General features: G+C 40.6%; 110 protein-coding genes, 3 tRNA genes and 1 pseudogene (1 of these 114 running past the window's edge). 63 read left to right on the top strand and 51 right to left on the bottom strand.

All coding sequences use genetic code 11. The features are described 5' to 3' along the window. From B1201_RS14130 to B1201_RS14105, 6 genes are all read right to left on the bottom strand, one after another. Positions 1-236, bottom strand: partial view of a dienelactone hydrolase family protein gene (locus B1201_RS14130; protein ID WP_078194094.1) — the start only. 505 nt of this gene lie to the left of the window's left edge; only the first 236 of its 741 coding nucleotides appear in the window; its start codon is at positions 234-236; the stop codon falls past the left edge of the window. A gap of 193 nt (positions 237-429) precedes the next feature. After that, positions 430-1,122 (bottom strand): FKBP-type peptidyl-prolyl cis-trans isomerase, encoded by a 693-nt coding sequence (locus B1201_RS14125; RefSeq protein WP_078194093.1) that lies wholly within the window; start codon positions 1,120-1,122, stop codon positions 430-432. Between the two features lie 54 nt (positions 1,123-1,176). After that, positions 1,177-1,890: an FKBP-type peptidyl-prolyl cis-trans isomerase gene (locus B1201_RS14120; protein ID WP_078191625.1), complete on the bottom strand. Its 714-nt coding sequence runs from the start codon at positions 1,888-1,890 to the stop codon at positions 1,177-1,179. Between the two features lie 246 nt (positions 1,891-2,136). After that, positions 2,137-4,323, bottom strand: coding sequence for a polysaccharide biosynthesis tyrosine autokinase (locus B1201_RS14115; protein ID WP_078194092.1), 2,187 nt, complete (start codon positions 4,321-4,323; stop codon positions 2,137-2,139). A 16-nt stretch (positions 4,324-4,339) separates the two neighbouring features. Further along, complete coding sequence (locus B1201_RS14110) at positions 4,340-4,768, bottom strand: low molecular weight protein-tyrosine-phosphatase (RefSeq protein WP_078194091.1); 429 nt, start codon at positions 4,766-4,768, stop codon at positions 4,340-4,342. Next, positions 4,768-5,823, bottom strand: a complete 1,056-nt coding sequence (locus B1201_RS14105) for a polysaccharide biosynthesis/export family protein (RefSeq protein ID WP_078194118.1) — start codon at positions 5,821-5,823, stop codon at positions 4,768-4,770. The genes B1201_RS14110 and B1201_RS14105 overlap by 1 nt, the downstream gene beginning before the upstream one ends. Positions 5,824-6,241: 418 nt before the next feature. On the opposite strand from B1201_RS14105, the gene tviB reads away from it, so the two are divergent. The 13 genes from tviB (at position 6,242) to B1201_RS14040 (ending at position 20,555) form a co-directional block, all read left to right on the top strand. Further along, complete coding sequence (tviB, locus tag B1201_RS14100; RefSeq protein ID WP_078194117.1) at positions 6,242-7,537, top strand: Vi polysaccharide biosynthesis UDP-N-acetylglucosamine C-6 dehydrogenase TviB; 1,296 nt, start codon at positions 6,242-6,244, stop codon at positions 7,535-7,537. Positions 7,538-7,561: 24 nt separating this feature from the next. After that, positions 7,562-8,506 (top strand): Gfo/Idh/MocA family protein, encoded by a 945-nt coding sequence (locus tag B1201_RS14095; protein ID WP_078194090.1) that lies wholly within the window; start codon positions 7,562-7,564, stop codon positions 8,504-8,506. Positions 8,507-8,520: 14 nt separating this feature from the next. Then, positions 8,521-9,102, top strand: coding sequence for a UDP-2-acetamido-3-amino-2,3-dideoxy-D-glucuronate N-acetyltransferase (wbpD, locus tag B1201_RS14090; RefSeq protein ID WP_078194089.1), 582 nt, complete (start codon positions 8,521-8,523; stop codon positions 9,100-9,102). A gap of 2 nt (positions 9,103-9,104) precedes the next feature. Continuing rightward, positions 9,105-10,190 carry a DegT/DnrJ/EryC1/StrS family aminotransferase gene (locus B1201_RS14085; protein ID WP_078194088.1) on the top strand — a complete coding sequence of 362 codons (1,086 nt, stop codon included), beginning with the start codon at positions 9,105-9,107 and terminating at the stop codon, positions 10,188-10,190. A gap of 3 nt (positions 10,191-10,193) precedes the next feature. Next, a complete protein-coding gene (locus B1201_RS14080) occupies positions 10,194-11,459 on the top strand; it encodes an oligosaccharide flippase family protein (protein WP_078194087.1) in 1,266 nt (421 codons plus the stop codon). Then, positions 11,460-12,734, top strand: coding sequence for a hypothetical protein (locus B1201_RS14075; RefSeq protein ID WP_078194086.1), 1,275 nt, complete (start codon positions 11,460-11,462; stop codon positions 12,732-12,734). A 9-nt stretch (positions 12,735-12,743) separates the two neighbouring features. Continuing rightward, a complete protein-coding gene (locus B1201_RS14070) occupies positions 12,744-13,739 on the top strand; it encodes a hypothetical protein (protein ID WP_078194085.1) in 996 nt (331 codons plus the stop codon). Then, on the top strand, positions 13,736-14,854 hold the full coding sequence (locus B1201_RS14065; protein WP_078194084.1) for a glycosyltransferase: 1,119 nt from the start codon (positions 13,736-13,738) through the stop codon (positions 14,852-14,854). Before B1201_RS14070 ends, B1201_RS14065 begins: the two co-directional genes overlap by 4 nt. Beyond that, complete coding sequence (locus tag B1201_RS14060) at positions 14,851-16,083, top strand: glycosyltransferase family 4 protein (RefSeq protein ID WP_078194083.1); 1,233 nt, start codon at positions 14,851-14,853, stop codon at positions 16,081-16,083. Before B1201_RS14065 ends, B1201_RS14060 begins: the two co-directional genes overlap by 4 nt. A 9-nt stretch (positions 16,084-16,092) precedes the next feature. Continuing rightward, positions 16,093-16,698 (top strand): sugar transferase, encoded by a 606-nt coding sequence (locus B1201_RS14055; RefSeq protein WP_078194082.1) that lies wholly within the window; start codon positions 16,093-16,095, stop codon positions 16,696-16,698. Beyond that, entirely contained in the window at positions 16,698-17,351 is a 654-nt protein-coding gene (locus B1201_RS14050; protein ID WP_078194081.1) for an acetyltransferase, read from the top strand. The genes B1201_RS14055 and B1201_RS14050 overlap by 1 nt, the downstream gene beginning before the upstream one ends. A 32-nt stretch (positions 17,352-17,383) precedes the next feature. Then, positions 17,384-18,553, top strand: coding sequence for a DegT/DnrJ/EryC1/StrS family aminotransferase (locus B1201_RS14045; RefSeq protein WP_078194080.1), 1,170 nt, complete (start codon positions 17,384-17,386; stop codon positions 18,551-18,553). 127 nt (positions 18,554-18,680) lie between these two features. Then, positions 18,681-20,555: a polysaccharide biosynthesis protein gene (locus B1201_RS14040; RefSeq protein WP_078194079.1), complete on the top strand. Its 1,875-nt coding sequence runs from the start codon at positions 18,681-18,683 to the stop codon at positions 20,553-20,555. Positions 20,556-20,624: 69 nt separating this feature from the next. Here the strand turns inward: B1201_RS14040 and glmS are convergent, their stop codons facing one another. The 8 genes from glmS to B1201_RS14000 form a co-directional block, all read right to left on the bottom strand. Next, on the bottom strand, positions 20,625-22,463 hold the full coding sequence (gene glmS, locus B1201_RS14035) for a glutamine--fructose-6-phosphate transaminase (isomerizing) (protein ID WP_078194078.1): 1,839 nt from the start codon (positions 22,461-22,463) through the stop codon (positions 20,625-20,627). 12 nt (positions 22,464-22,475) lie between these two features. Next, positions 22,476-23,840 (bottom strand): bifunctional UDP-N-acetylglucosamine diphosphorylase/glucosamine-1-phosphate N-acetyltransferase GlmU, encoded by a 1,365-nt coding sequence (gene glmU, locus B1201_RS14030; RefSeq protein WP_078194077.1) that lies wholly within the window; start codon positions 23,838-23,840, stop codon positions 22,476-22,478. Positions 23,841-23,861: 21 nt separating this feature from the next. Beyond that, positions 23,862-24,338, bottom strand: coding sequence for a phosphatidylglycerophosphatase A (locus B1201_RS14025; RefSeq protein WP_078194116.1), 477 nt, complete (start codon positions 24,336-24,338; stop codon positions 23,862-23,864). A 22-nt stretch (positions 24,339-24,360) separates the two neighbouring features. Further along, positions 24,361-25,278: a thiamine-phosphate kinase gene (gene thiL, locus B1201_RS14020; RefSeq protein WP_078194076.1), complete on the bottom strand. Its 918-nt coding sequence runs from the start codon at positions 25,276-25,278 to the stop codon at positions 24,361-24,363. A 20-nt stretch (positions 25,279-25,298) separates the two neighbouring features. After that, positions 25,299-25,748, bottom strand: coding sequence for a transcription antitermination factor NusB (gene nusB, locus B1201_RS14015; RefSeq protein ID WP_067765594.1), 450 nt, complete (start codon positions 25,746-25,748; stop codon positions 25,299-25,301). Positions 25,749-25,752: 4 nt separating this feature from the next. After that, positions 25,753-26,223 carry a 6,7-dimethyl-8-ribityllumazine synthase gene (ribE, locus tag B1201_RS14010; protein WP_067765591.1) on the bottom strand — a complete coding sequence of 157 codons (471 nt, stop codon included), beginning with the start codon at positions 26,221-26,223 and terminating at the stop codon, positions 25,753-25,755. 11 nt (positions 26,224-26,234) lie between these two features. Continuing rightward, positions 26,235-27,356, bottom strand: a complete 1,122-nt coding sequence (gene ribBA, locus B1201_RS14005) for a bifunctional 3,4-dihydroxy-2-butanone-4-phosphate synthase/GTP cyclohydrolase II (RefSeq protein WP_078194075.1) — start codon at positions 27,354-27,356, stop codon at positions 26,235-26,237. A gap of 308 nt (positions 27,357-27,664) precedes the next feature. After that, positions 27,665-28,243: a TetR/AcrR family transcriptional regulator gene (locus B1201_RS14000; protein WP_078194074.1), complete on the bottom strand. Its 579-nt coding sequence runs from the start codon at positions 28,241-28,243 to the stop codon at positions 27,665-27,667. A gap of 131 nt (positions 28,244-28,374) precedes the next feature. On the opposite strand from B1201_RS14000, the gene B1201_RS13995 reads away from it, so the two are divergent. Together B1201_RS13995 and B1201_RS13990 are read left to right on the top strand one after the other, a co-directional pair. Continuing rightward, entirely contained in the window at positions 28,375-29,124 is a 750-nt protein-coding gene (locus B1201_RS13995) for an SDR family oxidoreductase (RefSeq protein WP_078194073.1), read from the top strand. Positions 29,125-29,172: 48 nt separating this feature from the next. Next, complete coding sequence (locus tag B1201_RS13990) at positions 29,173-29,766, top strand: 2-hydroxychromene-2-carboxylate isomerase (protein ID WP_078194072.1); 594 nt, start codon at positions 29,173-29,175, stop codon at positions 29,764-29,766. A 93-nt stretch (positions 29,767-29,859) separates the two neighbouring features. On the opposite strand, the gene B1201_RS13985 is transcribed toward B1201_RS13990, so the two are convergent. After that, the gene (locus B1201_RS13985; RefSeq protein ID WP_078194071.1) at positions 29,860-31,371 is read right to left on the bottom strand and encodes an aldehyde dehydrogenase family protein; all 1,512 of its coding nucleotides are present in this window, start codon (positions 31,369-31,371) and stop codon (positions 29,860-29,862) included. A 221-nt stretch (positions 31,372-31,592) separates the two neighbouring features. Here B1201_RS13985 and B1201_RS13980 point away from each other — a divergent pair, with 221 nt between their 5' ends. Beyond that, entirely contained in the window at positions 31,593-32,774 is a 1,182-nt protein-coding gene (locus B1201_RS13980) for a helix-turn-helix domain-containing protein (protein WP_078194070.1), read from the top strand. Positions 32,775-32,795: 21 nt separating this feature from the next. Here B1201_RS13980 and B1201_RS13975 read toward each other — a convergent pair whose 3' ends face one another. Both B1201_RS13975 and mdh read right to left on the bottom strand, forming a co-directional pair. After that, a complete protein-coding gene (locus B1201_RS13975; RefSeq protein ID WP_078194069.1) occupies positions 32,796-33,758 on the bottom strand; it encodes an alpha/beta hydrolase in 963 nt (320 codons plus the stop codon). A 247-nt stretch (positions 33,759-34,005) separates the two neighbouring features. Continuing rightward, entirely contained in the window at positions 34,006-35,217 is a 1,212-nt protein-coding gene (gene mdh, locus B1201_RS13970) for an iron-dependent methanol dehydrogenase (protein ID WP_078194068.1), read from the bottom strand. Positions 35,218-35,640: 423 nt separating this feature from the next. Here mdh and B1201_RS13965 point away from each other — a divergent pair, with 423 nt between their 5' ends. Continuing rightward, positions 35,641-37,341 carry an NAD-dependent malic enzyme gene (locus tag B1201_RS13965; RefSeq protein WP_078194067.1) on the top strand — a complete coding sequence of 567 codons (1,701 nt, stop codon included), beginning with the start codon at positions 35,641-35,643 and terminating at the stop codon, positions 37,339-37,341. Positions 37,342-37,485: 144 nt separating this feature from the next. Here B1201_RS13965 and B1201_RS13960 read toward each other — a convergent pair whose 3' ends face one another. From B1201_RS13960 to B1201_RS13920, 9 genes are all read right to left on the bottom strand, one after another. Further along, positions 37,486-38,145 carry a methionine ABC transporter permease gene (locus B1201_RS13960; protein ID WP_078191524.1) on the bottom strand — a complete coding sequence of 220 codons (660 nt, stop codon included), beginning with the start codon at positions 38,143-38,145 and terminating at the stop codon, positions 37,486-37,488. Then, positions 38,126-39,196: a methionine ABC transporter ATP-binding protein gene (locus B1201_RS13955; protein WP_078194066.1), complete on the bottom strand. Its 1,071-nt coding sequence runs from the start codon at positions 39,194-39,196 to the stop codon at positions 38,126-38,128. Before B1201_RS13955 ends, B1201_RS13960 begins: the two co-directional genes overlap by 20 nt. Before the next feature lie 10 nt (positions 39,197-39,206). Further along, positions 39,207-40,037 carry a MetQ/NlpA family ABC transporter substrate-binding protein gene (locus tag B1201_RS13950; RefSeq protein ID WP_078194065.1) on the bottom strand — a complete coding sequence of 277 codons (831 nt, stop codon included), beginning with the start codon at positions 40,035-40,037 and terminating at the stop codon, positions 39,207-39,209. A gap of 64 nt (positions 40,038-40,101) precedes the next feature. After that, complete coding sequence (locus B1201_RS13945; protein WP_078194064.1) at positions 40,102-41,538, bottom strand: LLM class flavin-dependent oxidoreductase; 1,437 nt, start codon at positions 41,536-41,538, stop codon at positions 40,102-40,104. Continuing rightward, a complete protein-coding gene (locus B1201_RS13940) occupies positions 41,538-42,761 on the bottom strand; it encodes an SfnB family sulfur acquisition oxidoreductase (RefSeq protein WP_078194063.1) in 1,224 nt (407 codons plus the stop codon). Before B1201_RS13940 ends, B1201_RS13945 begins: the two co-directional genes overlap by 1 nt. Before the next feature lie 11 nt (positions 42,762-42,772). After that, positions 42,773-43,999 (bottom strand): SfnB family sulfur acquisition oxidoreductase, encoded by a 1,227-nt coding sequence (locus B1201_RS13935; RefSeq protein ID WP_171263805.1) that lies wholly within the window; start codon positions 43,997-43,999, stop codon positions 42,773-42,775. A 399-nt stretch (positions 44,000-44,398) separates the two neighbouring features. Then, positions 44,399-44,474, bottom strand: a tRNA-Gly gene (locus B1201_RS13930). Between the two features lie 46 nt (positions 44,475-44,520). Further along, positions 44,521-44,596, bottom strand: a tRNA-Gly gene (locus tag B1201_RS13925). Between the two features lie 47 nt (positions 44,597-44,643). After that, a tRNA-Gly gene (locus B1201_RS13920) sits at positions 44,644-44,716 on the bottom strand. 241 nt (positions 44,717-44,957) lie between these two features. Between B1201_RS13920 and B1201_RS13915 the strand changes: the two genes are divergently transcribed. From B1201_RS13915 to B1201_RS13895, 5 genes are all read left to right on the top strand, one after another. Further along, positions 44,958-45,269, top strand: a complete 312-nt coding sequence (locus B1201_RS13915; RefSeq protein ID WP_078194061.1) for a BolA family protein — start codon at positions 44,958-44,960, stop codon at positions 45,267-45,269. Positions 45,270-45,277: 8 nt separating this feature from the next. Next, positions 45,278-45,670: a SirB2 family protein gene (locus tag B1201_RS13910; RefSeq protein WP_078194060.1), complete on the top strand. Its 393-nt coding sequence runs from the start codon at positions 45,278-45,280 to the stop codon at positions 45,668-45,670. A gap of 63 nt (positions 45,671-45,733) precedes the next feature. Beyond that, complete coding sequence (locus B1201_RS13905; RefSeq protein WP_078194059.1) at positions 45,734-46,570, top strand: ParA family protein; 837 nt, start codon at positions 45,734-45,736, stop codon at positions 46,568-46,570. Between the two features lie 13 nt (positions 46,571-46,583). Continuing rightward, positions 46,584-46,988, top strand: coding sequence for a hypothetical protein (locus tag B1201_RS13900; RefSeq protein WP_078191516.1), 405 nt, complete (start codon positions 46,584-46,586; stop codon positions 46,986-46,988). Positions 46,989-47,295: 307 nt separating this feature from the next. Next, positions 47,296-47,889, top strand: a complete 594-nt coding sequence (locus B1201_RS13895) for a LysE family translocator (protein WP_078194058.1) — start codon at positions 47,296-47,298, stop codon at positions 47,887-47,889. Positions 47,890-47,908: 19 nt separating this feature from the next. Here B1201_RS13895 and B1201_RS13890 read toward each other — a convergent pair whose 3' ends face one another. Continuing rightward, positions 47,909-48,535: a DedA family protein gene (locus B1201_RS13890; protein WP_078191514.1), complete on the bottom strand. Its 627-nt coding sequence runs from the start codon at positions 48,533-48,535 to the stop codon at positions 47,909-47,911. Between the two features lie 194 nt (positions 48,536-48,729). Here B1201_RS13890 and B1201_RS13885 point away from each other — a divergent pair, with 194 nt between their 5' ends. Further along, positions 48,730-49,152: a DoxX family protein gene (locus B1201_RS13885; protein ID WP_078194057.1), complete on the top strand. Its 423-nt coding sequence runs from the start codon at positions 48,730-48,732 to the stop codon at positions 49,150-49,152. A gap of 212 nt (positions 49,153-49,364) precedes the next feature. After that, positions 49,365-50,933 carry a glutamine-hydrolyzing GMP synthase gene (gene guaA, locus B1201_RS13880; protein WP_078194056.1) on the top strand — a complete coding sequence of 523 codons (1,569 nt, stop codon included), beginning with the start codon at positions 49,365-49,367 and terminating at the stop codon, positions 50,931-50,933. 49 nt (positions 50,934-50,982) lie between these two features. Here guaA and B1201_RS13875 read toward each other — a convergent pair whose 3' ends face one another. The 3 genes from B1201_RS13875 to B1201_RS13865 form a co-directional block, all read right to left on the bottom strand. Beyond that, positions 50,983-53,406, bottom strand: coding sequence for an AAA family ATPase (locus B1201_RS13875; RefSeq protein WP_078194055.1), 2,424 nt, complete (start codon positions 53,404-53,406; stop codon positions 50,983-50,985). Between the two features lie 117 nt (positions 53,407-53,523). Beyond that, on the bottom strand, positions 53,524-54,858 hold the full coding sequence (locus B1201_RS13870) for a GGDEF domain-containing protein (protein ID WP_228144790.1): 1,335 nt from the start codon (positions 54,856-54,858) through the stop codon (positions 53,524-53,526). A gap of 143 nt (positions 54,859-55,001) precedes the next feature. Beyond that, positions 55,002-56,177 (bottom strand): sensor domain-containing diguanylate cyclase, encoded by a 1,176-nt coding sequence (locus tag B1201_RS13865; RefSeq protein WP_078194053.1) that lies wholly within the window; start codon positions 56,175-56,177, stop codon positions 55,002-55,004. Positions 56,178-56,569: 392 nt separating this feature from the next. On the opposite strand from B1201_RS13865, the gene B1201_RS13860 reads away from it, so the two are divergent. The 3 genes from B1201_RS13860 to B1201_RS13850 all read left to right on the top strand — a co-directional run bounded on the left by B1201_RS13860 (position 56,570) and on the right by B1201_RS13850 (position 58,813). After that, on the top strand, positions 56,570-57,517 hold the full coding sequence (locus tag B1201_RS13860) for a pirin family protein (RefSeq protein ID WP_078194052.1): 948 nt from the start codon (positions 56,570-56,572) through the stop codon (positions 57,515-57,517). Between the two features lie 68 nt (positions 57,518-57,585). After that, complete coding sequence (locus B1201_RS13855) at positions 57,586-57,984, top strand: OsmC family protein (protein ID WP_078194051.1); 399 nt, start codon at positions 57,586-57,588, stop codon at positions 57,982-57,984. 151 nt (positions 57,985-58,135) lie between these two features. Then, complete coding sequence (locus tag B1201_RS13850) at positions 58,136-58,813, top strand: glutathione S-transferase family protein (protein ID WP_078194050.1); 678 nt, start codon at positions 58,136-58,138, stop codon at positions 58,811-58,813. Here the strand turns inward: B1201_RS13850 and phoR are convergent. The 3 genes from phoR to B1201_RS13835 all read right to left on the bottom strand — a co-directional run bounded on the left by phoR (position 58,810) and on the right by B1201_RS13835 (position 61,815). Next, on the bottom strand, positions 58,810-60,168 hold the full coding sequence (gene phoR / locus B1201_RS13845) for a phosphate regulon sensor histidine kinase PhoR (RefSeq protein WP_078194049.1): 1,359 nt from the start codon (positions 60,166-60,168) through the stop codon (positions 58,810-58,812). The two genes, B1201_RS13850 and phoR, sit on opposite strands and share 4 nt — an antisense overlap. A 23-nt stretch (positions 60,169-60,191) precedes the next feature. Next, positions 60,192-60,902: a phosphate regulon transcriptional regulator PhoB gene (gene phoB, locus B1201_RS13840; protein ID WP_078194048.1), complete on the bottom strand. Its 711-nt coding sequence runs from the start codon at positions 60,900-60,902 to the stop codon at positions 60,192-60,194. Positions 60,903-61,131: 229 nt separating this feature from the next. Then, positions 61,132-61,815, bottom strand: coding sequence for a TetR/AcrR family transcriptional regulator (locus tag B1201_RS13835; protein ID WP_078191503.1), 684 nt, complete (start codon positions 61,813-61,815; stop codon positions 61,132-61,134). Between the two features lie 224 nt (positions 61,816-62,039). Between B1201_RS13835 and B1201_RS13830 the strand changes: the two genes are divergently transcribed. From B1201_RS13830 to B1201_RS13785, 10 genes are all read left to right on the top strand, one after another. Further along, on the top strand, positions 62,040-62,870 hold the full coding sequence (locus B1201_RS13830) for an SDR family NAD(P)-dependent oxidoreductase (protein WP_078194047.1): 831 nt from the start codon (positions 62,040-62,042) through the stop codon (positions 62,868-62,870). Between the two features lie 879 nt (positions 62,871-63,749). Continuing rightward, positions 63,750-65,231, top strand: coding sequence for a carbohydrate porin (locus B1201_RS13825; protein ID WP_078194046.1), 1,482 nt, complete (start codon positions 63,750-63,752; stop codon positions 65,229-65,231). Between the two features lie 33 nt (positions 65,232-65,264). After that, the gene (locus tag B1201_RS13820; protein ID WP_078194045.1) at positions 65,265-66,320 is read left to right on the top strand and encodes an ABC transporter substrate-binding protein; all 1,056 of its coding nucleotides are present in this window, start codon (positions 65,265-65,267) and stop codon (positions 66,318-66,320) included. 9 nt (positions 66,321-66,329) lie between these two features. Continuing rightward, entirely contained in the window at positions 66,330-66,722 is a 393-nt protein-coding gene (locus tag B1201_RS13815) for a hypothetical protein (RefSeq protein ID WP_078194044.1), read from the top strand. Then, a complete protein-coding gene (locus tag B1201_RS13810) occupies positions 66,719-67,582 on the top strand; it encodes an MFS transporter (protein ID WP_171263804.1) in 864 nt (287 codons plus the stop codon). Before B1201_RS13815 ends, B1201_RS13810 begins: the two co-directional genes overlap by 4 nt. Next, positions 67,579-68,427, top strand: a complete 849-nt coding sequence (locus B1201_RS13805) for an ABC transporter permease (protein ID WP_078194042.1) — start codon at positions 67,579-67,581, stop codon at positions 68,425-68,427. The genes B1201_RS13810 and B1201_RS13805 overlap by 4 nt, the downstream gene beginning before the upstream one ends. Beyond that, the gene (locus B1201_RS13800; protein ID WP_078194041.1) at positions 68,424-69,218 is read left to right on the top strand and encodes an ABC transporter permease; all 795 of its coding nucleotides are present in this window, start codon (positions 68,424-68,426) and stop codon (positions 69,216-69,218) included. The genes B1201_RS13805 and B1201_RS13800 overlap by 4 nt, the downstream gene beginning before the upstream one ends. Positions 69,219-69,230: 12 nt before the next feature. Beyond that, positions 69,231-70,286, top strand: coding sequence for an ABC transporter substrate-binding protein (locus B1201_RS13795; RefSeq protein WP_228144788.1), 1,056 nt, complete (start codon positions 69,231-69,233; stop codon positions 70,284-70,286). Between the two features lie 2 nt (positions 70,287-70,288). Then, entirely contained in the window at positions 70,289-71,122 is an 834-nt protein-coding gene (locus tag B1201_RS13790; RefSeq protein ID WP_078194040.1) for an ABC transporter ATP-binding protein, read from the top strand. A 20-nt stretch (positions 71,123-71,142) separates the two neighbouring features. Next, on the top strand, positions 71,143-71,973 hold the full coding sequence (locus B1201_RS13785) for an ABC transporter permease (RefSeq protein ID WP_078194039.1): 831 nt from the start codon (positions 71,143-71,145) through the stop codon (positions 71,971-71,973). A gap of 171 nt (positions 71,974-72,144) precedes the next feature. Here the strand turns inward: B1201_RS13785 and B1201_RS13780 are convergent, their stop codons facing one another. Further along, the gene (locus B1201_RS13780; protein WP_078194038.1) at positions 72,145-73,239 is read right to left on the bottom strand and encodes a sigma-54 interaction domain-containing protein; all 1,095 of its coding nucleotides are present in this window, start codon (positions 73,237-73,239) and stop codon (positions 72,145-72,147) included. Between the two features lie 230 nt (positions 73,240-73,469). Here B1201_RS13780 and B1201_RS13775 point away from each other — a divergent pair, with 230 nt between their 5' ends. Together B1201_RS13775 and B1201_RS13770 are read left to right on the top strand one after the other, a co-directional pair. Next, on the top strand, positions 73,470-73,685 hold the full coding sequence (locus B1201_RS13775; RefSeq protein ID WP_067765474.1) for a TOBE domain-containing protein: 216 nt from the start codon (positions 73,470-73,472) through the stop codon (positions 73,683-73,685). Positions 73,686-73,730: 45 nt separating this feature from the next. After that, positions 73,731-74,555: an ABC transporter ATP-binding protein gene (locus B1201_RS13770; RefSeq protein WP_078194037.1), complete on the top strand. Its 825-nt coding sequence runs from the start codon at positions 73,731-73,733 to the stop codon at positions 74,553-74,555. A 166-nt stretch (positions 74,556-74,721) separates the two neighbouring features. On the opposite strand, the gene B1201_RS13765 is transcribed toward B1201_RS13770, so the two are convergent. The 3 genes from B1201_RS13765 to B1201_RS13755 all read right to left on the bottom strand — a co-directional run bounded on the left by B1201_RS13765 (position 74,722) and on the right by B1201_RS13755 (position 79,010). Further along, a complete protein-coding gene (locus B1201_RS13765) occupies positions 74,722-76,086 on the bottom strand; it encodes an LLM class flavin-dependent oxidoreductase (RefSeq protein WP_078194036.1) in 1,365 nt (454 codons plus the stop codon). A gap of 253 nt (positions 76,087-76,339) precedes the next feature. Then, a complete protein-coding gene (locus tag B1201_RS13760; RefSeq protein WP_078194035.1) occupies positions 76,340-77,707 on the bottom strand; it encodes an MATE family efflux transporter in 1,368 nt (455 codons plus the stop codon). Positions 77,708-77,855: 148 nt separating this feature from the next. Continuing rightward, positions 77,856-79,010 (bottom strand): methionine aminotransferase, encoded by a 1,155-nt coding sequence (locus B1201_RS13755; RefSeq protein ID WP_078194034.1) that lies wholly within the window; start codon positions 79,008-79,010, stop codon positions 77,856-77,858. A gap of 231 nt (positions 79,011-79,241) precedes the next feature. Between B1201_RS13755 and B1201_RS13750 the strand changes: the two genes are divergently transcribed. The 3 genes from B1201_RS13750 to B1201_RS13740 are packed head-to-tail and all read left to right on the top strand — an operon-like array spanning position 79,242 to position 84,873. After that, positions 79,242-82,562 carry a type VI secretion system Vgr family protein gene (locus B1201_RS13750; protein ID WP_078194033.1) on the top strand — a complete coding sequence of 1,107 codons (3,321 nt, stop codon included), beginning with the start codon at positions 79,242-79,244 and terminating at the stop codon, positions 82,560-82,562. After that, positions 82,563-84,176, top strand: coding sequence for a glycoside hydrolase family 19 protein (locus B1201_RS13745; RefSeq protein ID WP_078194032.1), 1,614 nt, complete (start codon positions 82,563-82,565; stop codon positions 84,174-84,176). Further along, a complete protein-coding gene (locus B1201_RS13740) occupies positions 84,163-84,873 on the top strand; it encodes a hypothetical protein (RefSeq protein ID WP_168378810.1) in 711 nt (236 codons plus the stop codon). The genes B1201_RS13745 and B1201_RS13740 overlap by 14 nt, the downstream gene beginning before the upstream one ends. A gap of 110 nt (positions 84,874-84,983) precedes the next feature. Here B1201_RS13740 and B1201_RS13735 read toward each other — a convergent pair whose 3' ends face one another. Further along, on the bottom strand, positions 84,984-85,904 hold the full coding sequence (locus tag B1201_RS13735; protein ID WP_078194030.1) for a Dyp-type peroxidase: 921 nt from the start codon (positions 85,902-85,904) through the stop codon (positions 84,984-84,986). A 159-nt stretch (positions 85,905-86,063) separates the two neighbouring features. On the opposite strand from B1201_RS13735, the gene B1201_RS13730 reads away from it, so the two are divergent. Further along, a complete protein-coding gene (locus B1201_RS13730; RefSeq protein ID WP_078194029.1) occupies positions 86,064-86,684 on the top strand; it encodes a LysE family transporter in 621 nt (206 codons plus the stop codon). Positions 86,685-86,789: 105 nt separating this feature from the next. On the opposite strand, the gene znuB is transcribed toward B1201_RS13730, so the two are convergent. Genes znuB through B1201_RS13715 form a run of 3 tightly spaced genes read right to left on the bottom strand, consistent with a single transcriptional unit; the run spans position 86,790 to position 88,855 of the window. Further along, on the bottom strand, positions 86,790-87,590 hold the full coding sequence (znuB, locus tag B1201_RS13725) for a zinc ABC transporter permease subunit ZnuB (RefSeq protein ID WP_078194028.1): 801 nt from the start codon (positions 87,588-87,590) through the stop codon (positions 86,790-86,792). Positions 87,591-87,593: 3 nt separating this feature from the next. After that, positions 87,594-88,355, bottom strand: coding sequence for a zinc ABC transporter ATP-binding protein ZnuC (gene znuC, locus B1201_RS13720; protein WP_078194027.1), 762 nt, complete (start codon positions 88,353-88,355; stop codon positions 87,594-87,596). A 2-nt stretch (positions 88,356-88,357) separates the two neighbouring features. Next, complete coding sequence (locus B1201_RS13715) at positions 88,358-88,855, bottom strand: transcriptional repressor (protein ID WP_078191481.1); 498 nt, start codon at positions 88,853-88,855, stop codon at positions 88,358-88,360. Positions 88,856-88,994: 139 nt separating this feature from the next. Here B1201_RS13715 and B1201_RS13710 point away from each other — a divergent pair, with 139 nt between their 5' ends. The 12 genes and pseudogenes from B1201_RS13710 to B1201_RS13655 all read left to right on the top strand — a co-directional run bounded on the left by B1201_RS13710 (position 88,995) and on the right by B1201_RS13655 (position 98,239). Further along, positions 88,995-89,834 (top strand): metal ABC transporter solute-binding protein, Zn/Mn family, encoded by an 840-nt coding sequence (locus B1201_RS13710; RefSeq protein ID WP_078194026.1) that lies wholly within the window; start codon positions 88,995-88,997, stop codon positions 89,832-89,834. A 170-nt stretch (positions 89,835-90,004) separates the two neighbouring features. Then, positions 90,005-90,403 (top strand): ATP synthase subunit I, encoded by a 399-nt coding sequence (locus B1201_RS13705; protein WP_078194025.1) that lies wholly within the window; start codon positions 90,005-90,007, stop codon positions 90,401-90,403. A 102-nt stretch (positions 90,404-90,505) separates the two neighbouring features. After that, positions 90,506-91,381 carry a F0F1 ATP synthase subunit A gene (atpB, locus tag B1201_RS13700; RefSeq protein ID WP_078194024.1) on the top strand — a complete coding sequence of 292 codons (876 nt, stop codon included), beginning with the start codon at positions 90,506-90,508 and terminating at the stop codon, positions 91,379-91,381. A gap of 84 nt (positions 91,382-91,465) precedes the next feature. After that, positions 91,466-91,711 (top strand): F0F1 ATP synthase subunit C, encoded by a 246-nt coding sequence (gene atpE, locus B1201_RS13695; protein WP_000424060.1) that lies wholly within the window; start codon positions 91,466-91,468, stop codon positions 91,709-91,711. 38 nt (positions 91,712-91,749) lie between these two features. Next, positions 91,750-92,220, top strand: a complete 471-nt coding sequence (locus B1201_RS13690; protein ID WP_078191477.1) for a F0F1 ATP synthase subunit B — start codon at positions 91,750-91,752, stop codon at positions 92,218-92,220. A 12-nt stretch (positions 92,221-92,232) separates the two neighbouring features. After that, positions 92,233-92,769: a F0F1 ATP synthase subunit delta gene (locus B1201_RS13685; RefSeq protein ID WP_078191476.1), complete on the top strand. Its 537-nt coding sequence runs from the start codon at positions 92,233-92,235 to the stop codon at positions 92,767-92,769. A 42-nt stretch (positions 92,770-92,811) separates the two neighbouring features. Continuing rightward, entirely contained in the window at positions 92,812-94,356 is a 1,545-nt protein-coding gene (atpA, locus tag B1201_RS13680) for a F0F1 ATP synthase subunit alpha (RefSeq protein WP_078194023.1), read from the top strand. Between the two features lie 88 nt (positions 94,357-94,444). Then, the gene (gene atpG, locus B1201_RS13675; RefSeq protein ID WP_078191474.1) at positions 94,445-95,314 is read left to right on the top strand and encodes a F0F1 ATP synthase subunit gamma; all 870 of its coding nucleotides are present in this window, start codon (positions 94,445-94,447) and stop codon (positions 95,312-95,314) included. A gap of 29 nt (positions 95,315-95,343) precedes the next feature. Further along, the gene (atpD, locus tag B1201_RS13670; protein ID WP_078191473.1) at positions 95,344-96,738 is read left to right on the top strand and encodes a F0F1 ATP synthase subunit beta; all 1,395 of its coding nucleotides are present in this window, start codon (positions 95,344-95,346) and stop codon (positions 96,736-96,738) included. 26 nt (positions 96,739-96,764) lie between these two features. Then, on the top strand, positions 96,765-97,184 hold the full coding sequence (locus tag B1201_RS13665) for a F0F1 ATP synthase subunit epsilon (protein ID WP_078194022.1): 420 nt from the start codon (positions 96,765-96,767) through the stop codon (positions 97,182-97,184). A 129-nt stretch (positions 97,185-97,313) separates the two neighbouring features. Then, positions 97,314-97,792, top strand: a pseudogene (locus B1201_RS13660) (DUF2846 domain-containing protein). Positions 97,793-97,933: 141 nt separating this feature from the next. Next, positions 97,934-98,239: a hypothetical protein gene (locus B1201_RS13655; RefSeq protein ID WP_078194021.1), complete on the top strand. Its 306-nt coding sequence runs from the start codon at positions 97,934-97,936 to the stop codon at positions 98,237-98,239. Between the two features lie 6 nt (positions 98,240-98,245). Here the strand turns inward: B1201_RS13655 and B1201_RS13650 are convergent, their stop codons facing one another. After that, positions 98,246-98,689 carry an ATP-binding protein gene (locus B1201_RS13650; protein ID WP_078194020.1) on the bottom strand — a complete coding sequence of 148 codons (444 nt, stop codon included), beginning with the start codon at positions 98,687-98,689 and terminating at the stop codon, positions 98,246-98,248. 105 nt (positions 98,690-98,794) lie between these two features. Here B1201_RS13650 and B1201_RS13645 point away from each other — a divergent pair, with 105 nt between their 5' ends. Further along, entirely contained in the window at positions 98,795-99,262 is a 468-nt protein-coding gene (locus tag B1201_RS13645) for a hypothetical protein (protein ID WP_078194019.1), read from the top strand. A gap of 7 nt (positions 99,263-99,269) precedes the next feature. On the opposite strand, the gene B1201_RS13640 is transcribed toward B1201_RS13645, so the two are convergent. From B1201_RS13640 to B1201_RS13620, 5 genes are all read right to left on the bottom strand, one after another. After that, positions 99,270-100,283, bottom strand: a complete 1,014-nt coding sequence (locus B1201_RS13640; RefSeq protein ID WP_078194114.1) for a pirin family protein — start codon at positions 100,281-100,283, stop codon at positions 99,270-99,272. A gap of 157 nt (positions 100,284-100,440) precedes the next feature. Beyond that, positions 100,441-101,064 carry a hypothetical protein gene (locus tag B1201_RS13635; protein WP_078194018.1) on the bottom strand — a complete coding sequence of 208 codons (624 nt, stop codon included), beginning with the start codon at positions 101,062-101,064 and terminating at the stop codon, positions 100,441-100,443. A 145-nt stretch (positions 101,065-101,209) separates the two neighbouring features. Continuing rightward, the gene (locus tag B1201_RS17255; protein ID WP_265734191.1) at positions 101,210-101,326 is read right to left on the bottom strand and encodes an RcnB family protein; all 117 of its coding nucleotides are present in this window, start codon (positions 101,324-101,326) and stop codon (positions 101,210-101,212) included. Between the two features lie 483 nt (positions 101,327-101,809). Then, positions 101,810-102,355: a glutathione peroxidase gene (locus B1201_RS13625; RefSeq protein WP_078194016.1), complete on the bottom strand. Its 546-nt coding sequence runs from the start codon at positions 102,353-102,355 to the stop codon at positions 101,810-101,812. A 144-nt stretch (positions 102,356-102,499) separates the two neighbouring features. Continuing rightward, entirely contained in the window at positions 102,500-103,258 is a 759-nt protein-coding gene (locus tag B1201_RS13620; RefSeq protein WP_078194015.1) for an AraC family transcriptional regulator, read from the bottom strand. 122 nt (positions 103,259-103,380) lie between these two features. Here B1201_RS13620 and B1201_RS13615 point away from each other — a divergent pair, with 122 nt between their 5' ends. Then, complete coding sequence (locus B1201_RS13615; RefSeq protein ID WP_078194014.1) at positions 103,381-104,262, top strand: DMT family transporter; 882 nt, start codon at positions 103,381-103,383, stop codon at positions 104,260-104,262. 437 nt (positions 104,263-104,699) lie between these two features. On the opposite strand, the gene B1201_RS13610 is transcribed toward B1201_RS13615, so the two are convergent. From B1201_RS13610 to B1201_RS13600, 3 genes are all read right to left on the bottom strand, one after another. Further along, the gene (locus tag B1201_RS13610; RefSeq protein ID WP_078194013.1) at positions 104,700-105,269 is read right to left on the bottom strand and encodes an L-threonylcarbamoyladenylate synthase; all 570 of its coding nucleotides are present in this window, start codon (positions 105,267-105,269) and stop codon (positions 104,700-104,702) included. A 31-nt stretch (positions 105,270-105,300) separates the two neighbouring features. Beyond that, positions 105,301-106,482: a DNA-processing protein DprA gene (dprA, locus tag B1201_RS13605; RefSeq protein ID WP_078194012.1), complete on the bottom strand. Its 1,182-nt coding sequence runs from the start codon at positions 106,480-106,482 to the stop codon at positions 105,301-105,303. Between the two features lie 110 nt (positions 106,483-106,592). Next, positions 106,593-107,747, bottom strand: a complete 1,155-nt coding sequence (locus tag B1201_RS13600; protein ID WP_078194011.1) for a LysM peptidoglycan-binding domain-containing protein — start codon at positions 107,745-107,747, stop codon at positions 106,593-106,595. 119 nt (positions 107,748-107,866) lie between these two features. Between B1201_RS13600 and def the strand changes: the two genes are divergently transcribed. The 3 genes from def (at position 107,867) to B1201_RS13585 (ending at position 111,067) form a co-directional block, all read left to right on the top strand. Beyond that, on the top strand, positions 107,867-108,397 hold the full coding sequence (def, locus tag B1201_RS13595) for a peptide deformylase (RefSeq protein ID WP_078191459.1): 531 nt from the start codon (positions 107,867-107,869) through the stop codon (positions 108,395-108,397). Between the two features lie 90 nt (positions 108,398-108,487). After that, positions 108,488-108,907: a DUF2946 family protein gene (locus B1201_RS13590; RefSeq protein ID WP_143221628.1), complete on the top strand. Its 420-nt coding sequence runs from the start codon at positions 108,488-108,490 to the stop codon at positions 108,905-108,907. Positions 108,908-108,979: 72 nt separating this feature from the next. Continuing rightward, on the top strand, positions 108,980-111,067 hold the full coding sequence (locus B1201_RS13585) for a TonB-dependent copper receptor (protein ID WP_078194010.1): 2,088 nt from the start codon (positions 108,980-108,982) through the stop codon (positions 111,065-111,067). Between the two features lie 47 nt (positions 111,068-111,114). Here the strand turns inward: B1201_RS13585 and B1201_RS13580 are convergent, their stop codons facing one another. After that, complete coding sequence (locus B1201_RS13580; RefSeq protein WP_078194009.1) at positions 111,115-112,320, bottom strand: oxygenase MpaB family protein; 1,206 nt, start codon at positions 112,318-112,320, stop codon at positions 111,115-111,117. Positions 112,321-112,415: 95 nt separating this feature from the next. On the opposite strand from B1201_RS13580, the gene B1201_RS13575 reads away from it, so the two are divergent. The 3 genes from B1201_RS13575 to B1201_RS13565 all read left to right on the top strand — a co-directional run bounded on the left by B1201_RS13575 (position 112,416) and on the right by B1201_RS13565 (position 114,928). Further along, on the top strand, positions 112,416-113,012 hold the full coding sequence (locus B1201_RS13575) for a TetR/AcrR family transcriptional regulator (protein ID WP_078194008.1): 597 nt from the start codon (positions 112,416-112,418) through the stop codon (positions 113,010-113,012). Positions 113,013-113,126: 114 nt separating this feature from the next. Continuing rightward, the gene (locus B1201_RS13570; protein WP_078194007.1) at positions 113,127-113,765 is read left to right on the top strand and encodes an ATP-binding cassette domain-containing protein; all 639 of its coding nucleotides are present in this window, start codon (positions 113,127-113,129) and stop codon (positions 113,763-113,765) included. A gap of 215 nt (positions 113,766-113,980) precedes the next feature. Continuing rightward, on the top strand, positions 113,981-114,928 hold the full coding sequence (locus B1201_RS13565; RefSeq protein WP_143221705.1) for a hypothetical protein: 948 nt from the start codon (positions 113,981-113,983) through the stop codon (positions 114,926-114,928). The last annotated feature ends 415 nt before the right edge of the window (positions 114,929-115,343 follow it).

The raw sequence follows: 115,343 nt of genomic DNA, 5'->3' as shown, positions 1-115,343 counted from the left end.
TTGGCATCTGTGGTGACTTTTTTATCACCATACATATCCAAAGCTAAAGCAGCATAGCCTTGTTCTGCCAATTCACGTGCACGTTGTTCGGTATATTCATTGCGTCCCCACCATTCAGGGGCAACTAACACACCTGCGATCGCAGTGTCTGACTCTGGAGCAGCAAAATAGCCAAAAAGTTGAGTTCCATCCGCTGCTGTATATTGAATTTCGCGAGTCTTAATTTTAACGGTCATGGTCAAATCCTTATGTGCGGCTACGCAGTTGATGAAGATTTAAAATAAATGGAAATTGGTTTTTGTGAAATAAATATAAGATATCAATGTGAATTTTAAGTCAAATCAATCAAAAAAATTGTAAAAGAAAATAATGGTACGAAGAAATATTAAGGAGCACCGAGATTTGTCGATGCTCCTGTAGGGGGTATTGTTATTTAGAGAGAACTTCGATGAGCTCTACATCAAAAATCAGTGTGCTGTTTGGCTCAATGACGTCTGCTGAACCAATTTGACCATAACCCAAATTGGCAGGAATGAAGAAGCGATATTTTGCACCTTCTTTCATCAACTGTAGACCTTCTGTCCAACCCTGAATGACTTGGCTCACTTGGAACATCGCAGGTTGGTTGCGTGCAATTGAACTATCAAAAACAGTGCCATCAATTAAGCGCCCTTCATAGTGAACTTTCACTGTTGAATTGGCTTTGGGTGACTTACCTTTGCCGGCTTGAATGACTTGATACTGCAGGCCAGATTTCGTGACCTGAATGCCCGGTTTTTTGGCATTTTCAGCAAGGAAAGCGGCACCAATGGTGGCATTCGCATCCGCTTTTTGCTTCAGTTCAATCAGTTGTTTCGCTTCGGTTTGCTTTTTATATTGGGTTAAGGCACGGGTCATTTCTTCATCTGTTAATGACGAAGCTTGACCTTTAGAAGCTGCTTTTAAACCTGCAACAAATGCATCAATATCCAAATCCTTAATGGATTCAGCATTACTGCGTCCCATTAAATAACCAAAACTATAACCCACTTGTTCTGCAGCACTACTTTTATTACTGACATCTTTGGCAAATACAGTGCTTGAGCAGAGTGCCAAACACAACATACTGATCTGTAATTTCATGACCGAGTCTCAAAATAAAGCAGGAGAGCGAAAAGCTCTCCTGTGCCGGTTTTATTATTTAACTTCAATGAGTTCTACATCAAAAATTAAAGTACTGTTCGGTGGAATTGTTCCTGGAACACCTTGAGCACCATAACCTAGGTTTGAGGGAATATATAAAGTAGCTTTGCCACCTTCCTTCATTAACTGTAGACCTTCAGTCCAACCCGGAATTACTTGGTTTAACGGAAATTCAATTGGCTCGCCGCGCTGTACTGAACTATCAAATACTGTGCCATCCACTAACTTACCTGTGTAGTGAACTTTAACAACTGATGTGGCTTGCGGTTGTTTACCTGTACCTTCTTTCGTTGTTAGGTACTGTAAACCAGAAGCTGTAGTTTTAACCCCAGCTTTGCTTTTGTTTTCTGTTAAGAAATTATCGCTGCTACTTTGTGCTTGCTTATTGCTTTCAAGTTGTTTGTTTTGCATTTCTTGCTGGAACTCAGCATATGCTTTTTGTAATTCTTCTTCAGTATATGCAGGTTTTGCACGAGCATGGCCTGCACGAACGCCAGTAACAAAGCTATCAATATCTAATTCTGGAGGCGTTTGATGGGCAACTTCATAACCAAGGGCATAACTGATTTTAGCGACAGCAGAAGCATTTGCAGCTGGTTGAGTTGATGTTGCTGATTGCGTAGCAGGTGTTTTAGTTGCATAGTAAACAGGAACAAGTGCGGCACCGCCGAGTAATACAGCGACAGCGATAGGTAGGGCCTTACTCATATATTTTCCCACAATTATTTTATATGTAAAAAGTTGCTGAAATTCTAGCAGACTTTTCCTGTTCAGCGCTTACCTATCTCTACGATCAGGTAAGGTGCAGGAAAGATCATCATAGTCATGTTCTTATTTTTATACTATAACGGTATGAATATATAAAACATTTTTTATACAGAAAGAGGCATGCAACATAAATTTCGCACGTAAAAAAGCCACCGTATTCGGTGGCTTTTTTTACAACGCGCTGAATCAGTCTTGGTCTTTTGAAGCTTTATAACCATAGGAATAGTTATAGCCATAACCATAGCCTGCTGAGCTACGTTGAATGTCGTTTAGAATAATACCATTGACCTTCACACCCACTTGTTCAAAGCGGTTAACGGTTAACTCTAACTCTTTCAACTGAGTTTTCGCATAACGAGCAATCACCAAATTCACGCCAGCAAATTGCGAAATAATGATACCGTCTGTCACTGCAAGTACAGGAGGTGTATCAATGATCACATGATCGAACATCGGTGAAATTAGATCTAAGAATTCTTTAAATTTACCAGAACTTAAAAGCTCAGATGGATTAGAAGGGCTCTTACCGCGAGTAATCACACTTAAATTTGGAATTTCAGTGGTTTTAATGATGCTGTCTAGATCACGCTGACCATTTAAATACTCAGAAAGGCCTGGTTGGTTATCATGATTGAAGTATTTGTTTAAATAACCACGACGTAAATCAGCATCAATAATTAAAACGCGTTTATCACTTTGCGCAAGAATCGTAGCTAAATTGGTTGAAATAAATGATTTACCGACTTCTGGTGCGGGACCTGAAATCATGATCAGATTATTTTTTGCAGATGTCAGTGCAAAGTGAATGGCAGTACGCATACTGCGCAGGCTTTCAATTGCAATATCATCGCTATTTTTAACTGCAAGAACTGGAATTGTTTTCTTCTTCTTCAAGAGTTTAATACGGCTTTCTTGAACAGGGGAACGTGGCACAGTGGCATAAACCGGAAGATCAAGGGTGTTCTCAATTTCTGAAGAATCTTTGATTCCTGAGCGTAGCATGTTACGTAGTAGTGCAAGTAATGTACCGAGGAAACCACCGAGAAAAATTGAAAGTATCAAGATTTGTAGTTTTTTTGGTGCAATCGGTTGAATTGGTTCTACAGCAGTATCCACAATACGGACATTACCAATTTCACCAGCTTTGGCAATACGAAGCTGTTGGTAAGAATTCAACAACGCTGTATAAAGTTGTTGTTTCACTTCAACTTCACGATAGAGCTGTAAATAACGACGTTGTAAGTCTGGTAATTTTTTTAAGGTGGTATTTAGTTCACCAATTTTGCTATTGATTGCACCTAATTGGGCATTCATTTGCTGCATCACTGGATGTTCACTAGTGTACTTCGCAGAAGCTTCAGCAACTTTTTGCTCTAATTCAGCTTTTTGAGTTTCAAGAGTGACGCTTTGAGTTAAATATAGTTCAGATTCTTTGGTTACATCGACGGTATTAAACTCTTGACGGAATTTGTTAAATTCACGTTCTGCGACATCAAGCTGCTGTTTTAATTCAGGGAGTTGTTCGTCTAGGAATTTTAATGTTTGTGCACTTTCAGCCGAACGTCTTTCAATATTTTGATGGCTGTAGGCTGCTAAAATGGCATTTAAAACTTTTGTAATATGTTCTTTATCTTGGCCTTGATAGTTAAGGCCAAGCACGCCCGTCATTTTACCTTTTTCAGCAACAGAATAATTTGCCAAAATACTGTCAACTGCAGCAGGTAAAGACTGTTTTTGAATTAAATAGTCATCTTTGAATTGATCTTTGCTATAAATTGAGATTTCCCAAAGACCTTCTGCTGTACGCAAAGAGCTTTTTTGGTTCAATGGTGCTGTTAAAATTGTTTGTTCAGTCTGGAGGTCAATTAAAGAAAATTTATTATCTTGAAATTGGAGACCAAGGTTCTTGTCACGATATTGTGCAGGAATATCAAATTGGCGTATTTCAAAACTTTTCTCATTATCTTTGAAAATGACAGATTTATTTTTATATTCGGTGGCATATTCATGCGGCGAAAATAAGCGATCAGTGAAAGAATTCTCTGTACCGGAAATTTTTAGGTCAAGATGTAAACTCTGAATGACATTACCAAGAACTAAACGTGATTTAAGAATCTCAATTTCTGCTTGGGCAGGCTGCTTTTGATCAATCATGCCTGATAGATCACCTAAGAGTGCAGCGGAAGTCCCTTTACTCTCTTCCACTTGTACTAAAGCATTGACTGAATAAGTATCCGGTGTTGCTCTTAAATAAAGTAAAGCACAAACAAGACTTAAAATTACACATAGAGCAATTAACTTCCACTGTGCAATCAGAGAGAAAAATAATTCCTTTAAATCAATTGTATCTTCTGTATTGGTATTTTGGCTCATAATCGTACATCAAAAGTTAAATTTGTTTAGTCCAATCTGCAATGCAAGATTGGATCAGTTCTGAGGTCTGGTCAAAAAAAGCTTGATCGTGCTGATATGGGTCAGGCACATTTTTACCTTGCCAATGGCCTAAACGAAAAGTCTTTCCTTTTGCAAATGGCCATGTTTGTTCAATATGCTTTTGTTGATTTGAACTCATGACTAAAATTAAATCTGATTTCTTGATCAGTTCAGCATTTAATTTTTGCGCAATGTGTCCACTCATATCGATGCCAATTTTTTGCATACAGTGTTGAGCTTTTTCATCTGCTGGATGTCCAACCATGCCTGAGATTCCCGCTGAATAAATATTCAGATCGGGATGATTCTTTTTCAGAAGATATTCTGCCATAGGACTTCGGCAAATATTACCTACACACACCACCAGAATATTTTTAAATAACATTATTGACCCATTCTGTCGATGTTATAGATCATATTTGAGAAAGGAATCACCTGATTGATCACGCGCTGCCAACGTGCCAAGCCAGATGCATCAACATATACAATATCGTTGCTACGCATTCTGAACTGGTTTGCGAGTCCAAAGTCACCAATACTGGTTAAATCCAAATGATAAATTTCGGTCATCGGACTATTCATATCACTACGTACTACGTAGATTTTACCTCGACTTGCAGAAAGCGAGTTTACCCCAAGACTTTCGCCCAAGACATCACTTAAACTCATTCCTTGATCACGCATTGGTAGGGATTGATTTTTACCAGATTCACCCATTACATAAATTTTCTGATTTTCGCGTGAATTGACATAAATTGTATCGTTAGGCTGTATGAGTAGATTATGTAGTGAATAGCCAGCCTTTTCTAACTGAATGGTATTTAAGTTGTAAGTTTGTCCTTGGCGTACTAAGGTAATAGACGTATTATCGCCAAATTGAGTATTCACACCGCCAGCAAGACCAAGTGCAGTATATACGCTGGTAGGTTGGTCGGTGAGATTAAATTGACCACCTTTCATTACATTACCTTGGACAGAATAACGCTGGCCTTGGTAGGAAAGAACGCGAACAATCACATCTGGGGTTTTTAAGTAACGAGCAAGTTGGCTACGTAACTCCTGATTGACTTTTGTTAGGGATTTTCCGGCAGCTTTATATTGGCCAATAATAGGGAATTGAATATAACCATTTTGGTCGATTTGGTAACCGTTTGATTTTATCGCCTCTTCATTACTAATGGTATTTGTAGGTGGCGTTATTTCCGGATATGCCCATAAATAAATGGATAAAATATCACCAGAATTTAATCGATATTGTTGTTGTTGTTGATTGAAAAGGTGAGCAAAATTTTGTTGATTAATCTGTGCGGGTTGAACGGCTGCTAAATTGTCTTGTGATAATTTGATGACATTTACAGTTGAACCTAGATCTGTTTGGAAAACACCTTCTTTTGGTAAATCATATGTTTGAAGACCTGATGTGATTGCACAACCCGTCATACCTAAACTGAGTGCTAACAAGAAGCTATAACGATAGTAACTCACTCGAAATCCTACTTATAAAAATAATTGAATTGTAAAAAAGGCAATCGCCTGATTTTTAAAATATATAACGCAGCATTTTATACTATGTAAAGTAAACATCCTAGGATTTGCTGTCAAAATGTGTTGCTACAGTGTAATGATTATTGTGTGAAATAAAACACATATTTGTTAATGAATACATAATAAATTCATTTAAGTAATTGGTGTTAAAAATCAAATATTAATATATTGGATAAAAAATAAACGTTGAATTTTGCAGTTATATTTTTTGATTACGAAAAATAATAATTCCCGAAAAATATAAGGGCTATTTCTGCTATATTATGAGGCGTTTTTCACATGATTAAATCATAAATTATAAGGCTCTGGAATGTTGCAACTCTCGGAACTAAAAATAGCAGTAATTGGGTTGGGCTATGTAGGTTTACCTTTAGCTGTTGAATTTGGTAAAAAAAGCCCAGTTGTTGGTTTTGATATCCATCAAAAAAGAATCGATGAATTAAGAAGTGGTCAAGATCACACTTTAGAAGTTTCGCCTGAAGAATTAAAAAAAGCAGAATATTTACAATTTTCAGCTGATTTGGACGATTTAAAAAAATGTAACTTCTTTATTGTGACTGTGCCAACCCCGATTGATGGTGTAAACCGACCAGATCTAACTCCGTTGCGTAAAGCAAGTGAAACGATAGGCAAAGTAATATCTAAGGGCGATGTTGTTGTTTACGAGTCGACGGTTTATCCAGGCGCAACAGAAGAAGTTTGTATTCCGGTTATTGAAAAAATATCAGGATTAAAATTTAACCAAGATTTTTACGCAGGCTATAGTCCAGAACGTATTAATCCAGGTGATAAAATAAATACACTCACCAAGATCAAAAAAATTACCAGTGGTAGCACACCTGAGATCGCAAATTTAGTTGACGCTGTATATAGCAGTATTATCACAGCAGGCACTCATAAAGCTGCAAGTATTAAAGTCGCAGAGGCAGCTAAAGTGATTGAAAATACGCAGCGTGATTTAAACATTGCGCTAGTAAATGAGTTGTCAGTGATTTTTGATCGTCTAAATATAGATACTATAGATGTATTAGAGGCTGCTGGTAGTAAATGGAACTTCTTACCTTTCCGTCCAGGTTTGGTGGGTGGTCACTGTATTGGTGTTGACCCGTATTATTTGACACATAAAGCAGAAGAAGTGGGATATAACCCACAAGTAATTTTGGCGGGCCGCCGTATTAATGACAACATGGCGCAATATGTTGCTCAATCTACCATTAAGCATATGGTTAAAAATGGAATTGATGTTACCACTGCAACTGTCGGTATCTTGGGTGTGACGTTTAAAGAAAATTGCCCTGATATTCGTAACAGTAAAATTGCGGATGTCATTGCTGAATTTAAACAGTGGGGCGTAAACGTTGTGGTTTGTGATCCTTGGGCAGATGCAGCAGAAGTACAGCATGAATATGGCGTTGAATTAGGTCAGGTTGACGCTGAACACCAAGTTGATAGTTTAGTCGTTGCAGTGGGTCATAATGAATTCCGTGATATGTCCGCTTTAGAATTACGTAATTTGGTGAAATCCGAAAAACCTGTCATTGCAGATGTGAAAAGTTTGTTCGATCGCGATCAATTAACTGCTCAAGGTTTTACTGTATTCCGTCTCTAATCTGAAAATTAAGAAGTTTTATAAATGAAAAAATTTGCCCTTATCGGTGCTGCTGGTTATATCGCTCCACGTCACTTAAAAGCGATTAAAGAAACAGGTAACGATTTAGCCGTTGCTATGGATGTAAACGATTCTGTTGGGATTATGGATAGTCATTTCCCTGAGGCTGAATTTTTTACTGAGTTTGAACAGTTTGAAGCCTATGTTGAAGATCAGAAGCTGAAAGGCCAAAAATTAGATTACGTTGCGATTTGCTCACCAAACTATTTACATGCACCTCATATGAAATATGCCCTAAAAAATGGTATTGAGGTGATTTGTGAGAAGCCATTGGTTTTAAATTCAGAAGACTTAAATATGTTAGCTGAGTATGAAAAACAGTATGGTGCAAAAGTAAACTCAATTCTTCAATTACGCTTACATCCTTCAATTATTGCTTTACGCGATAAAGTACAAGCTGCGCCTGCTGATAAAGTATTTGATGTCGATTTAACTTATCTAACTTCACGTGGTAAATGGTATCTAAAATCGTGGAAAGGTGTAGATAAAAAATCTGGCGGCGTAGCAACCAATATTGGTGTGCATTTCTATGACATGCTGCATTTCATTTTTGGTGATATCGTTAAAAATGAAGTACATTTTCGTGATGAAAAAACTGCATCTGGCTATTTAGAATATGAACGTGCTCGTGTTCGTTGGTTCTTGTCTATCGATGCAAATAACCTGCCATCAAATGCTGTAAAAGGTGAAAAGCTAACCTACCGTAGTATTACGATTGAAAATGAAGAATTAGAATTTTCAGGCGGTTTTACAGATTTACATACGCAGAGTTATCAACGTATTTTGGAAGGCAAAGGCTACGGTGTGGAAGAAAACCGAGCAGCAATTGAAACAGTGGAAGTCATTCGTGTTGCTCCTATTGTGGAAAACCCTGCGAACCCACATCCATTATTAGCTAAAGTAAAATAAATCAGGGAATGATTATGAGTTTTTATCAACATGAAACAGCGATTGTTGATGAAGGTGCGCAAATTGGAAGCGATTCGCGAGTTTGGCATTTTGTTCACGTATGTGGCGGTGCCAAAATCGGTCAAGGCGTATCTTTAGGACAAAACGTATTCGTTGGCAATAAAGTCGTTATTGGCGACCATTGTAAAGTTCAAAATAACGTGTCGGTATACGATAACGTGACCTTGGAAGAAGGTGTATTTTGTGGACCAAGCATGGTTTTCACCAATGTGTATAACCCACGCTCTTTAATTGAACGCAAAGACCAATATCGTAATACCTTGGTTAAAAAAGGTGCAACACTGGGTGCGAACTGTACCATTGTTTGTGGTGTAACAATTGGTGAATATTCGTTTGTCGGTGCTGGTGCAGTCATTAATAAAGACGTACCGGCGTATGCATTGATGGTAGGTGTTCCAGCAAAACAAATTGGTTGGATGAGTGAGTTCGGTGAACAGTTAGATTTACCTTTAACCGGTAATGCAGAATCTGTGTGTTCACATACAGGTGCGATATACCGATTGTCTGGTAGCACTGTAATCAAAGAACAGGCATAAACATGATTGAATTTATTGATTTAAAAGCTCAGCAAGCTCGTTTAAAAGATAAGATTGAAGCGGGTATTCAAAATGTATTAACCCATGGTCAATACATTTTAGGTCCTGAGGTAAAAGAGTTAGAAGAAAAACTTGCTGCTTATGTAGGTGCAAAATACTGTATTACGTGTGCAAATGGTACAGATGCCTTGCAAATTGCACAAATGGCGTTTGGTATCGGTCCGGGTGATGAAGTGATTACGCCCGGATTTACCTATATCGCAACAGCTGAAACAGTTGCAATATTGGGTGCGACGCCTGTCTATGTCGATGTCAATCCAAATACATATAATTTGGATGTTGAACAATTAGAGGCAGCGATAACTCCGCGTACGAAAGCAATTATTCCAGTAAGCTTGTACGGTCAATGCGCTGATTTTGATGCAATCAATGCAATTGCAGCGAAGTATAATATTCCTGTTATTGAAGATGCAGCGCAAAGCTTTGGTGCAACCTATAAAGGTCGTAAAAGTTGTAACTTAACAACTGTAGCTTGTACAAGTTTCTTCCCAAGTAAGCCTTTAGGTTGCTATGGGGACGGTGGTGCGATTTTTACCAATGATGATGAACTGGCAAAAGTGATTCGCCAAATTGCACGACATGGTCAAGACCGTCGTTATCATCACATTCGTGTAGGTATGAATAGTCGTTTGGATACATTACAAGCTGCCATTCTTTTGCCAAAACTTGAAATTTTGGATGAAGAAATGCAAGCGCGTCAGCGTGTAGCAGAAACCTATACCAAACTGTTTAATGAAGCGGGTGTTAATACTACACCATGTATTGAAACACATAATCAGAGTGCATGGGCGCAATATACCATTCAAGTTGAAAACCGTGATGCTGTGCAAGCGAAGCTGAAAGAGCAGGGTATTCCTACAGCGGTACATTATCCAATTCCATTGAATAAGCAGCCAGCGGTAGCCAATGCGAATGTAAGCTTACCTGTAGGTGATGCAATTGCTGAGCGCGTAATGAGTTTGCCAATGCATCCTTACTTGACTGCAGAAGCGCAAGAAAAGATTGTTGCGGCACTTTTGAGTAAATAAGTTGTGAAAAGCCTTCTTGATAAAGTTAATGCAAAGTTAAATGCACAAGGGGGCTTTTTAAAAGCAGTATCCGTCTTGGTTGGAGGTACTGCTTTTGCTCAGTTAATTGGTTTTTTGTGTTTACCCATATTAACGCGTTTATATACTCCAGAAGACTATTCGGTTTTAGGTGTGTATGTTGCAATAGTGGCTATTTTAGCTGTAATTTCATGCTTAAGATTTGATATTGCCATCCCTATTCCAGAAAATGAAAATGATGGAAAGGCTTTATTGCTCTTGTCTTCTTTGAGTAATACAATTTTTAGCATCATTCTTTATGTAGTACTTTTTATAAGTTATCCATACATCCAACATTATAAAATAATTGATCAGCTATCTTACTGGATTTGGTTAATTCCACTTGGTGTATTTGTATCAGGGTTTTACTCTGCTCTACAGTTTTGGGCAACACGACATAAAAGATTTAAAGATATTGCTAAAACTCGCATGACACAAGCTATATCTGGAAATGCTGCAAGTTTAGCTGGTGGCATGTTTTCTGTTGGATTTGGTGGATTGATTGTAGGGCAGCTTTTAAATTTCTCTGGTGGGCTATTTAAGTTAGCTGTGAGTGCCAAAAAGGATTTAGCTGTTGTTAAAAGCAGTCCATTAAAAGCGACATTCGTAAAGTATAGCAATTTTCCCAAGTATTCTACTTTTGAAGCATTGGCGAATGTGAGTGCAATTCAACTACCTTTGATTCTTTTGGCGAGCTATATAATTGGGCCAACAGTTGGGTATTTAATGCTTGCTATGAAGGTTTTAGGTGTGCCAATGGGGTTAATTGGCTCTGCATTCTCACAAGTATATTTAGCAAATGCAAATCAATATTTAGAAAGAAAGACACTTTATTCTTACACAAAATCTATAATATTTAAAATATTTAAAATAACAATTATTCCATTTGTTGTATTGGCTGTAATTTCTCCTTTTATTTTTGGTTATATATTTGGCGATAATTGGAACAATGTTGGATATTATATTTTGGCAATGTTGCCATGGTATTTTATGCAAATATTATCATCACCAGTTTCAATGTCACTTCATGTGATAAATGAGCAAAAAATTGCTTTAAAATTACAAGTCATTGGATTTGTTTTGAGAGTGATTTTCTTATTTATTGTATTGTTTTTTATGGTTGATTACTCTATTTTTTACTATTTTATTTCGGGTTTTATTTTTTACTTGCTATATTTATTTGTAATATTACAAAGGTTAAGGAATTATTAAATGTATATTGTATCTATATTAATGATAATTTTTTTATTATTAGCATTAAAATTCTTTTTACGAATTCCAGTCGCTTTTGGAAATATTAATTTAGTAAGTGTAGTTGTGTATAGAGATTTTGGAGTACTTACAGCGCTTGCTTTGGCTTTCTGGATAACAAGCCCATTAACAAACCAACATTATGTTATGGGGCAAATACCGTTAGATAGTTTAAGAATAGCTCTATATTCAAGTTTTGCTTTTATGGTAATGTTTATCTTTTATGGGTTCTTTTTTAAACAAGTATTTAGAAATTTGGCTTTTAAAATGCCTAAAGCTAATGAAAATTTATTTGTTGATTTAATGAAGATATGGTTAAGTTTAATAATAATATTAATCGTTATTATGTATTTTTCAAACCCACCAGTATTGATGAAGTTATTTGACGGAGCTACGGCGCTCGATATTTCGATAGCAAGGAGTGAAGTTGGGGGGAATAGTTTATTTCAATTACTTAGAAATTCTTGGGTTCCTTTAACATCATATACATGTCTATATCTTTTTTTAAATAATAAAATAAAAAAAAATTGGTTAGTTTTAAGTATTATATGTGCTGTAATATGCGCTCTGTGGAGTGGAGCTAAATCAACTTTAGCAAGTTTAATGTTAGGATACTTAGGTGTATATATCATATCTAAAAAAAATTTAAAATTAAGCAATTTGAAAATAATATTTTTCGCTATTATTTTTATAGCATTTATTTTATTAATGTATTATTTAACAACCCTTCACTCCGACACCACATTCGAAAATATTATTACGACAGCTAAATTTAGATTTTTTGGGCAAGCTGCAGGTGTTGGGTATTCATTTTATATGTATCCAACTTTTTTTGAACATAAGTATTTTACAGGTGTTTCTACATATTTAGCTAATATTTCAGGAAATCAGTTTTCTAGCGTATATGGAGACTTGATCGACTATGCTGTACCTGAATTTGCTGATATTTCTGGTGCTATGTCCTCATTTGCAGCTGGTGATGCGTATGGATTATTCGGATGGTGGGGGATATTAATTGGGCCGGCATTTGCTGCTTTCTTCTACTTTCTGTTTTATTATTTAACAGTGGCAGGAAATGCACGAATCCTATTTATTGGAATGTATGGTTTGTATTTTGGTAACGCTTATTTAGCATCTTCATTTTACTCTTTCGTCTGGCCTGTAGGTATGATATTGACAATTAGTCCTATGCTCGTATTTTATATTTTATCCGCTTTGAATTATGATAAGAAGTAGTTAAATTGTATGAAGAAAATTTTATTTTTAATGCCTAATAGTAATATAGGCTCTCCTGCTTATGAAAGAACAAATGCTTTTTGCGACTTTTATATTAAGCAAAATTTTGAGGTGTATAAAAAACCATACCCTGCTAGCTTATTTCAATTGTTCTTGCTGGTGTGTATGATTTATTCAAAAGGTATAGATTGTATATTTGTATCGCAGCCACCTTTTAAATATTCAATTATATTTGCAATTCCTTTCTTAAAGAAAATCATAGACTATCGTGATGGTTGGTCTATTGCAATAAAAGATGGTTACGGTGGTTTAGTTAAACCTAATATTGTAAAGTCTTTAATCGCAAAATATATTGAATTATTTTGTATAAAAAATAGTGTTTTAACTATAACTTGCACTCCTGGTTTACATAAATATTTATCTAGTATTTGTAGTAATAAAACCCCAATTTTACTTATTCCAAATGGTATTTCTCAGTCTAGATATGATTTGATTAAATCTATCAGTGAAAATAGTGTTGAAAAAAAATCTACGGTTTTAAAGTTTTATTGTGCTGGTAAATTTTCCGAATATGGCGTAAAACGTGCAAAAAACATTATAAATTTGATTAGAGAAAGATATTCATCGAATAAAATTGAAATAAATTTGATTGGATCAGATTATTCTTCAAATAAATGGATTGAAGATTTAGTTGATGATAACTTTAAGTTTAATTTTTTTAATAGAATGAATAAGAATGAACTTTATACTGAGTTGAATAAAGCAGATATATTCTTGACAGTTGTTAGAGATGAACAATATGAGTTAGGTACAAAGGTTTATGAGTATATTGCTTTTGGTAAACCAGTATTTAATTATTTTTCGGGCGTTAATCAGTTTGTAGAATACTTTGATGGTGCTTTCGATGTGAATAATGTTAATGATTTTTTAGAAAAAGAAATTATTCGTGAAAATTTAATTAATATTAATAGAAAGAATTTATTAGATATTGGTGTTTTTAGATGAGGGTTTTATTGTTAGCAGGCGCAAATAGTATTCATACTATTAAATGGGCTAATGGGTTGCAGGAAGCTGGGTTACAGGTCTTCTTGATCAGTCAACATCCATTAATGCATAATTTAGATCAAAGAGTTAAATATTACGAATTACCTTTTAAAGGTAATTTAGGATATTTTACGATGGTTTCGAAAGTAAAAAAATTAATCAACGAAATCAAACCGGATATTATCAATGCACATTATGCCAGTGGCTATGGAACTACAGCAAGGTTAATTGGGTTCCATCCATATGTACTTTCTGTTTGGGGAAGTGATATTTTTTTGTTTCCTAAGAAATCATTTATTCATAAATGGCTTGTAAAAAAGAATCTTTTAAGTGCGGATACTGTAGCTTCAACTAGCCAATGTATGGCAGTTGAAACTTCTAAATTGATTAAACTGAATAAGCCTATTGAAATTACCCCCTTTGGTGTTGATGAATCAGTTTTTTATAACAACCGAATTTACAAACAATCAGGCTTTATCTCTGAAAATAAGATTGTTATAGGGACAGTTAAATCTTTAAAGCCTGTGTATGGAATAGATATTCTTATAGAGGCTTTCGCTTTACTGCATTCGAAATTATGTAAAAGTAAACCAGAAGTAGCGCAAGCGTTATGTTTACGCATTGTTGGTGGTGGTGACGAGTTAGTTAATCTCACTAAACTCGCAGAGCGCTTAAATATTCGTGAGTTTATAGAGTTTGTAGGGCAAGTTGAATATTCACGAGTACCACAAGAATTAGCAAAATTAGATATTTACGTAGCATTAAGCCGAAGTGAGAGTTTTGGCGTAGCAATACTTGAAGCAGGGCTAAATCAATGTCCTGTGATTGTTTCTAATGTTGGGGGACTACCAGAATTAGTTATTGATCATGAGACTGGGATTATTGTGGAGAGTGAGAATATTACTCAAGCAGCGGATGCCATGTATGAATTGATTACACAACCACAATTAATTGCTGAATATGGTAAAAACGCTCAAAAGCAGGTCTTAGAAAATTATATTTGGAAATCCTGCATTACTCAAATGATCCATGTTTTAGAGTCAACAGTAAGCAAGTTTAAAAAAGGTGAGTTATGAATACATCTAAAACCATTTGGCTCATCAACCAATATAGCTCAACACCTGAAACAGCAATGGGCGGAAGACATTATTATCTTGCGCAGGAATTAGCAAAAAAAGGATATAACGTTTATTTAATTGCGGGGCGATATAGTCATTTACTACGTCAACCGAAGCAATTTTCAGAACCATATCTGTTAGAAAAAATTGATAAAAATTTTACCTTCGTCTGGGTGAATTTACCAGAATACCAAGAAGCTCACAGCAAGCAACGTGTGTTGAATTGGTTTAAATTTTCTTGGGCACTGACAAAATTGACATCAGTTATTACTGACCGACCTGATGCAATTTTGTATTCATCTCCTTCACCTATTGGTTACTTAGGAGCTAAGCATCTTGCAAATAAATTTAAATCTAAATTTATTTTTGAAGTTCGTGATATTTGGCCGTTGACATTAATTGAGCTAGGTGGACATTCTCCCAAACATCCATTCATTAGACTCATGCAATGGATTGAAGATCGAGCATACCAAAAGTCAGACTATGTATTCTCTAATCTCTTCAATGCTGTAGAACATATGACGAGTAGGGGGCTAAACCCTAAAAAATTTAATTGGATTCCAAATGGAATATCAATAAATGAGGTCATTCATAAAGAAAATTTGTCTGTAGAAGTTTTATCACAGTTACCAAAGAATAAATTTATTGTTGGCTATACAGGTACAATAGGTGTAGCAAATGCGATAGATGATTTAATTGATGCTGCTAAATTATTGTTGGCGTATAAAGATATTCATTTCGTACTTGTCGGTTCAGGGAAAGAAAAACAGCATTTGGTTCAAAAGGCATTAGATTTAGGATTAGATAATATTACGTTTGTTGATGCCATTCCCAAGAAGCAAATTCAATCGATGTTAAGTACATTTGATATCTGTTATATAGGCTGGCAAAAAAATTCACTTTATCGCTTTGGTATAGCACCGAATAAGCTGCCTGAGTATCTTTTTTCAGCTAAACCAGTGATTCATGCCTTTTATGGAAAAGGCGACATTGTTGAACTGGCAGATGCAGGTTTAACTATCGATGCCGAAAATCCTGCATTGATTGCGGAATCAATCTTGCAGTTATACCATTTACCTGAACACCAGCGCCAAGACATGGGGCTACGTGGGAAGGAATACGTTTTACAACATTTAGATTATTCCAAAATTGCAACCAAACTTGAAAGTATTGTTTTTCCAAAGTGATTCCAATTAATGAAAAGATTGCTTGATATTATTATTGCCTCTATTGCACTTATTCTGCTTTCCCCTCTATATGCATACGTTGCTTATAAAGTGAAAAAAAATCTAGGTTCACCGGTGTTGTTTCGTCAAGTTCGTCCAGGGCTCAATGGTAAGCCATTTGAAATGATTAAATTCCGTACCATGAAAGATGCAGTAGACGCACAAGGTAATCCGCTACCCGATAGCGAGCGCTTGACGCCATTTGGCAAAATGTTGCGTTCAACCAGTTTGGATGAAATGCCAGAGCTTTGGAATGTCATAAAAGGTGATATGAGTGTGGTTGGCCCACGTCCATTACTTATGGAATATTTGCCTTTATATAATGAAGAACAAGCAAAGCGCCATAATGTGCGTCCAGGCATGACGGGTCATGCCCAAGTGAATGGACGTAATGCTATTAGCTGGGAAGAAAAATTCAAATTAGACACATGGTATGTTGAAAACCAGTCCATCTGGCTCGACTTTAAAATCATGTTGAAAACTGTGCAAAAGGTTATTGCTAAAGATGACATTAGTGCAGAAGGTGAGGCAACCATGACTCGCTTTACAGGATCGAAACATAAGGATAAAGAATAATGTCGAATAAATTGATTGGTGTTTATGGTGCGAGCGGCTTTGGTAAAGAGGTTATGCCTCTAGTACGTGTGCAATTTACTGAATTAAATAAAGAACATTTTGTATTTATTGATGACGGTCAGGCAAATACAGATTTAAACGGATATAAAGTACTGAGCTACACGGATTTTATCAATGATTCTAAAAACGATAAACATGTGACAATTGCAATCGCAAATAGCCAAGTACGTGAAAAATTAGTGTCTCGTTTAAATCAGGACAATGTTCAACATTTAGAAATTCAAGCTGCAAATACGGTTATTTTAGATGAAGTAGAAATAGGTGAAGGCAGTCTACTGTGTCCTTTTACATGTATTACTTCAAATATTAAAATTGGTAAATTCTTCCATGCCAACATTTATAGCTATGTTGCGCATGACTGCATTATTGGCGACTATGTTACTTTTGCCCCAGGTGTAAAATGCAATGGCAATATTCATATTGAAGATCATGCCTATATTGGTACTGGTGCGGTGATCAAACAAGGTACACCAGACAAACCATTAGTGATTGGTAAAGGTGCTGTGGTTGGTATGGGGGCAGTCGTGACTAAAAGTGTTCCCGCAGGTGTTACTGTTGTAGGTAATCCAGCCCGAATTTTAGAGAAGAAATAAAGATTTTTAAAAAATCAATTTAGGAAAGAGATATGTTAAACACTGCATTTGAACCGTGGCCAAGCTTTACGCAAGAAGAGGCAGATGCTGTATCAAAAGTATTACTGTCAAATAAAGTAAACTATTGGACGGGTCAAGAATGCCGTGAATTTGAAAAAGAATTTGCCGCTTTTGCAGAAACTCAATATGCCGTAGCTTTGGCAAACGGTACGGTTGCACTCGATGTCGCATTAAAAGCTTTGGGTATTGGGGCAGGGGATGATGTGATTGTCACTTCGCGAACATTCCTCGCTTCTGCAAGCTCTATTGTGACTGCTGGTGCAAACCCTATATTTGCAGATGTAGAGTTAGATTCGCAAAATATATCTGCGCGTACGATCGAAGCTGTTTTAACACCAAATACTAAAGCAATTATCTGTGTACATTTGGCGGGTTGGATGTGTGATATGGATCCAATCATGCAGCTAGCGCACGATAAAGGCATTTATGTTATTGAAGACTGTGCACAGGCACACGGCGCAAAATACAAAGGGAAATCTGCGGGTTCTATCGGACACATTGGTGCATGGTCTTTCTGTCAGGATAAAATCATGACAACTGGCGGTGAAGGCGGCATGGTCACCACTAATGACGAAGCCTTATGGAAAAAAATGTGGTCATACAAAGACCATGGTAAAAACTTTGACAGCATTTATAACAAGCAGCACCCGCCAGGTTTCCGCTGGTTACATGATTCGTTTGGCACCAACTGGCGCATGATGGAAATGCAAGCAGTCATTGGGCGTATTCAGTTGAAAAAAATGGCTGAATGGACCAAGGTCCGTAATGAAAACATGCAGAAAATCTATGCAGCCTTTGCTGAAACACCATATATTACTGTCTCACAGCCAAGTGAGGAATATGTACATGCAGCATATAAATGTTATGTTCAAGTGAATCCAGAGCATTTACCTGAAGGTTGGTCACGTGATCGCATTATGAATGAAATCACGGCACAAGGTGTCCCATGCTTTAGTGGTTCGTGCTCTGAGGTTTATTTAGAACATGCTTTTGATGGAACGCCTTGGCGCCCTGAACAGCGTTTACCAAATGCACAAAAACTTGGAGAAACTAGTCTGATGTTTATTGTGCATCCAACCTTAAGTGAAAGTAGTTTAAGTACAACAATTCACGCAATTCAAAGTGTACTTTCAAAAATTTAATTCATTTTCTGTGTGGCGAGTCTCAGTAATTGAACTCGCTTACATTTTTACATTTGTTTAAAAATGCTAGATCGACTAAAAACATTTTTAGTTCAATTATATAAATAGCATAGAGAAGACTAATCCTGTGAAATCAGTCATTATGCCCTTGGTGAATTCTCCTCGATACGCCAAACAATTATTTTTAGTAATTTTAGATTTTTTAGCGTTTCCAGTTCTCATTTGGTTTTGTTATGCGTTACGTGAATTTAATTTAGGTGCTGAAGTTGTTCCCAATATTGCCTTTGGCTCACTTTGGGTAAGTACTCTTGCTGTAGCTATGTCACTCATTTGTGGACTTTATCATTTTATTGTTCGTACATTTAATGAAGTTTTTTTTACGCGTTTAGCAATTGCTACAGGATTAACAATCTTAGGTTTATATGCTTTAGCGTATTGTAGTCATGCATTTATACCCACTTCAATTCCGTTGATGTTTGGTTTTTTAATGTTTGCTTGGGTGTGGTTTAGTCGTAGCGCAATTCGTTTTATCGTGAGAGCGAGTTTACAGACGAATATGCCCAAAAGAAAAATTGTGATTTATGGTGCAGGTTACGCAGGTCAACAAATTGCGGCGATGCTAAATCGTTCTGATGAGCATTTTCCATTATTTTTTATCGATGATGATGAGTCACTTACAGGGCAAATTATTGGTGGTTTAAAGGTTTATAATGCCGAACAAGCACTTAAGCATCTTGATCAAGAAAAAGTAGATGAAATCTTAATTGCGTTACCCTCTGTAGGACGTACACGTAAAAGTGAAATTGTGAAGTTCTTAGAGCCAGCGCATATTAAAATTACTGAAATTCCAGGCTTAACTAAGCTTGTAGATGGTGATATCCATGTTTCCGATATTCGTGAAATTGATATTATTGATTTATTGGGTCGTGACCCTGTACCTCCAGTTCCTGAATTACTGGCGAAAAACATCCAGAATAAAGTCGTGATGGTAACAGGAGCAGGAGGCTCAATTGGGTCGGAGTTGTGTCGGCAAATTATTAAAAACCACCCGCAAAAATTAGTAATATTTGAACTCACTGAGTTTGCACTATATAGCATTGATAAAGAGCTACGTCTGAATTGTAATATTGAAATTATTCCAATTTTAGGAACAGTATTAGATGAAGCTAAACTTGAGCGAGTCATTGAACAATACCACGTGCAAACCGTTTATCATGCAGCAGCTTATAAACATGTCCCCTTAGTTGAATGTAATCCTTTAGCAGGATTAAAAAATAACTCTGTGGGTACAGCTTTTAGTGTAAATGCAGCTGTTAAAAAAGGCGTGGAAACCTTTGTATTGATTTCAACTGATAAAGCAGTCCGCCCAACCAATGTGATGGGTGCTTCGAAGCGAATGGCAGAGCTATATTGCCAAGCAATGGCTGAGGCGCAAAATCAAACACAAATTAGTATTGTGCGTTTTGGTAATGTTCTAGGTTCTTCAGGTTCGGTCGTACCTTTATTTAAACAGCAAATTGCCAAAGGTGGCCCGATTACCGTTACACATCCTGATGTCACTCGTTACTTCATGACAATACCCGAAGCATCACAATTGGTTATTCAGGCTGGAGCTCTCGGCACAGGTGGTGATGTATTTTTGTTAGATATGGGAGATCCTGTTCGAATTCAGGATTTAGCACGTCAAATGATCGCTTTAAGTGGTTTAAAAGTTCGTGAAGAAGGAACGGATATCGGTGATATAGCAATTCATTATTCTGGATTACGGCCTGGTGAGAAATTGTATGAAGAGTTATTGATTGATCAGGAAGATACTCAAGTGACGGATCATAGTCGTATTCTTCGCTCATTTGAAAAGCATTATCCGCTTGAGGAATTACTGCCTATTTTTGAGCGAATTTATAACTTAACTGCAATTGAAGCCGATGTTAATTGGGCATTGGAGCAATTGGAGTTCTATGTTGATGGTTATATCCGTGGCAAAGAAATAAAAGTGAACTAATATCATTATTCTTTGAAAAATAAAACTGAATAAAAAGGGCGCTTAAGCGCCCTTTTTAATACCCTTAAATTATTCCACCGTCACAGACTTCGCCAAGTTACGTGGCTGATCGACATCTGTTCCACGCAGCACTGCAACATGGTATGAGAGCAGTTGTACTGGAATGCTATACACAATTGGTGCCAAGATTTCATTCACACTTGGCACATACACAACATGTTGACGATCTTTCGCTTTGATCCCGCTATTTTCATCTGCAAAGACAAATAACTCACCACCACGAGCTTGAACTTCTTCCATGTTCGATTTGAGTTTGTCCAACATGTCATCTTGTGGAGCTAGAATCACCACAGGCATATCATTATCAACCAGTGCCAATGGACCATGTTTTAATTCACCAGCCGCGTAGCCTTCTGCATGGATGTATGAAATCTCTTTAAGTTTTAAAGCACCTTCAAGGGCGATAGGGAACTCAGTTCCACGACCCAAGAATAGGCAGTGATTTTTTTCAACAAATAATTCTGATAGACGTAGAATCTCAGCATTATTTTGTAAAGTATCTAAAATCACTTTCGGTGTATGCCAAAGCGCTGCAATAATTTCAGAGACACGGTCATTTGAAATGCTTTGCTTAATTTGACCAATTTTCAATACCAATAGCATCAATGCCGCAAGCTGTGTGGTAAATGCTTTAGTCGAAGCAACACCAATTTCAGGGCCTGCGAGTGTTAACAAACTGTAGTTGGTTTCACGTACCATTGACGAAGTTGCGACGTTGCAAATGGTCATGGTGGTGATATTCAAGCTTTTCGCTGCTGCACGTTTTTGCGTATCACGCAGTGCAGCTAAAGTATCGGCTGTTTCACCTGATTGAGAAATACAAACATACAGTGTGTTATTCACAATCACAGGCGAGCGATAACGGAATTCACTGGCAATTTCGACTTGGCAAGGCACGTCAATCAGTTGTTCAAACCAATATTTGGCAATCATGCCGGCATGGTAGCTGGTACCACATGCGATGATTTGCACTTGTTGAATTTGGCTGAAATCTTGAGCTGCATTGGCAAGAAAATCATCACGAAGCGCATTACCATTTAAGGCTTGAGAAATCGTTTGTTTAATCGCTTCAGGCTGCTCATAAATTTCTTTGAGCATATAGTGTTTATATTCACCTTTTGAAGCATTGCTGACAGTCGCATCAAGCTCTTTGATTGGACGATTCACTAATTTACCATCGACGAATACTTCAATAGTATTACGAGTTAAACGTGCAATATCACCTTCTTCAAGGTAGATAAAACGGTTGGTAATTGGTAAAAGTGCCAATTGATCCGAGCTAATAAAGTTCTCGCCAATACCGACACCAATCACGAGAGGTGAACCTTCACGCACCGTGATTAATTCATCAGGATGGTCGGTATGTACGATACCCAGTGCATAAGCACCTTTGAGTTGAGGCACCACACTTTTAACCGCTTCTAAAAGACTCGGGGTGCTTTGTAAAGCGTCATTGACTAAATGTGCAACAACTTCTGTATCGGTTTGTGATGTAAAGACATAACCAAGCGCTTCAAGATCATCTTTAAGCTCTTGATAGTTTTCAATAATACCGTTATGAACAACAGCCACATTGCCTGAAATATGCGGATGGGCATTATTTTCAGTCGGTTTACCATGGGTTGCCCAGCGCGTATGTGCAATACCGACCGAACCTGCGATATCTGCCTCTTCAACGGCTTGTTCAAGATTTGCAACTTTACCTACGCGACGTTCACGTAGAACATGGCCTTTATTAATCAGCGCTAAACCTGCAGAGTCATAGCCACGATATTCAAGACGCTTTAAGCCTTCAATTAAAATATTGGTAATACTACGTTCTGCAACGCCACCGACAATACCGCACATAATTTAATCCTCTTATTTCTTCAATTTTTGGGGACGTTGATAGTTTTCTTTGGCAAATTGCTTCGAACGTTCTACCGCTAGGCTATTGTCTGCCACGTCACGTGTAATGGTTGAGCCAGCGCCCACTGTTGCACCATGACCAATAGTGACAGGAGCGACTAATGAGCTATTTGAGCCGATGAAGGCTGAGTCACCGATAATGGTTTTAAATTTGTTTGCGCCATCATAGTTGCAGGTAATGGTGCCTGCGCCAATGTTTGAACCTGCACCGACTTCTGCATCACCTAAATAGGTAAAGTGGTTGGCTTTTGAGCCTAACCCGACAGTGGTATTTTTAACTTCAACAAAGTTACCAATATGTACTTCTGCAGCTAATTTTGCGCCAGGGCGTAAACGTGCAAATGGACCGATTTGAGCGTCTTCACCAACAATGGCACTGTCAAAAACGCTATATGGTTGAACTTTAGTGCCTGCCGCAATCTTGGAGTTTTTAATGATACAACCTGCACCAATTTCAACGTTATCACCGAGTTCAACATCACCTTCAATAATCACGTTGATATCGATACGGACATCTTGACCAACAGTCAGTGTGCCACGTAAGTCGAAACGTGTAGGATCAATCAGGTGAACGCCTTGTTGCATCAGTTGTTTAGCTTGGAATGCTTGAAATTCACGCTCAAGGGCTGCCAATTGTACGCGGTCATTCACCCCTTCCACTTCGAATGCACGCTCTGGTTCAACAGATGCAACTTCGAGACCGTCGGCAATCGCCATTGCCACGATATCGGTCAGGTAATATTCACCTTGCGCATTATTATTGCTTAATTTTGGCAACCATTCGTGCAATTTAGCATTACTTACGGCATAAATACCGGTATTAAATTCTTTGATTTTACGTTGTTCTTCAGAGGCATCTTTGTGTTCAACAATGGCTTGAATTTTGCCATTTTCACGTACAATACGACCATAACCTGTCGCATCATTAACCGTTAGGGTTACTAAGCCAATACCTGTTTGAGTAGATGCATCTAATAGTTTTTGTAATGTTGCTTCAGTGATACAAGGCACATCACCTGAGAGAATCAAAGAAATCCCGGTTTTTGCGAGAACAGGCAGAGTCACTTTGACTGCATGGCCTGTACCCAATTGTTCTGCTTGTTCAACCCATTTGACATTTTCATGTGCAAACGCGTTTTGAACCAATTCACCGCCATGCCCATAAATGGTAATTATTTCTTCTGCATTTAGTTTTTTCGCAGTGTTGATGACATGGCCAAGTAGGGGTTGTCCTGCGAGTGGTTGTAATACTTTGGGTAAACGAGAACGCATACGTGTCCCTTTACCTGCAGCAAGAATAATAACGCTAGTAGACATGTTTAATCCTAGGTGTTTCTATTACATAGACAAAATATAAAAATAAATACAGATGCAAAGCGCGGCCCAAAGACCTGCAATAATGTCGTCGAACATGATGCCAAAGCCACCACCGACTTGACGGTCAATGACACGAATAGGCCACGGTTTCCAGACATCAAATAAACGGAATAAAGCAAAACCAATCAATGCCCAAGTCCAGCTCATTTGCCCAAGATATAAAATTGGGAGGAAGGTAATGGACTGACCGGCAAATTCATCCCATACGATGCGGCCATCATCATGAACACCCATGACTTTGGCGGTTTGACCGCAAATATAGATCCCAATAATCGACATGATGATCATGACTATAATGGAGTTGAAAAAGCCGATTGCAAGCCAACCTGGAATAAACAACAAAGCAAAAGCAGAGCCAAAGGTGCCCGGTGCTTTGGGTGCAAGACCCGAGCCAAATCCCACGCCACAAAAGGCGATGACTCGGTTAAACCAAGACATGGATTTAAAGTTAATGGCTGGCTTATGCAAAATGCTGGTATCCCTTAAATTTTATGACTTGGTCCACACCGTGGTTGTTATAACGGATTCCCAAATTTGGGGTGATTTGACCGATTTTACTAATGTTTACATCTAATTCTAGTTGCAGAAGTTTTTGATAATTCTGCGGGCTTATTGTAAAGCATAACTCATAGTCATCACCACCCGCGAGGGCGTACTGCCACTGCTTTTCTTGTTGTAATTGTTTTACATCGTGATCGATAGGAAGTTGATCTAATTCAATTTCTGCACCCACTTTAGAGGCATGCAAAATATGTCCTAAGTCCTGAGCCAAGCCGTCAGAGACATCGATCATGCTATGAGCTAAGCCTTTGAGCTGTTGACCAAGTTGGCAACGTGGTGTTGGATAATCTAAACGCTTTTGCAGTGGGTGTCCTAAATGCTGTAATCCATACGCAGCATCGCCAACTTGACCGCTGACACAAATGAAATCACCAACTTGAGCGCCTGAGCGGGTTACTGCTTTGCCTATATCGACCCAGCCTAATGCTGTGACTGAAATCGTCAGATGAGGACTTTGTGTGGTATCACCACCAATTAAACTCACACCAAATTGATCGCAACAATCATATAAACCCTGACTAAAGCCTTTGAGCCAGTCATGATCAATTTGGGGTAGGCTCAATGCCAATAAAATACTGTGTGGTTTGGCGCCCATTGCAGCAATGTCAGATAAATTGACGGCAACAGATTTCCAGCCGATGGCATGTGGGTTGGTGTCGAGAGGAAAATGACGTCCAGCAACGAGAGTATCGGTACAGATGACCAATTGTTGCTGTGGAGGAGGGGTGAGCAAGGCTGAGTCATCACCGACCCCTAAATCGACAGAATTGGTATTCTGACGATTAAAATAGGTATCAATGATCGAGAACTCAGCCATACAACGTACTACTTAAAAAATTAATTAGCTTGTTGTTTTTCTGCTGCACGCAATGTAGTCGCTAAACGATCCAATACACCATTGATGTATTTGTGGCTGTCTGCACCGCCAAAATGTTTAGCTAACTCGATCGCTTCATCGAGTACGACACGGTAAGGAATCTCAAGGTGTTCTTTGAGTTCATACGCGCCTAAACGAAGGGTTGCAAGTTCAACGCCATCTAAGGCTTCAACTTCGCGATCGAGTACAGGGATTAAAAGCGCATCCAATGCTTCATGATTGGCAACAACCTCGGTCAATAACTCGTGGTAATAGCCGAGATCTACCTTGTGCATGGCATTTTCCACACGCGTACGTGCTTCAATCTCATGCACAGGATTGCGGCTCATTTGCCATTCATAAATTCCTTGTACAGCAAAGCGACGTGCTTTACGTTTTGCTGCATAAGTTGCTTGAAGTGTTTGCGACATAGCGTTAAATAGCCTTTAACAAGTTAACCATTTCAATAGCAGTCAAAGCAGCTTCACTACCTTTATTGCCTGCTTTTGTACCTGAGCGTTCAATCGCTTGTTCAATACTATCCGTAGTCAATACACCATTAATTACTGGTAAGCCAGTGTCTAGACCAACAACGCCTAAACCTTTGGCACATTCGCCAGCAACAAAATCGAAGTGAGGCGTGCTACCACGAATCACTGCGCCAAGCGCGATGATGGCATCGAAACGATCTGAAGCTGCAAGTTTCTTCGCAACCACAGGAAGTTCCCAAGCACCCGGTGCATGAACAACAGTGATATTATCCTCTGATACGCCATGACGTTTCAATGTATCAACGGCACCTTCTAGCAAATGTTCAACAACAAAGCTATTAAAACGACCAACTAAAATCGCATAACGGTCTTCGTTCGCGAGATGTAACATACCTTCAATACGGCGAACTGCCATAGCAACCTCGATTATTTCTCTGATGTTTGATTTGCGGTGATGTATTCCACCACTTCTAAGTTAAAACCTGATAGTGCATTAAAGCGTAGTGGCGAGCTGAGTAGCTTCATTTTTTCCACGCCTAAATCACGTAAAATTTGTGCGCCGACACCAATGGTTTGGTACTGCTGTGACAGTGCTGCATTGGATTTAACATTTTTCGGTGCAGTTAAATTTTCTAAAGCAGGGCCTAAGTCCTGTAAATGACGCTGACCAATCCACACTAAAACACCACGATCGCTGGATGCGATTTCTTTCAGTGCTTTATCGAGATTCCACGCGGGAGCGCCATCTTGTTTATTCAGTTTTAGTAAGTCGCGAACTGGATTGAAACCGTGTACACGTACAGTGGTCACGCCTTGCTTTGGTTCGCCTTTCACAAGGGCTAAATGAATGTCTGGATTACCAATTTCACGGTAACGGAACAATTCAAATGTACCGTATTCTGTATCTAGTGTTTGCTGGTCTAGACGTTCAACCGTTTGTTCGTTGGTCATTCGGTAGTGAATCAGATCTGCAATGGTTCCCATTTTTAAGCCATGCTTTTCAGCAAACACTTCAAGGTCTGGGCGACGCGCCATAGTGCCGTCTTCATTGATGATTTCACAAATCACAGATGCGGGTTCTAGGCCGGCTAAACGCGATAAATCACAGCCTGCTTCAGTATGACCTGCACGGTGAAGGACGCCACCAGGCTGTGCCATCAGCGGGAAAATATGGCCTGGCTGTACGATGTCAGCTGGTTTAGCATGTGCAGCTACCGCTGTTTGAATGGTGTGCGCACGTTCAGCAGGTGAGATGCCTGTTGAAATGCCATTTGCTGCTTCAATAGACAAGGTAAAGTTGGTACCGTGCTGCGCACCATTGGCATCAACCATGAGTGGTAAATTTAACTGTTGGCAACGCTCTTTGCTGAGCGTTAAGCACACAAGACCACGCGCATGCGTAATCATGAAGTTGATATCTTCAGGGCGTACGTGGGTCGCAGCGATAACAAGGTCGCCTTCATTTTCACGATCTTCATCATCCATCAGGATGACCATTTTTCCTGCACGAATATCAGCTACGAGCTCTTCAACAGTATTGAGCGGCATCAATCTTCACCTTTTTTTTGTCTCGAATGACATTTACTTGCATTGATTGTTGCATAGTCTAACGTTTTTTTGCGTTCTTTGCCTATGCTTATCATTTTCCTTTAATGGCTCATTGTTATACACAGTCGTTAGAACCTTGAAAAGAGGACTTTATTTGAATTGTGCCATTTATGCTGAATCTTTAAACACTTGAAAAGCATAAAAATGGGTAAGCTTATACAGATTTTAAATAATTCAAATGAAAGAGATGAACAGTTTGTCGGAAAACTGTCGGTCTTTAACTCCATGAACTGTCACATAAAAATCAATCACGTTGATGCAGCCACATGGCTCTCTAAATATTGCCGAATCATCATCTTATTGGCATTTAAAATAGTTTTTTGCAAATGTGGATCTGCGGCTGCACGCGCAATTAAAACCGCACCGACCAATTGGGACATCATGGCCCAAGCTTTTTCTTCACTCGCCAAATGTGCGCTAAATAAAGCATGACCGCGCAGTAATTCCTTTTCATAGGCCTGTTTAATCGTGTCATCTGCACGAGCTACTTCGGTCGCAAGTGTCGGCAAAACACAGCCTTGTTCAGGATGTTCAAGGTGGGAAGGGGTTAAATAACGATCTAATTCAAAATTAATCCAGTCGGCTGCATTGTGATGCGGGTTGCTTTGCCACATGTTAAAGCTTTGCTGCAATTCATATTCAACCAATGCTTTGAGTAAATCCTGTTTTGACGAAAAATGTGAATAGAATGCGCCACTAGTGACACCTGCAGCTTTCATTAAGCCGTCAACACCTGTTGCAGCAAAGCCATTTTTTTTCGCAATTTGTCCGCTGATGGTTAAAAGTTCTTGGCGTTTTTGTTGTTTGTATTCGGGTTTGTAGCGCATGTGCATGACCCTAAAAAATTATGATTGACGATAAATTAATCATAACATAGTATTCGTTATAGTAACGATCGTTATTCAATAAAATTGATCGCACATGGAATAAAAAAACTATCCAGCACGAGGAGATCGTCATGGAAAATAAACATATATCTCAGCCTGCCAAAGGTGTGGCATTGATCATTGGTGCAGGAGATGCCACCGGCGGTGAAATAGCCAAACGTTTTGCCCGGGAGGGTTATATTGCTTGTATGACACGACGAAATGCAGACAAATTAAAGCCTTTAATTGCTGAAATTCAAACACAGGGAGGGACTGCTTTTGGCTTTGGTTCGGATGCTCGAAAAGAAGAGCAAGTGATTGAACTCATCGAGCATATCGAATCAAACATTGGCCCGATTGAGGTCATGGTCTTTAATATTGGTGCCAACGTCCCTTGTAGTATTTCGGAAGAAACCGCACGTAAATATTTCAAAATATGGGAGATGGCATGTTTCTCGGCTTTTTTAACGGGTCGGGAAGTGGCAAAACGCATGGTGACACGTGAACGAGGCACGATTATTTTCACAGGAGCAACAGCTGGGACACGTGGTGCGTCAGGATTTGCAGCATTTGCAGGGGCAAAACATGCGCTGCGGGCATTGGCACAAAGTATGGCACGGGAACTAGGTCCACGTAATATTCATGTTGCGCATGTGGTGGTTGATGGTGCAATTGATACCGATTTTATCAAAGATACATTCCCTGATCTTTATGCTAAAAAAGAGCAAGATGGTATTTTAAATCCAGTACATATTGCAGAAAATTATTGGCATCTCTCACAGCAACCACGAGATGCATGGACGCATGAATTAGATCTGCGACCGTGGATGGCACGTTGGTAAGCATTGATTTAAAAATATTAGGAAAATAAGCAAAAAAGGACGAAAAAAATGAAAGTCATTGAGTTTTATTTTGATGTTGGCAGTCCATATAGCTACATCGGATTTCACCGTATTCAGCACATTGCTGAGCAATATCAGGCAGAGATTATCTGGAAACCGATGTTATTGGGTGGGGTGTTTAAAGCTACTGGCAACAGTAGTCCGATGGCTGTGCCTGCAAAGGCACGCTATTCCATGCGGGATCTTAAACGCTGGTCAGATCTATGGCAGATACCTGTACAGATGAATCCGTATTTTCCAATCAATACTTTGCAGTTGATGCGTTTGATAACCGCAGTCCAGTTATTTCAGCCTGAAGCATTTCTCAATGTACTGACGGGTATTTTTAACGCGATGTTTGGTCAGCCACGCAATTTAAATGATCTCAATGAATTAATTCAATTGATGCAGGAGCTTGGATTGGATGTAGAGCAAGTTAAATCATGGCTTGAAGATGAAAAAGTAAAGTCTGAGCTGAAAGTGGTGACCGAAGAAGCTATTGAACGTGGTGTGTTTGGGGCGCCAAGTTGGTTTGTCGATGATGAGTTATATTGGGGTGTTGATCATTTACATTTTGTTGAGTATGCCTTGTCTGCAAAATGAATGACCCAGCGCGGTAGACCGTTCATTCAATTTAAAAGCAGCACTAATAAAAAAGCGAACCGAAGTTCGCTTTTTGTTTTTTGATACTAAGACTTAGAAGAAGCCCATTGGTTTGGTGTCATAGCTCACCAACAAGTTTTTGGTTTGTTGATAATGATCAAGCATCATTTTGTGGTTTTCCCGGCCGATCCCTGATTTTTTGTAGCCACCGAATGCTGCGTGTGCAGGGTAGATATGATAACAGTTGGTCCATACACGACCTGCCTGAATAGCACGACCCGCACGATATGAAGTATGCGCTGAACGCGACCAAACCCCTGCACCTAGACCATAAATCGTGTCATTGGCAATTTTAATGGCATCATCAAAGTCTTTAAAGGTTGCTACTGAAAGCACAGGGCCGAAGATTTCCTCTTGGAAAATCTTCATGTCATTGGTGCCTTTAAAAATCGTTGGCTCAATATAGAAACCTGTACCGACTTCATTTCGTGGGTCACCACCAGTAATGAGCTGTGCACCTTCATTTTTACCTGTAGCGATACAGCCCAAGATTTTATCTTGCTGCTCTTGCGATGCTTGTGCGCCAATCATGGTGTCAGTATCTAAAGGATGACCCGTCTTAATACGTTTCACACGCTCTACTGCCATTTCCAAGAATCGATCAGCAATGCTTTCCTGCACCAAAGCACGTGAAGGACAGGTACAGATTTCACCTTGGTTCAGCGCAAACATGGCAAAACCTTCGAGTGTTTTATCTAAGAATTCATCGTCTTTGTCCATGATGTCTTCAAAGAAGATGTTCGGTGATTTTCCACCAAGTTCTAAAGTCACAGGAATGATATTTTCAGTCGCATATTGCATGATCATTTGACCGACAGCGGTTGAACCTGTGAAGGCGATTTTTGAGATGCGTGGATTGGTCGCCAATGGACGACCGACTTCAACACCATAACCATTCACAATATTCAGCACGCCCGGTGGGAGTAGATCTTGAATGAGTTCAGCCAAGACCAAGATGCTGACAGGCGTTTGCTCCGCAGGTTTCAACACGATGCAGTTTCCCGCAGCCAATGCTGGAGCAAGTTTCCAAGCCGCCATCAAGATTGGGAAATTCCACGGAATAATTTGACCGACCACACCAAGTGGTTCATGGAAATGGTAAGCAATAGTATTTTCATCAATTTCAGAAATGCCGCCTTCTTGCGCACGGATACAGCCGGCAAAATAACGGAAGTGATCGATACACAGTGGAATATCAGCGGCTAAGGTTTCACGAATCGGTTTACCGTTGTCCCATGTTTCTGCGACAGCAAGGAGCTCTAGGTTTTCTTCAAGTCGATCGGCAATTTTTAATAAAATATTTGAGCGTGTGGTTGGGGAAGAGGCGTTCCATTGGGCTTTGGCTTTATGCGCTGCATCCAAAGCCAATTCGATATCTTCAGCAGAAGAACGTGGCACTTTGGTAAAAACTTTACCGTCTACAGGGGAGATATTTTCAAAGTATTCACCTTTCACTGGCGCGACCCATTGGCCACCAATCAGGTTTTCATACTGAGCTTTAAACTGAACTTTTGAACCGGGTTGATTAGGATCGACATAACGCATATGAATTTTCCTTTGCTTGTTTATTATGATCTTGTTGGGCTGCCCATCTGTGGCAATCTACAGCTTTGGTATAAGGTACTTTTGTACATTATTTGATTAGCATAGCCTGTATAAGGTTGGAAAAAGGTTGGAGACAAGAAGGTTTACAATATTTTTTTTCAGTCTTAAAAACAAAAGCCGGGAAACGGATTTTTAGTCATGAATTGTTGTGAGAATAATGAATGATGATACAGAAGGACTTATCTGAAAAACGACAGAATGTCGAACGGTTAAGGCAGGGCATGAGTCTGTCAAAGCAGCAAACCTCGCAATTGAATGAGAGCATTGCGAGTTCTTGGCAGCGATCTGCGCAGGCGGAAATTCCGGAAAATCGGAGTGCTGCGCCTTTGGTAAATTTAAGCCCTCAAAGTCAACAACAGTCGGCATTGCATCATGCGTTGCAACATTGTGCCGAAGATTTAAAACACATTGCCGAACAGTCGTCGATGGTACTTGCCGTGGGCGATGTAGGTAGCACGATTATTTGGAGTGCGTCGAGTCGGCAAATGCAAAGTGCTGCGGAAAGTGTACATTTTATTGCAGGTGGGCAATGGCGCGAAGAATTGGTCGGCACCAATGCATTAGCGTTGTCTTTAAAAACCCAACAGTCGAGTTGTGTGTTTTCAAATGAACATTACATGCCATCAGTACATGAATGGGTCTGCTATGCAGCACCGATTATCGATCCACATACGCAGCAAATTTTGGGCGTGGTTGATTTATCCACCGTGTGGAAAAACCACAATAGTTTAGGGCTACTTGCGGCTGAACGCTGCGCTTCGATTATTCAATCGGCTTTGCTCGATTTTCAAAAACAGCATTTGTATATTCGGGCCTTTGCAGTGCCGCAAGTGTTATTTAATGGCAAAGTGATGGTGCTGACCCCACGGCAAATTGAAATTTTGACTATCTTGGCGCTATGTCCGCAAGGCATGACCTTAGATACTTTGCATCAAGCCTTATATGGTGAACGTAAGGTGAGTGTTGGGACTTTAAAAGCTGAAATGTCGCAGCTACGCGATATTTTGGGCGGCATGTTAGGCTCACGTCCCTATCGTTTATTGGCACAAGTCGAAGCCGATTTTTTGCAAGCTGAGCAAGCTTTAGATGCAGGTTATATCGATTCGGCCTTAAAACTGTGTTCAGGGGTTTTCTTGGCTAAAACTGAAAGCCCATTTTTAGGGGCATGGCGTGATTGTCTTGAGTCACGATTGAGCCAAGCGATTTTTAATGCCAAAGAAACAGATGTTCTACTCAAACATGTCGCGCGTTTCCCTGAAGCTATCGATGCGGTTGAACGCCTTATTGAGCTGATGCCGAGATCACATCCCGTACATCAGACCTTGTTGAAATTAAAACAGTAAGTTGCAATGTCATTCGGGCTGTTAAAAACCTTTATTGGCCAGCCATTCAAAGAGCTGGGTATAGACTTGTTCACGCGCGGTTTTTTCCGAAAGCACTAAATCATGCAAGCCATTGTGTATGCTTTGAATGGTGACATCGCCCTGAATTTTCTTGGCATATTTTTGGATGTCTTTTACACCTAAAATCACATCACTGGTCTGCGCTGCTTTACCCCATTTTTTGGGATTTTTAGTTTGATGCGAGTGCATGACCAAGACCGGTACATCTAGGCTGATACCTCGATGAATCTCTTTTTGAGCCTCATAAATTGTCCGCACGAAACTTAAATACACCATTGGATAGCGGGTCTTTTTCCAGTCTAAATTGAAGTCCCATTCACCCTTGAGTTCGCGGTGTAAGCTGGCGGTGTACCACTTATTCAGTTCACTTGGAAATTTTAAATTGGGAAAGGTTTTTGCCAATTTACTGAGCTGTGGAATACCCAGCGCACGCTTAATCGGATTCATATTAAAGTCATAAAATGGACTGTTACACCACAGTGCTTTAATTAGAGAATGATTTGGATGATGGGCCGCATATAAGGTCGTGGTGAGGCCACCTGTGGAATGACCACAGAGCAGTAAAGCATCGTGCCCTTCAGCGGAGATAATCTCAAGGGCCTGGTCAATTTCAGCATCGTATTCGGAGAGGTTGTGCACATTATAATATTTTTGATGCGGGCGGATGGAGCGGCCATATTTTCTTAAATCCAAGGCATAAAAGTCGAAACCGTGCTGATTGAAGCGTTCCGCCATTTCGGTTTGGAAAAAATAATCGATAAAGCCATGGATATAGAGCACCGCTTTGGAGGTGGGGGCCGCTGCTTTTTTGCGAACCAGTGTGGCAACCACAGGGCCTTCATAATCATCCGGGAAGGTCAGCGTGGCTTGTTCATAGCCTGCGCCCAAAATGTCAGGCTGATACTGAATATGTGAATGGCTCATTATTATACTCATCAATATTATTGGACATTATGCTTTATCCTTGATGAGCCATAAGCTTTTGTCAAATGAATAATCGATGCTGATTTACGAACTAAAAAAAGAGTGACCTCAGTATGAAAACGACCAATCTAGAGTCGCTTCCCTGAAATAAAAAGTGAAATGGATTCAGTTGAGCCTACATCACCAAACTCAAAGGGTAATGTAGGCACTTAGGTCACTTAAACATGAAGACCTTTGAGGGCTTAACTTAAACGGCCGCTTTGAAGTCGACCACAGAGGCATTGGCTTTAAGCGCTGCCTTGAAAATATCAACCACTTGAGCATGAGTCGCTTTACGTGGGTTGGTCAGCATGCAGGCATCTTTTTGCGCATTTTCAGACATGATGCTGAGGTCTTGTTCTTTCACACCGAGTTCAGAAAGGCTCGATGGAATGCCAATCGAAGCAGAGAGTTCACGGATTGCTGCAATCGCTGCATAAGCCGCTTCAGTCACCGTTAAACCGTCGGTTGGCACACCCATGAGCTGCGCGATACGTGCATATCGGTCAGGGCAGGCAATCAGGTTAAATTCGCAAACGTGTGGTAACAGCACGGCATTACATACGCCATGTGGCAAGTTGTAGAAGCCGCCGAGTTGGTGCGCCATCGCGTGGACATAACCTAAAGATGCATTGTTAAATGCCATCCCTGCTAAGTACTGTGCATAGCTCATCGCATCACGTGCTTCTAGGTTTTCGCCATTGGCGACGGCAGGGCTGAGCCATTCACTGATCATTGAAATGGCTTTTTCAGCACAAGCATCGGTAATAGGATTGGCTGCTGTAGAAACATAAGCTTCGACCGCATGCGTTAATGCATCCATACCGGTTGCTGCAGTGAGCGCCGCAGGTTTTGCAATCATCAGTTTCGGGTCATCAATGGCGATAAGAGGGGTACAACGCCAGTCGACAATCGCCATTTTAACGTGGGTGTCAGTATTGGTAATGATACAGAAACGGGTCATTTCTGATGCCGTACCTGCGGTGGTATTAATCGCAATGAGTGGAGTCATTGGGACTGTACTTTTATCAATACCTTCATAGTCACGAATATGACCACCACCTGCGGTGACTAAGCCAATGCCTTTGGCACAGTCATGAGAAGAGCCACCACCGAGAGAGACAATAAAATCACAGCCATTGTCATTGTAGGCATCTACACCGCTATGCACGTTGGTGTCAGTTGGGTTGGGTTCTGCGCCCGGGAATATATGACTTTCTACGCCAGCTTCAGTTAAATATGAGGCAATGGTGTCTGCCACACCAAATTTGTATAGACCGGCATCGGTCACGATGAGCGCTTTTTTAGCGCCAAGATTTTGCGCCTTTGCGCCAATTTCTTTAGCGCAGCCGGGACCAAAAAGTGAAACACAAGGGATGTAAAAACCGTTTGTTTGATCTGCAATATTTTTAAAAGCCATGGTGCGATTCCTTCTACCATTCATTGTCATTTGTTATGGGTGATACTCACCTAAACTGAGTATTGCGAGGGATGTTTTAAATTCACACCTACCAAAGACCTACCAATTTTATGGATTTGTATTAATACATAGTAAGTTTTTGATTTTATATTTTATTTATAAAAATAATATTGAACGATATTCGCTAAAAGTCGTAGTCATTCTGCGTCATTTGAATCAAAAGATTAAAATAAATGTGTTTGAAATTGGTATGAATCGCTTTGGTCTTATCAGATTATAAAATCTTGCTTAAAGTAGTATCAATTTACTAAATGCCCCAAAGCGCTCGAATCAGGATAGGCTATAACAAATAACGAGATAGTCACTTTTGTGCATTTCGCTTTTTGCAGTGCGAAACAAAAGATTAATTAAACGAGTTAAATAATGCCCAGTGAAAATTTGAAAACGAAACGTCCTTTATATATTCCTTATGCCGGAAATACACTTTTAGAACTCCCACTTTTAAATAAAGGCTCTGCGTTTAATGAAGATGAACGTAAGAGCTTTAATTTACACGGTTTAATTCCACACGTCACAGAAAGCATTGAAGAGCAAAGTCAGCGTTCTTATCAGCAATATTGTGCATTTAATAGTGATATCAATAAGCATATTTACCTGCGCAATATTCAAGATACCAATGAAACATTGTTCTATCACTTAATTGAAAACCACCTCAGTGAGATGATGCCGATCATCTATACACCAACAGTGGGTGAGGCTTGTCAGCGCTTCTCAGACATTTACCGTCGTCATCGTGGGATTTTTATTTCATATCCTGACCGTGATCATATCGACCAAATTATTCATAACGTGAATAAAAAGAACGTGAAAGTGATCGTTATTACGGACGGTGAACGTATTCTTGGACTTGGTGACCAAGGCATTGGAGGGATGGGGATTCCAATTGGTAAGTTGTCGCTGTACACCGCATGTGGTGGGATCAGTCCAGCTTATACATTGCCGATTACTTTAGATGTCGGAACCAATAACCAACAGCTGTTGAATGACCCGATTTATATGGGATGGAGTCAGCCTCGTATCAGCGGTGAAGAATATTATCAATTTGTCGATGACGTGATTAAAGCCATTCAACAACGTTGGCCAAAAGCGCTGATTCAATTTGAAGACTTTGCACAAAAAAATGCGATGCCTTTATTGGAAAAATATCGCGATAAAATTTGCTGCTTCAATGACGATATTCAAGGGACAGCAGCGGTGTCTGTCGGAAGTTTAATTGCGGCATCACGCGCAGCAGGCAAGCAGCTCAAAGATCAAATCGTCACATTCTTAGGGGCAGGTTCAGCAGGTTGCGGGATTGCAGAGCAGATTATCAAGCAAATGGTGGCGGAAGGTTTAACCGATGCTCAAGCGCGTGCGCGGGTGTTTATGGTCGATCGCTTTGGTTTAATTACTGAAAATCAGCCGAATCTTTTAGATTTCCAACGCAAACTTGCGCAAGCACCGGATAACGTTGCTCATTGGGCAAATGCAGATTCAGTCATTTCGTTATTGGATGTAGTTACACATGCTAAACCGACTGTATTGATTGGCGTTTCGGGACAACCGGGACTGTTTAGCCAAGAGGTCATTGAAACGATGGCAGCGAATTGTGAACAGCCTATTGTGTTGCCACTGTCTAATCCAACATCGCGTGTCGAAGCGGTGCCTGCAGATATTATCGAGTGGACCAAAGGTAAGGCCCTGATTGCGACTGGCAGTCCATTTGCACCAGTGAATTATCATGGCAAGATTCATCAGATTTCACAGTGTAATAACTCCTATATTTTCCCGGGGATTGGTCTCGGTGTGATTGCATCTGGGGCGAAACGTGTGACGGAAAATATGCTGATGGCATCTAGTACGGCGTTGGCAGACTGTTCACCAAAATTGGCAGATCCAAATGCCGATTTATTGCCAAGTTTGGATTATTTACAGGATATTTCGAAGAAAATCGCATTGAAAGTGGCATTAGCTGCGATTGCTGATGGTGTTGCGCCAAATGTCAGCATTGAAGTACTAGAACAGGCCATTGAAGAGAATTTCTGGAAACCTGAATATCGTGATTATGTCCGTGTGACTTATTAATTTGGTCTAAAGATGCTGATTGAACAGAATCGATTTTGCATCTAATCGAAAAATACCCTAATCCAGATTAGGGTATTTTTTTATGTATAGAGGCATATTTTTTTAAGAAATACGAAAAATTATCGAGCGGGGTGTTTTAAATCTTTAAATTTTGCGTTTATCCAATTGGTTGGAAATGTGATCTCCACAGGCTTGAACCAGCATTACGATCGCGACCAATACCACAATCACTGCCAACATGATTTGCATATCAAAGCGTTGATAACCGTACCGATAAGCAATATCCCCCAAACCACCTGCACCGATAGCGCCTGCAATGGCAGAAGAATTAATCATGGTCACCAAGGTCACAGTAAAGCCCGCGACGATGCCGGGAAGCGCTTCAGGGAGCAGCACATGCCAAATGATTTGTTTGCGGTTACAGCCGATGGCTTGAGCGGCCTCAATCAGACCTTGATCGACTTCACGTAAACTCACTTCTGCAATGCGTGCAAAAAAAGGCGTGGCCGCAAGGGTTAAAGGCACGACGGCAGCCCAAACGCCATAACTGGTGCCCACGATAAAGCGCGTGAGCGGAATGAGCGCCACCATTAAAATCAGAAAAGGCACCGAACGGGTAATATTGACCAACCAACCTAGTGTGTGGTTTAAGCTTTTTGAAGGATAAATCCCGTGTTCAGCACTACACACCAATACGACCGCTAAAGGCAGGCCGATCAGAAAGGCCACAAAGGCTGAAACGCCGACCATCAGTAAAGTATCAATGGTTCCACTAATCAGTAAATCAATGAGTTGGTCGTGCATAGCCAAGTACCTCAATCTGTGCGATATGGTGTTTAAGTTGTTCAGATAAGGCCTTGATCTCTAAATGGCTGTGGTCCACAGCAACAATCAACGAGCCAATTAAATGCCCTTGAATACTATCGATATGACTTTGATACAGATGTACTGGCGCCTGAAATTGATCAAAAATAAACTTTAAGTCCGGCGACTGTTGTAGTGTCGATTCATAGCGTAATTTTAAAATGATTTGATCATTTGAATCTGACGGTTGTGGCTGAATGTCGCTTGGTAAATCAAGTTGTTCAAGGTTGAGTAACTCTTGTGTGATCTGCTGCTGAGGCGTAGAAAACACTTTCCAAACCTGTCCTGCTTCTACAATTTCGCCTTGATCGATCACCACAACCTGATCGCAAATCTCGCGAATGACCTGCATTTCATGGGTAATCAACACAATGGTGATACCGAGCTTTTGATTAATTTCTTTAAGCAAAGACAGCACAACAGAAGTACTTTCTGGATCGAGTGCAGAAGTCGCTTCATCACAGAGTAAAATTTCTGGATGATGAACTAACGCTCGTGCAATCCCAACACGTTGTTTTTGCCCACCGGAAAGCTGAGAAGGGTAGTGTTCTGCTTTATTTTCAAGACCCACCAGCTTCAGCACTTCATTCACTCGCTGAGAAATATCGGCTTGACTGAAATTGGCGATTTTAAGGGGCAGCGCGATATTGTCATACACGCTTTTGGCAGACATCAAATTAAAATGCTGAAAAATCATCCCAATACGCTGACGCAGAGCAATCAACTCTGCGTGATTTAGGCGAGATAATTCCTGTTGATGGATGTGAATACTGCCATCACTGATTTGTTCTAAGCCATTCAGCGTTCGAATCAGTGAGGATTTACCCGCGCCACTTTTCCCAATAATGCCGAATATTTTGCCTTGTGGAATATTCAGATTGATATCTTTTAAGGCATGAACCTGCTGTCCTTGCACATCATAAAATTTATTTAAATTTTTGATTTGGATATGGGGGACGGCAAATTCAACCGATGAACCGAAACTCACCATGAGTGACTCCTTATTTCCAACCAGGGAACCACAGTTTTGCACCAAAATCTGCGTCCAATGCTTGTTTAACTTTAGGTGAGTTTTGATAAATATCGACAAATTTACGCAGTTTATCATCATGATCTACATAGTCATCACGTACGGCAAATAAGATGGCAAAACGCTTGTCAGTATTGGAGTCAAATAACAATGCATTTTCAGGATCGGCAGTTTTTGCTAAACGTAAATAATGTGGATAGCCAAAAGCCAGATCGACATCATCAATTGCACGTGCCGTTTGAGGGCCTTCCACCTCAATAAATTGAAGCTGTTTAGGATTCGCTGCAATGTCATTTAAAGTCGATAAAAAGTTATCTGGCTGTTTCAGTTCAATGAGCTTGGCTTGCTGTAGCAGTTGTAAGGCACGGCCCTGATTGACCGGATCATTCGGAATCACCACTTTGGCTTTATGGGGTAAATCAGCAAAGTTTTTATACTTTTTTGAATACAGTCCGACATGGGTAGCAGCACCGACATCAAAGGCTTTGATTTTAAAATCCGTTTCTTTTTTTGCATTGTCTAGAAACGGCTGATGTTGGAAAAAGTTCGCGTCAATATCGCCGTGGTTTAGGGTGATATTCGGGGTATTCCAGTCCGAAAATTCCACCAATTTCACGTTCAGTCCTTGCTGCTTGGCTTCATCTGCAGCGACTTGTAAGGGTTTAGCAAAAGATGGGCTAATCCCAATCACCAATTCACTTTGATGACTTTTCTTTTGTTGATTCCAAATAACTAAGCCAATCACCAAGATGGCCACGATTACACCAATCAGTGTGAATTTAGATTTTGCTGTTTGTGCCATGGCACACCTCTATATTTCCAAATAATTAAATTTTTTGTCTAACATGTTGTTTTATAAATGCAGCTTATGCTGTTTCAACGTTTTTAAGTGTTGCCTGAGAAGATGTTTCGGAAGTGGGACATCGATAGCAATGAGCAGGATGTGTCGTGGCTAAATGGTCACCTTGTTGAAACAGTTTTTGCCGTAAACTACCGGTGTCATATGCAGTTTTATAGCGACCACGTTGCTGTAATTCAGGAATGACCAAACGGATAAAATCTTGATGTGACTCAGGTGCAACGGTGCGAGTCAGATTAAATCCATCGATGCCAGTTTCATCCAAATAATCAATCAACTGCTTTGCAACGTTGGCGCCACTCCCGACAAAGAGCGGATAACGCCCACCTAGAACGTGCTGAGCACGCAAATCTTGGCGCGTAATTTTTTGCTCTTTAAATTTTTGATTGACCGATGCGATGCTATTGGTCTGCTGATACGGAATGGCTTCATCTTCTGCAAAATTGGCGAGGTTCATCCCAATCGAACTGGAAAAGTGTGCCAATCCCGCTTCAGGATTGGCATAGCGAATGTATTCAGCCAATTTCTCTTGGGCGAGCTCATCGGTCTCTGCGGTTACTATCGTAATGCCAACAAAGAGTTTCACGGCTTGTGGGTCACGACCTTGCGCTGCGGTTTGGCTGCGAATTTTTTGTACCTGATTTTTGACTTTTTCAGCGCTGTCCGCACCGATAAACATCCCTTCTGCATGTTGCGTCGCAAAAGCTAAGCCACGTGGTGAAGCACCGGCCTGATACAACACAGGGGTGCGCTGAATCGATGGAGAAACTTGAAATACCCCTTGGCTTTGATAGAACTTGCCTTGGTGTTGAATGGCATGTACTTTTTTGGGGTCGCTAAAGATGCGATTTGCTTTATCTTTTTGAACCGCATCATTTTCCCAAGAGCCTTCCCAAAACTTATAGCAAAGCTGCAAAAACTCTTCAGCTTGTTCATAGCGTAGGTCATGATCTTTCAAGCCTTTTTGCCCAATGAGGCGTTCTGCACTATCTAAATATCCAGTCACGATATTCCAGCCGATTCGACCTTGGGTCAGGTGGTCTAGGCTGGCAAATCGACGTGCAAATTGATAAGGCGTTTCATAGCTCAAATTGACTGTTACACCAAAACCTAAGTTTTCAGTGACCGCAGCCATTGCAGAAATCAGGGTGCTGGGGTCATGGCTCGGCAGTTGGATCGACTCTTTAAGTGTGAGATCAATATTGCCCTCATAAACATCATAGACCCCTGTGATATCTGCAATAAATAGCCCGTCAAACAGCCCTTGCTCCAAGGTTTTGGCAAGATCCGTCCAATAGCTCAGTTCATTAAAGCGGTGTGACTCATCGCGTGGATGGGTCCATAAGCCATGATTGATATGGCCGACACAGTTCATGTCGAAGGCATTTAGTAAAATTTTCTTGGCTGAATGTGATCGGGTATCTACTGTGGTGGTTTGGTTCATTACAAGGTCCCTCGACGTGGGGGCAATACGCCATTTAGGAGGTAATTAGCAATGAAGAAATATTTCCAGCGCCCTGCATCATGCAAGGTATGGACACGTGCATTACGCCAAAATCGATCTAGACCATCTTCACGCTGACTGCCACGGCTGCCTGCAAGCTCAATCAATTTTGATGCCGCTTTCAGTGCGGTTTCAGTACTATGCGCACGCACTTTCGCGACATCTAGAGAAGCTTTTGCGATGTTTTCAGCATTGGGCTGTGGGCGAGCAGCATCGATGGCACGAGCGGCTTGTTTCAGCAAGACCTCACTGGCGCGAACATCTGCGGCAATGCGACCGAGTTCGTATTTGGTTAAAGGATCTTCGCTTGCAAGATCAAGACCTGAATCAATCCATGGTCGTGCTTGGTGTACGCGGTGCAAACTTTCTTCAAAGGCTGCGCGCGCTATACCGACTTCAATCGCAGCATGCATAATTTGCGCAAATGGCCCAACCAATGTCGGCTCCGTAAATGCACGATCAAAGGGAATGACATCTATGGCAGGAACTGCAACTTGGTGAAATTTTACAGAGCCGCTACCCGTGGTGCGCTGTCCAAACCCTGTCCAATCATCGATCAGCTCTAAACCTGTACTTTCACGTGCAATAAAGGCTAAATATTCACGACCATCGGGGTCTTTGACCAATGTGGGAATACGATGTGCAAATAAACTGCCGGTGCAATAAAACTTCTCACCATTCACCACAAAACCATTGTCATGAGAGCGAATCGACGTTTGTTTTTGCGCAGCGGTTTTGGTTTTAAACTCGGCTAAGGCATTGCCAAAACGAGCGCCAGCAAGCACTTCGGCATAAAGCTTTTGCTTTTGTTCAGTTGTGCCGGTGTTTCGTAATACTTCCAATGCATAAAAATGGTTTTGTGGAATTTGCCCAATTGAGCCATCTACACCACTCATAAGCGCAATCACTTGCGCCACGGTATAACTTGAAACTTCGGCACCGCCAAATGCCTTGGGAACCGTGATTGCCCAGAGACCAGATTGACTATAGGCCTCGATTTCATCAAACGGCAGTATGCGTTCGGCATCACGTTGCACGGCATTTTTTCTAAATTGTTCAGCCAATTGTTTTGCAATTTCAAGTGCTTCTGCATCGGACTGAATAATATGCGCAGGTGTTGTTGATATGGCCTGTAGCGAATTAATATTTGGAAATGAGGTCATCAGAATTCTCCTTAAATCCACGCATGGCGTGCAGGTAATTTATGATTTAAGTAATAGTCGCCTAAGGTATGCAGCTTCCAGCGCACAGGATCATGTAAGGTGTGTACTCGGGCATTGCGCCAGTGTTGATCAAGGTTATGGACACTCAAACTTGCACGGCTGCCGCCTAATTCAAGGAGTTTTTCAGAGATCTGTAAGGCTGCATCATTGGCATAGATTTTAGCTTCAGCGACACGAATCGAAGCTAGAGCGGCTTGTTGTTCACTCACCTGATCAAGCTGATCTAATTCATCGAGGTAATCTGCGGCTTCATCTAAAAGTAAAATCGCAGCATCCAATAAAACGGCAGATTTCCCCACTTCTTGTAGGGTGTAGGGCTCAAAACTGGCTTTCTCAACTTGTGCATCCACAATCGGACGGGCTTTTTGTACCGCAGAAAGGGTGTCTGCAAAGGCAGCTTCCGCAATCCCGACATCAATCGCGACTTGCATCAATTGTGAAAAGGCACCGCGATACGTTGGCCCTGCAGAAAGCTTACGTTCATCAAAAATTAATAGGGGGTCTACTGCCACATGGTTTAGTTTGACGGTGCCACTAGACGTTGTACGCTGACCAAAACCATTCCAGTTATCAATCACTTCTACGCCTGTAGCGTGTCGATCAATGATGGTCAGGACAACATGACCTTCAGGGTGAACGGCTTTAATCGCCAACCAATCTGCAAAACTACTGCCGGTTGAATAGAACTTTTCACCATTAACAACATACTTTCCATTTTCAATGCGCAGCGTTGTGTTTAAGGTTTTAGTGTCTTTGGTGTTGCGCTCTGGCCCACCATTAGCTAAACGTTTTCCCTGTAAAATTTCATTAAAAATAAAGGCTTTTTGTTCATCCGTTCCCATGAGGTCAATCATATATAGCAAGGCAATTTGGTTTTGTGGAATTTGGCCCACGCTAGAATCTGCTTTGTTGATAATGCGAAAAACCTGCGCCAGCGTCTTGTTCGATACGTAGGCACCGCCAAATTTTTTGGGAATACGAATGCCGCCTAAACCTTTCTGACTGAATAAGTCGATTTCTGCAAAAGGCAGTAGGCGGTTCTGATCACGTTCATTTCGACCTTCCAAAGCAAAATCTGCAACGTGATACGCTGCATGAATTGCTTCTAAATCATTTTCAATAACATGAATATTTTCAGAGATTAAATGAGACATAATGACACCTTTAATAGATATCAAAACGCTACTCGTAAATGCGTGATTCTTTAAATGATGGATTATTCTTAACTTAGCAAAATGTCTTTTTAGCATTTAATCTGCATAAAAATTATGCAAATTAGATAAAATAAGTGTTTGATTTAAAACAATAGATGTAGGGAAAACAACAAGAGGATTGATGATGAAAATCTGGTGTTAGCAACTTTGTAGATATTCAACTTTAAAAATAATATATCTAAGACAGGGGCTTAGCTGTTTTTTTTAATACTTTTTATTAATGGTGATCAATCAGCTTGAACTCCAATAGATGCTCAATATCATAGAGCTATGCAAAGATTAAAAAAGGGCTATAAATTGATTCAGATGTTTTTCAATCTGCAATAAAAAAGCCCCCATCTTTCGATGAGGGCTTTTTGAATTTGGAGCGGGAAAGGAGACTCGAACTCCCGACCCCAACCTTGGCAAGGTTATGCTCTACCAACTGAGCTATTCCCGCGGAGTCTATCCTGTTTTTTTACTAAAAAACTGAATCGAAAAAAATTTGGAGCGGGAAAGGAGACTCGAACTCCCGACCCCAACCTTGGCAAGGTTATGCTCTACCAACTGAGCTATTCCCGCGGAGTCTATCCAATTTTTTAAATAAAAAACCGAATGAAAAAATTTTGAGCGGGAAAGGAGACTCGAACTCCCGACCCCAACCTTGGCAAGGTTATGCTCTACCAACTGAGCTATTCCCGCATAGCCACGTATAATACATTAAGGATTTTTCAGGTCAATAACTTTATGAAAAACTGTGCATCGTTTGCATAAAATAAAAACAATTTGTTTGAAAATTGGAATATTTTTGCAGGTCAAAGGCTTCCATTTTGATGAAATCATGCAATTCAGGCGGTTTCAGCAACTTTGCGACACAAGAACTTCAACAAATACAGGCTATACTAAGACCAGTTGAACCTTTTTTGAATTTGGGAGAGCCGTTTTGAGTTTAGAACAGCAATTAATTGAGCGTCTACAGACATTAGCGCCTACACATCTTGAAGTGGTGAATGAGTCCGCAGGTCATGGTGGTTATTTCCCAGGTAAAGAGTCGCATTTTAAAGCGGTGATCGTGAGTGAGGCTTTTACAGGCTTGCGTTTGGTGCAACGTCATCAAAAAGTCTATGCCGCAGCCGGTGATTTACTTAGTCCGGGGCAAATTCATGCCTTGGCCATTCATGCGTTTTTACCTGAAGAATGGAAAGGTCAAGACACCACTAGCCCTGAATGTGCGCATGCACCTAAGTCATCTTAAGGTGAGCCATGGAAACGCAATTAATCATTAAAATCATTCATATGTGTGGCGTGGCTTTAGGCTGTGCTGCCATTTTCATTCGTGCTTTTACACTATTCAAAGGGACGCAGGGCAATTTACCGAATCCAGCAGGTCGTAAGTTTTTTGTTGCATTGCAACATGGCTCAATGGCTTTAATTGCTGTGACAGGAATTATCTTATTGTTTATGAAGAACTTTGATGTGCAGCCATGGTTCTATGCCAAAGTTGTACTATTTCTAGCGTTGCTGTCTTCTTTATCTAAAGCGTATAAAAAAGATGACAGTGTTTTATTGGTTCAGCGCCGTGCGGGCTTATTTATTGCAGCTGTTGCACTTATTTTCATCATTACATTGGTTATAATTAAACCAGTTTTTGGATAAATGGCTTATCCACATGGCCGATTTCAAGGCTTGAGTAGAAAAACAAAGATTAGAGGGTTTTGAATGTGTACGCGTGTGGTATTTAACCAAAAAGGTGGTGTGGGGAAATCGAGTATTACGGTCAATTTAGCTGCGATAAGCGCGCACCAAGGTTTAAAAACTTTGGTGATTGACCTCGACCCTCAAGCCAATTCAAGTCAATATTTGTTGGGGGATGATGCGACGTACTCAGCAGATAAGCCCGCACTTGAACCCAATATTGAAAATTATTTTGAAGAAGTCTTGGGGACGCAACAAAGTAAAGGTTTGTTGGGAAATGCCATTGGTTCGATTTTAAAAAATCGTACTAAAGGTCTAGAAAGCTATGTACATCAATCACCGTTTAAAAATTTAGATGTAATTCCTGCAAGCCCAAATTTGGGTGCGTTGGCACATGCCTTAGAATCTAAGCATAAAATTTACAAACTGCGTGATGCTTTGCAGCAGATGAGCGGTCAATATGATCGAGTGTTTATTGATACACCGCCGGCCTTTAACTTTTTTACTTTATCTGCGTTGATTGCGGCAGATCGCGTGCTGATTCCATTTGACTGTGACGTGTTTTCAAAACGAGCTTTACAGACCCTGATCGAAAATGTGTTGGAAACGCAGGATGATCATAATGATCGTTTGGAAATTGAAGGCATTGTGGTCAATCAATTTCAAGCACAGGCGAAGTTACCGCGTGAAGTTGTACAACAACTCAAAGATGAAGGTCTTCCTGTATTGGACAGCATGTTACCGCCTTCAGTGCTGATGAAAGAATCTCATCATAAAAATCAACCTTTAATCCATTTGGCTGCAGATCATAAATTGACGCAAGCCTATCAATCATTGTTCAATGAAATTGAGCAAAAGTAGTATCGAGAAAAGTATGAATGCACTTAAATGTGGTCTAGTTGCTTTCACTGCTGTTGTATTGGGTGCATGTGCAAGTACGCCTAAACCAAGCTATGTTTCACCTACACAGTATCAGTCTTTGAGTTGCCAACAATTGCAAAGCGAATACAACCGAATCCACGACTATATTCAAAATGGTGTAGAAACACCGAAGCGCACAGGCGTTGGTGTCGGTGTTGGCCTCGGTGGTGGCTGGGGCAGCCGTGGAGGTTGGGGAATTGGTCCGAGTATTTCGGTCAATATGGGACAATCTTCAAATACCAAACGTACCGAACTTTCACGTGTTTTAGGTGAGCAAGAAGCGATTGTACAGGCAGCAAAATTTAAAGGTTGTCCGATTATCGTTCGCGCAAATTCGGCTACTGCAGCAAAATCATAAACGGATCATGAGCAGAGGCTTAGGCCTGTGCTATGAGAAAAGTGTAATAAAATTTGTCAGTAGGCGAGGCGTCTACTGGCATTTTTTTTGAGTCAAATAAACTGCACTATTTAGAGCCAATAAAATATTTAAATCTATGAAAAAATTAAATTAAATATTATTCGTAAATTTTAATGCCTCCTTCTGATCTTGAACATTCAGTGTGATCACTTTGACTTGTACAAGGATAAAACTGACCTAGCGCGTACTTGTTTTTTTAAATTCATTTCGGCTAAGGTGTGCGCTTTGAAACATTGTCTGGATATTTATGATTGAGAGTTGGCTTTTTGTATTTGCAATGATTGCGGTGATGATGACGCCGGGACCTAGCAATGCACTAATGGCAAGCTCTGCACATCAACAAGGCATTGCAAAGACGTGCATGCTGATTCCTGCAGAATTATTGGGCTATTTCTATGCCATTAATTTATGGGCGTTGATTATTCATTTAAGTACTCCAGTGTGGCCGAATTTAATTCACTTGCTACATTTTCTCAGTATTGCCTATGTTTTATGGTTGGCTTTTCATTTGTGGAAATCGACGCATTTACATCAGTACAATCAAAAACATCCTTCAATTCAACCACGTGAATTATTCATTTCCTCGTTAAAAAATCCGAAAGCGTTGCTTTTTGCTGCAGGTATTTTCCCGATTGAAACTTGGGCTAGCCCATTAAATTTTATTTTGGTTTTCGCTGTATTTAGCGTGGTTTTGCTGCCTGTTTCGTTGTTTTGGATGTCATTTGGACGGACGATTTTGGCTGGTAAGACCCAAAAAATTAAGGCCGATCTTCTGTATAAAGGGTCGGCCCTGATGCTGATTTTATGTATGTTCCCTGTGGTTTTACGCTTTTTTGCTTAAAGGCGTTCACCATATCAGTTTACTTTTTTAATTTTGCTCGAATAAAACCAATCACACCCGGTAAAACACTAATAATAATGATGCCGAAGATCAGATGGGTGAAGTTATCTTTCACGATTGGCATATTGCCAAATAAATAACCCAAAGTGATAAATGAGCCAACCCAGCAAATCGCACCAATCATGTTAAAAGTCAGGAAGTACTTGTAGTTCATGCTGCCTGCACCTGCGACAAAAGGCGCGAAGGTTCGTGCAAAAGGAATAAAGCGGGCAAAAATAATGGTTTTACCACCATGTTTTTCAAAGAATTTTTGCGTATTCACCAAATGTTGACGGTTAATGAAGCGTGATTCAATTTCAAAGACACGTGGGCCAATATATTTACCAATATGGTAGTTCAGCGTGTCGCCCAAGACTGCCGCGATAAATAGCAAAATCACCAAAACCCACGGATCCATGGCACCTGTTGACGCAGCGAGCGCGCCTGCTGCAAACAGAAGACTGTCACCCGGTAAAAAGGGCATGACCACTAAACCGGTTTCAACAAAAATAATCAGGAACAGAATTGCATAAATCCATACGCCATAATTGGTAATGAACTCGAGTAAATGGTCATCAACATGTAGTATAAAATCAATCAGTTCCATGGGGCGTATATGCGTAAAATAGTGGTCTGATGCTATCAGTCTGGGGCAGTAAAGTCAGTATTAAAACGTAATTAATTATCAGTAAAATCGTTCTATATATGGAATGATGAGTATTATAAAAGCATATTTAAAGAGAATAAGAAACGACCTAATCTAAGCACATCTTTTGAACAGTATTAAGAATAGGTTTCAGTATGTTTAATCCAAATCTAGTGGTGAAAAATCTGAGTCAACAGCCGCAAATCAATGCAGTGATCAGTCTCGTTGCACGTATATTAATGGCTTATATTTTTATTGTGGCAGGTTGGGGCAAAATTACGGCTTACACTGCAACCGCAGGTTATATGGAGTCAATGGGTGTACCGGCAGGGCTACTTCCGATCACCATTTTAGTTGAGTTGGGTGGTGGCTTAGCTTTATTGTTTGGTTTTCAAGCACGTTTTGCGGCATTGGGTCTAACCGTATTTAGTTTAATCACTGCATTTTTATTCCATGGTGGTGCTGAAGATGGCATTAACTTTATGAAAAACTTGGCGATGTCTGGCGGCTTATTATTTCTCATGCTGCATGGTGCTGGTCAATTCAGTTTTGATCATTGGATTGAAAAATCAAAATAAAGTTGTCATGAGTCCGAGCATCCATCAAAGCGGCGTTCTGCCGCTTTTTTCATGTCTATCGCTGATTGAAAGCGGATGGGTAAAGTCCTGAAATGTGTTGTAAAAAACACCGTTTGGCTTGGGATTTTTGCCCCTGTCCGAATAGTGTGCGAAAGTCCAAGAAAAATGTTAGAATACGGCGCTTATATTCGTTGCCTGCATAGTTGTTTGCCATGACTACCAATACCCAAATTACTGAAGACCGTATCCTGATTTTGGATTTCGGTTCTCAATATAGTCAGCTTATTGCACGTCGTGTACGTGAAGCTGGTGTTTATTCAGAAATGTACGCATTTGATATGTCTGAAGAAGACATTCGTGCATTTAACCCAAACGGGATCATTCTTTCAGGTGGTCCAGAAAGTGTTCATGAAGAAGGTAGTCCGCGTGCACCACAAGTTGTATTTGAACTTGGTGTACCTGTTTTAGGTATTTGCTATGGTCTACAAACCATGTCAGAACAGCTTGGCGGTAAAGTTGAGCCAGGTACTGTACATGAATTCGGTTATGCAGAAGTTGATATTAAAGTCCGTGATGCTTTAATTGGTGATCTTGAAGATACCAAAGACCAATTAAAAGTATGGATGAGTCATGGCGATAAAGTGACTCAAATTCCTGAAGGTTTCCAAATCACTGCCAGCACACCAAGCTGCCCAGTGGCGATGGTTTCTGATGAAAAACGTCGTTTCTACGGTATCCAATTCCACCCAGAAGTGACACACACTGCGAAAGGTGCTGAGTTATTGTCTAACTTCGTACATGGCGTATGTGGTTGCCGTAACTTGTGGAACTCAGAAAACATCATCGATCTTCGCGTAGAACAACTTCGTGAGCAAATTGGTGATCAAAAAGTTCTATTGGGTCTTTCAGGCGGTGTCGATTCATCTGTTGTAGCTGCACTTTTACACCGTGCGATTGGCGACCAATTGACTTGCGTATTTGTAGATAACGGTTTACTTCGTTTGAACGAAGGCGAGCAAGTGATGGACATGTTTGCGAAAAACATGGGTATCCGCGTGATTCGTGCCGACGCTGAAAATCGCTTCTTAACAGCGCTTGCTGGTGAAGTTGATCCAGAGAAAAAACGTAAAATCATCGGCCGTGAATTCATTGAAGTTTTTGCTGAAGAAGCACGTAAGCTTGACGGTGTGAACTTCCTTGCTCAAGGTACTATTTACCCAGACGTAATTGAATCTGCGGCAAGCAAACAAGGTAAAGCGCACGTGATTAAATCACACCACAACGTGGGTGGTTTACCAGAAGATTTAGCATTCGAATTGGTTGAGCCAATCCGTGATTTGTTCAAAGACGAAGTTCGCCGTTTAGGTACAACACTTGGTCTTCCATTTGAAATGCTTTACCGTCATCCATTCCCAGGTCCAGGTCTAGGTGTACGTATTCTTGGTGAAGTGAAAAAAGAATATGCAGACATCCTTCGTCTAGCAGATGACATTTTCATGCAAGAACTTCGCGCAAGCGGCTGGTATGACAAAACTGCACAAGCATTTGCCGTATTCCAACCTGTGAAATCTGTGGGTGTCGTAGGTGATGGCCGTCGTTATGCATGGGTAATCGCGCTTCGTGCTGTAGAAACTGTGGACTTTATGACTGCACGTTTTGCACACCTTCCTTATGATCTTGTAGACAAGATTTCTACACGTATCATGAACGAGATTGCTGAAGTTTCTCGTGTTGTTTATGACGTATCGTCTAAACCACCTGCTACGATTGAATGGGAGTAATTTCCTGACGGAAATTATCTAAAAAAGGACGCCTAGGCGTCCTTTTTTATTAGGGAGTAGGTGTTATACCTATACTCTCTAATAAAGCGTTGTATTGATTTAAATCTTCTTGTTGAACTTTTTGAATGATGGCTTTAGCTGATTTTTGCATTTCAGGTTGTTCAGAAATGCTTTCACCACGTTCAAGTACCCCAGTCATGTGTGAATATTCATTGTGAATTCTGTCAGTAAGAGTTTTATGAATTTGCTCTCCCCAAAAAGATTTTAGTTGAGAGTCTAATTGATACTTAGGTGATGGAAATTTATAGAACGTATAGATTTCTAGAAATTTTCGAGCATTGTTTCCAAAATTATAAAAAATGTGGAAATTGGAATCATCAATTTGATTTACTGTTGCACATTTATAGATTTGATCGAATAAGAAATTGAATTCTGTTAAGAATTTACTTAAGTAAAGAGGCATTTGTCTAATGGTTGAAAAATTATCATGTCTTTGAATTAAAAAATATCCTGCTTTCCTTTTTTGTTCTCCAACTTGTCCAATTGCATTATCAGATTCTACTCCTTCAATACGACGTAAATATTTGAGAAACTCTATGTTGTGAGTTGAAATAAATAATTGAGAGAATTTTTTCTCCGCACAAATTTTTTCATTAATTAAGCTGTAAATAAAGAAAATATGATTGCTATCTAAACTGCAAATTGGGTCATCAATCCAAATAATTGGATTTTTATCCTGATCTAGATCATCTTGAATTTTTGCTAAAAAATAACAAAAAGAAATTAAGCTACATTCACCTTCGCTTAAATTGTGAGCTTTGGTTTTAATTCCATTTTTTAGTCGTTGTATTTCAAATTTTATAGATTGACCATTAGTGCTAAACGTTTCAATTGGCTCAAGACTCAAATGCTGATGACCAAAGTCATGTTGTAAAATTTCATTAATACGTCTACAAGCTTCACCTTCAGATTTTAATTTAGCTTTCTCAATTTCAATGTCTGACAGAATTGTAGCTTTTCGAGAATTGAGTGCTGTTAGTTCAGCTTCTAAAGGAGCTATAACTTGGAAAGCTAGGTTTATATCTAAGTTTTGTTGAGTGAAATTAATATCTTGTAAGAAATGATAAACGTGGTTGAGGCGCAAAGCATTTTTAGCTTCTTTTTGTTGATTATTTAAGTTGCTATTTAATTGAATACACTCATCTCTGATAGCAGAAATTTGTTCAAGAATAGCTTTAATATGATCTGAATAGTCAATTGGATATTCAGCTTTTAACTCAGTAAATGGTTGTCTATTTTTTTGTTCGAGTAATTTTATAATTTCTTCTAGCGATTTCTTTTGTAGATTTATATTCGTATGAAGATTTGCCCTTAACTCGGTCAGAAGGACATGATGTTGTTGGTAGTAATGATTTATATCAAAACTTATTTTAAAACTTTGGCTCCCTAATAATTTATTTATCTGTTCTATACCATCTGCAATGCGATCTTGAAGTATCTGGGTTTCTTGATCAAAATGTTGTCTTAACTCTGTTTGTCTTTGTTGGCTAATTTCATTAGTACAAAAGGCGCAACTAGATCGATCCTTATGTAAGTGTTGGCCTTTCTGTACCCATAAATTAAGCTCACTATCTTTGACTAATTCCTCAAGTTTTTGAGAACCACCAACAACAGTTTTTAGAATTTGTGAGGTTGAATTTATGAGAGATGAGAAATTTAAAGTATAAGGTAAGAGTTCAGGGGGAGCAGAGAGCTCACGCTGTTGAATAATGCTTTCAAATAATTCTATTTGCGTTCGAGTTAGTTGTTGATAGTTATTATTCAGTACTGTAGAAATGTCCGCTTCTAAATTTCGTTTATCATAGCGAATCTCACCAAAACGTTCATGATTATCTTTTATAGAGTTTGAGCCACGAGTTGCTTTATCTGATAATTTTTTATCTAAGTCCCGTACTTTACTTTGATGATCCGTGTTAGCACACCTTACTTCATTATCTTTATTCTGAATATCGAGATAAAGACCAGATTTAGTGCTGTCTTCATTTAAACCTAACTCATCATTTAATTCTTTAATCCGATCTAAAATCTGCTGATTGTCACCACCTAATGTTACTGAAAAGGATTCAATATTTGCATTTTCATCATGAATGAATTTGAGATTTTCTTTAACAAAATCTGAGTTATAAACATGGATTGGATGAGTGAATGTAGTTAGGTTATTTTGTGAGATTATAGACTTATCAACGAATTCAATTTGAAAATTGGGATTAGCGTATTTTGTTGAAATGGTTTTGGTATCTAAAGCCCGAATAATCTTAGAAAGGCTAGTTTTACCTGAATAATTTCGACCATAAAAGATATTTATGTCCTTAAAGTCATAAGTTTGATTATTTCCAAGACTTAAATTTTGATTCCAATCAAAATTTTTAAAAATAGAAAAGTTATCAATTTTTGATATACACTTAATTTTCATTAATTTCCCCGATAATTATAAAATTCAAATATTTATTGTTTTTAAAATATACTTATTGATTGTTAACTGTTCAATAAAAAAAGGACGCTTCGGCGTCCTTTTTTATATCTCAACATTCTATTTATAAACAATTGACCAACTACTATCGCTTTCATTATTCGGTTCAGCTTTAGGCTTCGCTTTATGAGTAAAGCTTTGCCAAGACTTCGTCGATTTACGTTCCGGTTTCATGCTTGAATCATAGCGCTCTACACGGTTACGGCCATTTTCTTTTGCCTGATATAGTGCAATATCAGCTTGCTTAATCAGTTCAGTTAAATTTTGTTTATGTGATTTAAGCTGTGAAACACCAATGGAGACGGTAAATTGGATCGGGTGATTCGCGACATTCAGCAAAGATTGATTTTGAAGTGTTAAACGAATACGTTCCGCGATCAACATCGCATCCTGTATTTGCGTTTCCGACAGAAGCACAATAAATTCTTCACCACCAAAACGAGCCAAGACATCTTTTTGGCGCATTTCTTTGCGGGTGGTTTCAGCGATACATTGCAATACCTGATCACCAACATCATGTCCGTAATTATCATTAATATGTTTAAAATGATCGACATCAAACATCAGTAAGCAAGTACTTGCTGGCGTTGGCCATTCATGGATGCGATGCTCAGCCAACTGAACAAACTGACGACGGTTATATAACTGGGTGAGCTCATCTGTATGCGCTAGATTTTTCAGCGTATGCATATTCCAGTCATCAAGCAGGGTACGTAAAAAATGACGACGTGCATTGAGTGTATTGTTCCAACTCATATGCAGGCTGATCATCCAAACAGGAATAGACACCACCACAAAAATCAGTGCTTCTTGCCATGATAAAAGCTGACTCACCGCAAAATATACCAATAGCGAAATGAGGCCTGAACAATACAAGGCTGGCTTAAATTGTGTTTGTACGCAGACATTGGCAATCAAGATAAAGATCGCTGCACCATAGATATAGGACGAGACCATTGGGCTATTTGAAGCCAGTAATAAGCCAATCCAAATCGCGGTGCTACAGACCGTCCCAATCGGTAAGATCATGTCGAGCACACGAATATCTTTTTTGTATTTAAACAGATAAAAGCTGACCAATAGGGCAGCAATAATCATGGCCACTCGAGAAAGACCTGACCAAAAGAACATGTCAGGGATAATAAAAATGTCAGCAAAGAAATAAAGAAGAAATGTAATCTGCGCCATGTAATTCACTTGACGTAAATAAGGTAACTGATGGGCATACTGATGTTGTAGAAAATAGTTTCTAAACTGCGTAGGAATACGTGCAAAAGGATCTGCAATGGCTTGTTCAATCTCGGCACGATTGGCAAGATCACACTCAGAAAGTTTCAAAGTATGATTATGATTTTTACGAACTTCCTGAGCAGACGAATTAGTCCGAGAACTCATTCGTACATCAACAGACATGTCCCTTCTCCATAAATGGCTTAGGAAAATTATGAATAAAAAATATACAAAAATATCTACCTGAAACTAGGGATTTTTCGAATGAATGATAAGAAATCGTCTGATGAATGTTACAAAATACATTATTAACTTGCTGTTTTATAAGTTGAAATTTGATTGCGTCCTGCAGATTTTGCTTGGTAAAGTGCCTGATCGGCCATGCGAATTACACTTTGTAAATCTCGGTTTTTTTGACCAAATTCGGCAACACCAATTGAAACGGTAAATTTAAGTTTTTGTAGTGTATCAAGTTCTAAATAATCATCGGCTATTGCCCGTCGCAGACGTTCGGCAATGTCTTGAGCCTGACGCAGGTGTGTCTGCGGTAAAAGAATTATAAACTCTTCACCGCCGAAGCGGGCAATGATGTCTTGACTACGTAAGGTATGTCGGCACGTTTCGGCAATTTGTTGTAAAACATGATCACCAATATAGTGCCCAAACTGATCATTAATATTTTTAAATTTGTCGACATCAAAAATCAGTAATGAAAGCGGCTGTAACGGTTTGGACTGATGATGAATATGATAATTGGCAAGTTGAATAAATTGACGTCGATTGTTTAAGCCGGTCAGCACGTCGGTATGCGCCATAATATTGAGCGCTTCTCGGTTCAACTGATCGAGTTTACTGTGTAAAAATACAATTCTAGATTTTTGCGTTGAATTCCAACTGATATACAAACTAAATAACAACACGGGCGAATAGATCAAGATAAACAGTTGCAGTTGATGGATATTGCCAGAAATGGCGAAATACACCCCAATCAGTAAAATTAGACTGATACATAGAGAAATGAGCACAGCAGCCTTAAAGCGGATTTGCACACATAAATTGGCTAACACAATAAAAACCAAAGATGCATATAAATAGATCGGCACATCGGGGCTATTGGATAAATTGAGTAGGCTAAACCACAGCGCAGAAGCACCAACGATCGATAGGGGAAGCATCAAGTCAAAGAGTAAAATGCTCTTACTATATGTATAAATGCCCCATGTGATGCCCATCATCAGTAAGGTATAGGCCGTTTTTAAGCCTATCGCGAGCAAGCCCACATCGGGCAACATAAACCAATCCGCTATGGCATAAGAGAGATAGGCCAATTGTGCAACGATGTTGACTTGGAAAAAGAATTTAAAAAGTTGACGACGATGGTAGTGGAAAAATTCTTGACGAAATTGAGCAGGAACGCGAACAACGGTTCCTTTCAAGGCTTTTTGGATCAGTGCACGTGATTCTTTCTTATACTCATTGATCATGCAAGATTACCGACGGGTGAGCATGGTTTGTATGTAATTTTATGTAACTCAAATAATCTATATCATTTTTGTTTAAAATTAAACACGTTATTTCAATGATTTGTGAATTATTTGGTATTGTTTGGTCAAAAGTGAGTGTTAATTTCTGTTACTTAAATTTACATTTCACGTGATTTGAATAAATAATTTCGCATTGGATATTGTCTAGATAAGCATCGAAAACTGTTATGCTGTATGTCATATTAGGCAACAAAAAAACGATTGTCCTATCTCTGTGATTCAGCGTATTAATGACAGCTGAAGAAGATTGAGTTAATGCAGATATAATGGAAAAAATGCATAGCTCTAGCCGGTAGTCCTTGCATCGGCTTAGCCAAATTTAGGGTAAGAATATGACCAATACCAATTACACAGAAATATCTCATTCCGACGATTGTGAAAAATACGTCAATCAGTTCATTCAAGAATTTCCACTGCGCCGTGCTGAAATTGGTCAAGGCACAGTGATAAAACGTGCTTTACCGAGTCGTCATAAACGAATGATTGGTGCATGGTGTTTCCTTGACCATGCCGGTCCAGTGCATTTTCCGCAAGGTGATGGCTTAGATGTCGGTCCACATCCACATATTGGTTTGCAAACCTTTACCTGGATGATTGATGGTACCATGATGCATACCGACAGTTTGGGCACACATCAGTTAATTCAGCCCAAACAAGTCAATCTCATGACAGCGGGTTATGGTATTTCGCATACTGAGGTTGCTCCAGAGTCTGAAACACAAATGCATGCTGCGCAGCTTTGGATTGCATTGCCAGATGACAAAATCAATATGGCGCCCCAATTTGACCATTACCCAGAATTGCCTGTGGTGACGCAAGACGGGATTGAATTGACGGTCTTGGTGGGTGAATTTTTACAGACTAAATCGCCGGTAAAAGTACATAGTGAATTATTGGGTGTCGATCTGCGTAGTTCGGAAAGTCAAAGTACCGTCCTGCCGCTCAATCCAAAATTTGAATATGGCTTTATGGCCCTCGAAGGGACTGCCAGTATTAATGGTCACGAGCTCAATGAAGACAATATGGTGGTACTTGAGCCGGGCTTAACCCAAGTCAAAATTGATCTGCATGCAGGTGGCCGTGTTTTATTATTAGGGGGGGAACCTTTTGAATCACCGATTCTGCTGTGGTGGAATTTTGTGGGGCGCACACAAGAAGAATTGAATATTGCCCGTGAGCAGTGGATTAATCAGGACGAACGCTTTGGCTCTATTCCAGACTATGATGGTCCACGACTAGAAGCACCGGCTTTCCCTGATAAAATGCGTCCATCACGTTAACTTAAAAATAAAAATGAACAGCCGTACCTGTGGTGAAAATGGTACGGCATAACCATGAGGGAGTCATTATGGGTATCGTCGCAACGGCAACAGTAAACACCTTAGAAGCACCGTGGTCAGGTGAAATTCAGAGTGGAAAACATCAACTTATTACCGATAAGCCCGAATCATTTGGCGGCGGGGACTTGGGTTTAGCACCGTATGATTTACTGTGCGCATCCTTAATCTCATGCACAATGATTACCTTGCGCATGTATGCAGCACATAAACAAATCCAATTGGGGGAGTTTCGTGTCGAGGCAGACTTTTTTGCGAACCGTGAAGGAGCTGAATGGGTTGAGCGACGCCTGCATTTTCAAACGTCCTTGGATGCAGAATTAGAGCAAAAAATCTTGTCCATTTGTGAAAAAACCCCAGTGACAAAAACTTTATTGCGCAGTGTAGACATTAAAACCACTCTAGTTTAATTTAAAAGCAGGTCGCTGCTGTACTGTGCAAAATTTAGTTTTGATATAGCCCTAAGCAGTGATCTGACACTTTTTATGATTTAAGTACTTCAAAATAATAATGGCTTGCCAGAAATAAGAAAATTTTAGACTTCATATAGGAGATGAACCCATGCGGGTGCTACATCATCTAGAAAAATCTCGTTCATTTCGTATTTTATGGGCAATGCAGGAATTAGGACTGGATTATCAGGTTCAGTTTTATCTGCGCCAGCCAAATTTGTCTGCTCCCCCTGAGCTTAAAGCCATTCATCCTTTAGGGAAGTCGCCCATATTGCAGGATGATGGACTGGTCTTGGTAGAATCTGCAGCGATCTTGGAGTATTTACAAGAGAAGTATGATCGGCATGATTTTTTTGCAGCCAAGGCGGAACATTCAAAACAACAATATCGCTTTTGGATGCATTATGCCGAAGGTTCTCTAATGCCGTTGTTGGTAATGCAGTTGGTCATGAGCAATGTGCCACGCCATGTACCTTGGGTCATCAAACCCGTAGCTAATCGCATTTGTGATGGGGTCAAAAAAGGTTTTGTACGACCTCGCTTAAAAGAACATATCGAGTTTTTAGAAAACCATTTAGCGGAAAATGAATATTTTGCGGGACCGTTTAGCTTTGCGGATATTCAGATGACGTTTCCATTAGAAGCCGTCATGACCAGAACTCAAGGGCGATATCCACAAATTCAGGCTTTCTTACAACGGATGCAACAGCGTCCTGCATATCGCCGTGCCAAACAACAAGAAGAACAGTTGGAAGCACAGCAAGACCGGCAGGATGATTCTGCTTAGCTCACGTGATATAAGCGTTCTTTAGGGAAAACGACTTTAAACAGCGAACCATGGTTTTCTTTGGATTCAATTTCAAGGTGTGCCTGATGTTGCATCAAAACGTGTTTCACGATGGCAAGACCTAAACCTGTTCCTCCCGTTTGGCGACTACGTGCGCTGTCCACGCGGTAAAACCGTTCCGTTAAACGGGGTAAGTGTTTCGGGTCAATCCCGATACCCGTATCTTCAACGGTAAAATAACCATGCGTACCATCATCATGCCACCCAATGGTCACAGTACCGCCTTTGGGGGTGTATTTAATTGCATTGGTGATGAGGTTACTAAAGGCACTCGCTAATTCCATATCTGATCCGATCAGGTCACAGTGACTATCAATCTCGAGATTCAGTGTATGTCCATAATCCACATTGTAAGCATGTGCATCGTCATATAGTTGGTTCATTAGGCTGGGCATTTCAATGATTTGATTTTTAGCAACTTTTTTATCATTTTCCAGACGAGATAATAATAACAAGTCATTAACCAAAGCATTCATACGGCGGGTTTGAGACTGCATTTGATCGAATGCGCGTTTCCAGCGTGGATTTAAATCTTCCTGATCGGTAAAGGTTTCGATATAACCACTTAAAACCGTAAGTGGTGTGCGTAGTTCATGTGAAATATTATCGACAAAGTCTTTACGCATTTGCTCAAGGTTATGCATGCGCGTGACGTCATAAGCCACCAATAAACGACTTTCGCGACCAAAACGGGTTAATTTGACTTGTACATAATGGTCTTCAAATACCGATGATTTCATTTTTAAACCATCGGGGGCTAAATCGATATTGGTAAAGTATTCGATAAAACTAGGCTGTCTTAAAATACTTAAAATATTGCGCCCTTGATCGAGCTGTTGAATCCCCAAAAGCTTTTCTGCGGCAGGGTTCCACCATTCGATTTGGTGTAATTCATCAATCAATACCACAGCTTCAGCAAGTGCCACTAAGGAAGATTGAGCGCGGTCGATCAGACCAACCATTTCAGCTTGTACAATGCGTTCTTGACGCTGCGCACGGTATACATTAAAGAGCAAAGCCCCCCAAATACCGTCTAAATTTGGCGGGACATCATAGGGACGATTTGAAATCCATTCGTTGACTAAGTACAGCGAACGCATTTGCAATGCAAAGAACACTGCAAAGGCGATTAAGATGCAGATCCATAAGTACCCGATACCAAAGCCGATGAGTGCAGCAATGAGTAGGAAAAATGCCAGAAGTCTCAAATCCTGCTTGGCAAAAGTCCATAAACTGCTGTAACGGAATTTTTTATGTTCACTGGCAAGTTCAGGGACGGGATACGGTTCGTACATAGAAAATTAAAGACCTAAAATGACTAACCCATCACAGCGTCTGCACGGGTAGAGAAACGGTAACCTGTACCACGAACAGTTTGGACATAACGATCGGCTTGGAAAGGTTCAAGAACTTTACGCAAACGACGAATATGCACGTCAATGGTACGGTCCTCAATATACACGTTTCCACCCCAAACCTGATCTAATAATTGAGCACGGGTATAGGCACGTTCAGGATGAGTCATGAAGAAGGCCAGTAGACGATATTCAGTCGGTCCCATATCTAAAATGGTGTTACCAAAGCTGACACGTTGGCTGACTGGATCGAGGATTAAGCCATTGGCATCAATGGTTTTTTCACCCCCCAATGCATTTGAGCGACGTAGCACCGCTTTAATGCGTGACACCAACTCACGGGTGGAAAATGGTTTGGTCATGTAGTCATCTGCGCCCGCGTCTAGACCTTGGACTTTATGGTCTTCTTCGCCGCGCGCAGTGAGCATGATGACTGGAATCTCTGACAAATTTTCATCGCGTTTTAAACGACGACATAGGTCTACACCACTCACGCCGCCAGGCATCATCCAATCTAATAAAATCAGTGCAGGACGCTGATCCACAATCATTTGGTGCGCTTGTTTGGCATCTTCAGCTTGCTGACATTGAAAACCAGCCATATCCAGTGAAGTATGGATCATTTCCCGAATCGGGAGTTCGTCGTCGACGATTAAAATATAGTCATCTTTCACAGCGCAATACCCTATTTTATGTAAACGGTAGACCGTTTTATATTTATGACAGGCTTATTACAAAGATTAATTATGACAGTATCATTGCAAAAATGATCTTTCATTGGGGTTTAGAAAGAAATTGTGACAATTTAAATCCTGAAATATTCAACAACATGGGCTTTGCATCATGCTGTTGTCACAAAAAAATCATTCAAAAAATTGTAAAGATCAGTGTTGAGGCCAAAATTTATTTACTGGGTTTTTCAGAAAAAGCATCCAACAAGGCCAAAAAGACCACGCTACATGACGATAAAACCTCATCAATCGGCTGTTTATAACCACTCATGACCCAACGAATCGCGATTTGAGTGACATAACCATTGAGACCAGTTGCGACCATCGAAATTTCACGTTCTGAACGATCAATATTCGGCATCATGAGCATGACAAAGGCATGAATCATACGGTCAAAGCGCATCATGGTTTCATGAATCGTGGCTTGGTTATGTAGCTCTTGTACCAACATAGCATCGATGTAAATGATGCGCGCCATACGGGGATTATTTTTTAAAGTTAACAGTAGGGCGGTTAAGCCCGCTTCAATCATTTTTTTAGAATCGGTAGATGCTTGCATGATGGCTTGCATCACATTTTGTTGCAGTTCATCGATTAATTTTAAAAAGATGGTCTGGAACAGTTGCTCACTTTTCTTAAATGATTCATAAAAATAGCGTTCGGTCAGCTTGGCTTCCAAACAAATATCTTTCACAGTCACTGAAAAAAAGCCATGTGTTCCATAGGCTTCTATACCGGCTTCAATCAGTTTTTCACGTCGCGCTTGCTTACGTTCACTGAGAGAAAGCCCTTTAAATTGACGTTCCTTCACATTTTTTGCCTGTTGTTGTTCTGTGTGATTTGTTGCATCTGTCATGAAAATATACGCTGAACTAAAGCAGAATTTTGTCTTATTTTAGCAATAATTTCAGTTTAAACCTATGTTTAAGCATTGGCGATTTCAACAGCTTAGCACGTCCTAAGATGACATTGACAATATGTATTGTCAAAACTATATTAAGTCGACGAACTGCACACATTGGCAAATGAGATCACGCTGTGATAAAGCCAAGCGGCAGCATAAAGGAATAAGGAATCACAATGAAAAACTTCAAAAATAAAGTGGCTGCCATTACAGGTGCAGGTTCAGGTATTGGTCAGCAATTGGCTGTGCTTTTGGCTAAACAAGGCTGCCATCTGTCTTTAAGCGATGTGAATGAACAGGGTCTAGCGGCAACCGTTGAATTGGTTAAAGCCAGCAATGTACGTGTAACCACGCAAAAACTCGATGTGTCAGACCTTGCAGCAATGAAAGCATGGGCAGCACAGACTGTTAAAGATCATGGTTCGGTGAATATGATTTTTAACAATGCGGGTGTGGCATTGGGTACGACCGTTGAAGGGGCAAGCTACGAAGAGCTAGAGTGGATTGTCAATATTAACTTCTGGGGTGTGGTTTATGGCACCAAAGAATTTTTACCGTATATCAAGCAAAGTGGTGAAGGTCATATCATCAATATTTCCAGCTTGTTTGGCTTAACAGCACAGCCAACACAGTCGGCATATAATGCCACTAAATTTGCAGTACGTGGTTTTACCGAATCTTTACGCCAAGAATTGGATATTGAAAACTGTGGCGTGAGTGCGTTATGTGTACATCCGGGCGGTATTCGTACCAATATTGCCAATGCCGCAAAAATGAATGACAGCTTGAAAAGTTTAGGCATGAACCCACAAAAATCGGCACAGTCGTTTAATAAATTCTTGCGTTGTCCACCTGAAGAAGCGGCTCGTCAAATCATTGAAGCAGTACAAAAAGATAAGCGTCGTTTATTGATTGGTAATGATGCAAAAGCGATTGATTTAATTCAACGTTTGCTACCGACGGGTTATCAAAAATTAACTGCCATGGCGACTAAATTTGGTCAATAAGCGGTAATTAAAATCAATTGAAAAGAACCCACGTCAGTGGGTTTTTTTATGCTCTAGTAATATTAGAAGCGCAATTTGATCCAAATAAAAGAACGATACGCGGTAGTGTCATCCGCAATTGTTTGAGACAAGAAGACTTTTAATCAAAAATGTTTTTGCGATCCTTTGAATCATTTGATGGTATTGAATGAGTTTTGTCGTTGAGGTGTATTGCACCGCAAGATGGTTTCCTTCGAAGCACGCTTCTCATTTTGTCGAATGAGAAACAACGTTTCGTAAGAGTACCTCCAGCCGAAGGCTAATCCCGTTATTCAATCCCTAGATGTAAGACTCCATCGAATAGATTTAAAAATCATTTTAAAAATCTGAAATTACTTTTACAGGCGTAACATCAGTTATTAAAAGCCCAAAGCGTATTTCTTATTTCATAAAATGAGATATAAAAATGGAAATAACTGATGATTTGAAATAAGCAACTGTTGAATAACCAACAGTTTTTTGGCGTTTAAACCAACAGAATTTATCAGATTTAAATAATAAAACTTTAAAAAATAATTACTTAAAATGTTGGCACAGTTGTTGCCATATTAGAGTGAACAAAACTCACCACTGTATGGAACATTTATGAGTACTTTTACGCATCGATATCTTTCTGCTTTTCGTGTCCTACAACAGGCATGTTGTTGTGCTATGACACTCGCGATGATGCGCGCTTAAATTCTAAAAGCTGTCTTCGAGTTTCGGTCGTGCATAAGTTGAATAAAACCTACGACCACTCAGATTAATTTTTAAAAAACCCACGCAGTACATTCACTTCATGCACCTTGCATGGGGTTGGGGGATTTTGCGCTTTGGGAAAAATGTTAGTGAAACCAAATCATGAAAAAAACCACATTAACCGTTGCGGTCGGACTGATTTTATCCGCAACCAGTCAGCTGAGTTTTGCATCCGATGAAGCACTTCAGCAAGAACTGAGCAGCTTAAAACAACAAATTGAGAGTTTGCAAAAACGCTTAAATGCCGTGGAATCTGGTGCGACGAAAAGCCAAGTCGTCGAAACGGCCGCTGTGACGACAGACGATACGAGCAACGCCGCTGATGTTGAAGGTGAAACGCAAGTTGCAGAAGTGACCACAGCAACATCCGAAGATATCGACGGCTTACGTGCAGATATTGAAAACTATAAGTACGATCAGTCACGTCAATATGAACGTCAAACTACAAAATCGACTCGTGATACAACCCTGTATGGCACAGTTCAACTACGTGCCAGTGCGCTCGATGAAACGGGTGTGTTGGGTGCAACCAAATCGACATTTGATATTGGGACTGCGCTAATTGGTGTGCGCGGGAATTTATTTCGTGATTATAACGAAGGCAAAAACCTCGATTATCAATTGTCCTTTGGTTATGGCAAACGCAATGATGGCACCAATAACAGTAACTTTAACTTACTAGATGCCTTTGTTCGCTATAACGCTTTTGCCACCAATGCGGGCCCTGAAACTGCCAAACTCAACTTTACGCTCGGTCAGCAGTTATTGCCATTTGGTCTAGATGTGCAGTCTCCTGAAGATTTGCGTCCGACCATTAGTACCGCTGCAGCTTCGACCTTTTTAGGACTGTTTAACCGTCAAAATGGATTTATCGTCCGTGGTGATGCCAAACCTTTTGTCGACTTTGCATCGAACTACCGTGCGCCGCTGTTTGAGTATGCCTTAGGGGTAACCAATGGGAATGCCAGTAATAAGGCGGATGACAACAACGGCAAAGATTATATCGGTCGTGTGGCTTTTACCTTGCCAGTGGACTACGCCACCATTTTCCGTGAGTTGAAGTTCGGTGCCTCTTATATCAAAGGCGAATCGAAAATTTCAGCCGGCGGAATCAGTGATGATGCTGCAAAACGTGATCGTTTGGGTTTCGATATTTATTATAACCACGCTCCATTTGGTGTGACCTATGAATATCTGCAAGGCAAGACCGATTATGTCGACACTGTAGCCCAAGACATCAAAGAAGCCAAAGCGGAAGGACATACTTTTACCGCTTTCTACACCTTGGGTGATCAGTTCTACAACAGTATTAAATCCAATGCTAAATTTGATGATTTCTGGCCGAAGTCAGTCCAAGGCTATTACCGTTTTGACCGCTATAACCCGAATAAAAACAACGCAAGCTATCTCGACACCGCGAGCGGTCGTATTGGTGAATATGACATTCACTCTTTGGGCTTAAACCTATTTTTTGCGCAAACCACAAAATTCCAATTACAGCTGAATCACTACCTGTTTGATGTCGAAACGGCAAATCAAAAAGACACCAATGAGCTGCAAGCTCAGGTTCAGTACACCTTTTAATTCAAATATTTAAACTATTAAGGAACATTTAAAATGAAAATTATCTCTAAAAAAATCGCAGCTACATTCTTGGCACTTTCAGCACTTGGTTTAAGTGTTCAATTGCATGCTGCCAATCCCAAAGAAATTCGTATTTCTGTATCAGGCGCGGGTGAGGGGGGTAAACCCAAAGTGGGCGGTAGTTTTGTAGCTACAGCACATTTACGAGGTGTGCTCGAACAAGAATTTAAAAAAGATGGCATTAAGGTGAATTGGCTGTTCTTCCCAGGAGCAGGCCCTGCAACCAATGAAGCTTTAGCCAATGGCAAAGTTGACTTTGCATTGCATGGCGATTTGCCCTCATTGGTTGGACGTTCAACGGGATTAAAAACCAAAGTCTTGTTTTCAACAGGGCGTTTTGGCCCAACTTATGTGGTGGTGCCTGCCGGCTCTAATGCCAAATCCTTTGCAGATCTCAAAGGCAAAAAATTCTCCGTCTTTAAAGGCACCAATGGTCAGATCGTCTTTAACCGTGTATTAGCAAAATACAATTTAACTGAGCGCGATTTACGAGTGATTTCGCAAGATGCCTATTCGGCGCGTACTGCGTTAGCGACAGGTGATATTGATGCCACGATTACTTCACCGTTTAGTTTGCAAGCGCGTGGTGTGGCGAAAACATTACTAGAAATTAAAGATCCCAAAGTTGCACCGATTGCGCACTTTTGGGTGACAGAAAGTTTTGAAAAACAATATCCAGAGGTGGTGCAACGTGTCGTGACGACACTGATTAAACAAGCGCAGTGGAGTTCTCAAGAAGCCAACCGTAGTGCGCAATATAAACTTTGGGCACAAAGTGGCATTCCGTTGGTGGATTATCAAAAAACGTGGGATGGCTGGAATTTAAAGGACCGTACTACACCGCTACTAGACGAGTTCCATCGTTCACAAATTGATAGTGCTTTAAAAATTGCCAAAGACGCTCGCTTAATCCGTCGTGATGTAGATACCAAAACATGGTATGAGCCGAAGTATCTAAATAATGCCTTGAAAGAGCTGAAGTTAGAGGGTTACTGGCGCCAATTTAATGCTCAAGGTCAACCGAAGTAAGTCGCAGCCATGAGTCGTCCGATTGAAAGCAATGTAATTGCCAGTCCATTAACCACCAAATTTATGAGCAGTTTTGTGCTGCTCACGATTTTGGCTGGACTGGGTGTGGGTGTCGCACGGGTATTAATTTCCTTGTATGCCGTGCATTTAGAAGCCACCGAATTGCAATTGGGGCTAATTTCTGCAGCGCAAAATTTTGGCATTTTGATCATGGCATTGCCGATTGGTGTTTTGGTACAGCGCTTTGGGTCTTTGAAAATATTCTGCATGGGCAGTGTGTTGGGCGCCGTGGTGTATAGCTTAACGCCACTCAAAGCCGGTGCATGGTATCTCTTTGCAGTCACAGCCTTAGTAAGTTTTGTCTTACCCATGCGTTTTGTTTCGATCAATACCGTTTTTTGAGCAACTTAAAGCGTTTAGGTCCAGCCCGTGCGGGTTGGTTTCGCGGTTCGCACATGATGGGATATTTCCTGATTGCACCTGCATTGAGCGTGTTGTTGATCGAGCATTTCGGCTATGGCGGAAGTTTTTATGTGGTGTCTTTGCTTTTTTTAGGCACCTTGCTGTTGGCTCCGTGGTGCTTTCAACGTAGCACTCCACAAGCGACGAATCGCCCGCATTTTCAATGGCGAGATATTGTGGCGCCTTTGGCACTCATCAAAACCCATGCCTCACTGCGGATTGTTTGCATATTGGAATTTTTGAGCAGCATGGCAAATAACTACTTTGGCTTTTTCATTGTGGTGATTGCTATCCAAAGTTTTGCACTTTCAGAGCCAATGGCAGTGATGCTGCTGACCGTACAAGGCATTGTCTTTGTGGGATCGCTATTTAGCATGGGCGGTTTGGCTGAGCTGATGGGATATCAAAAATTTTATTTGATTGGCCTAAGCCTGATGGCAACGGCATTACTGATCTTAGCCCTAACCAAGATCACGCTGTTGATGTGGCCTGTTTCGGTCATGTTTGGACTTGGACTCGGTATGTTGCATATCGCCAATTTTATGTCTTTCGCCCGAGTGGGTGAGCAAACCGCGATGGCTAAGATTTCTCCAATTTTAGCCCTCGTCGGACCTTCGGGTGGACTGTTGGGTGGCTTGATAGGCGCCGTATTTGGCGCACAGGTTGGACTACAAAATTTATTTTTACCAATCGGGCTGGTGTTTATTGGTCTGATTATTTTGATCAGCAAAGATCAGGAATTTATTCAATTTTTAAAACCTGATGTCTCAGAACAGAGCGTAAAAGGACAAGAATTATGAGCCTTACGGATGTATCTGCACATTCGGTTCCCTTGCAAAGTGACCGAAGTGCGTTGGATTTTTTTAAGACCTATTTAAAACTAACTTTGCAAGTGGCGTGTGGACTCCTGATGCCAGTTTTATTGTTCGGTTTGTGGTATGTGGCAACACTCAAACATTGGTTGCCAGAGCAAATTTTACCTGCACCGAGTTTGGTGTGGCAAAGCACAGTTGAATTATGGCAAAGCGGTGAATTGAGTTTTCATTTTGCCATCAGTGCCAAACGTATTTTATGGAGTGTCTTGCTTGGTGCCAGTGTCGGGATTTTGCTTGGTACTGTGTTGGGATTGGCCAAACGTAGTCGGGACTTTATTTTTCCGACGGTGAATCTTGTTGCGCAATTTCCCATAGTTGGCTGGATTCCATTATTGATGATTTTCTTAGGCATCGATGAGGCTTTGAAGATTGCCGCTATTTCATTGGCTGTTTTACCACCGGTGTTGATTGCAACCTATAAGGGCATTACTCATGTGCCGAATAGTTTGATGGAAGTGGCAGAGGTTTACCAATACAGCAATTGGCAGAAACTCAAAGAAGTGATTTTCCCAGCTGCACTACCCAGTGTGATCAGTGGTTTACGTCAAGGCATTATGCAGGCGTGGTTGGCATTAGTTTTTGTCGAGTTATTAGCAAGTAGTGAAGGAATTGGTTATTTCATGGTGTGGGGACGTCAGCTAATGCAGATGGACTTGATCTTCATGGCGATCATTCTGATTGGTATTACGGGCTATGTCTTAGATACCTTGCTGGCTTGGTTAGAAAAAACTGCGCGCTTTCACGCAACCCGAGTAGGAGGGAACTCATGAGCATTCTTTCATTACACGGGGCAGCGCGCCAAGTCTTAGTTAAAGCAGCAAAAGCACTCGTTCTACCTGTGGCATTTATCGCACTGTGGGCAGTAGCCTCACAGCAAAATTGGGTTGATCCAAAGTTGATTCCTAGTCCATGGCTCGTGCTGCAAAAAGCAGTAACCGTGCTCCAACAACCGAGCTTTTTGACAGGCTTTGGCGAAAGTTTGGCGCGAAATTTTATCGGCTATGGCATAGGTGCGATAGCAGGTGTGTTATTTGGCATCTTAATCGCGAGTTCACGCCTTTCGAATTGGTTATTTGCACCGAGCTTTCATGTATTGCGTCAAATTTCACTGTTTGCATGGTTGCCACTAATTTCGACTTTTTTAGGTGAGGGACATGGCGCCAAAGTGCTGTTTATTACTTTGTCGGTGTTTTACCCCGTGGCGCTACATACCTTTGAAGGCGTGAGCAGTATTTCGCATAAATATCGTGAAGTGGCCGAAGTCTACCAATTTCCCAAGACATACGCGTTTCGTAAATTGATATTACCCGGTGCTTCGGCGCAGATTTTTGTCGGTTTACAACTTGGGCTGATTTTCGCATGGCTTGCCACCATCGGCTCTGAATTTTTATTGGCGAACTATGGCAATGGTCTAGGCAATATCGTGATCCAAGGGCGTCAGGCTTTTGATGTCGAACTGATTATTTTTGGCATGTTGCTGATAGGCATTGTGGGCGTGTTGCTCAATACGGTACTGACTTGGGTTGAGCGTAAAGTTTTAGCTTGGCAGCAGGTTGGATAGGAGAACATAACAATGAAAAAAATGACAATCCATAACATTCCTCAACTCTGGCGCAATATGTTCCTTGCAGCATTGGTCGGTGGCACAGCCTTGGTTGGTTGCAGCACGCAGCGAGTGGATGAACCTCAGCAAGTGGCTTTAAAAGAACTACGTTATCAAAGCTATCCGGGACTGGTGTCCTTACCTGAATTGGCACAAGACTTGGGCTATTTAGGCGACGTTAAACTCAGTTATGTCGGCACAGTACAAGGTGGGCCACAAGATTTACTCACTTTGGTGGCCGGTGATGTTGATTTTGCTGGCGCCTTTAATGGTGCTGTGGTGAAGGTCATCGCTGCGGGTCTAGATGTCGTTCCCGTAGTGGCTTCTTATGGCAGTGATGCTGAACAAAACGTGGGTTTCTACGTGCTAGAAAATAGTCCTATTCGTGGCCCACGAGACTTTATCGGCAAGAAAGTCGCAGTGAATGCCTATGGGGCACATTATGACTTTGTGGTGAAAGATTATTTGGCCCGTCATGGCTTAACTGAGGATGAAATCCGTCAGGTCGAACTGATTATGTTGCCACCGATGAGCTCAGAACAAGCTTTACGGAATGGGCAAATTGATATTGCGGTGTTCTCAGGCATTTTGGAAAAACGGGCCTTAAAACATGGTGGTGTACGTAGCATCTTTAAAGATATTGATTTATACGGGCCCTTTACCGCAGGCAGTTTTTCGATGCGCGGTGAGTTTATTCAAGCGCATCCCGAGTTGGCTCGCACTTTTGTCAGTGGCGTGGCCAAAGCTCAAGAATGGCTACACCACACGCCGAAAGAGCAAATCATTGCCCGTATGGAAAGCATTATTGAAAAACGTCAACGCAATGAAAATACAGCACTGATTCCATATTACACAGGCACAGGTGTCCACGAAGTCGGTGGCGTGCAAAAAGATCAGGATTTTGCCCCATGGGTGAGTGCCTTAGAAAAAGAACACAAATTAAAACCAAATCAAATTGAGGTCAGTCGCATCTATAGCAATGAATTTAATCCCTATGCGCAAGACCCAAAATCAAAAGGAATATAACAATGACCAGTGCATTACATTTAGATCACGTGCGTAAGGTATTTCCTGCACAAAACCATGTCGGCAGTAAAAATTATAAGCCTGAATTTGTTGCCGTAGAAAATGTCACTTTGGATATTCAGCCGGGTGAATTTGTTTCAATCGTGGGGCCAAGTGGCTGCGGAAAATCTACATTATTAGACTTAATTGCGGGTTTAACCAAACCGTCTGCAGGGCAGATTTTACTGAGTGGTAAGCAGATTACTCAACCGGATTTAGACCGTGGCATTGTGTTTCAGCAATATGCGCTCTATCCATGGTTAACCGCACTGGAAAATATCGAATTTGGTCTAGAAGCCAAAGGCGTAGCAAAAAAAGAACGCCGTGAAAAAGCCGAATACTATTTGCAGCTTGTGGGTCTCAGTGGCTTTGAAAAGCATTATCCAAATGAACTCTCGGGTGGGATGAAGCAGCGGGTTGCGATTGCCAGAAGTTTGGCTTATGAACCAGAAATTTTATTAATGGATGAGCCCTTTGCTGCCCTAGATGCGCAAACCCGAGAAACCTTACAAGCTGAGCTGATCAATATCTGGAAAAGTTCGAAAAAAACCATTGTTTTTATTACTCACAGTATTGATGAAGCAATTTATCTGAGCCAGCGTGTGGCGATTATGACCTCAAGACCGGGGCGAATTAAGGAAGTGATTGAAATTCCGCAAAGCCTGCGCAGCTCCAGTGAAGATGTCCGTTCATTGCCTGAATATGGCCGAATTCGCCATAAAATTTGGTCATTGCTCAGTGAAGAAGTGATTAAAGCGCAAGCCCTCGAAAAACATAAACAGCTTGCACATAACTAAAATATTCAGAGGATTCATTTATGTCATCGACTAAACAAGCCATCAGTTATACGCAATCGTATAACGACATTAAACCCAGACTACAATTCACTTGGTTAAACACGGTCTTTAAACGCACCATTGCCATTGTGGCTTTTTTCTTGCTGTGGGAGATTCTGCCGCGGAGTGGTGTGGTCAATCCGGCTTTTTTACCGCCGTTATCTGTGGTGTTGGAAACTACATGGCAGCTATATCAAAGCGGTCAATTAGGCATCCATTTCTTGGCCAGTATAAAGCGTTCCATTATTGGCTTCATTTTGGCCCTAGCGATCGCCATTCCTTTAGGTCTCATCATTGGTTGGTACAAGCTCGTGGCTGAAACCTTAAATCCATTGTTAGAATTGTTTCGAAATACCACAGCATTGGCATTAATGCCGCTGTTCATCTTATTTTTAGGTATTGGTGAAACTTCAAAAATCAGCCTGTTGGTGTATGCATGCACATGGCCGATTTTATTGAACACCATTACAGGCGTACAAACAGTCGATCCTTTACTGATTAAATCGGCACGAACCATGGGCCTAAAACCCTATCAATTGTTCCGAAAAGTGATTCTGCCTGCGTCGGTTCCGACGATTTTTGTCGGTATCCGTCTGGCAGGGGCGATTTCGATTTTGGCCTTAGTTGCAGTAGAAATGTTTGGTGCCAAAGCAGGCCTAGGATATCTGATTATTTATTCGCAATTTAGCTTTGAAATTCCACAAATGTTTGTAGGCATATTAGTCATTACCCTCGTAGGCTTATCCTTTAACTATTTCTTGATTGGACTAGAAAAATACTTTACAGCGTGGAAACGAAACCCCGTGGAATAATCTAGACAAAATGGAAAAATAAATAACAACCTCGGGATATACCGAGGTTTTTTATTACTGATTTTTTATATTTAAAATAATGCAATGAATAAAGAATAATGTAGATGAATATTTATGTATCAGTTTTTGGGATTATTATTTTAATGTGGAATAAATAAAAATATGACTTATTTATAATAAGCCATATTTAATTAGGCGAGTGCGAATCACGTTCCTTGTCACTCCAAGCAAACGAGCCGTATGCACTTGATTGTATTGACAGTGCTGATACGCACTTCGGATAAATTTTTCTTCAATCAGCTCATTAATATTGTCATGCTTAAGTTGATTTGCGGCTTGAAAAATTTGTAAAAAGGTCTGCTCAAGTAACTGTCCAGCATCTTGAATATCTTTGATGTTGGCTACAGCAGAGGTGGCATTTTGTAAGTTAAAAGGTTCTGCACGCGAAAACGACGATGCACTTTGAATACTCGAAAAACTAATATCTTCTGGTTCAATCACACCTTTTTCACTGACTAAAATCGCATGTTGAATGGTATTTTCTAATTCGCGAATATTTCCCGGCCAGCTATGTAAATGGAGTTTCTTGAGCGCCAATGGGCTGAGGCGTAATGGTGTGTCATGTGGGTTGGTTTGATAGACCTGAATGAAGTGTTTAACCAAAGGCAAAATGTCACCACGACGCTCTGAGAGACGTGGAATGCGTAGCAACGCCACATGTAAGCGGTAGAATAAATCTTCCCTGAAACGCCCGTCCTGTACTGCATGCTCTAAATCGACATTGGTTGCGGCAATGATCCGAACATTAATTGGAATGGATTTGAGTGAGCCGACTCGAACGATCTCTCTTTCTTGTAAAACACGGAGTAATTTGACTTGCATAGGCAAGGACAGGTCACCAATTTCATCTAAAAATAAGGTGCCATTATGGGCTGCTTCAAACCAACCGACACGGCTATTAATTGCCCCTGTAAAGGCTCCTTTTTCATGTCCAAATAATTCGCTTTCGACTAACGATTCGGTAAAGGCACCACAGTTCACTGCGATAAATGGACCTTTGGCACGATGGCTTAATTGGTGGATTTGGCGTGCAACTAACTCTTTTCCTGTGCCTGTATCACCAATGATGAGTGCATTGGCCTCACTTGGTGCAATTTGTTCAATTCGAGACAACAACGCTTGCGATAACGGATCTGCAAAGACCGTTGCTGTTGCCCGTTTATGTTTCAGTGCAGAGGGCACTGCAGGGTGGGTCAAAATAGACATATCGTTTCTTATAGTTGTTGAAAATGCAGATCATGATGAAAGATTTAAAAATAAAAGATAAATAATAATTCGATATTTAAATATCAGTTTCACCGATAAATTCATGCGTGGATTATTTATCTGATTTTAAGATAAATAAAATCGGGATAACTAAAGGATAAATCAAGATATAGCAAGTGATTGAACTGTTTTATAGTAAAGCTCTCTAAATAACAAAAGGCATAATTAAAATGGCGATTACTTCAGTAAATGTGCGAAACCAATTCAAAGGCGTGATTAATGAAATCGTAGAAGGTCCTGTGGTTTCAGAAATTGATGTGGAAACCAAAGCGGGCTTTTTTACGTCCGTGATCACGACACGTTCGGTGAAGGATTTAGACTTAAAAGTAGGTTCAGAGGTGGTGGTGTTAATTAAATCGACGGAAGTGTCACTGGCTAAACTCTAAGGTTTAGTCCAGCAAAGTTTGTCAGCACAAATAGAGAATAATGATATGAGCGTAGAACAAGCTGGTTCGGTTTCTATTCAGCAGCTAACGAAACATTATCCCACACAAAAGCAAGAAGACTTAACCGTACTTAAGGACATTAACCTGAATATTCAGCCGGGTGAGTTCATTAGTATTGTGGGAAGTAGTGGCTGCGGAAAATCCACATTATTACGGTTGTTGGTTGGTCTAGAGCGTCAGTTTCAGGGCCAGATTTTGGTTGATGGTCAGCCTATACAGGGCACGAGTTTGGAACGTGGTATCGTGTTTCAAGATCATCGCCTGTTTCCATGGTTGACGGTACGGGAAAATGTACGGATTGCATTGCATAAAAGCCAGTTTAGCCGTGCAGAAGAAGATGTATTGATTGATGAACATTTAGAGTTGGTCAAATTAACCCAATTTAAAGATGCTTATCCTTCGCAGTTGTCTGGTGGGATGAATCAACGTGTGGCGATTGCCCGGAGTTTGGTGAATCGACCACAGATTTTGCTGCTCGATGAACCCTTTGGTGCACTTGATGCGTTGACGCGTCAAAATTTACAGGATGAATTACAGCGAATCTGGCAAAGTGAAAAAATCACCATGATCATTGTCACCCATGATGTCGAAGAAGCGGTATTTTTGGGTGATCGGGTGGTGGTCATGCAGCCACATCCGGGACGAATTAAACGTATTGTAGATATTCATTTAGCCCATCCGCGTAAACGCGAAGATGTCCGTCTGACCAATATTAAAAATGACATTTTGACTGACTTTAGTGATCCAGTAAAAGATCAGTTGCTTGAACCTTTATCTCACCGATTTGCCGATTATAAATTTGCATGGTAAGTCTGAATTGACCATCACCTAGACAATGTAAAAGCCCTGAATTCAGGGCTTTTTTTTAGGCTTATCAAATATAGGTCAGTATGATCATCGCTTAAGTTGGATTAATATCAGTCCATAAAAATGCCCCAGTTGGGGCATTTGTTTTTCAGTTTTATTAAACGTTGGTTTATGAGGCTTGGGAGGTATGTCTTTTTTCTAAAACATATTGGTTTTCAGGTCGTTTTAAACCTAAGTTTTCTCGTAAGGTCTTGCCTTCGTATGCCGTTCGGAATAGACCGCGACGTTGCAGTTCAGGAACGATGAGATCGACAAAATCATTTAACCCCGCAGGTGTTGTTGGCGGTAGGACATTAAAACCATCGGCAGCGTCATTCTCAAACCATTCTTGCAGTTGATCTACGACTTGTTCAGGCGTGCCAATCAAGGTCCAATGTCCACGGGCTGAAGCGATATATTGATAGAGCTGACGAATACTAAAATTGTGCTTACGGGCAATATCAATCATCATTTGCTGACGACTGGAGAAATTAATGTCTGCATCTTCTATTTTCGGGAAAGGGGCATCTAGATCAAATTTGGCCAGATTAATGCCACCTGCCAAAGCAGACAATAAACTTAAACCCACTTCTGGGTGAATTAAACTATTTAAAAAGTCATATTTTTCTTGGGCTTCTTGCGCTGTCTTGGCAACAAAAATCGAAACCCCCGGCATAATTTTGAGATCATCTGCATGGCGTCCATATTTCACTAAGCGGTTTTTGACATCACGATAAAAGGCTTGCGCATCTGCTAAATTCTGCTGTGCTGTAAAGATCACTTCGGCATATTTACCGGCTAGTTCACGACCATCTTCAGATTGTCCCGCTTGTACAATCACCGGATAGCCTTGAGGTGGGCGAGAGACGTTGAGAGCCCCCAGTACCTGATAGTATTTGCCCTGATGATTGGGCTGATGTTGTTTGCGGGCATCAAAAAATTGCCCAGTTTCTTTGTTGTAATGGAAGGTATCATCCTCCCAAGAGTCCCAAAGTTTTTGAGTGACTTCAATAAATTCATCGGCACGTTCGTAACGCTCTTTGGGTTCAGGGTGCTGCTGAATGTTAAAATTTTTTGCGGCATCGGCAGAGGCTGTCGTTACCACATTCCATGCAGCACGACCTTTAGAAATATGATCTAAAGAAGCAAATTTACGCGCCAAAATATAAGGGTCTTCATAAGTCGTAGATGCTGTGGCAATAAAGCCAATATTTTGCGTCACAGCAGACAAGGCTGCAAACAATGTGACGGGTTCAAAGCCGACGCCTTTATCGCCTAAACCTTTTTCACCTTCGACAGCAGAACTCCAACGGACAGACAGACCATCGGCAAGAAAGTAGGCATCGAATAGACCACGTTCTGCGGTTTTTGCCAGTTCAATTGCATAATCAATATTGAGATGATCTTGTGGGCGAGATTCTGGGTGGCGCCAACCCGCGACATGCTGTGAGGTGGTTGGAATAAAAGCCCCAAGCTTTATTTGACGTTTAGACATAAAAAATTTCTCATCCCAATTATTCTTAAAAGATAAAAGGGATAAGAACAAAATCTATGCCAAACCGTAATTGTTTGAAAATATGCAATTTTTAATTTTAATTGGTTCTAGGTGTAGATAAATCAACAGGATATAAAACCAAATGTTGAAAAATAAACAGCAGTTTAACGGCAAACGTTATGCATGGATCAGTACAAGATTTTCCATATGTAAACTTAAAGCGTGTATTGGCATTGAACGCTATTAGCAAACTTTATAGCAATACTTTGATGGCTTTTCGTCTCCATACCAGTTGGTAATACAGCCCTTGTAAAATACATAAGCTGACAAAAGCCAAAGCATAGGCATACCAAATGCCTTTTAAGCCCCACCATTCACTGAATAGGTAGGCACACGGCACTTCAATGCAAATAATCGCCATAATATTAATAATCATCGGCACGGTCACCGTTCCACTGGCCCGCATAATGGAAGCAAAAATAGCACTGGCACCAAAAAATAAAATCGACCAAAGCACAATGAACAGCAATTCTTGACCGAGAACCACAACTTCAGGGTCTGTAATAAATAGCGCCATTAAATATTTAGAGAATAAATAGCCCAATGCCACCAAGATGCCAGTAATAATGAAATTCATCCCGATGGCCGTACGTTTCACGCGATTAATTAGTTCAGATTGACCCGAACCGATGGCTTGCGCGGCAAAAATAGAAGCTGCAATCGCGATGGACAAGGCCGGGAATTGGATATAGTTCAAAACCTGATTGACCGCGCCATATGCAGCAGTAGCATCAGCACCATGGCGGTTAACTAAACCGACAATCACGAGACCGGCCACAGAGGTCGTGACCATCTGTATACCCGTAGGAATGCCTAGTTTTAAGATAATTTTGCTGAGATCATGTTGATGGCGAATATGACGGAGTAACGCGAAGTCAAGTTTGAGCGGATGATCTTTCTTTTTTAAGTAGAAATATAAAAATACCAAGGCAATTAAAAAGCCGATATGACTGGCAATGGCAGGGGCAATAATACCTAAACTTGGAAATCCAAATTTTCCTGCAATCAGTATTGGTGTAATGATCAGCCCTGAACCAATGGTCATACCCGATGCAATCAGCGGTGTTGTACTGTCACCGACCCCACGCAAAATCGAGGTGTAAATAATATAAATAAAGAGCAGTGGGCTACCGGCAAGCATCCATTGCACATATGGTAAAGATAAATGCATCACGTCTGGGGCTGTGCCTAAGGCCAATAAAATGGGCTTGGCAAATATCACCCCTAAAAAGGCAATGATGCTGCCACCAATCAAGGTCATAAACAGGGTGGAGCCCACGACGGTACGAACTTTGTCAAGGTTTTGCGCGCCCCAAGCTTGCCCCACCAACACGGTTGCACCTGCCGAGAGCCCGATCACAAAAGCCATTAAACAGAACAAGATCGGGAAAAATACCGCAACCGCTGCAATGGCATGCACCCCAAGCATCTGACCGACAAAAACGGTGTTAATGGTCCCAGATAAATTCTGCAAAATATTGGTGGCGATCAAAGGCACCAGAAAAACTAAAAACGTTTTCCATAAATTTTGCTGAGTAACGAGGGACTGTTGTTTTGACATGCTCAGGTCCTAGACGCGGCTTTTTATGATTTTAAGTTACTGATAACACTATCATGTTGGCATTCAAAAAAGCCTTAGTTTTTGAGTAACCAAGGCTTCATTATTTCTACATGTCTGTTTTAAAAAAAACGTTTGGGCAGATACGGCTTTAAACCGCGGAGAGAATCTCTGCAGCTCGATCTAAGGTGGCATCTTGTTTGGCAAAACAGAAACGTAATAATCGTAAATTTTCCGGCGGTTTTTGATAGAATACCGAGACAGGAATCGCCACGATTTTATGTTGCTCTGCCAACAACTGACACATCTCCACATCGCTTAAATCTGGGCGTATGGCACTGTAATCAAGGTTTTGGAAATAGGTACCTGCCGATGGAATCAACTCAAATCTAGAGTGGCTTAAGCCGGCATTGAAACGGTCACGCTTGGCTTGGTAAAAATCGGCCAATTCAGCAATGTGCTCAGGATGTTCTGCCATAAAGTTAGCCAATGCCATTTGTACAGGCGTAACACCGCAGAAATTGGCAAATTGATAAATTTGGCGAAACACTTGCATCAAGGCTGGCGCTGCAATGCAATAACCAGTTTTCCACCCTGTGACGTGAAAAGTTTTACCAAATGAACCCACGACAAAACTACGTTCACGCAGCTCAGGAAATGACAAAGCAGATAGATGCTGACGACCATCAAAAATTAAATGCTCATAGACCTCATCTGATAGCACAATAATATTTTTATCTTGAATCAGTTCGATCAAGTTGAGCCAGTCCTCACGATCCCAAATAGCACCTGTTGGATTATGCGGTGTATTGACAATAATCATCCGGGTTTTATCGTTAATCGCAGCGGCAACACGATTCCAATCCACAGTAAAATGGGGCGTCTCTAAGGCAATGTGAATGGGATGAGCCCCAACCAATTTTACACTGGGCGCATAACTGTCATAGCTCGGATCAAAAATAATCACTTCATCATCCGCATGAACCACGGCTTGAATGGCACTAAAAATACCAATGGTTGCACCCGGGGTAATGGTGACTTCGGTGTGAGGGTCAATATTTAATTGGTCGCGATGGGCAAACAGTTGGACCAATTGCTCACGCAAATGTATCAGTCCATCGCCGGGTGCATATTGGTTAAAACCTTGTTGCGTCGCATCACTTAGCGCATTTAACAGTGCAGGAGGTGCAGGGAAATCAGGAAAACCTTGAGATAAATTCAGTGCATTTAGACGCTGCGCCATTGCGCTCATGACGCTAAAAATAGTCACACCTTGTGCAGGCAGTTTGGATTCAATTGTGATCATGGAGCTTAAAAATTTTTAATAGGTTGCATTTTGAGTGTAGCAGCATCTCAGCGACTGCGAAAAGTTAGATCCGTAAAATTGATCCAGTATTGATGTTCCTATTCACTTGAATCCTAAAGTGATGTGAAAGCCAAAAAGAAGAATTCAACAAATTATTTGCAAAATGGGGTAGACGAAAAAATAATCATTTCCTAAAATGCCGTCATTAAAAAAATTAAATACATAATAACAATGCTTAAAAATATTCACGCCATGGTGGAAAACTTTGGCTTTAGCGTACAGAAACGTGCGCTACACATTCATTTCTCAAATGAACACCTAAATTCTGAAGTTTTTATTCAACGGATTGAAGGTCAACACCGTATCAATCAAGGCTTTCGTGCGGAAATTATTTGTCTCTCGACCAATGCTCATCTTGCTTTAAAGCAGTTTATCGGTGGCCGAGTGGCTGTCGATCAAGTGACAGATTTGGGACAACTCAGTCGCCTGACTGGGGTGATTACCGGGGCAAGCCAAGGTCAAAGTGATGGTGCATTGACCGTTTATAAGCTGGTGATTGAGGATGCCACAGCACTCTGGCATAAGCGTCGTAACAGCCGTGTCTTTATGAATAAATCGGTTGGGGAGATGACCGAGATTATTTTTAGTGAATGGCAGAAAAAAAGTGCGCTGTTTGCTGCCAGTTTAAGCTTGAACTTAGAGGGGCTGGCACGTACCTATGATGTGCGTCCATTCACCATGCAGGCGAATGAAAGTGATTATGCATTTTTGACCCGCCTTTGGCGCAGTGAAGGGATCAATTGGTTAATTGATGAAGCGGAGTTATTTGTCGCATTTTCGGCTGCACCGATGCAAGCACAGCAGCTGCGTTTAATTGATACGAATCAGGCTTATAGTGCTTTGGAACGGAAAAAGATTCGCTTTCATCGTAGTCATGCCACGGAACGTTTGGACACAATCACCAGTTTTGTGGCAGAACGCTTTTTACAATCGACCACGATTCAAACGCAGCGTTGGCAAGCTCAACATTTGGCACAAGACCAAAGTAATCCGCTCTTAAGCGCCCATGCACAGAGTGAGCAACAGCACAATGAAACCTTAAGTTTAGAGCAGGCGTGGACCATGAGTTCGGCTTGGACAACCGACCTCAAAGGTGCAGATCAGGCGACCACTTCAAATACACAGCAATTGGATCAGTTGAATCGGCAACTCAATCAATATCAGGAATTACAAGCCAAATATTTTACCGCCAGCAGTAGCGTAAGGGATGCACAAGTTGGGTATTGGTTTGAATTAGAAAATCATCCTGAAATCGATCAACATCAAACGACAGATCGTGAATTTCTCATACTAGGCAAAACATTTTATAACCAAAATAATTTACCCAAAGACATTTTGGTTCAATTAGAAAAGTTACTTGCCGCGAGCCGTTGGCTATCTTTAGGGGATGAACGGCAGGCCAACGAGCTGTATGTGGTCCGTCGGCAAATTTCTGTGGTGCCTGAATATGATCCTTTATTACACCGGCCACCTGCGTTTCCACAGCGGGCTAAAGTGGTCGGTCCAGAAGGTGAAAGTATTTATGTTGATGCTTGGGGGCGTATCAAAGTTCGGTTTACGTTCACCCGCAGTGATGACCACAGTCATGATGGTGGAGCAGGGAGTAATGATAATGACAGTGACTCAGCTTGGGTCGATGTACTGACCCCATGGGCGGGTGAAGGTTATGGGGCACGTTTCCATCCTCGTATTGGCGAGATTGTGGTCATCGACTTTTTTGAGGGTGATGTGGATCGTCCCTTTGTAGTAGGGCGTATACATGAGGCTGAGCGCTCTCAGACCATGTTTGATCTCAAAGGTCAGCTTCCTGAAACCAAAAAACTCAGTGGTATTCGCTCGCAAGAAGTTGCAGGAGCAGGCTTTAACCAACTGCGCTTTGATGACACGACGGGGCAGATCAGTACCCAATTACAAAGTAGTCATGCGGCGACACAGCTGAATTTAGGTAATCTCAGCCATCCTAAAGAACAAGACAGTAGCCATGGCCGTGGTGAGGGGTTTGAGCTGCGAACGGATGCTTGGGGAGCAATGCGTGCAGGTAAAGGTTTACTCATTAGTACCTATGCACAGGATAAAGCAGTTGCCGATCATCTTGCTGCTGCTGAAGCTCAGTCTCTTTTAAATCAAGGGCATCAGAACATGAATATGCTGAGCGATTTAGCCGTAAAGCAGCAGACCGATGCATTAAATGTGATTAATCGTTTGCCGAAGTTAATAAACTCTTTAGAAATCAAAAGTACTGCCGAAGGTGTCAAAGCGACTTTAAATTTGTTCAAGGAGGAGCTAAGTCGAGACCCATTGGCAGCGTTAAAGAACTGTAAAAGTTTTGTCAAAGAAATGGGCTCAATCGCACATGATGTCAAAAGTACAGTAAAAGAATTTAAAGCATTTTTTAATGATGCTGAAGATGCCTTTGATAACTTAAAGTCTGTCATAGATCATATTGAAGAAAATGGTAAAGATGTGATTCAAGGGCGGGTCGCAAGTCTGAAAAGCAACCTAAAAGAAGATCCATTAAAAGCATTAAAAGATGTGGGCAAATTGATCGAAGACATCAAATTTAACCCTGATGATTTATTGAATAATGGTGGTTTTGGTTTGCCACCAGCGATGACACCCATAAAAGCATTAGAAAAAGTACAAGGCTTTATGGAAGGCTATGCGCAAGGTTTAGAAAAATCTAATACAGCGGCAAAACAAGAACAAGGCAAATTATTCCGCCAAGCACTGATGTTACTTGCATCACCTAATGGTATTGCACTCACTACACCGGAAGATATTGTATTACAAGCCTCACAGGATATTGCAGAAAGTGCACAAGGTTCGATTAATTTCAGTGCTCAAAAGAATATTGTTGGTCATGCACAAGACAAAATCAGTCTGTTTGCGGCTCAAAAGGGCCTGAGTGCTTATGCCGCAAAAGGGAAAGTTGAATTACAAGCCCAAGATGATGCTATTGAAGCAATTGCACGAAAGGTGATTAAGCTCATTTCAACGGAAGATAAAATTGAAATTACCAGTCCTAAAGAAATCGTGCTGACCGCAGGCGGTTCACAGCTGAAAATTAATAGCAGTGGAATATTTACCACGACAGGCGGCAAGTTTGAGAGTAAGGCGGGGCAGCATAGTTTTGTGGGAGGCGGAACTGCAATAACACCTAAAGTAAGTTTGCCAAAGCTAGAAGCAATTTATAGTAATCAGGTTGATTACACTTGGAATGAAAATTCCACAATAGAAAAAGAAATTATTATTTTAAATGAAAAGCAGAATGTCTTATTAAAAGCTAAAAAAGATTTATTAGATAATGAAAATAAAATAAGTTCTTTACGATTTTATACACCAAAAGCGGATGATTTTATTGCGTTAGGTTTCGATTCTTCATATGTTTCGCTGAAACAAAAACGATTAGATGGTGATAATAAAGATGAATTATTAGAAGAGGCTTTACTTGAGTTTGATGATAATAATGTATATACAAGTGAGGATTTTTAAATGGCTGAATTAAATACAATAATAGCAAAATTCTTTGATAGTTCTGGAAAGTATGTAATTAATTTAAATGTAAAATCTAAATACCTAGGATCATCGAAAGAAAATTTAAAAAAAACAGATGTTAATGGTCTTTTTATATTTCAAGCATCGCCGGATAGAATGATAGAGATATTGGCAAAACCTCCTAATCAGAAGGATTACACATCATTTAAATTAATTAATTCTTCAATAAGCTCATCAGAAAAGAATCCTATTATAATTAACTTACCTAAAACAATTGAAGAATATCAAAGAACAAGCAATGTAAGTCCTAGTAAAGGAATAGTTAGTACATTATTTAAAGTATTGGATAGTAATGGGAAAGCAATGGTTAATTTCCCCATTCAGTCAAGACCAAAAGGTAAGGGGAGTTCCCCAGATAAATACACCAATGACCAAGGTATTGTTGAGGTATTATCATCACCAAATAGAGATATTGAAGTTTTAGTACTTACTTCTAATGATCAATTTGAGCTTAAGTTTTCTGGAAATTCGGGGGCTGGAAAAGAACAACCTATATTAATTAAACTTAATGAGCCATATAATAATTTTAAAGGTTTCACCCTAATAAAGGTGTTAGATAAATCAGGTCAGCGTTATGCGGTTCAAGATGTTGATGTTGAAATGATTTTTGATAATGTTAACAAGAAAAATTTTAAAGTTAAAAACGGACAGTTGAAATTAACAAATTGGGTTGGTCAAAAAATTAAATTGACTATATTTAAACCCGATGGAAAACCTTTAGATTCAGTAGATTTTATGGTTAGAAGAGTAAAAGAAGAATTTATTGATTTACAATTAGATGTAGATGTTTTAAATGGAAAAACAGCCCAAAATGATCCAATTACGCCACAGCGGATAGAAGATACCTCTGCGGGAGAGATAATTTCATTAAGCTTTTTCAAAGAAGTTTATGGAACAAAAAAATTGTTTTGGCATAAAACAATGAATGGAAGACCAACTCAAAACTCGACTCCAGAACAATTTTTACCCGCTTTAAATAAGGGATTGTTGAAGTATAAAATGACAGATAAGCTTATATTATGTCATTTTCTTGCTCAAATTTATCATGAGTGTGATCATTTTAATACCTTGATTGAATATGCAAGTGGAAAGGATTATGACATTGGAAATTTTCCTCCAGAAGTATGTAATGCTCCTAAGAGTAGATCATGTAGAAGACGTAAACAAATTTTAGCAGAAGGAAATACGACTCCAGGTGATGGACCCAAATATAAAGGTAAAGGTTTAATTCAATTAACGTGGAAAAGTGCATATCTTAAATATAAAAAATATTCAGGGATCGATGTGGTAAGTGATCCAGACTTATTATGCAATGATCTTTTTCATGCTGTGGAAAGTGCAGTATGGGCATTTAATGAGTTTAAAAATGCGGATAGTTTAGTTCGTAATGGTTATATTGATTTTACAAAAACATACTCAGATTCATATCATTTAGGTGTAGTAGAGCAGGTAAGCAAAAGGATTAATGGTGGTACAAATGGCCTTGCTGAAAGAAAAAGCTTATTTTTGAAAATATTAAGAGAGGTTGAAAAGCGAAATGGGTTCAAATAATTTTTTTATTTTTCTATTTATATTGGTTTATTCCACATTTGCATGTGCCGATAATAAGCTGGTTAAAGAAAATAATAATATTTTTTTTAAACAGGGCAATGCTAAAATTTTTCTATTTACTGATGAGAATTACTGTTTTGATAAAGATGCTTTTTCAATTGAAAATTTAACTAATGATAATAAAAGATATTTATTTGTAAATCACACTGATGATTGTAACTCTGGGGGTAAATATGAAATATTCGATATATCAGAAAATAAAGCAAAAAAATTCTATCTAAGCCCTCTATATGATCCAGAATTTGATATTAATGAATATAAAATTATTGAAAGGTTTAATGATGGAGCTGTTGGGTATACTCGAATATATGTTTTGAAAAATGGTAAATATCTCCTGTCAGAAGAATTGAAAACACTAGATAGTGATCTTAATTTAAGTAAGGTTTATTCAGGTGGGTTGTTTAAAATGTATTTAAAAAACAATTCAAATCAAGTAGTGAAAAATTTAGAAATAAGCGCAAATAAAGCATATTTTTTTAATAATGAATTAAAGAAAACAAAATCATATATTATTCGTGGTGATAAAGTAAAAATAGATGGCTTGATTGAGAATAATAACCTGATTTATATTAATGTTGAATTTAAGGGGTTGGGTAAAATAACAAAAGGCTATATAAAATTATCAGATGTTTTGTAATAATCTTTAACAATTTATTTGGGCTTCATTTATTCAATATAGAAATATTGTTAAGGACTTGGAAAATCCAACATTGTTAAATAAAGCCGACTCTCGTCGGCTTTATTTATTCAACCTTCCAGCACTTCTTCCAATAACTCTTCACTTGGTGCAAAGTAATACGCTCCGTCCATTGGCGTAACAAAGTGAAGTAAGCGGTCATGAATGCCGTCACCACTGGTGCCAAACATACGAACCAACATACTGTCGATAATGCTGAGATCTTTGGTATAGGCAATAAAGAACAAACCTTGGTCACCGCGGCCATCGCCATAAGGCAATGAATGACGCAAAATTGCTAGTTCTTCACCCTCACCATCTTCAACAACGGTACGTGATACATGTGAGTTTTCAGGTTGTTCGTCTTCGTTCAACTCAATCGATTCAAGTTTGGTACGCCCAATCACATGCTCTTGTGCATCAACTTTGAGCTTTTTCCATTTATCTAAGTTGTGTGCATATCGCTGCGCAAACACAAAAGAACCATCTGCAAAAATACCCGCATCTTCTGCTAATAATGCTGTTTCAGCACGGTCATCTGGAAATTGAGGGTTTTCAGTACCATCAATAAAGCCAGTTAAGTCACGGCCATCGAAATTACGGAAGCAAACACGCTCATCTAAAACCTCAACTTTATCTTGAATGCCATCAAAGAAAGCTTGGCTTAAAGCAAAGCAAATATCTGTACGCTGTGCCGCAATGTGAATCAGCACATCTGCTGGCACTACAGGCATGTTAAATGAACCTTGAATTGGATCAAGTTGTTTAAAGCCTGCCGGAGCTTGACTGTAAAGTTGCGCCCAAAGTTCTGGTCCAAAAGCCACAGCCGTTTTAATCTGTGCATTAGGATGTTGGGTAATCAGACGATCACGAGTGTTAAATAAGTCTTCAAGTTGTTCTTTTAATTCGCTAATCGTTAAATCTTTTAAACGTAAAACAATAAAACGAGCATGATCTGAGGGTAATGGCAAAATTACAGATTGAGCAGACATTCATGGCTCCTAAAAATTATAATTTCTGAGTGGCTGTGTATATTGTGCCTTAAGCAGCGCTGAGAGTGTAGCCTTCATTTGGCCTTTTAGCGTGCATTATTGTCATGAAAATAGAGTAAATGTCATATAATACAGACCCATTTCAAACTTGAGCTAATGATGTCCTATCAAATCTGGATTGCATACATGTTGGCATGTTGGGTAATTAGTGTTTCCCCAGGTGCAGGTGCAATTGCGTCTATGTCGAGTGGTTTGAATTATGGGTTTAAGCATGGGTATTGGAATGCAATCGGCCTGCAATTGGCACTTTTGGTTCAGATCGCCATTGTTGCAGCTGGGGCAGGGGTCTTATTTGCGACGACACCATGGGCTTTTCTGATCGTGAAATGGTTTGGAGTGGTCTATTTATTGTATTTGGCTTATTTACAGTGGATAGCGCCAACTGAGTCAATTGAAATCCAACAAGATTTATCAAATAAATCACGTTCAAAATTAATTTTACATGGCTTTTTGGTCAATATGAGCAACCCTAAAGCGATTGTATTTTTGTTGGCAGTTTTGCCGCAGTTTTTAGATTTATCCAAACCCCAATGGATTCAATATGTCATTATGGCTGCAACGATGATTAGCATCGATCTGATTGTCATGGCGGGGTATACTGGTCTCGCTGCAAAAGTGCTGCGGTTATTAAAATCACCCAAACAACAAAAATATTTGAATCGAACCTTTGCGGTATTATTTGCTTGTGCTGCGAGTTTATTGAGTTTGGTGCATCAATAAATCCAGTTAGATGATTCTGAGCATCGTATTTGACGTGCAAAAAAAGCCATGCAACTGCATGGCTTTTTTTTGATATGTCGCGAATTGAGCAATGAACGTTGCTACTTAAGCCACTTTCTTAAATTTTTGCATAATAAAAATCAGGGCAAAGAGCAGCGCCATGGTTAATACAATAGTCAGTCCTGTAGAGGTGTTTAAACCAGCACTCGACCATAACCCCACGGTCACACCGACTTGGGCAATAATGAAAGACCACAGCACCATTTGTTTCGGGGAATTTGCCAATAAACGAGCGGTTAATGCAGGAATCACTAACAATGCACCCATCAGCAATGAGCCGACAGCACGTAAAGCCAATACGGTAAATAATGCCAGTAATAACATAAAAATCAGACGTTGCCATTTGGCACTGACACCTTCACTGACAGCAATATCGGGGTCAATGGCAATCTGAATCTGCGATTGCCAACTTTTATACAGCACGGTCAGTGCCACAATGATCACCATTGCAAAGACAGGCAAATCTGACCAAGAAATGGTGAGTAAATCACCAAATAAATAGCTGAGTAATTCAGGTTTTAAGCTGGGCAAACGTTGTATGAAGAGTAAGCCTGAGCACAGGAGTGTAGCCGAACAAAGCGCGAGCAAGGCGTCATTGGGCAAGCGAGGGTCGTGTAACACCCATAAGATTGCAACCAATAAGAGCGCAATCAATGTAACGCCCGTCCAAAGCGGTAGACTCATTGCACCGGCAATGGCGACACCGAGTAAGGTGCCATGTGCCATGGTGTCCGCAAAAAATGACATGCGACGCCATAACATTAAACAGCCAAGCGGCGCAGTCAGGAACACCAGCAAAGTGCCCATGATCCATGCTGGCAAAAGGAGTTGTAGCCATTCCATCATGGATTATGCTTCCGGTTCAGGGTGAATATGGGGACGAGAGTCGTGCTGGCAAGGCGTTGCACTATCGCCATGCGCACAGTGATCATGATGGTGTTGATAGAACACACGATTTGTTCCAAAGATCGCTTGATATTCAGGATGTTGCTGCACATTTTCAGGCAAGCCACTGCAACAAATATGTTTGTTCAGGCAAACCACACGATGTGTTCCTTGCATGACCCACTGTAAGTCATGAGAAACCATCAAAACTGCACAGCCATATTTTTCTGGCAAGCTACGCACGTAGTCATACAGTTCTGCTTCAGACTGGATATCCAGACCTTGCATGGGTTCATCCAAAACCAATACATTCGGTTGGCGCAATAAAGCCCGTGCAATCAGAACGCGTTGACGTTCGCCGCCCGACAATTGCTGAACTTTAGATTGTTGCAACTTGGCAATGCCTGTATCACGAATTATTTCTTGCTTGATATTGGCATCACATTTTTCTAGGGCCAATAAATCACACACACGTAGCGGTAAGCTGTGTGATGGATTAAATTTTTGTGGCACATATGAGAATTTTAATTTTTGTGTGCTGATCACTTTGCCAGATACAGGTTTTACAATACCCAACAACACTTTGATGAGTGTGGATTTGCCTGCACCGTTAGGACCAATCAAGGTGACAATTTCTTTTTCGTGTAAGGCGAAATCTACATTTTTTAAAATGTCACGTTCATCGATTCGGACATGAACATGCTCTAAAGCCACAATGGGCTTCATATTTAGTGTTTGCTGCGGCACTGCTGACAGATCCCTGAAATTTCAATAATACTGTGATGTGCAGTAAAGCCATCGGATGCAGATAATTCATCGAGTTGCGCCATCAAGCCTTGAGCAGATGCTTCTTTGACTATTTTACAATCGGTGCAAATCAGAAATGCAGCTTGATGTCCTTCGCGCGGATGACAACATGGGATGTAAGCATTAATCGACGTTAGACGATGAATCAAACCTTTTTCAAGCAGAAAATCCAGCGTACGATACACTGTCGGTGGTGCTGCAGGTCGGTCAGACTCACTTTTGATTTTAGCCAAAAGGTCATAAGCGCCCATTGGCCCTGTTGCATTTAAGATTAGTTCCAATACTTCTTTACGCAAGGGCGTAAGTCGAGCACCCGTCGCACTACAGAGACTCTCAGCTTCAGCAAGGCGCTGTTCGACATTATGATGATCGTGTACACCATGCAAAGCATTATGATGTTCGTGTGAACATGCGCTCATAGCCAACCTCGAGTACGAAACTGTATAAAGAAAAAGACTTTAAATCTTAACATGAAGCGTAAGGACTTACGAACAGACGTAGGTTTTTTTACGATTTTGTTATATTATAACACTATTCATTTTATGGTGCTCTCTCCCCATGTCCCGTGTAATTCTTTTTTGTAGTTTGGCTTTATTTAGTGTGATGAGCTGGGCGCAAGGCCTCGTTGTTTCTACACAACCGATTTATCTAATCGCGAAGGATGTACTCAAGGGTGTAGAGCAGCCAAAACTATTGCTTGACCATCAATCTGGACATGATGTGAGTTTGACGCCTGCGCACCGTAAAACCGTGCAAGATGCCAATCTCGTTTTATGGTTAGGCCATGCACACGAAGCACCTTTAGCAAAAATGTTAGGTGAAAGTGGCAAAAGTATCGCTATTTTAGACTCAGGCATTATCAGTGCTTTGCCATTACGGGATGTCCGTGGCAATGCATTAAAAGGCACAATCGATACACATGTCTGGCTTGAACCAAACAATGCGGTTCGAATCGGCTTTTTTATTGCTGCTTTACGTTCACAACAGTTTCCAGAACATCGTGAAAAATATTGGGCTAATGCGCGTGCATTTGCGCAGAAACTCTTGATCACAGCCCAAAAAACAGATGTGTCGAGCCGTGCTCAGCCTTACTGGTCTTACCACGATGCCTATCAATATCTTGAGCGCTCACTGAATTTGAAATTTACCGGTGCGTTGACCGATGATCCACATGTCGCACCGACATTGGCACAAATCAAATACCTGAAAGACCATCGCGCGCAGCCAAAAATATGCTTACTTGCAGAAGCACATGCCAGCCAAAATCAGTATCAAAAGCTCGGTGGCATCGTCTTTCAGCCGGTGGACGAAACCATGAGTGGGGCAGGGGATTTTGTAACAGCATGGAAGATGTTGGCTGATAAAACCCTGAAATGCACACTAAATGCGCGAAAGTAATGTAAAAAACAAACAACTATTGATTAGTTTGAAAGCAGTTTACCAATTTAAAAAAACACGACTAAGGTCGGGAAAAGATTGCAAGTTAAGGGGTGTAACTCTATAATGCCTGCGATTAAAAATAATCATCAGTTAAACTTGTCAAGCAGAATTGCTGTGAGTGAACAAAAATGAGTCGAACTAGTCGCATGATTGATCGACGATTAGCGAAAGCTTTAGTCATCTTACAAGCAGTAATGATTCCTGTTTCAGCCCTGATTGGTTGGGTCCTTAAAGACACAATCACAGCATATAGTGCAGCTTTGGGTGCGTTGGTATGCTGGCTAGCAAGTAGCTACTTTTCATGGCAGTCGTTTCGTGCGGCTGGTGCCCGTGCCTCTAAACAGGTGCTGTCAAACATGTATCGTGGCTTAATGGGCAAGTTTGCAATCGTGATTGTTGGATTCATTTTGATTTTGATCAATGTCAAACCGTTGTCAGCGGTGGCATTGTTTTGTGGTTTTATGCTCGTACAAAGTATGTCGTGGGTCGCTCCTTTTTGGGCAACACGCTTAAAAAAACGAGTATAAACACAACAAAAAATTGAAAAGTTTTTTGGAGAGTAACGAGATATCAGGCAGCACGCGATATTCGTTTTCTCTATTAGTTTTGACATTGACCAGGTGTGATTTATGGCTGCTGAAGAACATGCCCTTACTTCGACCGAGTACATTCAGCATCACTTGACTAACATGACCTATGGCAAAATGCCAGATGGTACTTGGAAGTTAGCTGAGACTGCTAAAGAAGCTCAAGAGATGGGGTTCACTGCTATTCACTTGGATTCAATGGGTTGGTCTATCGGCCTTGGTATTGTTTTCTGTTTGTTGTTCTGGGTTGTAGCGAAAGCTGCAAACTCTGGTGTTCCGACCAAGTTCCAGTCTGCAATCGAAATGATTATCGAGTTCGTTGACTCAAGTGTCCGTGACACTTTCCATGGCAAATCGCGCTTAATCGCGCCGTTAGCGTTGACCATCTTCGTGTGGATTTTCCTCATGAACTTGATGGACTTGATCCCTGTTGACTGGATTCCTTATACAGCTCAATTGATCGGTGCTAACGTGTTTGGTATGGATCCTCACCACGTTTACTTCAAAATCGTTCCATCTACTGATCCTAACATTACCCTTGGTATGGCATTGTCAGTATTTGCGTTGACTATTTTCTATAGTATCCGTGAGAAAGGTCTTGTCGGATTCGGTGCAGAATTTGCACTTAACCCATTTAACCCAAGTAACCCAGTTTTAAAAGCATTACTTATTCCAGTAAACATTATTCTTGAATTAGTAACTTTTATTGCACGTCCAATCTCATTGGCTCTACGACTGTTCGGTAACATGTATGCGGGTGAGTTGATCTTCATCTTGATCGCATTATTGCCGTTCTGGATCCAGTGGGCGTTGTCTGTGCCTTGGGCGATCTTCCATATTCTTGTTATTACGTTACAAGCATTCATTTTCATGATGTTGACTATCGTATATATGAGTATGGCTAGCGAAAAGCATTAATGGTATTGCTCAACTGTCAAAGGGTGGTTGGGCACACAATTTTTTAACTTAATTTGGTATAAACCTAACCTCTGAGGAATTATCATGGAACTCACTTTAGGTCTAGTTGCAATTGCATCTGCTATCTTGATCGCTTTTGGTGCTTTAGGTACTGCGATTGGTTTTGGTCTTCTAGGCGGCCGTTTCTTAGAAGCTGTTGCTCGTCAACCAGAATTGGCTCCACAACTTCAAACTCGTATGTTCTTAATCGCGGGTCTTCTTGATGCTGTGCCTATGATCGGTGTTGGTATTGGCTTGTTCTTCATCTTCGCTAATCCATTTGTAGGTTAATCAGCTTAATTCCTAAATTAAACTATTGAGGAATAGCAATGAATATCAACCTCACATTGATTGGCCAAGCGATTGCTTTTGCGATTTTTGTCGCATTCTGCATGAAATTTGTTTGGCCACCACTAATCAATGCGATTAGTGAGCGTCAGCGTAAAATCGCTGATGGCTTAAACGCTGCTGAAAAAGCGAAAGCTGACCTTGCGGATGCGCAAGCACAAGTGAAAGCTGAATTAGATGCGGCTAAAGCACAAGCGGCTCAATTGATCGAACAAGCGAACCGTCGTGGTGCGCAATTGGTAGAAGAAGCGCGTACTCAAGCTGCGGCTGAAGGTGAGCGTATTCGTCAACAAGCTAAAGAAGCTGTTGATACTGAAATCAATGCTGCTCGCGAAGAATTACGTCAACAAGTTGCTGCTCTTGCAGTTACTGGCGCAGAAAAAATTCTGAACCAGCAAGTTGACGCAGAAGCTCACAATGCCATGCTGACTCAGCTGGCTGCTAAACTTTAAGAGAGGCGGATTATGGCTGAACTCTTGACGTTGGCACGCCCATACGCTAAAGCAGCATTTGCTTACGCTTCTGAGCAAAATGCAACTGACGCTTGGTCAAATGCATTAAACTTGCTCAGTGCTGCGGTGCAAGACGAAGCATTTTCAGCTTATCTAAATCGCCCTGAGCTTACTCCTGCTGAGCAGGTAAGTGTTTTCGCAAAAGTTTTAGGTGAAGACCAGACTGCAGCAGTGTCAAACTTTTTGACATTGCTTGCTGATAATGACCGTCTGGCACTTCTTCCTGAAATTTCAGAAGAATACGAACAGCTCAAATCACAGAATAACAATACTGTGGATGTAGTGATTGAATCTGCATTCCCATTGACTTCTGTACAAGAACAATTACTTGCGCATGCATTAGAGAAAAAATTCGAAGCTGCCGTAAATGTTTCAGTAGAAGTTAACCCAGCGTTAATCGCGGGTGTAGTTATTCGTGCAGGCGACCAAGTGATAGATGATTCTGCGCTTAACAAGCTTGAAAAAATGCGGACTCGTCTTCTTGCTTAACAGCTTGAAGACTGAACTTTAAAAAGATTGAGGTATAGCGCAATGCAACAACTGAATCCATCCGAGATCAGTGCGCTCATTAAACAGCGTATCGGCGATCTGGACACCAGCGCGACCGCTAAGAACGAAGGGACCATTGTTATGGTTTCCGACGGTATTGTGCGCATTCACGGCCTTGCTGATGCAATGTACGGTGAAATGATCGAATTCGACGGCGGCTTATTTGGTATGGCACTGAACCTAGAACAGGATTCAGTGGGTGCCGTTGTCTTAGGTAACTACTTAAGCCTTCAAGAAGGTCAAAAAGCTCGTTGCACAGGTCGTGTATTAGAAGTTCCGGTTGGTCCAGAACTTTTAGGCCGTGTAGTAGATGCTTTGGGTAACCCAATTGATGGTAAAGGCCCTATTGACGCAAAACTTACTGATGCTGTTGAAAAAGTAGCACCAGGCGTAATTTGGCGTCAATCAGTGGATCAACCTGTACAAACTGGTTATAAATCAGTAGATACAATGATCCCTGTTGGTCGTGGTCAACGTGAGTTGATCATCGGTGACCGTCAAACTGGTAAAACAGCTATGGCGATCGATGCGATCATCGCTCAGAAAAACTCTGGCATTAAATGTATATACGTAGCAATTGGTCAAAAACAATCGACTATCGCTAACGTTGTGCGCAAGCTAGAAGAAACTGGCGCTATGGCGTACACAACTGTTGTAGCAGCTGCTGCAGCTGATCCTGCAGCGATGCAGTATCTTGCTCCGTATGCTGGTTGTACAATGGGTGAGTACTTCCGTGACCGCGGTGAAGACGCGCTTATCATTTATGATGACTTGTCTAAACAAGCTGTTGCTTACCGTCAAATTTCATTGCTTCTACGTCGTCCACCAGGTCGTGAAGCATATCCTGGTGACGTATTCTATCTACACTCACGTTTACTTGAACGTGCTTCACGTGTATCTGCTGACTACGTTGAGAAATTCACTAACGGTGAAGTTAAAGGCCAAACTGGTTCATTAACTGCATTACCGATTATTGAAACTCAAGCCGGTGACGTATCTGCATTCGTACCTACAAACGTAATTTCGATTACTGACGGTCAGATCTTCTTAGAAACATCATTATTCAACGCAGGTATTCGTCCTGCTGTGAACGCGGGTATCTCTGTATCACGTGTTGGTGGTTCTGCTCAGACTAAGATCATCAAAAAATTGTCAGGTGGTATCCGTACCGCTCTTGCGCAATACCGTGAATTAGCTGCGTTTGCTCAGTTCGCTTCTGATCTTGACGAAGCAACTCGTAAACAGCTTGAACATGGTCAACGTGTAACTGAGCTTATGAAGCAAAAACAATATGCTCCATACTCAATTGCTGACCAAGCTGTTTCAATTTATGCATCTAACGAAGGCTATATGGCTGACGTAGAAGTGAAGAAAATCGTTGCATTTGATGCTGCGTTGATCTCTTACTTCCGTTCAGAACATGCTGCGTTAATGCAAAAAATTGACGAGACTGGTGCTTACGATAAAGAAATCGAAGCAGCAATCAAAGCAGGTATTGAAAGCTTTAAAGCGACTCAAACTTACTAAGATTCAACGATGTTGAATCTGGTTCTGGTTTGGTTCACGGATCAACCTTCGAAAGCTCGAAAGGGCTTTCGAATACTAGGTTAAGCGTATGGCAAATTTAAAAGAAATTCGCGCCAAAGTAGCTAGTATCAAAAGCACGCAGAAAATTACTCGCGCGATGCAGATGGTAGCAGCTTCTAAGATGCGTCGTGCGCAAGAGCGCATGGCTCAAGGCCGTCCGTATGCCGAAAATATGCACCGTGTAATTGCTCATTTGGTACAAGCGAACCCTGAATACAAACATCGTTATATGGTTGAACGTCCTGTAAAGCGCGTTGGCTATATCATTGTTTCTTCAGATCGCGGTCTTGCTGGTGGTTTGAACATTAACTTGTTCAAAAAAGTGGTCAAACACGTACAACAGCAACAAGAGCAGTCAATTGAAGTTCAATTTGCTTTAATTGGTCAAAAAGCGGTTTCGTTTTTTAAAAACTACGGCGGTAAAGTTCTTGGTGCAACTACAAACGTAGGTGATGCTCCGAGTCTTGAACAGTTAACTGGTTCTGTACAGGTGATGTTAGACGCGTTTGATAAAGGCGAGTTAGATCGTATTTATCTAGTGTCAAACGGCTTTGTCAACGCCATGACTCAAAACCAAAAAATCGAACAGCTTGTTCCTTTAGCAGCTGCTGAGGAAAGCGAAGGCCTAAATCGTCAATACGGTTGGGACTATATCTATGAACCAGAAGCTGAAGAGCTTCTAAATGGTTTATTGGTTCGTTACATTGAGTCTATGGTTTATCAAGGTGTGATTGAAAACATCGCATGTGAACAGTCTGCTCGTATGGTTGCAATGAAAGCTGCAACTGATAACGCGGGTGAATTGATCAAGAGCCTACAACTTATTTATAACAAGCTGCGTCAAGCCGCGATTACTCAGGAAATCTCTGAGATCGTTGGTGGTGCCGCTGCCGTTTAACATTATTAGTTTGAATTGAGGAGACAGCAATGAGTAGCGGTCGTATCATTCAGATCATCGGCGCGGTTATCGACGTCGAGTTTGAACGTAACAGCGTTCCTAAGATCTATGACGCTCTCCATGTTGATGGTACTGAAACTACATTAGAAGTTCAGCAGCAACTTGGTGATGGCGTAGTTCGTACTATTGCAATGGGTTCTACTGAAGGCCTTAAGCGTGGTCTTACTGTAACTAACACTGGCGCGCCTATCTCTGTACCTGTAGGTACTGCATGTTTAGGTCGTATCATGGACGTTCTTGGTCGCCCTATCGACGAAGCTGGTCCTGTTGGTACTGAAGCTCGTTTACCAATTCACCGTCAAGCGCCTTCTTATGCAGAACAAGCGGCTTCTACTGACCTTTTAGAAACTGGTATTAAAGTCATTGACTTACTTTGCCCGTTCGCTAAAGGTGGTAAAGTTGGTCTGTTCGGTGGTGCCGGTGTTGGTAAAACTGTAAACATGATGGAGTTGATCAACAACATCGCGAAAGCTCACTCAGGTTTATCTGTGTTTGCTGGTGTTGGTGAACGTACTCGTGAAGGTAATGACTTCTATCACGAAATGAAAGACTCAAACGTTCTAGACAAAGTAGCAATGGTCTACGGTCAGATGAATGAGCCACCAGGTAACCGTTTACGTGTAGCGTTGACTGGTTTGACTATGGCTGAGTACTTCCGTGACGAAAAAGACGAAAACGGTAAAGGCCGTGACGTTCTATTGTTCGTCGACAACATCTATCGTTATACACTAGCGGGTACTGAAGTATCAGCACTTCTAGGTCGTATGCCATCTGCAGTAGGTTACCAACCGACTCTTGCAGAAGAAATGGGTGTTCTTCAAGAACGTATTACGTCTACTAAGTCTGGTTCTATTACGTCAATCCAAGCGGTATACGTACCTGCCGATGACTTAACAGATCCATCGCCTGCGACTACCTTCGCTCACTTGGACGCGACTGTTGTATTGAGCCGTGACATCGCATCTTCTGGTATTTACCCAGCGATCGATCCACTTGACTCTACTTCACGTCAGTTAGATCCACTTGTAGTGGGTACTGAGCATTACGAAATCGCTCGTTCAGTTCAAAACGTTCTTCAACGTTACAAAGAATTGAAAGACATTATCGCAATTCTTGGTATGGACGAATTGGCAGAAGAAGACAAACTTACTGTATACCGTGCACGTAAGATCCAACGTTTCTTCTCTCAACCGTTCCACGTAGCTGAAGTGTTTACTGGTGCTCCTGGTAAACTTGTACCGCTTAAAGAAACAATTCGTGGCTTTAAAGGTCTTCTAGCTGGTGAATACGACCACATTCCAGAACAAGCGTTCTACATGGTTGGTGGTATTGACGAAGTTATTGCTAAAGCTGAGAAACTTTAATTAGTTCCCTAATTTAGGAGATTCTCATGGCGACTATGCAATGTGACGTTGTAAGTGTTAAAGAGTCTTTGTACTCTGGCGCTGTAACTATGCTAATTGCTAAAGGTGCTGGTGGTGAGTTGGGTATTATGCCTGGCCATGCGCCACTAGTAACTTTGCTCAAGCCGGGCGCAATCCGCGTTCTGCTTGAAAATGGTACAGAAGAATTAATCTATGTATCAGGTGGTGTACTTGAAGTTCAACCGCACGTTGTTACTGTACTTGCAGATACTGCAGTACGTGCTGACAACCTTGATGAAGCAGCAATTATTGAAGCTCGTAAACAAGCTGAACAATTGTTAGCAAATCAAAAGAGCGACTTGGACTCAGCTGCTGCTTTGGCTGCTCTTGCAGAAACTGCTGCTCAGTTGGAAACCATCCGCAAAATCAAAAACCGCGCTCAATAAGACGCAGTTTGAGATTGAAAGAGCCACCCGAAAGGGTGGTTTTTTTATGCCTGAATAATAAATAAATTTGACTATATTTTGATTAACTTTAATTTTCATATGCTTAAAAATATATCAATGGAATTAATGATGTCTAATAAAATCTTGTTCACGTTACTATTATCTTTGGGGTTTGTTGGGTGTGCATCCGTACCTAAAGCAGATCAAAATGCTTCAGCAGCAGTAAAACAACTTAATGCCCCACAAGAAGGCAATGCAGGAATTTATGTATATCTTCAGCTTCTGTGAAAGGCGCTGCCTTAAAGAAAGATGTATGGGTGGATGGGGAATGTTTAGGTGAAACCTCTCGTGGAGTATTTTTTTATAAAGAAGTAATGGGTAATCAAAAACATACAATATCGACTGAATCAGAATTTTCACCTAACCATTTGGATATTGAAACTGAAGCAGATAAACAATATTTTGTTCAGCAATTTATTAAAATGGGCGCATTTGTAGGTGGGGCAAATTTAAAACTGGTTGATGAGCAAACAGGCAAAAAGGCCGTTAGCGAATATGCATTTGCACAAGGTGGTAATTGCAGCAAAGCCACCATCGCATTGAAATAAAGGTTTATATGTAGATAAAAAACTACTCGAAAGGGTAGTTTTTTATCCCTAAATTAGTTGAAATTGATCAATCTAAAGTTGAATATATTTTATTCAATGCAATCTTTATGGTGATTAAATTCAATCAGCTAGCATTGCACCATGAACCTTATCGCCTATGAGCCGCATTTTTGGGAACTTTATCAAGACTTTGATCAATATTATTTGAGCATTGCGGTTGATCTAAGTTCTGTCGTGTCATGTTGGGATGTTGAACTCACCCATGAAGAAGTCCAGCAATATGAACACCGTGGGCGCGTGAGTATTCAAGAACTGGCAAACTCGATGGTCGCTGCTGCTTATAAAGGTGATTTTGCTTCATTAGAAAGTCGTTTAGTGAAACCATATGAGCGTCAGGCCATGCAATCAGCTTTTAAAAAATGGCAAGATAGCCAAAAAACAGGTTAATGGTTGTTATTCATGCATGGGTAAAATTGAAAACTCGCTGTGACTGATAATTTTAATTGTAAAAATTTGATCAAAGCCTTCATCTTGTGACGGGACTTGAAGCTTGCGATAAGTCGCACACACGCCAATTTCTGGAATATGGGCTTTGCCTTCACGAAAACTGTTACGCTTTAAGGTACTGTCCAAATCGGTTTCAAAATAATAAGCAATAACTTCAAACCCAGCATCAACTGCACGTTGGATATAGCGAGCACGAGCTTCCCGATCTGGATTTGTATTATCAATCACCATTTTTGTTTTGGATGCCAAACCAGCTTCAAAGATCATATTTTCCCGATGTCGGGTTTTCAACATATCCAAATTAATACGTAAATGGCTATGATATAAATTCAACATGTAAAAGGTGGATTTGCCAGAGGCTTGAACGCCTGTAAAAATAATCAGCTGCATAGCATTTGCAATGAAAGCACGGAATGAATAGTAGAGTATTAAATCAGCAACCCAGTTTTGCTACAATCTCTGCAAAATAAATAAGAACAAGTTGCAAAGGTCCGTATGTACAAATTTTTCAACAGTTTATCGCTGTGTCTTTGTTATAGTTTGCTCGTTGCATGTCAAAGCCAATACGTCACGACACCCAATCTTCCCACTGAAGCTGCACTTGTCGCTGAATCGGTTGATAATGGCATCAGTACGGAGCTTAAAATCCCATATATGACCGCCTTTCGAAATCTGCGACAAGCCTATAATCACTGTGTTGCGTTTACCGCGAACAATCGATACGTCTATACCGATAATCGTTTAGAAGAGCATTTGGAGCAGGGGACATTGATGGCACGAACTGAGCATGGGGCGTATTTGCATAAAATGTTGGTCGAAAGTTTAGATCCACAGACGACACGTATTACCTTATTTTTACCGAAGCAATATACCTTTGCCCAAGCACGTTTTAAACAAGATGTTCAGCGCGCACTTGGACAAGATAAAAACTGTAATACTTTTGAATTTGCTCAATCCAACTAATTGAACTTTAAGACGCTTGTGAGTTTTCCTGCTCTGGGTGCTCTACACGTTTACCGCCTTCATAACTGGCAAATCGAGCCTGATCACGTTTGAAGACCGGTGCGGGTGTTGGCCAAGGCCAATCTCCAAAATGGGTTTCACGATAGCGTTTAAAAGCTGCATCGAGTTCTTCCGTGGTATTGAGCACAAATGGACCACGCATCGCCACGGGTTCATTAATCGGTTCACCTTCTAACCACAGAATCCGTGCTTCTAATCCACCTGCTTTGAGATGGACGTCGGCATCTGATTGGAGTTCAACCAAATGCTTCATCTGAATGGTTTGACCTTCTATTTCTAATGTATTGCCTTGATAGAAATAAGCAAAACGGTTGGAGCTACTTGTTGTTGCGGGAATCACCAACTCTGCACCTGCTTGCATGGTGATTAAATAAATGTTGACCTTATTTTCTGCGGCAGCCGCCCATGAGTGTGGCGGTCGGGAAATAGCATCAGTGGATTTAAACTGCCCTGAAATCACGCGAATATCCGATTTTTTTCCTTCACTATCCGTTTCAAAGACGTGAGGAATCTCTTCACGCCAAAACATTTTATAGTCAGCATCATGGGTTTTCTGTTCAGCTGATGAATTAAACCAAATTTGGAAAAGTTCAAAAGGATTGGCTTTATCTTCATGCAGTAGGGGGAACATTTCACAGTGTTCAACGCCATTGCCTGTAGACAGCCATTGCACATCACCCGCAGCATAGCGTCCGCCATTGCCTAATGAGTCAAAGTGATCGACATAGCCTTGTTCAACCAAGGTAATGGTTTCAAAGCCAGTGTGTGGATGCTCTGGGAAACCTGGAACCACATCGCCATAGTACATATTGAATTCATCTTTCTCTGCGGCTGTTTTTGGCCCCATGTCTGCATTTGCAGCAGGAAAATGATCAATATGATGAGCTGTAAATAAGAAAGGATCTTTTAAATCTAAACGAAAGGTAATGGGTGTAATGTTATAAATCACAGCGTTTGACATAACTGTTCCATCATTGGCTTTATTATTTAGCATTAATCTAAAAGGAAAAACAGTCGTGTTCTATAGCGGAACTGTAAGAAAAAAGCGTTAGCTCAAGGTCTAACGCTTTTTTGATTTACAACAGGTTGAATGCAATGGAAATACTAAATTTCGCTACTTATTCAGTTTTAGTGGTTGCATTAGATGAGCTTTTAGCTGCTTGGTCTTGGATCAACATACCTGCCAATTTCAGCATTTCCGCTTGAATATTTCCCATTTGATTTTGGATTTTCTGAAAATCAACTTTGCTTAAATCGACTTGTCCATTGAGAAAAGGTGAGGCCAATACTTGCTGATTCGCTGCCTGTAGATTGCTGCGAATATCATTAATCTCAGTGCTTTTTAGATTTAAATCATTCAAAGCTTGATTGAAACCTTTGAGCTGCTGTTGCAGCTGGGTTGCTGCTTTTTGCAATTGGAGATGATCTTGGTTGCTGACTGCGGTTTCTAAATCGACCTGCGTTTGTTTGAGTTGTTCAACATAAGTGCCCGCTTTAAGTTGCATATCCGCAACATCGCGAACGATATAAAACATATTGCCACTTTTTAATTGGCTTTGATCGGTCGCCTGACTTTGTGTCGCGGATTGATTTTCACTTGTTGGTGAAGTTGCAGGATGATCATTTTCTGCAGCGATTTCTTGTTCCTGTTGCGGTGCTGTAGCAGGTTCACAGCCAATCAGCACCAAAACACCACTAAAAATGGCAAAAGGGAGAAGAGCATTCTGCACGAGCTTTTTCATTCAATGATCACACTATAAATTAATTCTATACTTTAAATATAGGGGTAGAATGTGGATTAAAAATAGATTGTTGCAAAGCAATAACAAAATAATCGCTTGAGCAAAAAAAAGAGGGCATTTGCCCTCTTTTGATGTTTTGATGGGTTTAACCTGCAATGATTTTGATCATGGCGTGGCTGACGGCATTCATTAAAATGTAGTCGCCATTCACTTTAATCCATTGTTGGTTTTTGCCTGGTTTAGACAATTTTTTGTATTTAATGTGGTCTACTTTGTAGCGATGACCACGGTATTCAGAAGGTACTTTTTGTCCAAAACGCCAATCATGTGAAGGATTTACAGCTTTTTTCTTGTTCTGACTTTGGTTTTTACCCGTGTGTATTGTTTAGTGTGCTGTTGAGTTTTCGTCTTTTGAGTTTTTTGCCGTGCATCTATTGTTAGCGCAGAAACACGTGCTGTCAAAAAATACATAAAACGATAGCTTTCATTAATGTATTCATAAGTTCACCTGTTTACTGCTAGATGTGATTTGATAAGACTCATCATAATGAATATTTACAGGGAAACTTTGAACAATGTGTATGTGAAATATTAAAATAATGAATAAATTATTTAAATTGTCATCATATGATAATTAATAGCTATTATTGTGATAATTTAAAATGATCAATCTCAGTTAAAATCATAATAATCTTAACTGAGATATTGAGATATTGAGATATTGAGATATTGAGATATTGTCGAATTATTTGGCTAATTCAGCGTTAATGGCATCGACAATACGTGCATCATCTGCCTTGATGTCAGGTGCAAATCGAGCCACAACTTCGCCTTGTTTATTCACGAGGAATTTTTCAAAATTCCATAAAACTTCAGGCTTAGGATTTGGAGTTAAACCGTATTCAACTAAATCATCCCACCATGGGCCTTCACCAATGCGTTCAGGGATGGCTTGGGTTAAGGTTTGATAAAGTGGGTGTTTATCCGCGCCTGCAACAGAAATTTTTGCAAAAAGTGGGAAATCGACCTTGTAGTTGATCGAGCAAAATTCTTGAATTTCAGCTTCAGAACCAGGTTCTTGTTCTAAAAAGTTATTGGCAGGAAAGCCTAAGACTTCAAAGCCTTGCGACTTCTTCTCTGTATAGAGTTTTTCTAGGCCTTCATATTGCGGTGTTAGCCCACATTTAGAGGCTACATTGACCAATAATAAAACCTTGCCTTGGTATTGATTGAGTGTGATGTCATCACCTTGGATGGTTTTTACTGGGATATCGTAAACTGAAGCTGACATATTCGTTCCTAATTAAAGTTGTGCCTTTCATCCTTGTTTTAAAGGGAAATCTGGTGAACAGCAAGCTTTTATCGATAGGCTTTTCGCATAATTTTTGTAGTAGTTTGCAGAATTCGAGCTGATGCTTGGTTTATTGCTTTGTATTTAACTTGAGGCACGATGTTGGTTCGGGGTTTTTCCTGTATAGCGTTTAAAAAACTCAATAAAGCTTGAACTGTGTTGATAGCCCAATTCATAGCTGAGAGCTTTAATAGACTGACCAGCGCGGAGTTGTTGAATGGCATAAATAATTTTTGCACGGTTTCGCCATTCAGAAAGGCTCATTTGCAGTTCGTTCTGACTCAGCCGCAGTAACTGACGCTCACTCAAACCAACATTGGATAAGCATCGCTGTAGGCTCAAGCTAAAAAGGTGTACATCTGCGAGCTGCGCCAAGATCGGCTTTAACACTGCATCATGGCTTTGCGGTAAATAATGTTGATGTTTGGGCGCTGTTTTTAACTGGTCGAATAAGACCTGTAGCAGGTGTCGATAGGGTGGTGTGGTATGCTGCTCTGTAGGAAAGGTCAAAATTTCTTGCACCAACAAACGAAAGAAAGGCTGGATGCTAAATACTTCAGTCTGCTTGGGAAAATCTATGCAGAGATCAGGTGCCAGTCGGATTGCCACATAATGAATAGGTTGCTCATCAATCGCGACTGAGCAATGTTCTGTATGTGGGGGAATCCACACCCCATAACTGGCAGGTGAGAGATGATGTTGCCCTTGTATTTCATATTCGAAAATACCATCGAGACAAAAATTAAAATCACCCCAAAGACAACTGTGCGGGTAGACCGTATCTAATGCTGTGTAGTGTGCTTCAAAAAGTTCGATCTGTTGTTCAATTGGTGGTGATGTCATATAAGCCTAAGAGTCAATGTCGGAACTACAATATAAATGTCTAAAATCATGTATTTCAATTAAAACAGACATCACTCAAAATACCTAAACCAATCTTTGCACGATATATTGAGGAGTCAGACATGTTGCTTCAACCGCGTTGGGCGAAATTTGCAATTTGTTTGCCTCTGATCGCGGTATTTATATGGTCCTTGAATATTACCGTCACCCGCTATGTGACTGATTATATTTCACCGGTCAGTATCAGTTTTTATCGATGGTTTATTGCATTTTTGATATTAACCCCTTTTATGCTGAAAACCGTTTGGCAGCAAAGACAGCTGATCAAGCAGCATTGGCAGCAATTGGCTGTGCTGAGTGCTTTTGGCATGGTGTTATATCAAGGTTTGGGCTATACCGCTGCGCATTATACGACGGCGACCAATATGGGCATCATTAATGCCTTTATCCCTGTTTTTACGATTGCCGTTGCATTTTTCTTAATTAAAGATGTGCCTAATCGCTATGCCATCTTGGGCTGTGCGATTTCATTTACGGGGCTATTGTTTGTCATTGCGCAAGGAGATTTCAGTCAATTACTGAATATGGGCGGACATTTCGGCGACATCCTCATGATCTTCGCAGTGTTCTTTTATGCCTTTTATGGGGTGTTTTTAAAAAAATGGCAATTGAAACTTCCGCTACTGTTGAGCTTATATGTACAAATTTTCTTTGCCGTTTTATATCACTTGCCATTCGTGTTGTATTTAGGCATTGACGCGATTAATCCTGCGAATGCGCCAAGTGTATTTTATGCGGCAATTTTTCCATCATTGATTGCACCGTTGGTATGGATGTTGGCTGTGCAACATCTCGGGCCGAATCGCACCAGTATTTTTATGAATTTGATGCCGGTATTTACCGCGATTATTGCCTATTTCTGGTTGGCTGAGCAGTGGATGTTTTATCATACCGTCGGCACAGTGATGGCGATTACTGGGGTGATCTTGGCGCAGCGTAAGTAAATCTAGTAAAAAGTTGAAAATTTATGAGAATTATTGATTAAAAAATAGGCAAACAAACTTATTTTTTATAGAGCAAATCTTTTGAAAATGGATTTTTGAGTGTAAAACTGAATTAAAAAAACAAATTCTCGTCTTAAAAATCAATCAAAAATAGAGACATATTTTGACTAAGTGGTTATAAAATCACAAATAAAGTGCTTATTAGTATTTTTATTTATATAAAAAATATATTTGTTAAATTTAAAAAAATATTACATAATACTTTCATCGTAAATGAGGAAGTAATTCTTAATAATTACTTGATATTTACCCAGAGATTGCAAGACCCTCTGGATGTGATTTTATACACATCCTTTTTTATGCTCAGCCATCCCTATATGGCTGAGCTTTTTTTTGTTTGTATTTTCTAAAAGGCAGGTATAGATAGGCATCCGAGCTTATGCGCGGATGATTTCACCTGTTTCAGCATCAATAATTTTGCTTGGTTCTTGGCTTAGGCCGAGATCACCATTTAAGTAATTTAGTTCATCGGCAAAATACTGATTGGCTTCTTGTAAGGACCGTGCAGGGGTTAATCCCGCAGGATTGGCACTGGTAGACACAATAAAGCCATTAAAAGCTTGGCATAAAGCTACACATAAAGAATGGGTAGTCACACGGACTGCGACTTTTGGATGATTGCCTTTAATCCATGTTGGAATATGGTCGCCAGCCGGTAATAACCATGTAGTTGCACGTTCATTGGGTTTACGGTTAGTCCATGTTGCAATGACTTGCTGACGCATATCTTCTGTTAAGCCTTGAAGCAGGTGTTCAACTTGAGCGACATTCGCAGCCAATAAAATCACACCTTTTTCAATGGGACGTTGTTTTAAGCGCAAAATTTCGAGAAAGGCTTGCTCATTGTAGGGATCACAGCCCAATCCCCAAACAGCCTCTGTAGGATATGCGAGAACCTGACCTTTTTTAAGACAGGAAGCTGCTTCTGCAACAGAGGTGGTAATCATTTCTATAGACCTTATCTGATTCGACAAAGGACTATTGTGAACCTAATTTACCCATTCGACAACGTAGGTAGTGTCCGGCTTGTTGAGTGGCATAGCCCATTAACTCTAATTCCATCAGTTGACTGGTCAATGTCGCGGTATCAATTTTGAGTTGAATGGACAATTGATCAAGGCTTTGGCCGACCCAATCAAGCTGCCGATACAGCGCAATTAAATGTTCTGGTATAGGTTCGGGTGGAGGGGTGTCTGGTGTTGCTGTTTTGGGTGTCTCTATTTCGGTGGTTGTTAAGGTTTCGGCAGCCTGCGATTGCCATTGTGTAGCCAATGCCAAGTCTTCAATGACCTGTTGTGGATGATCAATCAAAATTGCACCTTCGCGTATGAGTTGATGGCAACCTTGATGCGACTCACTATAAATATGGCCTGGAATGGCAAAAATAGATTTGCCTTGTTCGGCAGCGCGTTGAGCCGTGATCAGTGAACCACTTTTTAATGCCGCTTCCGCCACGATGACACCAAGGCTGAGCCCACTGACGATACGATTTCGATGTGGAAAATGGTGTTGCAGGGGTGGGGTATGTGGTAGAAACTCACTAATCACGGTGCCGCCATGTTGGATAATCTCTTGTCTTAAACGCTGATGTGCGGTCGGATAAGTTTGATCTAAACCTGTGCCCATCACGGCAATGGTTCTGTGGTGTTGTATGGCAGCGCGATGTGCCGCTTCATCAATTCCTTGTGCTAAACCGCTATTGATATAGAACCCTTGCTCACTGAGATAATAAGCAAAATCATAAGCAATTTGCCGACCTTGGGGACTGGGTTTGCGGCTACCAACAATCGCAATTTGGGGTTGCATCAAGGCTTGGGCATTACCTTGCACAAATAGAATGGGCGGCTTGTCGCTATAAGGTAAAAGCTGTTGTGGATAGTTTAGGTCTTCAGGAATCAGTACAAAGTCACTGTATTGTTCAATATCCTTGAGACATTTTTCAAAGCTAAGCTGTCCACTTGGGCTATGAAATTCCTCAAAGCGCTTTAAATGATTTTTATGCAGTCCTAATTTTTGCCATGTGGTGATTTGATCAGGCTTAAGGGCGTGGTGTAGGGCAGGATAGTGCTGCTGAATTTTATAGAAACTGCGAAGTGAGTGTTGCACCACAAACCACAGGCGAATGTAATCTAAATGCAAGTCAGTCAATGAGTTGAGCATAATGAGACCTTTGAATATGTCTTCTTTTTATGGGTTAAAATTATTAGTGATATCGTTGTTGGATAATAAAAAATGAGGCTGAATACAGCCTCATTTTTATGGATTTGGTCTTAGTCATCCATCAGTGGTGGCTGAATCGTTGCACCCACTTTGATTGGTAATTCGCTCTCAAGTACATAAGCATAGCTTAAGTTATCAAACGTTTTGAATACCATGATGTTGCCAATACGTTGTCCTGGAAGTTGAACACGTTCTTTGGTTTTTGGATCAGTCACGATTTCACCTTTTTGGTTCACGCTAAAGACTTGACCAGATTGAACGCCTTGCAAGCTACCACGGTCGATCGTCACCACACTGTGAATCGCTGCAGTACCAATCGAGCCCATGACACGAACAATACTACCGCCAGCAGTGATATTTTCAGCATTGGTTGGATAGAACAACGTTGGCAGCATTGGGTCATATTCAGGAAGAACACGATCGCCACGACGAACTTCGGCATTATAAGTATCGGTCAGTTCTAAAGTGGTAATGTCGTTTTCACCACGAACGGCAACACCTGAAGCGACTTGAGTCAGTTCTAAACCTGCGTTGTATTTTTTGCCGTTTGCATCGGTAAAGATGTACGGTTCGCCTTCACGGTAAACAGCATAACGTTGACCGACTTGCATACCTTGGCCGCGTGCATAAACTGTTTGGCCTTTGGCAGCTAATACACGTTGATCAGCTGTACCTAAAATGTAAGGTGTGCCTTCCACAGAATCAGCTGCAACAATCATGCTGCGCTCAAGCCATTGCTTAATATATTCCAATGGAATAACCGGAATCGCACTGTTGAGGGATTCAACACGAACTTGTGGTTGAAGTTTAGTACCACCTGTATAGCGACGAATAATACCGTCACAGCCATCACCTTCATCTTTACCGATGATTGGGCGGCCATTGTAGGTACACATTAATAGGCGGTCACCTGGGAAAATCCAGTGCGGATTTTTCACGTGTTTATTGCTCGCCCAGATTTCAGGCCAGCGCACAGGATTTTTTAAGAAACGCTTGGAAATATCCCACAACGTATCGCCTTTTTTCACCACATAAACTTGAGGCGCACCTGCCTTCAATGACGGTGGATTGACGTTACGAGCAGGGGCAGCTTCTGCAACACTGACCATTCCCATCCCCACACTTACACAGACTGTAAGTGCCAATAATTGTTTTTTAAACCCCAAGGCACTAAAAGTTGGCATGCCCTTCAAAACCTTTTTCATTATCATAATTCCTAAAATTATGTATGTAACTGCGTTATAATAACGATATTACACACAATTTTTTGATGAAGCATTCCTTCATTTTGTTTTTTGATCAATGGCATAAGTGAGGACGTCGTATGGCCTTATTACCTATTTTAAGTTTCCCCGATCCCCGTCTTCGTACCATTGCAAAACCAGTCGAAGAAGTTACTGATGAAATTCGTCAGTTAGCAGCCGACATGTTTGAAACTATGTATGAAGCACCGGGAATTGGCCTGGCAGCAACACAGGTAGATCACCATATTCAGCTGATAGTCATGGATTTATCTGAAGAAAAAGATCAACCCATGGTGTTTATTAACCCCAAAATTACGCCATTGACGCAAGAGACGCAGCCCTATGAAGAAGGCTGTTTATCAGTGCCTCAAATATACGATAAAGTTGAGCGCCCGTCACGTGTAAAAATTCAGGCAATTAACCTTGAAGGTCAATCATTTGAAGTGGAAGCGGACGGACTTCTCGCAGTTTGTATCCAACATGAAATGGATCACTTAAATGGTAAGTTATTCGTCGACTATCTATCGCCTTTGAAACGTCAACGTGCACGTGACAAAGTGGAAAAGTTGGTTCGCCAACGTCAAAAAGATAAAGTCGCAGTTAAGCGTTAATTGATCGCGGTTAAAAAATACCTGAGACAAGCCCAATTTCGATTGGGCTTTGTTATACTTGGGTCAGACAAATGTTAGGGTTTGCCTGTATTGTTTCGTAGTGGAGTGCTGCTGTCCTTTGCAGCCGTTTTTTTGCAGATTGCTGTTTTTTTACAGCCATTGTTGCCCAAGCAATATCAAGTTGCTCCGGTCTGCGAAACCATTACGCGTGCGCTTTTACTTCCCAATGTTCATACTGAACATACCGCACATTCACACCATTCATCATCCGCTCATGTAGAGCAAGTTCAAGTCGATCATACTGCCCATGAACATGATGCCAGTCATCAATGTCAGTATTGTACGGTCTACGGCAATTTGGTTTTGCCCCCTGAACTTGATGTGAAAGAAGTGCTTGATCGAATTCAAGTTCGTTTAATTGCTTTTCAAAAAGCTTTCAAGCATGTCTGGTTTGTTCTTCAACAACTCTTTTTACTTCCGCAAGGTCGAGCCCCGCCACTCGCTGCATAAATCCGACGTTTTTTTAACTTGGGTCTTTGAGGACTCAGGTACGCCTTTATTTATGTATTTTGTGAGATAAACATGGCTCAGCCTAAATTTTTTCTACAGCCTCTTGCGGCTGCAATTTGTGTTGCCTGCTATTCAACTACGGTGATGGCTGATGAGATGTCCGTAGAGATGACGGAAACCAATGCCGTACAGACTTTGGCACCGATTGTGGTGACGTCACATCAGGGGAATGATGCCAATGGCCTGATTGTTCGTGCCAACCCCAAACAGCCGATTCAACCGATACCTGCCAGTGATGGGGCCGATTATTTAAAAAGTATTGTGGGGTTTAGTGCCATTAAAAATGGGGGAACCAATGCAGATCCAACCTTCCGTGGCATGTTTGGTTCACGCATTAAAATTTTGACCGATGGCACAGAAAATCTAGGGGCGTGTCCGAGTCGTATGGATGCACCAACGTCTTATATTTCCCCTGAAAGTTATGACCGAATTTCAGTAATTAAAGGACCTCAAACGGTTCAATATGCCAATACAGGTTCTGCTGCAACAGTCTTGTTTGAACGTAAACCTGAACAGTTGGATGCTGATAAAAACTACCGTGGTCAAGCCAGTGTGATGATCGGTTCTTATGGTCGTTTAGATCATAATGTCGAAGCGGCCGTAGGGGATGAACATAAATATGTCCGTTTAAATGCTAGCCGGTCTGTTGCAGACAGCTACCAAGATGGAGATGGTAATACTGTGCCGTCAGACTGGGAGCGTTGGAATACAGATTTGGCACTCGGTTGGACGCCAAACGAAGATACATGGGTAGAACTTACTGGAGGTAAAGCCGATGGTGAGGCGGTATACGCAGGCCGTTCAATGGATGGTTCGCAATTTGCCCGTGAAAGCTTAGGCCTTCGTGTCGAGAAAAAGAATGTCACGGAGGTGATTAAAAAAATCGAAGCACAGGTCAACTATAGTTTTAATGATCATGTCATGGATAACTTCAGCTTACGTGAGTTTCAACCAAGTGGCATGATGAATATGCCTATGGCTTCCAACGTGGCACGAGAAACCTTAAATGCCCGTCTGGCTGTTACTCATCAATGGGATAAGATTGACTTTGTCACAGGCATTGACACACAGAACAATGAACATAGTATTCGCAAAGGGATGCGCAATAGCTATAAAGACAAAGCACGTGAAACAGATATGAAGTTTCAGTCATATGGTGGTTTTGGAGAAGTCAGTTATCAATTGAGTGACAACAATAAGTTGGTTTCCGGACTTCGTCTCGATCAAGTGCAAGTGAAAGATGAGCGTGCCGCTTCGAAAGCGAGTGGCTATAACACGGAGCTGAATGAAACTTTGCCAAGTGCTTTTATTCGTTTTGAAAATAAACACCCTGAACATGACAATGGTAAAACCTATATCGGTCTAGGCTATGTGGAACGCATGCCTGATTATTGGGAGTTATTTAGTCCTAAACACGGTAATGCAGGTACAACAAACACCTTTAATGGCGTCGAGCCTGAAAAAACCTTGCAGTTAGATGTGGGCTATCAACATGAACATGGCGCATTCAGTTCGTGGGCGTCTGCCTATGCGGGGCTGATTCAGGACTTTATTTTGATGAGTTATCACGATCATCCAAATACAGGTGAGCATGATCATGGTTCAACCTTTAGTGCGGGTGCGAAAAATGTCGATGCGACTATTGCGGGAGCTGAAGCGGGGATTGGCTATCAATTTAGCGATCATATTCAAGCCGATGTTAGCGCAATGTATGCGTGGGGTAAAAACACCACAGATGGCAAGCCATTACCACAAATTTCACCTTTAGAAGCACGTATCAACCTACGTTATATCCAAGATAATTATACTTTGGGAGCGTTTTGGCGTGTGGTTGATGGACAAAATCGTATCAGTGCGTACCAAGGCAATATCGTGGGTTATGACCTGAAAGAAAGTGCAGGTTTTGGCACACTGTCTTTAAATGGTACTTATCATATTAATGAGGGTGTAGATGTATCTGTGGGTGTGGATAATCTCCTGAATAAAACCTATACCGAACATCTAAATAAACTAGGTGATGCAGGGACAGGCTTAGCGACCGATCAACAGTTTAATAATATCGGTCGCAATTATTGGGCACGTATTTCGATGAAATTCTAAGTTCTGATATTTGTCATCCAAAAAGCAGAGCCATCGCTCTGCTTTTTTTATTGGTGCATACTCGCCAGTTGTTTGGCTTTACTTTGATACAGTGCTAAACCGAGTTTTTGAATTGCACGGCCTTTTTGCTGTAACTTTTGATTTAAACTCGGAACATGCTTAGCACCTGAATATAGGACGAGATTTCTAGCCAATAAATAATAGGCAAACCATGCGGCGGATTGGGGTTTGAGCCCTAATTTATGCATGCGTTTTTTGCCAATAAAAAATTGTGTCAGCTCCAGATGTTGTCGATAAGCCAGTTTTTGCTGAAATGGTCGGAGGTATTTGTATTGTCTTTCAAAAGGTTCTTTAGAGAGACTGGCACCGAGAGCCATGCTGCTTGCATCGGATTGGGGGTGTACAAATTGCATCCAATACAGCAGTTTCCAACCGTCAGATTCTTTTTCAATTAACCATTTTTCATCAATACCCATCAACCAGCCGACATAGCGCCAAAAATGCAAAAAGCTTTCAGTTTCTTGTTTTGACGGAAAAATTCCTAAAGCGCGAATGCCCAAAAGTACCACACTGCTAAAGGCAAGATTGGTCATCGCCAAGTCAAATTGATTTATCGGTACCCCCCACGTTGCAAAATCCCAGTCTTTGCCTTTTTGGAGTTGATGCCGTACCAAAGCGTGAATAAAACGCACATAAATCGTCGATGTAAATCCCGCATGCAAACGTTCGAGTCCGCGTTCTTCAGTGATATCTACCCACCATTTAGTGGTTTCAGCCAGACGTGTACCGGCTTGTTTATTTAAAGCACCGGTCAGCATGAGTGGCTGATTGAAACCGGGGAAGAGATAACCCACCATGAGTGAAAGGTCGCGCAAAATAAAGCCATTGTTAATCCCGAGTCGATGGGTGAATTCAAGGGCTTGCTGTATTTTTTCTGGCTCTAACCAAGGCGGTATTTGTTCAACATGCTTAAAAAAATGTTCGAGTTCGGGAATAGAAAAGGGAAGTTGCTCTACACCTTTAAATAAAGCGATTTCAAAATATTCACGATGCTGTTTAGGGTTCTGCATCATCCACGTGAGCACTTTTTCCATCTGTGGATCACCACATTGCAGGGCTTTATTGAGGGCAAGATATTGAGGGTAATTCGGCTGTGCAGCTTGACCCGTCAAATGAGACAGCAGAAAACTTAGCAGATTAGATTGCTGCGTGGCCTGAAATGAAGACAGCCGGGTATTGAAGTGAGTGGTCATGTTTTGATCTTCAATGTTATTGTTTCATGCCACACTAATATGAATATTTATTCGCATTCAATTCGCATAACACTATCGCATTGGAGAGCAAAAGAATGAGAAAAAGACCACAACAACAACGCGCGAAAATGATCGTGGAAAGCATTTTGCAAGCTGCGCAGTTGTGTATTGCAGAACAAGGTTTACTGGAGCTGACGACGCCCAAAATTGCGGAAAAATCTGGCGTGAGCGTTGGGTCAATTTATCAATATTTTGAAAATAAAGAACAAATCGTAGAAGAATTACTGCTCAGAAAATCAGAACAATTGGGGTTGGCACTAAAAAATATAGTCGTGGAGCAAGAGCAGCACAGTATTTATGAGGTGATCCCACTTTGTATTCAGTTTGGCTTTGATATGTTGAAAGCTGATCGTGGCTTCTTCATTGAGATCTTAAAACATTGGCATCAATACAGTCATTCAGATGCCTCTCAGGTTTTGGAAAAGCATTTTTTTGAAGTTGGGATGTATTTATTTAATCGCTATTATTCACATTGGAACTTTGAAACGCTGAAACATCGCTCTTTTGTGATCATTAATAGTACTTTATTTACCATGATGCGCTATGTGAGCAATAATAGTTTTTTAATTACAGAACAACAACTTAAAGTAGAATTATCAAAGATGATTTTGGCGTATTTAGATAGTGAATAACACTGAAAAAATTAAGTTTGTCTATCAAATAATCTATTTAATTCAGATCCAAGATATGTGAAGATAGATTAATAATAAATCAATAACTTAAGATAATAAATCAGGAACATCATCATGGTTTCTTTGAGCTTGCAGCAACTGTCCAAATCTTTTGCGGGAAAAAGTATATTTTCAAATTTAAATTTAGGGTTAAGCGAATTCGGAATTGTCGCTGTTGTTGCTGAGAATGGAGTAGGGAAGTCCACCTTACTTGCGATGATTGCTGGGATGTTGGATTTCGATACAGGCAATATTTTGATTAATGATCAGCAATATGCCCTTCACAACAATGAATACAAGAAACTTGTGGCCTATGTGCCAGATAAAAGCCCTATTTATGATTTTTTACAAGGGCAGGAGTTTCTGAATTTAATGTGTGATATTCGAGGGATAGCGCATGAGCAGTATCAAATCTTCATTGAAAAATTTAAATTAGAAAACTATTTAGCCACGCCATTTGCTGACATGTCTTTTGGCACAACCAAAAAGTTTTTATTGGTTGCAGCCTTAATGACTTCGGCACCTTTACTGATTTTGGATGAACCGAGCAATGGCTTAGATCAAAATGCCTTGGCTGAATTAACAAGTATACTTTTACAGCAGAGCCAATCGAAATTGATTCTATTGTCTTGCCATGATCCAGTATTTAGAGACAGTCTTGCAGCAAAAATCATCGAGCTAGATCGGCTAAAGTCCAATGAGCAGGCGGCATGAATAAACAAAGACATGTTAGGCAGCGAACAATCATAAAAACGCTTTTGAAATATCGATGGACATTTTATGTCAAGACCACAGCAGACGCAGTTGCACGGCAAAAGCATTTACTTATTTTAATCACATTAATTCTCGGGCCAATGCTATTCGGACTGCTCTTATCATTAGTACAGCCCATTATTGATTTGGTTTATTGCAAATCAATAGTCACGAATGTGTTTCTTTGGACTGGCTTTCTTGCCTTAAATGTATTTTGGTGTGCGATACAACGTAAAGCTTTGAGCGGTGGGGAAGGGTATCGCTATCTAGCGCTATTGCCCATCACGCTCAAAAGTCGTTTTGCAGTGGAAATCAAATTTTTAGGCAGTTTAAGCTTTTTGCTGTTATTGCCATTTGTTTTAGCGCTTCTATATGTTTGGGTTGAGTATGAATTTTTGCCTTCCATTGGCATCAGTGTATTGATGCTACTTTGGATCTTTAATTTATTAATCATACAAATGCTGTTTTTACAACAGAATCAAAATTGGGTTTTAGTCTGTCTTTTGACATATTTGCCCATTTTGTGCCTAGCGATATTGGACGCTCAACTCGTTGCGGTGTTGTTATCTACTTTCATCTGTATAGCGGCAATAAAATTTTGGCTGCTCGGCAGAAAATTAAAACCAATAAAGCTGCAAGTACCTAGCGTATTTCTGATACAGAAATATAGCCCACTCTGGCTCAATCAAAATAAACTCATTATTCGTCAGGCATTTCATAAAAGATTTCTAACCCATCGTATAGTTAGTATCGGTATTTCGGTTACAGCGGTCGTGATTTTGTATTGGTTCGCCACACAGGTGAACACTTGGAACATCATGAGCCTTGATTTCACTGCTTCACAATTATTCCAATTGATGTGTGCCATCTATATTGCACTGAGTTTATTCAATCTAGGCGTGATAAAAATGGACTTAAAATCAAATTTTGAATGTGCAGAACAATTCTGGGTCATTCAAGGGTTCACACTTTGGCAGCTCAGGAAATACGAATACTGTGTTTTATTGATAATTGGCTTGTTGATGAGTGTGCCAGTTTTGGTCTGGCTACTACTGAAAGGTGGATTCGTTGATGTGCTATTGATGGCGACATTATTTGGTATCGCCATTCCATTTATTCAGTAGTTGTATAGAAAACCTGAAGAAGTGCACGGTGTTATGCCAGTTTTAATGTTTATCTTATGGGTGCCTCTGGCATATCGCATGCTTTCTGTACGCTAAAAACACTTTTTTAAGTAAAAAACGCTGATTTAGTAGAATAAATAAACAAACGTAATGAAAAATTAAAAATAAATGGAAAAGGGTGTTGCGTTGGATCAGAAATGCTGTAGAATGCACATCCATCGGCGGTGATGAAGATTAAAACTTCTGATAAAACAATGACTTGGTTGAATTGATTAAGTTGGGTTTTATTTGATAAGTTTAAAAATAATTTGAATTACCGGTTGACTCTTTAGAAATAAAGAGTAATATAGCCGACCTAGCTTGCTGGTGACGAACCAGCAAGAAGATCATTAAGAGATTATGAAGAACAACTTGT

It is taken from the genome of Acinetobacter sp. ANC 5600, assembly GCF_002018395.1.
Taxonomy (GTDB): Bacteria; Pseudomonadota; Gammaproteobacteria; order Pseudomonadales; family Moraxellaceae; genus Acinetobacter; species Acinetobacter amyesii.
Note: the sequence above shows the minus strand (reverse complement) of the source record. Positions and strands in the feature narration are given on the sequence as shown.

Excerpts from the sequence above, each read along its gene's own strand:
- B1201_RS14125 (WP_078194093.1), bottom strand. The coding sequence starts at position 1,122 with ATGAAATTACAGATCAGTATGTTGTGTTTGGCACTCTGCTCAAGCACT.
- B1201_RS14120 (WP_078191625.1), bottom strand. The coding sequence starts at position 1,890 with ATGAGTAAGGCCCTACCTATCGCTGTCGCTGTATTACTCGGCGGTGCC.
- B1201_RS14115 (WP_078194092.1), bottom strand. The coding sequence starts at position 4,323 with ATGAGCCAAAATACCAATACAGAAGATACAATTGATTTAAAGGAATTA.
- B1201_RS14110 (WP_078194091.1), bottom strand. The coding sequence starts at position 4,768 with ATGTTATTTAAAAATATTCTGGTGGTGTGTGTAGGTAATATTTGCCGA.
- B1201_RS14105 (WP_078194118.1), bottom strand. The coding sequence starts at position 5,823 with ATGACGGGTTGTGCAATCACATCAGGTCTTCAAACATATGATTTACCA.
- B1201_RS14095 (WP_078194090.1), top strand. The coding sequence starts at position 7,562 with ATGAAAAAATTTGCCCTTATCGGTGCTGCTGGTTATATCGCTCCACGT.
- wbpD (WP_078194089.1), top strand. The coding sequence starts at position 8,521 with ATGAGTTTTTATCAACATGAAACAGCGATTGTTGATGAAGGTGCGCAA.
- B1201_RS14085 (WP_078194088.1), top strand. The coding sequence starts at position 9,105 with ATGATTGAATTTATTGATTTAAAAGCTCAGCAAGCTCGTTTAAAAGAT.
- B1201_RS14075 (WP_078194086.1), top strand. The coding sequence starts at position 11,460 with ATGTATATTGTATCTATATTAATGATAATTTTTTTATTATTAGCATTA.
- B1201_RS14070 (WP_078194085.1), top strand. The coding sequence starts at position 12,744 with ATGAAGAAAATTTTATTTTTAATGCCTAATAGTAATATAGGCTCTCCT.
- B1201_RS14065 (WP_078194084.1), top strand. The coding sequence starts at position 13,736 with ATGAGGGTTTTATTGTTAGCAGGCGCAAATAGTATTCATACTATTAAA.
- B1201_RS14060 (WP_078194083.1), top strand. The coding sequence starts at position 14,851 with ATGAATACATCTAAAACCATTTGGCTCATCAACCAATATAGCTCAACA.
- B1201_RS14055 (WP_078194082.1), top strand. The coding sequence starts at position 16,093 with ATGAAAAGATTGCTTGATATTATTATTGCCTCTATTGCACTTATTCTG.
- B1201_RS14050 (WP_078194081.1), top strand. The coding sequence starts at position 16,698 with ATGTCGAATAAATTGATTGGTGTTTATGGTGCGAGCGGCTTTGGTAAA.
- B1201_RS14045 (WP_078194080.1), top strand. The coding sequence starts at position 17,384 with ATGTTAAACACTGCATTTGAACCGTGGCCAAGCTTTACGCAAGAAGAG.
- glmS (WP_078194078.1), bottom strand. The coding sequence starts at position 22,463 with ATGTGCGGTATTGTCGGTGGCGTTGCAGAACGTAGTATTACCAATATT.
- glmU (WP_078194077.1), bottom strand. The coding sequence starts at position 23,840 with ATGTCTACTAGCGTTATTATTCTTGCTGCAGGTAAAGGGACACGTATG.
- B1201_RS14025 (WP_078194116.1), bottom strand. The coding sequence starts at position 24,338 with ATGTCTTGGTTTAACCGAGTCATCGCCTTTTGTGGCGTGGGATTTGGC.
- thiL (WP_078194076.1), bottom strand. The coding sequence starts at position 25,278 with ATGGCTGAGTTCTCGATCATTGATACCTATTTTAATCGTCAGAATACC.
- nusB (WP_067765594.1), bottom strand. The coding sequence starts at position 25,748 with ATGTCGCAAACACTTCAAGCAACTTATGCAGCAAAACGTAAAGCACGT.
- ribE (WP_067765591.1), bottom strand. The coding sequence starts at position 26,223 with ATGGCAGTTCGCCGTATTGAAGGTATGTTACATCTCGCGAACGAAGAC.
- ribBA (WP_078194075.1), bottom strand. The coding sequence starts at position 27,356 with ATGCCGCTCAATACTGTTGAAGAGCTCGTAGCTGATATTCGTGCAGGA.
- B1201_RS14000 (WP_078194074.1), bottom strand. The coding sequence starts at position 28,243 with ATGCGCTACAAACCCGAATACAAACAACAAAAACGCCAAGAACTTTTA.
- B1201_RS13995 (WP_078194073.1), top strand. The coding sequence starts at position 28,375 with ATGGAAAATAAACATATATCTCAGCCTGCCAAAGGTGTGGCATTGATC.
- B1201_RS13990 (WP_078194072.1), top strand. The coding sequence starts at position 29,173 with ATGAAAGTCATTGAGTTTTATTTTGATGTTGGCAGTCCATATAGCTAC.
- B1201_RS13985 (WP_078194071.1), bottom strand. The coding sequence starts at position 31,371 with ATGCGTTATGTCGATCCTAATCAACCCGGTTCAAAAGTTCAGTTTAAA.
- B1201_RS13980 (WP_078194070.1), top strand. The coding sequence starts at position 31,593 with ATGATGATACAGAAGGACTTATCTGAAAAACGACAGAATGTCGAACGG.
- B1201_RS13975 (WP_078194069.1), bottom strand. The coding sequence starts at position 33,758 with ATGAGCCATTCACATATTCAGTATCAGCCTGACATTTTGGGCGCAGGC.
- mdh (WP_078194068.1), bottom strand. The coding sequence starts at position 35,217 with ATGGCTTTTAAAAATATTGCAGATCAAACAAACGGTTTTTACATCCCT.
- B1201_RS13965 (WP_078194067.1), top strand. The coding sequence starts at position 35,641 with ATGCCCAGTGAAAATTTGAAAACGAAACGTCCTTTATATATTCCTTAT.
- B1201_RS13960 (WP_078191524.1), bottom strand. The coding sequence starts at position 38,145 with ATGCACGACCAACTCATTGATTTACTGATTAGTGGAACCATTGATACT.
- B1201_RS13955 (WP_078194066.1), bottom strand. The coding sequence starts at position 39,196 with ATGGTGAGTTTCGGTTCATCGGTTGAATTTGCCGTCCCCCATATCCAA.
- B1201_RS13950 (WP_078194065.1), bottom strand. The coding sequence starts at position 40,037 with ATGGCACAAACAGCAAAATCTAAATTCACACTGATTGGTGTAATCGTG.
- B1201_RS13945 (WP_078194064.1), bottom strand. The coding sequence starts at position 41,538 with ATGAACCAAACCACCACAGTAGATACCCGATCACATTCAGCCAAGAAA.
- B1201_RS13940 (WP_078194063.1), bottom strand. The coding sequence starts at position 42,761 with ATGACCTCATTTCCAAATATTAATTCGCTACAGGCCATATCAACAACA.
- B1201_RS13910 (WP_078194060.1), top strand. The coding sequence starts at position 45,278 with ATGGAAACGCAATTAATCATTAAAATCATTCATATGTGTGGCGTGGCT.
- B1201_RS13905 (WP_078194059.1), top strand. The coding sequence starts at position 45,734 with ATGTGTACGCGTGTGGTATTTAACCAAAAAGGTGGTGTGGGGAAATCG.
- B1201_RS13900 (WP_078191516.1), top strand. The coding sequence starts at position 46,584 with ATGAATGCACTTAAATGTGGTCTAGTTGCTTTCACTGCTGTTGTATTG.
- B1201_RS13895 (WP_078194058.1), top strand. The coding sequence starts at position 47,296 with ATGATTGAGAGTTGGCTTTTTGTATTTGCAATGATTGCGGTGATGATG.
- B1201_RS13890 (WP_078191514.1), bottom strand. The coding sequence starts at position 48,535 with ATGGAACTGATTGATTTTATACTACATGTTGATGACCATTTACTCGAG.
- B1201_RS13885 (WP_078194057.1), top strand. The coding sequence starts at position 48,730 with ATGTTTAATCCAAATCTAGTGGTGAAAAATCTGAGTCAACAGCCGCAA.
- guaA (WP_078194056.1), top strand. The coding sequence starts at position 49,365 with ATGACTACCAATACCCAAATTACTGAAGACCGTATCCTGATTTTGGAT.
- B1201_RS13875 (WP_078194055.1), bottom strand. The coding sequence starts at position 53,406 with ATGAAAATTAAGTGTATATCAAAAATTGATAACTTTTCTATTTTTAAA.
- B1201_RS13870 (WP_228144790.1), bottom strand. The coding sequence starts at position 54,858 with ATGAGTTCTCGGACTAATTCGTCTGCTCAGGAAGTTCGTAAAAATCAT.
- B1201_RS13865 (WP_078194053.1), bottom strand. The coding sequence starts at position 56,177 with ATGATCAATGAGTATAAGAAAGAATCACGTGCACTGATCCAAAAAGCC.
- B1201_RS13860 (WP_078194052.1), top strand. The coding sequence starts at position 56,570 with ATGACCAATACCAATTACACAGAAATATCTCATTCCGACGATTGTGAA.
- B1201_RS13855 (WP_078194051.1), top strand. The coding sequence starts at position 57,586 with ATGGGTATCGTCGCAACGGCAACAGTAAACACCTTAGAAGCACCGTGG.
- B1201_RS13850 (WP_078194050.1), top strand. The coding sequence starts at position 58,136 with ATGCGGGTGCTACATCATCTAGAAAAATCTCGTTCATTTCGTATTTTA.
- phoR (WP_078194049.1), bottom strand. The coding sequence starts at position 60,168 with ATGTACGAACCGTATCCCGTCCCTGAACTTGCCAGTGAACATAAAAAA.
- B1201_RS13835 (WP_078191503.1), bottom strand. The coding sequence starts at position 61,815 with ATGACAGATGCAACAAATCACACAGAACAACAACAGGCAAAAAATGTG.
- B1201_RS13830 (WP_078194047.1), top strand. The coding sequence starts at position 62,040 with ATGAAAAACTTCAAAAATAAAGTGGCTGCCATTACAGGTGCAGGTTCA.
- B1201_RS13825 (WP_078194046.1), top strand. The coding sequence starts at position 63,750 with ATGAAAAAAACCACATTAACCGTTGCGGTCGGACTGATTTTATCCGCA.
- B1201_RS13820 (WP_078194045.1), top strand. The coding sequence starts at position 65,265 with ATGAAAATTATCTCTAAAAAAATCGCAGCTACATTCTTGGCACTTTCA.
- B1201_RS13815 (WP_078194044.1), top strand. The coding sequence starts at position 66,330 with ATGAGTCGTCCGATTGAAAGCAATGTAATTGCCAGTCCATTAACCACC.
- B1201_RS13805 (WP_078194042.1), top strand. The coding sequence starts at position 67,579 with ATGAGCCTTACGGATGTATCTGCACATTCGGTTCCCTTGCAAAGTGAC.
- B1201_RS13800 (WP_078194041.1), top strand. The coding sequence starts at position 68,424 with ATGAGCATTCTTTCATTACACGGGGCAGCGCGCCAAGTCTTAGTTAAA.
- B1201_RS13795 (WP_228144788.1), top strand. The coding sequence starts at position 69,231 with ATGAAAAAAATGACAATCCATAACATTCCTCAACTCTGGCGCAATATG.
- B1201_RS13790 (WP_078194040.1), top strand. The coding sequence starts at position 70,289 with ATGACCAGTGCATTACATTTAGATCACGTGCGTAAGGTATTTCCTGCA.
- B1201_RS13785 (WP_078194039.1), top strand. The coding sequence starts at position 71,143 with ATGTCATCGACTAAACAAGCCATCAGTTATACGCAATCGTATAACGAC.
- B1201_RS13780 (WP_078194038.1), bottom strand. The coding sequence starts at position 73,239 with ATGTCTATTTTGACCCACCCTGCAGTGCCCTCTGCACTGAAACATAAA.
- B1201_RS13775 (WP_067765474.1), top strand. The coding sequence starts at position 73,470 with ATGGCGATTACTTCAGTAAATGTGCGAAACCAATTCAAAGGCGTGATT.
- B1201_RS13770 (WP_078194037.1), top strand. The coding sequence starts at position 73,731 with ATGAGCGTAGAACAAGCTGGTTCGGTTTCTATTCAGCAGCTAACGAAA.
- B1201_RS13765 (WP_078194036.1), bottom strand. The coding sequence starts at position 76,086 with ATGTCTAAACGTCAAATAAAGCTTGGGGCTTTTATTCCAACCACCTCA.
- B1201_RS13760 (WP_078194035.1), bottom strand. The coding sequence starts at position 77,707 with ATGTCAAAACAACAGTCCCTCGTTACTCAGCAAAATTTATGGAAAACG.
- B1201_RS13755 (WP_078194034.1), bottom strand. The coding sequence starts at position 79,010 with ATGATCACAATTGAATCCAAACTGCCTGCACAAGGTGTGACTATTTTT.
- B1201_RS13750 (WP_078194033.1), top strand. The coding sequence starts at position 79,242 with ATGCTTAAAAATATTCACGCCATGGTGGAAAACTTTGGCTTTAGCGTA.
- B1201_RS13745 (WP_078194032.1), top strand. The coding sequence starts at position 82,563 with ATGGCTGAATTAAATACAATAATAGCAAAATTCTTTGATAGTTCTGGA.
- B1201_RS13740 (WP_168378810.1), top strand. The coding sequence starts at position 84,163 with ATGGGTTCAAATAATTTTTTTATTTTTCTATTTATATTGGTTTATTCC.
- B1201_RS13735 (WP_078194030.1), bottom strand. The coding sequence starts at position 85,904 with ATGTCTGCTCAATCTGTAATTTTGCCATTACCCTCAGATCATGCTCGT.
- B1201_RS13730 (WP_078194029.1), top strand. The coding sequence starts at position 86,064 with ATGTCCTATCAAATCTGGATTGCATACATGTTGGCATGTTGGGTAATT.
- znuB (WP_078194028.1), bottom strand. The coding sequence starts at position 87,590 with ATGATGGAATGGCTACAACTCCTTTTGCCAGCATGGATCATGGGCACT.
- znuC (WP_078194027.1), bottom strand. The coding sequence starts at position 88,355 with ATGAAGCCCATTGTGGCTTTAGAGCATGTTCATGTCCGAATCGATGAA.
- B1201_RS13715 (WP_078191481.1), bottom strand. The coding sequence starts at position 88,855 with ATGAGCGCATGTTCACACGAACATCATAATGCTTTGCATGGTGTACAC.
- B1201_RS13710 (WP_078194026.1), top strand. The coding sequence starts at position 88,995 with ATGTCCCGTGTAATTCTTTTTTGTAGTTTGGCTTTATTTAGTGTGATG.
- B1201_RS13705 (WP_078194025.1), top strand. The coding sequence starts at position 90,005 with ATGAGTCGAACTAGTCGCATGATTGATCGACGATTAGCGAAAGCTTTA.
- atpB (WP_078194024.1), top strand. The coding sequence starts at position 90,506 with ATGGCTGCTGAAGAACATGCCCTTACTTCGACCGAGTACATTCAGCAT.
- atpE (WP_000424060.1), top strand. The coding sequence starts at position 91,466 with ATGGAACTCACTTTAGGTCTAGTTGCAATTGCATCTGCTATCTTGATC.
- B1201_RS13690 (WP_078191477.1), top strand. The coding sequence starts at position 91,750 with ATGAATATCAACCTCACATTGATTGGCCAAGCGATTGCTTTTGCGATT.
- B1201_RS13685 (WP_078191476.1), top strand. The coding sequence starts at position 92,233 with ATGGCTGAACTCTTGACGTTGGCACGCCCATACGCTAAAGCAGCATTT.
- atpA (WP_078194023.1), top strand. The coding sequence starts at position 92,812 with ATGCAACAACTGAATCCATCCGAGATCAGTGCGCTCATTAAACAGCGT.
- atpG (WP_078191474.1), top strand. The coding sequence starts at position 94,445 with ATGGCAAATTTAAAAGAAATTCGCGCCAAAGTAGCTAGTATCAAAAGC.
- atpD (WP_078191473.1), top strand. The coding sequence starts at position 95,344 with ATGAGTAGCGGTCGTATCATTCAGATCATCGGCGCGGTTATCGACGTC.
- B1201_RS13665 (WP_078194022.1), top strand. The coding sequence starts at position 96,765 with ATGGCGACTATGCAATGTGACGTTGTAAGTGTTAAAGAGTCTTTGTAC.
- B1201_RS13655 (WP_078194021.1), top strand. The coding sequence starts at position 97,934 with ATGAACCTTATCGCCTATGAGCCGCATTTTTGGGAACTTTATCAAGAC.
- B1201_RS13650 (WP_078194020.1), bottom strand. The coding sequence starts at position 98,689 with ATGCAGCTGATTATTTTTACAGGCGTTCAAGCCTCTGGCAAATCCACC.
- B1201_RS13645 (WP_078194019.1), top strand. The coding sequence starts at position 98,795 with ATGTACAAATTTTTCAACAGTTTATCGCTGTGTCTTTGTTATAGTTTG.
- B1201_RS13640 (WP_078194114.1), bottom strand. The coding sequence starts at position 100,283 with ATGTCAAACGCTGTGATTTATAACATTACACCCATTACCTTTCGTTTA.
- B1201_RS13635 (WP_078194018.1), bottom strand. The coding sequence starts at position 101,064 with ATGAAAAAGCTCGTGCAGAATGCTCTTCTCCCTTTTGCCATTTTTAGT.
- B1201_RS13625 (WP_078194016.1), bottom strand. The coding sequence starts at position 102,355 with ATGTCAGCTTCAGTTTACGATATCCCAGTAAAAACCATCCAAGGTGAT.
- B1201_RS13620 (WP_078194015.1), bottom strand. The coding sequence starts at position 103,258 with ATGACATCACCACCAATTGAACAACAGATCGAACTTTTTGAAGCACAC.
- B1201_RS13615 (WP_078194014.1), top strand. The coding sequence starts at position 103,381 with ATGTTGCTTCAACCGCGTTGGGCGAAATTTGCAATTTGTTTGCCTCTG.
- B1201_RS13610 (WP_078194013.1), bottom strand. The coding sequence starts at position 105,269 with ATGATTACCACCTCTGTTGCAGAAGCAGCTTCCTGTCTTAAAAAAGGT.
- dprA (WP_078194012.1), bottom strand. The coding sequence starts at position 106,482 with ATGCTCAACTCATTGACTGACTTGCATTTAGATTACATTCGCCTGTGG.
- B1201_RS13600 (WP_078194011.1), bottom strand. The coding sequence starts at position 107,747 with ATGAAAAAGGTTTTGAAGGGCATGCCAACTTTTAGTGCCTTGGGGTTT.
- def (WP_078191459.1), top strand. The coding sequence starts at position 107,867 with ATGGCCTTATTACCTATTTTAAGTTTCCCCGATCCCCGTCTTCGTACC.
- B1201_RS13585 (WP_078194010.1), top strand. The coding sequence starts at position 108,980 with ATGGCTCAGCCTAAATTTTTTCTACAGCCTCTTGCGGCTGCAATTTGT.
- B1201_RS13580 (WP_078194009.1), bottom strand. The coding sequence starts at position 112,320 with ATGACCACTCACTTCAATACCCGGCTGTCTTCATTTCAGGCCACGCAG.
- B1201_RS13575 (WP_078194008.1), top strand. The coding sequence starts at position 112,416 with ATGAGAAAAAGACCACAACAACAACGCGCGAAAATGATCGTGGAAAGC.
- B1201_RS13570 (WP_078194007.1), top strand. The coding sequence starts at position 113,127 with ATGGTTTCTTTGAGCTTGCAGCAACTGTCCAAATCTTTTGCGGGAAAA.